We start from the raw sequence: 114288 nt of genomic DNA, 5'->3' as shown, positions 1-114288 counted from the left end.
CCCGCGCCTCGGCCTCCGCGTCCGCCAGGTTCCGCCTGGCGTCGGCCAGCAGCGCCTCGCTCCGCTCCGTCAGCGCCCGCACCCGGGCGTCCACGGCCGCCTGGCGCTTCGTCAACTCCTGCTCCAGGGCGCGGGCCTCCCTGGTCTGCCGCACCCGCTGCTCGGCCACGAGGGCCCGGCACTGCCTGGTCACCTCGGCCAACGCCGCCGACGCCTCGTCGCGCAGCGTCATCGCGTGCTGTCGGGCCTCCGCCATCAGCCGGGTGGCGTGCGCGGAGGCCCGGGATATGACGCCGTCGGCCGCCGCGTCCGACTCGGCGCGCCGCCGGCTGGCGTCCGCCTGCGCGGCGGCCAGCAGCTCACGGGCGGCGGCGTCGGCCGCGTCGACCAGCTCCTGGGCCTGGGCCTCCGTGGACTCCCGCAGCTCGACCGCCTCGGCCTGCACCTCGGCGAGCAGCGCCATGGCGCGTCGGCCGAGCCCCTCGTACGAGGTGGGCGGCAACGCCGCGACGGACGCGGTGAGTCTGGCCGCCTCCCTGGTCAACTCCTCGACACGAACGCTGAGCTCGGCGAGCTGCTGCCACGCCTGGTCGCGTTCGCGACCCAACCTGGCCAGCACCTGGTCGACCTGCGCGGGGTGGTACCCGCGACCGCGAGCCTTCGGGAAGCCGGTCATGCGTAAATGCTCCCACCCCCGGGACGAAGTGCCGCTTCGATTGGCTCATTTCGCACGAGAGCGCCCGCCGGTCCGGCGGGCGACACCCTCGTCGACGAGGCTGCGCCGGCGCGCAATGTACACGCCGGCAGGGGCCTTACAACAATCCGTCCCACATCTGCTCGAGCAGCACGGACCACCAGTTCTCCGGGTCCAGCACCGCCTGCGGGTCGAGCGACGCCAACTCCGCCTGGAAATCGGTCGTCCAGCGGCCGGCCTGCTCCGGGTCGAGCCCGTAGCGCAGCCGCCACATCCGGCCCAACAGCGCCATGCAGCGGGCGAACTGAGGCAGCGACGTGTTCACGAACCGCACCGGCGACGGCTGCCCGTCCGGGCTGCCCTCCAACGGCACCGCCACCACGTGCGCCGTGCCGTACTGCACGCACAGCTGCTGCCCGAAGTCGCTGCCGAGCACCAGGTAGGAACCGGCGTCCATCGCCGGCCGCACCCCGCGCTCGGCGGCCAGCTCGGCCAGCGTCGGGATCGGCCGCCCCGGCTGGGCCTGCGCCCAGAAGATGGGCCTGATCTCGACGGGCAGACCCGACCAGACCAGCGACTGGGTCACGATCTCGGGCACGCCCTGCCGGGACACCAGCTGCGGCTGGTAACGGAACACGCCCTGCGGCCCGTACGCCTGCGTCAGCTCCTGCCCGATCACGTCGAGCCCGACGGCCGGCGCCGGCTGCTGCTGCGGCAACGCCGCCCGCACCGGCTGCGAGCGGGGCGGGCCGTCCGCGAACTGCTGCAACTCGTCCTGGTGCTCCACCAGATGCCGCACGCCCGCCTGCCGGGACGCGAAGTCCCGGCCGTAGGCGGCGGTGTGCGTGATCCGCACCTGCGGCCAGGTCTCGCGGATCATCCGGGCGCAGTAGCCGCCGGGCAGCTCGCACGACTGCAACTCGGTGTGCAGCTCGATCACCTGCTGCGGGGGCACGCCCATGGCGTGCAGCTCGTGCAGGATCTGCCACTCCGGGTGCGGCATGCCGGGCGCGGAACGGCGGATCAGCTGCTGCTCCGAGCCGTCGGCGGCGCGGTAGCGCAGCACGGCCATGTAGCCGGAGCCGACGGTCGGCTGCCCGGCCGGCGGGGGCGGGTAGCCGTAGCCGGCGGGCCGGCCGGCACCGCTGACCGGCGGCGGGGGAGGGGGCGGTGGGCTCGGCGGTCCGGCGGCCCCACCCTTGGGGGCCGGCGGCGGAGGCGGCGGGGGCACGGGCCCCGGCGCGCCGCCCGACTTGTTCACGGTCCGGCGCAGCGAGTCGATCATCTCGGGCGAGACGGCCTGCGTCGGCACGTAGTTGACGCCCCCGCCGGCGCCGGCGGCCGGCGCCGGGCGCGGTCCCGGCGCGGCGGGCGGCGGCGGACCGGGCGGCGGCGCGCCGCCGGGCCGGGCGGCCTTCGCCGTGTCCGCCGAGGACACGTCCCCCCGGCCGGAATCCGGCGCCGGGGACGGGGCGGGGGCTCGCGCCGGAGCGGGAGCCTGCTGGATGGCGGTGGGCGGCAGCGCGCTGCCCCTCGGCAGGATCGCCGTCCTGGCCTCGGACGCCGGCCCCGAACTCTCCCCGGCCTCGGCCACCAGGGGCGGCGCGAACACCGTGGCGGGGGGCGCCACGGAGACGTCCTCCTCCTCGGCGATGCTCGACGTGTCGGTGCCGTCCCACAGGGACGGCCGGCTCCCCGAGGTGTCCACGTCCGACCACGCCGGCGGCGGCCCGACCGGGGCGGGGGCCTGGCCGGCCCGGCCTTCACCGCTCATGGGGGGAGGCGGCATCGCGGCATCGGCCTGCCCCGCGCCGGCGACCGGCGGCACGCCCATGGGCGGCGGCGGCGCGACCGGGGCGGCGGGCGGGAAGTCCGCGTCGGGCGTGGAGGCGGCCCCGACGACGGCCGGCGGCGCGCCGAAGGGCGGCGGTGGACCGACCGGCGGCGGCCCGGACGCGGCCCGCCCGGCGTCGGCCGGCGGTGGCCCGGCTGGGGTGGCCGGCGGGAAGTCCGCATCGGGAGCGGCCTCGCCGACGGCTGGCGGCGCGTCGAAGGGCGTCGGGCCGGCCTGGCGGCCGGTGCCCGCCGGAGTCGCGTCGAAGGGCGGCGGCCCGAGCGGGGGGAGGTCTGCCGCGTCCGCGGCCGAGGCCGGCTCGGCGCCCGCCGCGGCGTCGCCCCACGCGGCGCCCGCAGCCACCGCACCCACCGGCGGCGCGCCGGCCGGGGCCGGCTCCGCCGGCTCCGGTTCCGGCTCGGCCTGGTGGCCGGCGCCAGCCGGGAACGGTTCCGGCTCGGCCTGGCGGCCGGCGCCAGCCGGGGCCGGCTGACCCGGCGGAGCCCACGGGCGGCCCGCCGGCGGCGGGGTCGGCGCGGCCGGCACGGCAGAGCCGCCACCCGCACCGCCACCGCCACCGCCGCCGTCCGCCTGGGCCATCGCGTCCTGGAGCCACTGCGGCGGCGTCAGCAGGAAGGACGTCGCGTGCAGATCCACCCGCTCCGGCTCCGCGGCCGCCGGCTCCTGGTCGTCCGCCGCCGCGCCGTACTCCTCCTCGTACCGCCGGATCACCTCGCTCACCGGCAGCGCCGGCCACAGCGTCGTGTCCCCGCTGTCCCGCGCTATCACCAGCCGGCCGCCGCCGAGGCTGTTCCCGTTCGCGTCCTCCGCCCAGGCCACGAAGCCCAGGTCGAACTCCCGCACCCGCACCTCGCGGCGCGGCTCACCGCCGGGACCGCCGTTCACCCAACGGTCGGCCCGCTCCTGCGCCTGCGCGAACGTCACCATCAGGCTCACTCCTCCACCGGAACGGCACGCGCGAATCCGCCGTCCACCATCAGCTTCGCCACGGTCTCCAGCTCCGGCGGATCGCCGGCGAGCCGCAGCAGGAAGTCGTCGAAGTCCGCCCCACACGGCAGCAGCAGCTCGGTGACCCGCTGCGCGATGCCCATGCCGTCACGGTCCCGCACGTCGTCGTAGGGGCAGAGCCAGACGGACCCCAGGTCCTCGCCGCGCACCTTCACCGCGATGATCCCGCCGTGCACGAAGGCCACGCCCAGGTAGTCCTTGGTGAGGTGGTCCCGCAGGCACTTGTTGATGTAGACCACGTCGTTGACCGCGGCCTCCTCGCGCAGCGTGAAGAACGGCTGGTCGATCAGCAGCCCCAGCTCCGCGTCGAGCGCCACGCCCATCGGCGCGCAGCCGCCGGCCGCCTTCAGGAAGGACCGGTACGCCTCCGGCAGCCGGTAGCCGAGCCGCTCCTCGGCGGCCCGCACCCGGTCCTCGGGGACGGCCACCGAGTGCGGCACCTGGAAGTGCGTGGGCCGGGTCTCGGCCAGCGGGCGGGTGCCGCGCTTGCTCTGGTCGACGACGGTGGTCGCGAGACCGCCGTGGTGCCGCAGCAGGGCCTTCACCTCGACCGGCACGAGTTCGAGGCGCCGGGAGTGCGCGACGTGGTGCCAGGTCCAGCCGTGCGGGGTCGCCACCGGCGGCAGGTCGGCCCACAGCTCGTGACCGGCGGCGTGCAGCGCCGCGTTGGCGGACACGTAGTCGGTGAGGCGCAGTTCGTCGACGCCGAAGCCGTCGGGCGGCTCGGCGATCTCCGCCGCGGCTCTCGCGTACGGGGAGAAGTCGGGGTAACCCTGTGCGTCCACCCGTATCCCCTGCGGGAATCGGGCCGCCCGCACCGGGTCGGGAAACTGCACCACCTGTCCGGCATACGCCCGGTTCGGTGGGGTGGCCTGCTGCCCGAGCCGCCCAGTCATCATGGCGTAACGTCCCCTGCCGCATTCATCACGCTGTACGCGCACAGCCTATGGGGTCGCGTCGACGGTGGCACGATCGTGCTCGTGATAGTGGAATCTCATGCCCCGGCGCCGGGTGAGCCCGGCCGACACCGGCGCGACGCGGCACCGCCGCCGCCCGCGCTGCTGCACCGCCGCGACGGCATCCTGCCCACCACCGCCGCCGCCCTGTCGCTGCCGGAGACCGGCGCGTTGACCGGCACCGCGACGCGCGCCGCCGAGGCGCCGGAGCTGCACCCGGTCGTCGAGGAGATCTACGCGGGGCTCGGCACGGGCCAGCGCGAACGCCACCTGGGGCGCTGCCCCGAGGCGGCGCTGCTCTCCCGCCACCTCCACCAGATCGGCGCCACCGACCTCGCCGAGGCGAGGGAGGCGCTGCGGGACGCGGGCATCACCACCCGCCACATCCGCGAGGACGGCGACCCGGAGCACGGCAGCTACGCACCGCACTGCCGATCCTGCGCGGTGCTGATCGCGCGGCTCGGGGTGCGCAGCTTCAGCGCGGCGCCGCTCGTCGACGACGCGCCGGCGGCCGGCGCGCCGTGGGGGGTGGGCAACGCGGAGGAGGCGCTGATGGCGGCGGGTTGGCAGCCGGGCCGGCTGCACGCGGCGCAGGCCGAACGCTGGGCGGACGCGCTCAGCGCGCACCGCTCCCCGCACGGGCACCCGCACCACCTCTTCCCGGCCGCGTTCGAGGCCTGGGCCGAACTCGGCGCGGTGACGCTGCGGCCGATCGGCCCCGGCGTGGAACTGGCCGCCTGCCAGGTGGTGATCGACCCGCTCCTCGGCCGGCACTGGGCCCGCACCCTCGGCGAACTCGGCCGGGCCCTGGGCACCGAACTGTGCCCCCTGGGCGCGGAGGGCGGCGGCACGGCACTCCTCGCGGTCGACCGCGAGGGACGGCTCTACTGCGTCGATCACACGGGCGACTGGTACCTGGGCCACGACGTCCTCACCGGCCTCAACACGCTCCTCGCTGGCGCTCGGCCACACCGCCTCACCGCCCCGGACGCCTAACGCGCGGCGCTGGCCGCGCGGGCTTGTGCCGCCGGCCCGGCGCTGCGCGCCGAAGCCGCATTGCGCGCTTCGCGCGGTGGGAAGCCGTCGTGGTGTGGGTTCCGCCCAGCGGCGGTCGCCGCCGGCCCGGCCGGCGGTGCCGGACCGCGCTACGCGCGGGCGACCCTGTGGCCGGGCGGTTTGCTCCGGCGGGCCGGCGCTTCGCCGGTGGGCCGCGCTTCGCGCGGTGGGAAGGCGCCGCAGCGGCCGTCGCTCCGCGCCGGGACGCACGCGAGCGGCCCGGCCGGACGGCTTGCTCCGGGCGGCCCGGAAAACCACGCGGCTCCGCCGGTAGGCCGCGCTTTGCGCGGTGGGAAGGCGCCGTGGCGGTGCAGCGGCCGTCGCTCCGCGCCGCGACCCGGCCGGCGATGAGACCACGGCCTCTGCCGGCTGAGCCGCGTCAGCGGCCGGCGCCCGCCCTCACCGCCTCACCGCGTAGCGCGCGGCGCTGCCCGCGCGGGCTTGTGCCGCCGGCCCGGCCGGCGGTGCCGGACCGCGCTACGCGCGGGCGGCCCTGTGGCCGGGCGGTTTGCTCCGGAGGTCCGGGGAGCGCCCCGGCTTCGCCGGTGGGCCGCGCTTTGCGCGGTGGGAAGCCGTGGCGTTGGCTCCGCGTAGCGGCTGGCGCTCCGCGCCGAAGCCCGGCCGGCGGCCCGCCGCTGTTCCGGCAGCCACCGGCCTGGCCGGCGATGAGGCCACGGCTTCGCCGGCTGAGCCGCGTCAGCGGGGCGTTCGGCGCCGGAGGGCCGCAGCCGCGCAGCGGCGGGCTCCGCGTCAGCGGCCGGCGTCCGCCCTCAGCGCCTCGTCGTACCGGACGCGTAGCGCGCGACGCGCCACCCTGCGGGCGGCCCGGCGCGGCGCGCGCCGCGCGCGGCGCGCCGGCAGGCCGGGTCAGCGTTCGCCGCGCTCGGCGGCTCGCAGGGTGTCGCGGTAGGTGCGGGCGGCCGTGCGGAGGGCCGTTTCGGGGTCGGTGCCGGCCGCTTCCGCTTCGGCGGCGAGCGCGAGCAGGCGGTAGCCGTAGTCGTCGGCGCCGGTGCCCGCCGGTTCCGGCGGGGCCGGCAGGCCGGCGCGGCGGGCCCGCGCCGCGAGTTTGGCGGCCAGCGCGAGGCCCGGCTGGGAGAGCGGCACGCCGTCCGTGACCGAGTCGCGCCGCTTCTCGGCGGCCTTCGCGGCGAACCACAGCGCCTTGACGTCCTCGGCCGTCTCGGCGCGCGCGTCGCCGAAGACGTGCGGGTGGCGGCGGACCAGCTTGGCCACGATGCCGGCCGCCACGTCGTCGATGTCGAACGGCCGCTCGGGGTCCTCCGCGGCGATCCGCGCGTGGAAGACCACCTGGAGGAGCACGTCGCCCAACTCCTCGCGGATCTCGGCGACATCGCCCGCCTCGATGGCCTCGACCAGCTCGTAGACCTCCTCGATGCCGTACCTGGCGATCTCGGCGCTGGTCTGCGTCGACGCCCACGGGCACTCGGCGCGGATGCGGTCCATCACCTGGACCAGGTCGAGCAGCCGCGCGCCCGGCAGGTCGTAGGAGCCGGGCAGCAGTTCCAGGGACGGCAGGGCGGTGGCCCGGCCGGAGCCGGCCAGGGCCGCCAGTTCCTCGGTGAGCCGCGGCTCGCCCTCGGCGGAGGCGAGCACCACCACGGTACGGTCGCCGGCGCAGGCCGCCACGAGGTCGGCGGCGCTCGGGTCCCGCGTCTCGACCGGGACGCCGGCGTCCTTGACGTAGGGGAGCTGCGGGTGCCCGGCGTCGCGGCACAGGACCAGGTCGGCGTCGCGCAGCTCCTGCCACGCCGGCCAGGAGAGCAGGCCGGGGGCCACCCGGTGGGTGGTGGTCAACAGCACGATGCGGCCCGGGCCGCGCAGGTCGTCGGTCGTCACGCCGTCGAGCGTAACGGCCGCCGCCCGCCGGCTACGCGGGGTCGACGACGGGCAGCTCGGCCTGCTCGCCGGCCCGCAGCCACGGCTCGTCCGCCGCGACCAGCATGACCTGACGCGCGTCCCACTCGCCGTACCGCGGGTTGACGTCCACGCCGACCCGCTCCGCGGTGCGGGTCAGTTCGTCGATCAGCAGCTGCTGGCCGTTGGGGTCCATGTCGGCGCCGATCCGCTGGGCGAGGCCCTGGAACAGCAACTGGCTGCGGATCGTCTCGTCGATCTGCTCGTCGCCGGCCAGCGGGACGCCGCCCTGCGGCATCAGCGCGGCCTGCCGCAGCTGCTCCTCGCCGCCGAGGTTGGCGACGACGTTGGCCCGCTCCTCCTGCACGTCGCGGCGGGTGACCTCGACGCCCGCGTCGGCGGCGGCCTGCTCCAGGAGCTGCATGTAGACGAGGGAGTTGACCGTCTGCTGGGTCAACGCGGCGGTGGTGGCGATCAGCTCGTCGGCGTTGGGCTGGTCGCGCTGCGCGTCGCGCACGGCGTCGACCCGCGCCTGGACGGTGGCCAGCGAGATGCTCTGGTCGCCGACGACGGCCGCGTCGCCCGGGTGGGCGTCGGTGGAGCAGCCGGTCAGCAGCGGGGTGGCGGCGAGCAGCGCGACGGCGGCGGATACGGACAGCGCGGACGTACGGCGACGCTTCACTTGAGCACTCCCGTGTGCTGATGATCCGGTCGGTCGAGGGTGGCCGCTCGATCTTATGCAGAGCAAGCGGCGAACACTAGGTCATCGTCACCCCCACCCGCCCCGGCCGGGGGGCCCGACTTGACCTTTCCCCTACGGGAGGCACCACCCTTCCTCGGGTCTCCCTCGGGTCTCCCCTAGGGGACGCCGCGACTTTCTCCGACCCCGGGGTCGTCCTCAGGGGCGACGCGGGGCCGGGCGACGGTTGCCTAGGCTCTGGGGGGAAATCGAGTGGGATTCCGGAAGAAGCGAACAAGGAGACGAGAGTGGCAACGGCTGTAGTGGATCCGGCGACCGGGGGCAGCGGAGGGCACTCGGCCGTGGCCGCGCGCGCGGAGAGCGTGGTCAAGTCGTACGGGGACGGGGAGACGCGGGTCGTCGCCCTGGACAACGTCACGGTCGACGTGGAGCGCGGCGGCTTCACCGCGATCATGGGGCCTTCGGGGTCCGGCAAGTCGACGTTGATGCACTGTCTGGCGGGTCTGGACACGGTGACCAGTGGGCGGATCTGGATCGGGTCGACGGAGATCACCGGTCTGAAGGACAAGAAGCTGACGAAGCTGCGGCGGGACCACGTCGGCTTCATCTTCCAGGCCTTCAACCTGCTGCCGACGCTCAACGCCATCGAGAACATCACGCTGCCCATGGACATAGCCGGGCGCAAGCCCGACAAGGACTGGCTGGACCGGGTCGTGTCCACCGTCGGCCTGCGCGACCGTCTCAAGCACCGCCCCAACCAGCTCTCCGGCGGCCAACAGCAACGCGTCGCCGTCGCCCGCGCCCTCGCCGCCCGACCCGAGATCATCTTCGGCGACGAACCCACCGGCAACCTCGACTCCCGCGCCGGCGCCGAAGTCCTCGGCTTCCTACGCCGCTCCGTCGACGACCTCGGCCAGACCATCGTCATGGTCACCCACGACCCCGTGGCCGCCGCCTACGCCGACCGCATCGTCTTCCTCGCCGACGGCCGCGTCGTCGACGAGATGCGGCAGCCGACGGCCGACCGGGTGCTGGACCGCATGCGTGGCTTCGACGCGCAGGGGCGGACGTCGTGACCGTCCTCAAGACCTCGCTGCGGAGCTTCTTCTCGCACAAGGGCCGGATGGTCCTGTCCGGGATGGCCGTGGTGCTGTCGGTCGCGTTCGTCTGCGGCACGCTGGTGTTCACCGCCACCATGAACACCACCTTCGACAAGCTGTTCGCGCAGTCCGCCTCGAACGTCATGATCGCGCCGGCCGAGCGGGACGACGAGGTCAGCGCCGTCGAGGGCGGCAGCGGCCCGGCCAACGGCGTCCCGGACACCGTGCCGGCCTCCGTCGTCGACGAGATCTCCTCGGTCGACGGGGTGGAGCGGGTCACCGGCAACGTGGCCGCCACCAACGCCGTGGCCGTCGACGCCGACAACGAGAACCTCGGCCCCACCACCGGCGCCCCGACCGTCGTCACCAACTGGTCGGACGTCGAGCTGCGTACCTCGGAGATCGCCGAGGGCCAGGCGCCCACCGGCCCGGGCGAGGTGATGGTCGACGCGGACACGGCGGACGCCAAGGGCATCGCGATCGGTGACGAGATCCGCCTGATCACCGCCATCGGGGACTACCAGACCACGATCACCGGCATCGTCGACTTCACCATCACCAACCCCGGCGCCGCCATCTTCTACCTCGACCTGGCGAGCGCCCAGGAGTACCTGCTCGGCGGCGAGGACGGGTTCACCACCATCTACGTCGACTCCACCGGAGCCGTCAGCGACGCCGACCTCAAGGCGGCCGTCGCGTCCGTCGTCGGCGCGGACACCTACAAGCTCCAGACCTCCGACGAGTACATCGAGGAGAACCGGGACGCGCTGGGCGAGGTCCTGTCCATCCTCGAGTACGTGCTGCTCGGCTTCGCCGGCCTGGCCCTGCTGGTCGGGATCTTCCTGATCGTCAACACCTTCTCCATGCTGGTCGCCCAGCGCACCCGCGAGATCGGCCTGATGCGGGCCATCGGCTCCAGCCGCCGCCAGGTCAACCGCTCGGTGCTCATCGAGGCGCTGCTGCTCGGCCTCATCGGCTCGATCCTCGGCTTCGGCGCCGGCATCGGCATCGCCGTGGGCCTGATGGCCCTGATGAGCGCCCTCGGCATGAACCTCAGCACGGAGGACCTGACGATCGAGGCCACCGTGCCGGTCGTCGGCATCGTGCTCGGCGTCGTCGTCACCCTGCTCGCCGCCTACATCCCGGCCCGGCGGGCCGGCAAGATCAGCCCGATGGCCGCGCTGCGCGACGCCGGCATGCCGGGCGACGTGCGGGCCGGCCGGATCAGGGCCGGGATCGGCGCGGTGTTCACCGTCCTCGGCCTCGCCGCCCTGGCCGGCACCGCCACCGTCGACTCGGCGGCGGACGGCGCCGGCTTCCTCGCCCTCGGCGTGGTGCTGAGCCTGGTCGGCCTGATCCTCGTCGGGCCGGCCCTGGTGGGCCTGGTGGTGCGCGGCCTGAGCGCGGTGCTGCTGCGCGGCTTCGGCCCGGTCGGCCGGCTCGCCGAGCGCAACGCCCTGCGCAACCCGCGCCGCACCGGCGCCACCGCCTCCGCCCTGATGATCGGCCTGGCGCTGGTCGCGGGCCTGTCGGTGGTCGGCTCCTCGATGGTGGCCTCGGCGACCGAGGAGATAGACGAGTCGCTCGGCGCCGACTACATCATCAACAGCAGCACCTTCGGGCAGATCCAGCCGGACGTCACGGCGGCGGTGCGGGACGTGGCCGAGCTGGATCACGTCACCGAGGTCGCCAACGTGCGGACCGAGGTGGCCATGCCGAACGGTGAGGACGTCGACGTGCTGCTGAGCGCGGCCGACCCCACCTACGAGCAGGACATCGCCATGGACGTCGTCGAGGGCGACCTCGGCGAGGCGCTCCAGCCCGGCGGCGTCTCGGTGGGCGACGAGGACGCCGAGGAGTACGGCATCGCGCTCGGCGACGAGCTGCCGGTGACGTTCGACGGCGGCACGGCCACCGTCACGGTGCGGGCGATTCTCTCCCAGGGCGAGGCGATGGCCACCGGCACCTGGAACCTCGGCCTCGAGACCATCCGCGCCGGCGTGCCGGACGAGGCGGCCATGCCGCTGCCGTCGCTGCTCTTCGCCGCGGCGGCGGAGGGCCAGCAGGACGCGGCCCGCGCCGCGCTCGACGCGGCCATGGAGCGCTACCCGCAGATGGAGGTCCGCGACCAGGCCGAGTACAAGGAGCTGATCCAGGACCAGGTCGGGCAGCTGCTCAACATGGTCTACGGGTTGCTGGCGCTGGCGATCATCGTGGCGGTGCTCGGCGTGATCAACACGCTGGCCCTGTCGGTGGTGGAGCGCACCCGCGAGATCGGCCTGATGCGGGCCATCGGTCTCTCGCGCCGGCAGCTGCGGCGGATGATCCGCCTGGAGTCGGTCGTCATCGCCCTCTTCGGCGCGCTCCTCGGCCTGGCCCTCGGCCTGGCCTGGGGCGCGGCGGGCCAGCAGCTGATGGCGCTGGAGGGCATGCGGGTCCTGGAGATCCCCTGGTCCACGCTCCTGACGGTCTTCATCGGCTCGGCGATCGTCGGCCTCCTGGCGGCGCTGATGCCGGCGTTCCGCGCCGGCCGGATGAACATCCTCAACGCGATCGCCACGGAGTAGGACCCACCCTTCCGAACGGCCCGCAGGCCCGGGTCACCGGCGCGCTCCGCGTGCCTGGTGCCCGGGCCTTCGGCTGCCGGCGGACAGGTCAGCGGTCGTCGAGGTCATCGGTGGGCGCGCGGCGTCGTGCCATGGAGCGCGGCGGAGGCTCGTGCCCGGCCGCTGTCGCCGTCCCGGTAGGGCGTGGGGCGGCCTCGATGAGGGAGAAGACGCTCGGCGCTGGCAGCTCGGAGAACGACGGTGCCGCGAAGCCGGCCTCCTCGCACAGCGTGGTGAACTCCTCACGGGTGCGTTCTCGGCCGCCCAGGTTCACCAGCATGTTGAGATCGCTGAGGTACCAGCCCGCCACCGTCGGATCCACCACCGGTGGCATCACCCGCTCGACGATCAGCACCCGGCCGTGGGCGGGGAGCGCCTGCCGGCAGTTCCTGAGGATGGTCACGCACCGCTCGTCGTCCCAGTCGTGGATCACGCTCTTGAGCAGGTAGAGGTCGCCGCCCTCGGGCACGGAGGCGAAGAAGTCCCCGGTCACCGCCGAGAAGCGGTCGGTCAGGCCGGCTCGCTCCATCGTCCCGGCGGCCTGCGCGAGGCCCCGCGGGGTGTCGTGGACGACACCCCGCACCGAGGGGAAGGCGCGCAGCACGGCGGCGAGCAGGGTGCCGTCCCCGCCACCGACGTCCACCACGGTGCGGTACCGCCCGAAGTCGTAGGAGTCGGGCAGCGTGGCCGCCGTGGCGCGGGTGGACTCGCTCATCGAGGCGTTGAACTCGGCGGAGAGTTCCGGGAGCTCCCCCAGCCGTTCGAAGAACCCCTTGCCGAAGACCTGGGGGAACGTGGGCTCCCCGGTGCGTACCGACTCCGCCAGGTCCTCCCAGGCGCGCACCATCTGGGGGTCGGTGAAGACCCGCGCCGGCGAGGCGTGGGAGCGCGGGTGCCGGGTGTCGAGCAGGCGGCCGGCGGGAGTGGCGCTGAAGACGCCGGGCCGGGACTCGACGAGCAGTTCGAGGGCCGCCAGGGCGCGCAGGAGCCGCAGCGTCGCCCGTGGCTGGGTGCCGCAGGCGGCGGCCACCTCGTCGGCGGCGCGTTCGCCGTCTCCCAGGGCGTCCATGACCCCCAGCCGGGCGGCCGCGCCGACGGTCTGGGCCGCCATGGTGCCGAACACCAGCCGCATCAGGTGCAGGGGATCCGCCGCGTCCGCGGGCGGTGCTGTGCCGTCTCCTTCGACTGCCGTCATGTCCGCCTCCTTCCCGGCCGCAGAGCAACTCGGGTGAGCCTTGCTTGAGTCGGCGGTGTGGTCAAGGGAGGTCGGGCCGCGCGGGCTCGGGGGCGAGCGGGTTCGGCAGGGTGGTCCACCGCACCGGCGGGTCCGGGGCCAGCCGCATCAGGGTCAGCGCCTTCGCCGGCAGTGGCGCCTCCCGTAGCGCCCGCTTCGCCGGGCCGGCCGGCAGGTCGGCCGTGGCGGCGGCGAGCACCGTGGCCAGCGTTGGCCCGTCCCCGGCGAGCGGCGCCAGCGACCCGGTGACCAGGCCGCCGAGCGTCTGCCGGCGCAGCGCCGCCGGGTCGTCGTTCAGCAGCCGGCCGGCCAGCGGCGGTGCCGGGAGGCCGTGGTGGGCGAGCCGGGCCGGGGAGACGCGGATGTCGGCGAGGTCCCGGTAGACCAGCCGCCTGGCCCACCCGTCGGCGTCCACGACGGCGAGCAGGTTCTGGCCGTGCGCCTCCAGGGAGAGGCCGAGGTCGAGCAGGTCAAGGCAGACGCCCACCGCGAGCCGCGCGAACGCGGTGACCCGGTCCAACCGCCGTTCGTACGAGGCGAACAGCTCCGGCAGCGCGGCCACCGGCACCACCCGTTCCCCCGCGCCGGGGTCGGCGTGGACGTGCGGCGACTCCCGTAGCATCGCCGCCAGTTCGGGCGTGCCGTCGCCGGCCGCCGCCAGCGTGCGGGTGACGTGCAGCCGGCCGCCGAGCCGTTCGGCGATCCCCGCCACGAACTCCGAGGTGGCGATGGCGTTCTCGATCGAGTACGGCGAGATGTCCCGCACGGCCGACGTCAGCCGGGCGCTCACCGTCGTCTTGACGTGGCGGTCGTCGCCGAGGTCCAACGTCCGCAGCGCCAGCAGCGGATGCCCGTCGGGGCCGGGCAGCAGCGTCCGGTCGGCCAGCACGTGCGCCGCCTGCCACGGGTGCACCGGCACCAACACGGCGCCGCCGTCCCGCAGTTCGGCCGGCCACCCGCCGTGCACCCGGGCGGCGTCGGCGACGGGCGCCAGCCGCAGCGACACCACCGGCCGGTGCTCCGGCGCGTACGCCAGCTGCTCGGCGGCCGAGAAGCCGGGCCGCGAGCGGCAGTTCGGGTGGTAGGGGTGGCCGTCCCGCGACAGCTGCTCCCACTCCCAGGGCGCGGCGGGCGGCCGGGACGGCGGCGGCGCGGTGCGGGAGAGCGCCAGGGAGGCGACGCTGTGGTCGAGTTCGGCGGCGAATCCGGTGCCGTTCGTCACAGCGAGCGCCGTCAGCAGCTCCGCCGGATGGTCGTACCGGGTGCCGTCCAGCTCCAGGGCGGGGACCGAGGTGCCCGTCGCCCACGGGTCGCACGCCGGCCCGCGCAGCCGCCGCCCGTCGGCCAGCCGCAGCGTGACGCCGTCCCCGCCGGTGGCCTGGTCGGCGACCCAGGGCAGCGGCTCGTGGGTCAGGCCGCGCCACAGTCGGGCCAGCACCGCCGCCCTGGCCCCCGGCAGTTCGGCGAGGTACGCGTCCACCGCCCCGGGGCGGGCGGCGGCCAGTTCACCGGCGAGGTTTCGCTCCGCGATGGTTCGACACACCAACCCGTCCTACCGCATCCGATCATCCGACACACATACTGACGTGCGATGGATACCTACGCCGTGGCGGCCGACGAGCTCGCCGTGACGCCGTTGCTCAACTGCCTGGTCAGAGAGGCCACCGACCCGGCGGGCGAGCCGCGCGCGGGGCGCGCCACGCGCCGACTGCGGTACACCGGCCGGCTGTTGCGCGTCCGCGCCGGCCACCGCCCGTCCGAGCCCGAGCTGTGGGCCGGCGGCGCGTGGCGACCGCTGCGCCACGCCGCCCTCGTCGACCTCGTCGCCGAGGAGATGCGCGCCGCCACCGGGCGCCCCAACGACCCGCTGACCGCCCAGATGGCCGCCAGCCGCACGGTCGTCGAGGCGCTGCTGGCCGCCCGCGACCGCGCCACCCCGCCCGACGACCCGTGGCTGCGCTCCGAACAGGCCCTGGTCATGGGCCACCCCTTCCACCCGTCGCCCAAGGCACGCGGCGGCGGACCACCCGCCGACTGGCTGCGCTACGCGCCCGAGGCGTACGCCCGTTTCCCGCTCGCGCTGCTCGGCGTGCGTGAGGACGCGGCGATCGACGAGGGCGACGCCAGCGCGCTGGACGCCCTGGGCGAGGCCCCGCCCGGCTACCGGCTGCTCCCGGTCCACCCCTGGCAGCTCGAACTCACCAGCCGCATACCGGAGGTGCGGGCCGCCTTCGCCGACGGCCGCCTCGTGCGCGTCGGCGTCACGCCCTGGGAGGCGGTGGCCACGGCCTCGGTGCGGACGGTCCACGTGCCGGCCAGGGACCTGTTCCTGAAGTTCAGCCTCGACGTGCGGATCACCAACGACGTGCGGCGGCTGTGGCGGGGCGAGTTGCGGCAGGCCAGGCACAACGACCCGTTGGTCGCGGCCGCCTTCAGGGAGACGGACGGTCCGGTCGCCTGGCTGACCGAGCGCGGCCACCGCACGGTGCGCGGCCTGGACGAGACGTTCCCGGTCCTCGTGCGCGACGGCCTCGGCGCGCACCTGCTTCCCGGCACGACCGCCGTGCTGGCCGCCGCCCTCGCCGAGGGCTTCGACGGCAGCCCGCTGGACCGCGTCACGGAGCCGTCGACCTGGTGGTCGGCCTACCTGTCCTGCGTCGTGCCGCCCCTGTTGGAGGCGTACGCCCGGCACGGGGTGGTGGTGGAGTGCCACCTCCAGAACACACTGATCGCGGTGGACGCGGCCGGCACCCCCGTGCAGGCGGTGTTCCGGGACGCCGAGGGGTCCCGGGTGATCCCGCAGATGTCCCGCGCCGACGCGTGGCGCCGACTGGTGTACTGCCTGCTCGTCAACAACCTCGCCGAGGTGGCGGGCGCGCTGGCCGACCGCTTCCCGGAAGCGGCCGGTGCCCTCTGGCCGGCCGCACGGCGGGAGTTCGAGCGGTTCGCGGCCGTGCGGGACGACATCCCCGAGGTGACGGAGCTGCTGAGCGCGCCGACGGTGCCGGGGAAGGCCAACCTGCTCTCCAGCTGGCTGGACGCCGGCGCCACCGAGCCGCGCTACGTCCCGTTCCCGAACCCGCTCGCCACTCTTCCCGAACCGGCGGACACCGGCCGGTGAACGTCAGAGCCGGCCGGCCTGGACGTGGGCGATGAAGCGGCTCCAGCCGCGCGCGGGAAAGACGATGGCGGGCCCGGCGGGCTGCTTGCTGTCGCGGACGGGAAGGACGCCGGGGTATCCGTCGGCGATCTCCACGCAGTTGTTCACGCCTCCGTCGCTGTAGCTGGACTTGCGCCAAACGGCGGTGCTCAGGTCGACTCCAGCGGATCGCATGGCAGGGTCTCCATCAACTGCTCGATGAACGTCACGGATTCCCGTGACGAAAGGGCGAGATCTCTCACCGCATCGTAGGACAGTCGCAAATCCTCGACATCCTCCGCGACATCGAACAGTTCCCCGTTCTTGGCCCCTTCCAGCCAGGCTGTGGTCTCTCCATCTGCCGTGCGCAGCAGCAACAGTGACTCGCCGATGAGCTCAAGAAGGCCCGCCGAGTAGGGCAACACCTGGATCACCACATGTGGTTCGGCGGCCAGCTCCAGCAGCCGGGCCAACTGTTCGCGCCACTCCGTCGGATCGGGTAGGGCTCGCCGTAGCGCCGCCTCGTCCAGGACCATGCGTACGAGGGGCGCTGGATCGCGCCGCAGCAACTCCTGTCGACCGAGTCGGGCGTCCAGCTGCTCCTCCAACTCCGGAATGTCTTCCGGACCGTGGGGCGCGGAGAAGAGCAGCGCCCGAGCGTACGCCTCGGTCTGGAAGAGCCCCGGGATCAGCGAGACGTACTGCTCGATGACGGCTGCTTGCGCCTCAAGTTCCAGGACTCGCTGGTACTTGTCGCGGAACTTGCCCTTCGCCAGCGCCAGTTCCCAGAGGATCGACAGGTGCGGCGTCGTCCCGTACAGCGTGTCCAGCGCCTCGATGAGTTCCGGGCCGCCGAGGCTCTTGCCGCTCTCCACGCGGCCGAGTTGCGTGTGGTCGTAGCCGACCTTCTCGGCCAACTGCCGAAGTGACCGGCCGCTTTCCTCCCGCAGCCGTGCCACCTCGATCCTCAGCATGCGGCGCGGCGAGACGCTCGGTCTTCCGGAGATCGGCTTCCGTTGCGGCATGGGAACACCCTTTCGTTGCACTTGGGTTGCCGGCGATACGGCAACAGCTGGCCCTGGCCGCCACGGCTGACGAGCCGTCACGCTGGGCCGGTGCACCAACCTGCCACCGGCCGCACATGTCCGGCAAGATATTCCAAATGCGAAATTCCGTGCGAAGTGGAACCACTCGGCGACGCCGAACAACGCTGTGCCCTGGACGCCGGGTAGTGCGAGGGGCGTCGGGTCCTTGTTCGCGCGTCTGGGCGACAGCCGCGTGCGCGGCGGGATGGCCGGCGTGGTCACCCGAGCGTCAGGAACGTGGCCAGCGCGACGACGAGCGCGCAGCCGGCGAGCACCGGCGCCCAGATCTCGGCGCGCGAGGTCGTCCGGCCTGGTGCGCCCTGGTGGTGGGCCGCCTCGTCCCAGAAGGAGCGGGGGCGCAGTCCCGGCGGGTCCGCGCGGAGCACTCGGAGGGTGGTGCCCCGGTGGACCGAGAGGCGTTCGCCGGAGACGAAGTGCAGGCGCACGGCGCCGCCGTCGAGGTGGGTCCTCGCCACGACGATCAGCGGCCGGCCGCCGACCGTGACGACGTCGCCGCGCAGGACGGCGGCCGGGTAGGTCTCGACGGTGTCCACCCGGACCGGCGCGCGGCTCACCGTCGACCGCCGCTCTTCAGCTCGACGTTGGTCTCGCTCTCCGCGTTGACCCGCCGCACCCGGGCCCGCAGTTCCGCCAACACCGGGCTGGACTCGGCCTCCTGCGAGGCGGCCTCCGGCTCCGGTTCCGGTTCCGGCTCGCGCTCGGTGGATGGGGGAGGGGCGGCGTGCGTCATCTGCGTCGATCTCCGTTCGGTCACGTTCCGTCGATATGGACTCGATCCAGCGTGACGGAGTTCGAGATGGGCAACCAGAGGAATCCGGTGCCGTACGGAGGGTCGGCGGGGAGGCTGCGGACCGTTCCCACCGGCCACGGGCGGCGACGCGCGCCGTTCCGTCCCGGATCGCCTACCCTCCCGACCGGAGGTGATGCGCCCATGACGGTGCTCGGGGTCGACATCGGCACGTCGAGCGGCAAGGGGGTGCTGGTCGACACGGACGGCACCGTGCTGGCCACGGCGACGCGCCCGCACGAGGTCGACCGGCCACGGCCGGGGCACGTGGAGATGGACGCCACCGTGTGGTGGGACGAGTTCGCCTCCATCGCCCGCGAACTGACGTCGCAGGGGCCGCCGGTGACGGCCGTCGGCGTCAGCGGCATGGGCCCGTGCGTCGCGTTGACCGATGCCGACGACACCCCGCTGCGCCCGGCCATCCTCTACGGCGTCGACACCAGGGCCACCGCGCAGATCGCCCGGCTCACCGCCGAACTCGGCCGCGACGCCGTCCTGGAGCGCTGTGGTTCGCTGCTGTCGACCCAGGCGGTGGGCCCGAAGATCGCGTGGGTCGCCGAGCACGAGCCGGAGTTGGCCGCGCGGGCCAGGCGGCTCTACATGCCGAGCTCCTACCTGGTGCGCCGGCTCACCGGCGCCTACGTGCTCGACCACCACTCGGCCAGCCAGTCCGTGCCGCTCTACGACTCGCTCGCCCATGACTGGTACGGCCCCTGGGCGGAGCGCGTCGCGCCCGGCGTCGAACTGCCGCCGCTGCGCTGGCCCGGCGAGGTCGCGGGACACGTCACGGCCGGGGCGGCGGCGGCCACCGGCCTGCCGGCCGGGATCCCGGTCACCGCCGGCACCGTCGACGCCTGGTCCGAGGCGTTGAGCGTGGGCGCCACGGACACCGGCGACCTGATGCTGATGTACGGCAGCACCATGTTCCTCATCAACACGGTCGCCGAACGGCTGCTGGTGCCCGAGCTGTGGAGCACCGTGGGCGCGCTGCCGGGGACCCGCAGCCTGGCCGGCGGCATGGCCACCTCGGGCGTGATCACCGACTGGCTGCGGCAGTTGTTCGGCTCCCCCGAGCACGCGGCGCTGCTCGCGGAGGCCGAGGCGTCGGGCGTCGGGGCGCGCGGGCTGCTGATGCTCCCGTACTTCGCCGGCGAGCGGACACCCGTCGCCGATCCGGACGCGCGGGGCGTGATCGCCGGCCTCACCGTCTCGCACACCCGGGGCGACCTGTACCGGGCCGCGCTGGAGGCCACCGCCTTCGGGGTGCGCCACAACGTCGAGGCGATGCGCGCGGCCGGCGCCGACATCCGCCGCGTGGTGGCGGTCGGCGGCGGCACCCAGGGCGGCCTGTGGACCCGGATCGTGTCCGACGTGACGGGCCTGGAACAGGAGATCAGGGCCGTCACGCTGGGCGCCAGCTACGGCGCCGCGTTCCTGGCCGCCGGCACGGTGGGCGCGCCGTCGATCGACGCCTGGAACCCGGTGGTCGAACGCGTCACCCCCGACGCCGGCCGCCGCCGGGCGTACGACGAGCGGTACGCGCTGTACCGGCGGCTCTACCCGGCGACCCGCGACATCGCGCACGCGCTGTCGCTCGCCGCGCACGCCGGGGTCGAGCCGTGAGCGGTGGGCCGGCCCCGGGGGCGTGGCCCGGCGCCGGAGCCCCCTCCACTCCGGCGCCGGGCCGGCTCATGGGGTGCGCAGCTCGCCGGGTGTGGCGCTGGTGCGCACGGAGCGGGCGGCGACGCCGAGGTTGATCGTGATCAGGGCCAGCGCGCCCGTGCCCAGCAGGGCGAGCGGTACGACCGGCAGGTCGATCGGCCGCACCGTGTCCGGAGACACGACCTCGGCGGTGCACCTGGGCGGCGCGCCCTCGCAGGCCTCCACGAGCGTGCCGTCGACCACGACCTCGTCGCCGGCGTAGCCGCGCGCGAGCATGGCTCCGATGAGCACCGCCAGGGCGACGGCCGGGACGGCCGGCGTGAGCGTCCGCCAGGCGAGCGCGCGGATCAGCACCCCGCGTGGGACGCCGGTGGCCAGCAGCGCGCTGTGGGCGCGACGCCGGGCGAACACCCGCTCCAGCAGGGCGACGAGCAAGCCGCCGGCGGCCACCGCGAGCGCGACGAGCGTGGCGAGGGCGAACGACTCGGCGCTGTTGACGTAGAAGTCCTCGTCGAACGACAGGTAACCTTCGGGCCGGCCGCCGAGCTCCCGGTAGGCGGCGTCGGCCGCCTCGTGCGCCTCGGCCGTCGTGACGAACCAGGCACGCACCACGAGGGCGCCCGAGCCGAGGAGCACCGCCGCCAGCAGCGCGCCCAGGGTGCGGCTGCCGTGCCAGGGGTCGGCGATCAGGTCCCGGGCGGCGATCAGCGACGCCGGCCGCCGGGAGAAGCGAAGCAACAGCCTGCCGGTGGTCGCGGAGATCCAGCCGACGCCGAGCACCACGCCGAGGATCGCCAGCGCCGAGGCGGGCAGCATCAGGAAGGGCACCATAGACGCGCCCCCGCCCCCGACGACCCTCGGCAGCAGGGCCAAATGGCCGCCGACGCCGAGCACGATCAGCGCCGCGGGCCACGGGCGGGGCGCCCGGCGGGTGGCCGAGCGCCGCACGCCGAACGGCGTGGCCGTGACCCGCCGCAGCAGCACGGCCGCGGCCAGCATCGACAGCAGCGGCACGCCCAGCAGCACGGCGACGTAGGCCGCCGGCGAGGGCAGCACGTCGGTGGGCAGCGGCAGTCGGCCGCGCGCGTCCGGCCGGTGCAGGAGTGGGCGGGCAGCGAGTTGGACGGCGACCCCGGCCAGCACGCCGAGCAGCGCGGCACCGCCGGTCTCCACCACGGCGAGCGCGACGGTCTGTCGGGGGGTGCCGCCGGCCAGCCGGATCGCGGCGAGGCGGCGGTCCCTGGCGGGGGCGCCGATCCTGGCGCACTGGCCGGCCAGCGCCAGCACCGGCAGCGTCAGGAGCAGGACGACGAGGGCGACGCCGGGCCGGAGACCGGGCTCGCGCAGCAGGGCGTTGGTGTACTGGTGGGAGAGGCCGTCGACGCCGGCGCCACCGAGGTCGGGCGGCTCGATGGCGGCCACGGTGGCGGCGGCCAGCAGCGCGAGGGTGGCCAGCGCGGCGCTGGCCGCGGTGAGGGTGACGCGCAGCCGGTCGCCGCCGGTGCCGGCCAGGGCCAGCCGGGCCAGGGTCGACACCCGCAGCTCGACGCCGGGCAGGCCGCCCCGGGCGTGGGGGACGCGTACCGCGTCGAGGGCGGTCACCCGATCGCTCCGGCCGCTATGCCGAGGCCGCCCGGGTCGAGGACGCCGTCGCGCAGCACGATCTCGTCGTCGGCGTATCCGGCGACGGTGGCGTCGTGCGTGACGAGCACCACGCTCATGCGGCGCTCCCTGGCCAGCTCGACGACCAGGCCCAGCAGTTGCTCGCCGACCAGGCGGTCGAGGGCGCCGGTCGGCTCGTCCGCGAAGAGCACGCTCGGCTCGGTGACCAACGCCCGGGCCGCGGCCACCCGCTGCTGCTGGCCGCCGGACATCTGCCCGGGCACGGTCTCGGCCAACTCCCGCACGCCGAACCGGTCGAGCCAGTCGAGGGCGACGGAGCGGCTCTCCCGCCGGCCGTGGCCGGCGAGCAGCAGCGGCAGGGCGATGTTCTCGGCGGCCGTCAACTCCGCGACGAGCAGCCCGAACTGGAAGAGCACCCCGAACTCGTCGCGGCGCAGCCGGGAGCGCTCCGTCTCGGAGGCCGTGTCGAGGCGGCGGCCGCGGTAGTGGACCTCGCCGGCGTCCGGGCGCAGGATGCCGGCCAGGCAGTGCAGGAGCGTGGACTTGCCGCAGCCGCTCGGTCCGGTGACGGCGAGGATCCGGCCCTCGCCGAGCTCCAGGTCCACGCCGCGCAGCGCGGGGGTGGGACCGTAGGACTTCGTGACGCCGCGTGCCTGTAAGAGGGTCATCAGCGCACCTCCCGGTGCAGTTCGGCGACCCGATCGAGCGTGGTGCGCAACCAGCGGAGATCGGCGTCGAGGTGGACGATGGCGAGGTCGGCGGCGATCACGTCGCCGAGGGACGCCGCCGGGTCGGTCTTGACCGCGGTCAGCTCCCGCAACCGCGCGGTGTGGGCGGCCCGTTGGGCCAGCAGGTAGGCGTGCGCGCGCTCGTGCCCCTCCGCCACCAGGGCGACGACGACCTTGGCGAGCAGCGGGTTCGCCGCGTCGGGGGCCGGGGGCTCGACGGTGCCCAGCCACGCCGCGAGCGACTCCCGGCCCGCGTCGGTGAGCTCGAACAGCGTGCGGTCCGGGCCCCCTTCGCGGTCGTGGCCGGCCTCGGCCACCAGACCGTCCCGCTGCAGCCGGCCGAGCGTGCCGTAGACCTGCCCGAACGCCAGCGGCCTGGCGCGCGGCAGGCGGGCGTCGTACGCCTTCTTGAGTTCGTAGCCGTGCTGGGGCCCGGCGGTGAGGAGCCCGAGCAGCACGTTGGCGGCCAGTGACATGCCGACCACTATTCCCCGAGAGAATAGTCGCGTCAAGGGGTACCCGTGCCAGGGTGGTTTGTTCGTCGGGGAACTACCGGTCGGACAGCCCGGTCGTCCGCAGGGTGATGTTGAGCCGGCCGGCGCGCAGACCGGTCGCCGGGTCGGCCGTGCCGGGTATGACTTTCGGGACGCCGTGGTAGGCCAGGCGTGAGGGCCCGCCGAAGACGAACAGGTCGCCGGAGGCCAACTCCACGTCCGTGTAAGGGCGGTTGCGGTTCTGCGGGTTGCCGAACCGGAAGACGCAGGTGTCGCCGATGGAGAGCGACACGACCGGCGCGAGGGAGCGCTCGTCCTTGTCCTGATGCATGCCCATCCGCGCCGCGCCGTCGTAGAAGTTGACCAGCGCCGTGTCCGGCTCGTACGCGGCGGCCCCCTCGACCAGCCCGTCCTGGTAGGCGTCGGCCACCGCCTCCCGGCCCAACTCGCCCAGCCAGTCCGGGAAGTCGACCACCCGTGCGCCGTTCACGTCGTCGGCGGTGCGGGTGTAGCGGTAGGGCTGCCAGTGCCAGCCCACGCAGACCGTGCGCACCGACATCACCCCGCCGAGCGGCAGCCTGGTGTGCCGCATCGGGACCGGGCCCGTCGCCCAGGCCCGGCAGGCCGCCACCAGGTCGCGCTGCCGGTCCTGGTCGAGCCAGCCGGGGACGTGCACGGCGCCCGGCGCGAGCTCCGTGCGGAACAGCGCGGTCACGGCCGGCTCGCCGGGCCCGTCGACTCGCGGACCACAAGCTCCGGCGGGCGCAGCGACGGCGGTTCGGTGACCGCCCGCTCCGGGTCGAGCAGCCGGAACATCTCGGCCGCCGCGGCCTGGCCGACCCGGAACAGGTCCTGGCCGATGGTGGTCAGCCGCGGGTGGACCCACTCGCCGAGCGGCAGGTCGTCGTAGCCGATCACCGACAGGTCGCGCGGCACCTCGACGCCGAGCCTGCGGGCCGCGTTCATCGCCGCGACCGCCATCGTGTCGTTGGCGAACAGCACGGCGGTGGGCCGCTGTTCGGCCGGCGCCGCGAGCAGTTCCTCGGTGGCCGCCACCGCGCCCTGCGCCGAGAAGTCGGAGCTGACGAGCCGGCCGGGCCGCAGCCCGAGTTCGGCGAGCGTCGCCTCGAAGACCCGACGGCGGAACACCGTGTGCACCCGGTCCTCGGGGCCCGACACATAGGCGATCGCGCGGTGCCCGAGCTCCACGAGGTGCCGCACCGCCGCCCTGACCCCGGCCTCCTGCCCGCCCGCCTGCACCGACACCACCGGATCGGCCTGCCAGGGCACGCCCACCAGCACGGCGGGCAGCCGCAGTTGGCGCAGCAGCTCGAACCGCGGGTCGCCGATCCGCGACTCGGTCAGGATGACGCCGTCCACCCGCCGCTCCTCGGCGAGCCGCCGGTAGGCCCGCTCCTCGGCGCCGGGCTCCTCGCCCACGATGTGCAGCAGCAGGCCGTAGTCCGCCGGCGCCAACTCCCGCTCGATGCCGGAGATCAACACGGAGAAGTGCGGGTCGGTCGCCAGCAGGTCGGAGGAGCGCCCGGCGACCATCCCGATCGCCCGGGTGCGGGCGCCGCGCAGCGCCACCGCCGTCACCGAGGGCGACCAGCGCAGCTTGCCGGCGGCCTCGAGCACCCGCTGCCTGGTGGGGGCCGAGATCCCGGAGCGGCCGTTGACCACCTTGGAGACCGCCGACACCGAGACGCCGGCCAGCGCGGCCACGTCGGCGATCGTCGGCTTGGCGGCCGGCCCGCGCTGCCGCTCGCTCCGCTTGGTGTTCCGCTCTGTCACCTGTGCGTCACCCGTTATCCCCGTCCACCCGGTCTGCCGGCTGTGGCGTGAAGTGCACCACCGTAGCAGCGGCCGGCGGGGCCGCCGCTGGCGAGTGAAAGGGCTCTCAGCCCCAGCGGAGCACGGTGACTCGGCTCAGCGGAACGCGTCGACGTTGCGGGCGACCCAGTCGGCGAACGGACGTGGGGCGCGGCCGAGGACCCGCTCGACGTCCGGGCTGACCCGCAGCTCGGCCGGGCTCGGTGCACCGAGGATGTCCAGGGTGTCGTCGGCGAGCTCGGCCGGCATGCTTTCGGTCATGGCAGCCCTGGCCTCGTCGCGGGTGAGCTCGTGAAACCTCACGGGCGAGTCCAACGCGGCGCCGATGGCCGCCGCCTGTTGGCGTGGAGTGATCACCTCCGGGCCGGTCAACTCGTAGGCGCCGCCGGTGTGCCGGTCATCGAGCAGGCAGGCCGCCGCGACCGCGCCGATGTCCGCCGGGTCGATGATCGGCACCCCGATGTCGCCGAAGGGCGCGGCGACGACCCGTCGCGCGCGGACCGACTCAGCCCACCACAGGGCGTTGGAGGCGAAGCCGCCCGGCCGCAGGACGGCCCACTCCAGGCCGGACTCCCGCAGCGTGTCCTCCAGCGCGCGCATCGCGATCCGCGTCGTGCCGAAGGGCCTGGTCACCACGCCCAGTGTGGAGAGCAGGACGACCCGGCGGACCCCGCTGTCCGCGGCTTCGCCGATGATGTCGGCGGGGCTGGCCCCCGTGGTGTGCAGGTCGCCGGAGAGCAGCAGGAACAGCGCTTTCGCTCCGTCAAGGGCGGGCCTGAGGCTGGCCGGCTCGGTCAGGTCGGCCACCCGGTGGTGGACGCCGTCCGGCACCGCGGTCGGGTGCCGCGACACCGCCGTCACCTGCTCGCCCGCCTCGGCCAGCGCCCGCGTCAACGGCCGGCCGACGTTCCCGGTAGCCCCGGTCACCACGATCATGATCAGCTCCCTGTCAGGTGTCCTTCTGTGGCCTTCACGCTAGGAGTGCGGGCTAACTTTTGGTAAGGGCATACCTTTGGGTAAGCTCCTGCCATGGTGGGAGGCATGCAGCACAGGCCGGCCGAGGCGGGCAAGCGGTATGACGTGTTTCACACGGACTGCCTCGCCCGCGATGTGGTCGACCATGTGACCAGCAGGTGGGGCGTCTGGGTGCTGATCGCCTTGCGGAGCAACGACCTGCGGTTCTACGAGCTGCGCGAGAGCATCCAGGGCATCAGCGAGAAGATGCTCGCCCAGACCCTGCGCGCCCTGGTCGAGGACGGCCTGGTCTGGCGGGAGGTGGAGCCGACGACGCCGCCCCAGGTCACCTACGGGCTCACCGAGTTCGGCCGGGACGTCGGCGAGCCGTTGACCGAGCTCTTCGACCGGATCACCCGGCGGCTCTCCGCGCCCGGCGCGCGATAGCCCGACCCTCCCGGCGGCGGCCACGCCCGCGTCAACGCCTCGACAGCGGGTTGGTAAAACGATATACCTACCGGGATCTCGCGCTGGAAGCCGGAAGAAACGGGAACGATCGATGAGGCGTAACGCGGCCAAGCTCACGGACGGCGGCGGCGAGCCCGCCGTCTGGATCGGGGTCAACTACTGGTCACGGACCGGCGGCCCCCTGATGTGGCGGAACTACCGCACCGCCGTCATCGACGAGGAGCTGCGCACCATGCGGGAGCACGGCATCACCCTCACCCGCTCCTTCCTCTACTGGCCCGACTTCATGCCGGCCGAGAACACCCTGGACGACGAACTCCTCGCCCACTTCGACGACTTCCTCGACCGCCACCAGGCGCTCGGCATGACCACCATCCCGACCTTCATCGTCGGCCACATGTCGGGACAGAACTGGGACCCCGCCTGGCGCGCCGGCCGCGACATCTTCTCCGACGCCTCCTTCCTGGCCCAACAGGAGTGGTACGTCGGCACGCTCGCCGCCCGCTGGAAGGACCACCCGGCCGTCGCCGGCTGGCTGCTCACCAACGAGATACCGATCTACGCCCACTGGCAGTCCCGCGGCATCGGCACCGTCGACCACGCCGCCGTCACCGCCTGGGCCCGCACCCTCATCGACGCGCTGCGCGCCGCCGGCGCCACCCAGCCCGTCTCGGTCGGCGACGGCGCCTGGGGCGTCGAGGTCACCGGCGCCGACAACGGCTTCCGGGTCCGCGACCTCGCCCCGCTGATCGACTTCCACGGCCCGCACGTCTACCGGATGGAGACCGACGCCGTCCGCCAGCACCTGGGCGCCGCGTTCGTCTGCGAGCTGCTGGACATCGACGGCAAGCCGGTGATCATGGAGGAGTTCGGCCTCACCTCCGACTACGTCTCCGAGGAGAACGCCGCCCACTACTACCGGCAGGTGCTGCACAACACCCTGCTGGCCGGCGCCACCGGCTGGATCCCGTGGAACAACACGGACTACGACGACCTGTACCAGCAGGAGCCGTACAGCCACCACCCGTTCGAGATGCACTTCGGCCTCACCGACCACCTCGGCCGCCCCAAGGAGCAGTTGCGGGAGGTCAAGCGCTTCACGGAGATCCTGGACCGCGTCGACTTCCCCCGGCTGCACCGCCCCGACACGTCCGTCGCCCTGGTCGTCTCCTCCTTCCTGGAGCGGATGTACCCCTTCACTCAACCCGAGGACGCCACCAGCGTCTTCGCCCACACCCGGCAGGCGTACGTCGCCGCCCGCGAGGCCGACCTGCCGGTCGGCGTGGCCCGGGAGGCCGACGGGCTGCCCCAGGACTGCGCCCTCTACCTGCTGCCGTCCGCCAAGCAACTCACCGCCCCCGGCTGGCGCTTCCTCACCGAGCGTGCCGCGGCCGGCTCGGTCGTCTACGCCTCCTACTTCGTCGGCGAGCACGCCACCCAGCGCGGCCCCTGGTGGCCGAAGCTCGACGAGACCTTCGGGGTGCGGAAGGCCCTGCGCTACGGCCTGACCGACCCGATCGAGGACGACGAGCTGCGGATGGTCTTCCGGCGCGACTTCGGCGCCATCAAGGCCGGCGAGGAACTGGTCTTCACGGTCGCCGGCACCGAGAACTCCCGCACCTACCTGCCCGTCGAGCCGGACGGCGCCGAGGTGATCGCCGTCGACGCGCACGGCCGCCCCGCCCTGCTCTCGCACGCGGTCGGCGGCGGACGGATGGTCCTGTGCACCTACCCGATCGAGCACATGGCGGCCGTCACCCCCCGCGTCAACCCCGAGCCCACCTGGCGTCTCTACGCGGCCCTTGCCGCCGAGGCCGGCGTCACCCCCGACGTCACGGTGGACGACCCCCGGGTGCTGGTCGGCACGATGACGCACGAGGACGGCTGCTCCTTCGTCTGGTTCGTCAGCCAGCACGACCAGCCGCTCTCCCTCACGCCCACCCTGGCCACCGGCTCCCTCTTCGACCTGGACGGTGCGAAGCTGCCCACCGTCGAACTGCCGCCCTTCGGCGTCGTCGTCGCCGAACTCGCCCGCTGAGGAGACACCAGCCGATGAAGATCACCTCCGCCGAGACCATCGTCACCAGCCCCGGACGCAACTTCGTCACCCTCCGCATCACCACCGAGGACGGCATCACCGGGCTCGGCGACGCCACCCTCAACGGGCGCGAACTGTCCGTCGACTCCTACCTCCGCGACCACGTCGTCCCGCTGCTGATCGGCCGCGACGCCGGCCGCATCGAGGACACCTGGCAGTACCTCTACCGCGGCGCCTACTGGCGGCGCGGCCCCGTCACCATGGCCGCCATCGCCGCCGTCGACATGGCGCTGTGGGACATCAAGGCCAAGGCCGCCGGCATGCCGCTCTACCAGCTCCTCGGCGGCGCCTCACGCAGCGGCGCCCTGGCCTACGGCCACGCCTCAGGACGCGACATACCCGAGCTGTTCGACTCCATCCGCGCCCACCTGGACGCCGGCTACCGCGCCATCCGGATACAGACCGGCATCCCGGGCCTCGACTCCGTCTACGGCGTCGCCGCCTCCGCCGCCGGCGGCGGCGAGCGCTACGACTACGAGCCGGCCCGCCCCACCGCCGTCCCCGTCGAGGAGACCTGGGACACCCGCGCCTACCTGCGCCACATCCCCACCGTCTTCGAGGCGGTACGCGCCGAGTTCGGCCCCGAACTGCCGCTGCTGCACGACGGCCACCACCGGATGACCCCCATCCAGGCCGCCAAGCTGGGCAAGGCCCTGGAGCCCTACGACCTGTTCTGGCTGGAGGACGCCACCCCCGGCGAGGACCAGACCGCCCTGCGCCTGATCCGCCAGCACACCACCACGCCGCTGGCCATCGGCGAGGTGTTCAACCACGTCCACGACTACACCACGCTGCTCTCCGAGCGCCTGATCGACTACGTCCGCTCCGCCGTCACCCACACCGGCGGCGTCACGGCGATGAAGAAGCTGCTCGACCTGGCCGCCGTCTACGGCGTCAAGTCCGGCATGCACGGCCCCACCGACATCTCCCCGGTCGGCCAGGCCGCCGCGCTCCACCTCGACCTGGCCATCCACAACTTCGGCATCCAGGAGTACATGCGGCACTCCGCCGCGACGCTGGAGGTCTTCGAGACCAGCTACCGCTTCGAGAACGGCCTCCTCCACCCGTCCGACACGCCGGGCCTCGGCGTCACCCTCAACGACCCGGCCGCCGCCGCTCACCCGTACCAGCCGGCGTACCTCCCGGTGAACCGCCTCACCGACGGCACGGTCCACGACTGGTGAGGCCCGTCCCCTGAGCCCGGCCGCCGGCTCGCCCGCCGGCCGGGCTCAGAGATGCACGACGCGCAACACGGTGATGGTGAGGATCGGGTCGGAGACGAGGTACATGACCTGACCGCCGGAGCCGAAGTCGCGCCACCAGATGCCGTCGCGACCCTTGCACGCCCCGTCGTAGGGGTCGTCGCGTATCTCCAGCTCCATGTCGTCGTACGCGGCCCTGGCCGCGCGGGGCAGCGTGTTCCGCTGGCGCTTCGCCACGTCGACGTAGCGAATGTCGTAGATCACTCCCTATGGCTGCCCGTCGTCCTCCGCCAACATGCTGAGGTCACCGGCCTCGATCCGGCGGGCCAGCTCCAGGTCCTGGGCCAACTGCTCGGGGTTGGCGTTCCGGCAGGCGGGGGTCCACCACTCGTGGACCACCAGCAGCAGGTGCCGGTGGTCGAACGTGCGCTCGGCGCGGTCGGCCGCGCCGTCGAAGTCCAGCGCGAACCGCGACCGGTCGTCCGGCGTCAGCGCGGCGTAGACGGCCGGCCCCGTGCGGTCGACCCAGCGCGTCGGATCCTGCTGCGACCGGTGGTGCGGGCGGCGCGTGATCGTGGCGTCCCGCTGCGAGCGGAACCGGTCGGCGTCCACCACGTCCTGGTCGCCACCCGCCGCCTCCCACCACGTGCGGACGACCTCGGCCAGCGGCTCCACCTCGTAGGTGATCCGCGCCCCGCGCAGCGCGAAGGCGAACTCGTCCTCGAACTCCTTGCGCTGCGAGAGCGCCAGCGCGCCGGCGACCCGCCCGCCGTCGAGACCGCCCATCCGGCTGATTCCGTCACTCACCCGCGCAAGGATGTCACGGATGCCGGTCCGCTTCGTACGCGTCGAGCCCAGGCCCCTCGGCGGCCGTCCTGGACGCCGCTGTTTATGCCGGAACGCGCATAGCCGGTGCCTGAACGTGACCGGCGGGGCATCAAGCTTCTACCGTGCTGCTGAGCGGACCCAGGAGTGTCCGACAAGAGGGGAGCGGGGACATGGCGAACGCCCTGAGACTGCGTCGTCTGACCGGCGTGGGCGACGGGGAGTGCGGCGAGGGCGACTGCCCCAACGTGTATCTCACCGACCGGCGGTCATTTGTCGTGCAGGGCAATCAGTTTCACGGCTTCCGGGTCCCGGAGGGCGAGGGACTGGTCGAAATCCCGGAGGAGGTGCTTCGTGAGGCCTTCCGTGCACTTGGATGGTGACGAGTGGCGCCGCTGCTTCACCTCCATGAAGCACGACGCCTGGCGGCTGGAGACGTTGCCGGTGTACACCATGCCGCAGGAGGCGGAGAAGTTCGCGCGGTTCCGCGCGGGGGAGCGGTCGCCGGACGACCACACCTCGGCCTGGATGGACGACATCCGGCACTGGCGGGGCCAGGGCAGGACGGTGGGGCGTGTGCACGTGCTGAGGCGTCCGCTCTCGGACTACCTCCGCTTCGAGTTCGAGTACTACTACCGTCATCACGTGCGGGCCGGGGAAGAGATCCGGATCCTGGACCTGACGGACCGCGAGAACCCGGGCCTTCCGGACCAGGACTTCTGGATTTTCGACGATTCCAAGGTGGTGCTGATGCACTACCGTTCGGACGGCACCCAGATCAACCGTGAGCTCCATCAGGGCGACCCCGCGCCCTATGTCGCCTGGCGGAAGCTGGCGGTCTCCGAGTCGATTCCGTTCACGGAGTATGTGAGACGGTTTGGCGCTTGATCCCGAGCGGCGAGGTGATCCCAAACGGGAACTGGCCGAGGCGCTCAAGGAGTTGCGCCTGCGAGTCGGCCTCACCGGAGACCGGCTCGCACGGCGGTGCAATATCTCGCAGTCGAAGATCAGCAGAATCGAAACAGGCAAAGTGCTGCCCAGCGTGGTCGACGTCGAGCGGATAGTACGCGCTCTCGGTGCACCGGCCGACATAGTGTCCGAGTTGATGGCATTGGCCAGGATGGCGAACACGGAATGGCAGGGGCTACGGTCCCTCTACCGTAAGGGGCTGCACAGGAAGCAGAACGAACTGGCCGACCTGGAAGCTGGGACCAGCGAGTTTCGCTATTTTCTTCCATCGGTGGTCACCGGTCTGTTGTCCACGCGTCCCTACATGCGGGCGACGCTCCGACGTGCTGGTTCAGACGTGGATCGCATCGTTGACATGAAGATCGCACGCCAGGAAATCCTGGAAGACCGGACCAAGGCCTTCACCTTCCTCCTCACGGAGCAGGCCGTGCGATGGCCCCTCGTGCCGGCCGCCGAGATGGCCAGACAGATTGATCGCCTGAAGATGCTGTCCCAATGGCCCAACATAAGGATCGGGGTGCTGCCGCTGCGGGGCGGTATTCCGGTCATGGCGCTGAGTACCTTCACGGTCTACGACCGCACGCTGGCAACTGTCGAAACCACTGCCGGGATCGTCATCCTGAGAGATTCCAGAGATGTGGCCGCATATCTCGGCTTGTTCGGCGAGCTTGAGGAACGGGCGCTGTTCGGGGCGGCGGCAGTTCAGCAGCTGTCTGAATGGGCGCAGGATTTCGAGTGATGTGAAGCGGAGGAGGAGCGAGCGGATGACCCGTGTTCGAGAATGCGAAGCAAAGGTGTTGGGCATCGATCCGTACGACATCGCACAGCGTATTTCGGATGCCGGTGGCGCGTTCGTGTCTGATCGGTTGATGCGCCGCTATGTGTATGACCTTCGGCCCCCGGAACCCGGCAAGTGGGTCCGGCTTCGGGACAGCGGCACGGAGGTCACCATCTGCGTAAAGGAGATCGTTTCCAGTGCGGTGGACGGTGTCCTGGAGACGGAATTGGCCGTGATGGATTTCGATGCGGCCCACGGGCTGTTGCAGAACCTGGGATTCACCGCCAAGGCGTATCAGGAGAACCGGCGTGCCTCGTGGCGGCTCGGCGCAACGCGCCTGGAGATCGATTCCTGGCCGCTGATTCCGCCCTACCTGGAGATCGAGGGGGACGGCGCGGAGGACGTCTACCAGGCCGTGAAGCTGCTGGGTTTCGGCCCCGGGGTACTGACCAGCGAAAACACCACGGACGTGTACCGCAGGTACGGAATCGACCTGGAAGCCGTCACGGAACTGCGCTTCCCCGCACAGACGGAGAAATGAGGTTGACCGTCGTGCCGGACCCGCTTGATCTCACTGGGATCCCGATCGAGGTACGTCCCGATCGAACGGTACGCGTCAAGATCATTGACGCCTGCGGACTTGCCTGCACCTTCTGCCACAACGAGGGGACTCCGGTGACGGCCGACAACCGTGATCGGTCGCCGCAGGGCTACACGGGTGGCACTGGCCCCCGGACCGGGCGGGTGTCCATCTATGTGGCGACCAACCGGGCTGGATTCCTCTCCACACGCATCGAGCCCGGACCCGACTTCGCGCTGGCGCTCGCGGCCATGCGGGGCAGTCTGGCCATCGAGGAGGTGCACTTCACTGGTGGCGAGCCGACACTGCATCCAGAACTCCCGGAACTGGTGGCGCTTGCACGCTCCATGGGCCTGACGGTTGGCCTGACGAGCAACGGAGAGAACGGCGCCGCGGTCATCCCCGCCGCCGCCGAGGCGGGGCTCGACCGCATCAACCTCTCGGTGTTCGGCACGACCCCGTCCGAGCTCGCAGCCGTTCAGGGGAGCCGCCTGGCCGGGGTGGGCCTGGCCGCCAGAAAGCTGGCCGCCCTCGATCGCACCATCGAGGCTGCCATCGCCCACGGAGTGAAGGTGTCGGCGAACATGGTGGTGCCTGACGGAAGTCACGTTCCCCGGGGACTCCGAGTCCTTGACACATACGGCCAACACGTCGTGGTGCGCCTGCTGCTCAACCTGGAGACGGCCGACGCGTCCAGCGAGGCGATGCGTGAGGTGCTGACGATGGTGGGGGCGACTCCGGATCGCCACTTCGTGACGGCGGGAACATCCGACCAACGCACCCGTTATCGCCTGCCCGACGGCCGCACCATGTATGTGAAGACCATTCGGCCGGTGCGCCTACCTGGCACGTGTGCGGGCTGTCACTTCAACAACCCGCGAGATTGTCAGGAGGGCTACTACGGGGTCCGCCTCTACAAGTCGGCCGAGGGACCGTTCATGGTGGGAGTGTGCATCCGACGAATGGACCTGACCGTCACGCTCGGTGAGTTCGTGATGAGTCGGCTGAGCCGCGAGGTTCAGGAACTTCGGGGCGACGAGATGGCCCGCTTGACCACCCTGGCGCGGGAGAGCGGGTCGGCGGGCATCCCGGTCTCCGACGCGAAGAGCTCAGCCGGCTCGTTGTCGTGAGCGGTGGGCCGATGGGGCGGCCTTGTTACCTGGTCACTCCACCACGTAGGGGCATTCAGGGATGCGGGTCCGGTTCGTACGCGTCGAGCCCCGGCCCCTCGACGGCCAGCGCGACGAGCCCGGTGGCGGTGCCGGACGCGTGCCGCTCGCCGGCCTCCCACCGGACGCCCCACCCCGCGGAAACGTCGACCCGCGCCCCGTCCGCGCCGGCGACCCAGCCCTCGCCCGACACGACGAGGAACAGTTGCGTCGCCGAGGCCGGGTGCGCCCCGATGGTGCCGCCGGGTTGGACGGTCAACCAGGTCAACTCGACCGGCCCCTCAGCCGAGGCCGCGACCCGGGTCGCCACCACCCCGACGCTGCCGTACCGATCGACCGACCGCTCACCGCGGTCGAACCGGAACACACGCATGCCTCTCCTCCCACGAAGCCGTGCCGCCCGGGTGATTCTCGCGGGATCGACGGCAGTCGGCCACCGCCTCCGCTTGCCGAACGGTCAGACCTTGATGACCTCGATGGCGGGTCCGCAGAGCAGGCTGATGTCCTCGGGGTCGGACGTGAGCACGGAGACAGGGCCGGCTGCTGTGCGCGCCACGGCGGCGAGGACGGCGTCGATGGCGTACTTGTGCCCGTGGAGGCGGTGGTCGCGCAACAGGGCGGCGGCTTGATCCGTGACGTTCCTGGTGACGTCCAGGACGTCGACCCGGGAGAGCACCCACCGGATGCGGGCCGGATGGACGCGTTCGTAGTCCGCCTCAAGGGTGGTCATCGCCGTCGTGGCCACGCGCGCCCCCTCCTCGCGAGCCGCCTGGACGAGGGCGATGACCGCGCGATCCTTGATGTAGAGCTTCGACAGGCCCTCGCTGTCGAGCATGAGCGTGCCGGGCATCAGGCCGCGGCCTGGCCCGAGTCACCCCGGTCGTGACGCAGCAGGGCGCGAGCCGCCTCCACCTCCTCCCTCGTCAGTGGATCGTTGTCCGTCTCGAAGTCGGCGACGATCTCGCCCAGCTTGTCCATGGCCACGCGCTGTTCCAGGGCTTCGGCCACGTACGCGGAGAAGCTGCCCGGGCCGACGTGGGCGCGCACGGCCTCGGCGAGGTTCTCGGGGAGGCTGATCGAGTATTTCTTGCTACCACTCATACTGCTGATGCTACCAGCAGTGGCAAGGTGGGTGTCGTCAGCGGTTCCCACAGGTCACGGTCACTGGTACCACCTCGCCGACGCCCCGGGGATCAAGGTGGGCGGCTATCCGGGCTGGACGCAGGAGCCGTACTGGCCCGACTGCCGTCGAGGACCGGATCGCCGGGGAGCCCGACCGCGCCGCGCTGGACGCGGCCGGGCTGATGCGGCGGGTTCAGCCGACGCTTACCTCGTCGAAGACGGCGGTCGTCGGTGTCGCCGGGGCGCGGGAGCACACGACGAGGCCCGCGTAGTAGGGGGCGTCGCCGAAGTTCGGGATGGACACCTCCGCGAGTGGCGTCCAGGTGGTGCCGTCGTCGGAGACGGCGGCGGTGAAGGTGGTGCCGGCGCGGATCAGGCGCAGCCACAGGGGGAGGGCCGGCGCGGTGGCGGTCCCGGTGAACGCGCTGGCGCCCGCCACCGTGGTGCGCGACATGAGCCGTGGGGTCGTCCCGCCGCTGAGGATCGCGCCCGCCGCCAGGTCGAACGGGGAGAGCGACTTCGCCATCAGCAGGCCGACGCGGTCGGCGGTCACGGCGCCGGAGCGGGAGAGGAGGCGGGCGGTGAGGGTGGCGTCGCCGCTGAGCGGCCGCCGGGCGAAGTGGCCGGTCATGCCCTGGTTGTTGACGGACAGGTCCGTTCCCGCGCCGCGCACGGTGAAGCGCCCGGTGCCGGCCTCGTGGGTGGTGTTGCCCGCGGCGCGGAGCGCCACCACGCCGAACGTGCCGTAGTGGCGCTCGTCCACGATCAGGTCGCCGAGGTCCCCGGCGGCCCAGGGCGCGGGCGGCGGTGCGCCGACCGCGAGGGTGAGGCCGCCGGTGGTCGAGCCGCCGGCGTTGGCGGCCGTCACCGAGACGGTGAACTCGCCGGTCTGCTCGGGGACTCCGGAGATCAGCCCGGTGCGCCGGTCGAGACGCAGCCCCGTGGGCAGGCCCGCGGCGGAGAACCGTCCCGGGTGGTGGCTGGCCCGGAGGAGGTGGTGGAAGGGCACGCCCAGGGTGGCGTAGGCGACGCCGGGGCCGGTGAGCTCCGGGGCGCGCGGGGTGGGCATGGTCGCGCTGGCCGTCGTCGAACGCGGGCCGCTGCCGGCGAGGTTGGTCTTGGCGACGGCGTAGCGGTGGGTGCGTCCCGGCGTGCCGGTGGGGTCGGTGTGCCGGATGAGGGTGCCGAAGCCGACCGGGCCGACGTCGGTGGCGATCTCCCGGCCGTCGCGCAGCACGGTGTAGCGGGCGGCCGGGTCGGGGTCACGCCAGCTGAGCTCGACGGCGTCGGGCCCGGCCGTGGCCGTCAGGTCGGTGGCGGTCGTGGCGGGGCGGGGCACGGACCAGCCCGCACCGCCGGGCGCGGTGAGGCGGACGTTGTCGAAGGCCGCCGTGCCGGTCTCGGCGTGGGCGGCGTCGACACCGAGGCAGGAGGAGAGGACGAGACCGGCGCGGAGGGTGCCGCCGAGGGCGGGCAGGCGGGTGGTGCCGACCTCGGTCCAGACCGTGCCGTCGGGCGAGATGGAGCCGGTGAAGCGGGTGCCGCGCCGCTCGAGGCGCACCCAGTACGGCATCCGCAACCGGTAGCCGTCCCCGGCCCCCTCCACGTGGGGCGCGGCGAGCGGGGTCGCGGAGTCGGGCAGGGTGCCCAGCTCCGAGATCGGGAAGGCGGCGGCGGAGGTGATCGCCGCGAGCTGGGTGGGCGGCACCGGGGTGCTGCCGGTGCCCGAGGTGGGGCCGCCCGGCTCGGCGCGGGTGGTCCACACGCCGCTGAAGGTGTGCAGCGGCAGCCCCTGGATCAGCATCGCGGCCTGCGCGGCCCCCGCGTCGAGGGAGGCGCGCATCGCCACACCGACCTTGGCGTACTGGGAGCTGAGGGGCCACCCGACGCGGGCGACCAGGACGCCGTCGCCGGCGAGCGGGAGGTGGACGAAGTGCGCCGCGTCCGCGGTGCCGCCGATGTCGGCGCCGCCCGCCTCGACGGTGAAGCGTTCGCCGTCGAAGGCGGCGGTGCCGGGGCGGCGGACCTCGCCCACGTCGGTGGCGGCCCAGCGGCCCGGCAGCCCCGCCGTGGCGGCGATGACGGCGGAGTCGGGGCCGGTGCCGGAGGCGTTGCCGGCGGTGGCCGAGTAGTAGTAGGTGCGGCCCGCGTGGGCGGTGGTGTCGGTGTACGTCGGCTCGGTGAGGCCGTCGGCGAGGGTCTCGTACGGCCCGGCGGGGGCGGTGGCGCGGTGCAGCGCGTAGCGGTCGGCGCCGACGGTCGGGAGCCAGGAGACGGTGACCTCCCGGCCCTCGGCCGGGGCGGTGTGGAGCCCGGCGGGGGCCGCGGGCGGGCCGGTCACCGGCACGGGCCCGGCACCGGCGTAGGTGAAGGTGCCGAAGGACGGCAGGTCGTCGTTGGAGCCCTCCACCCGGCTCGCCACCACCCGCGCCAGGTGGGGGGTGGCCAGGCCACGGACGCCGGCGTAGTGGGCGTGGAGCATCTCGTAGATGGGCGGGAGACTGCCCCGGGCCCGGTCGGAGACGGTCTGCTTGAGGTACTTGCCGGTCCGGTCGAGGTCGGGGGTGAACGGCACGTCGTCGCCCAGGTTGTAGCGGGCGGCGTACTCGGCGTTGGCCAGGATGCGGTGGTCGGCGAAGCCGTAGAGGTCCACGCCCTGGTTCCAGGCGACCTGGGCGGCGTCGGCGAGGAGGCCGACGGCGAGCTGCTCGTGTCCCTGGTCGCGTCCCGACTCCTGGCCCTGGCCGGCGTCGGTGACGATGCGGCCCCGCACGCTGCCGTTGCCCGCTCCGGCGGCGGCGAAGCGCAGCGCGTCCTCGAAGAGGGTGCGGTCCTCGCAGAAGACGCCGATGGCGAGGACGGTCTGGACGGCGGTGAGGTCCCAGTTGCCGTTGGCGTAGAGCATGTAGCCGGAGACGGCCGGATACCACACGCGCAGGAAGGACTCCTCGCAGCGGGCGAGGTCCGCCGCCGCCCAGCCGTCGTAGCCGCTGTGCCGCAGCAGCTCGGCGGCGTTGACGAACTTGAAGCCCTGGAGCCCGGCGCCGAGCGGGCCGTCGGCCCCGGTGACGGCGGTGAGCGAGGCCGACCAGGCGTCGAGGATGTCGCGTGCCTTGTCGGCGTGGGCGCGCTCGCCGGTGACGCACCACATGAGGGCGTTCTGGTAGGCGGCGGCCGAGTCGGCGACCGCCTGGGACATGAAGTTGGTCGGCCCGCGGCCCCAGGAGGTGATCTGCCCGGTGTTGGCGACGGGGTAGCTGGCCTGGGAGCGGGGGTGCGCGGCCAGCGCCTGGAAGCCCGCGTACTGCGGGGCGGACCGGGAGGCGACGGCCTCGCGCATCCGGGTGAGGTCGGCGGCGGTGTGCAGCAGCCCTGGGTGGGCGAAGCCGGAGGGCGCCGTGCCGGCGCGCGCCGGGGCGGGCAGGGCGAGGCCGGCCGGGCCCGCCGCCAGCAGCAGGGCGGAGGCGGTCAGGAAGGTCCGCCGGGTGGGAGGTGTGGTCACTGGCCGGCCGCCTCGGCGGTGGTGAGGAAGCGGAGGTCCCGGACGTGTTCGTTGACGAACATGGGCACGCCGTCCGAGGCCAGGTACCAGTTCGGCTTGCCGGTGCTGTCGGCGATCACCCTGCCGTTGACGAGGAGGTTCTCGAAGGTGACGTCCCTGATGACGCGGTCCGCGTCGAGGCCGGCGATCAGCGAGAGGTCGGCGTTCGTGCCGGTGTAACTGAGATTCCTGAAGTAGACGTTCTCGATGCCGCGCCCTGGCGTGGTGTTCCACTTCGGGTTGTTGGTGATCCGCATGTGGACGAGTTGGCCCTGCCGGAAGTCCTCCACCCGGATGTCGTCGAAGCGTACGTTCCGGACGAGGTTGCCGTCGCCGACCATGAAGGCGATGGCGCCCTGGTAGAGCACCTGGGGTTCCCGGTGGTCGAGGATGTCGATGTTCTCGTAGCGCAGGTTCTCCAGCACCTCGGGGGCGTCGGGGTCGGGGTTGCCGTGCACGCCGATGTTGATCGGGTGGGCGACGTCGGCCCAGAGCGTGCTGTTCCTGACGGTGATGTTGCGGGTGTCGCCGTAGAAGTCCCAGCGGTGGGTGTAGAGGGCGATGGAGTCGCCGGAGGTGCGCAGGAAGCAGTCGTCGATGGTGACGTTCTCGGAGCAGTAGAGCTGGATGCCGTCGCCCCAGCCCTGGTGGCTGAAGGCGCGGAGGCTTCTGATGGTGAGGTTCCGGGACTCGGCGACCCTGACGTTCTCGTACCGGGGGTTGAGGATCGTGACGCCGTCGATGGTGACGTTTTCACAGTCGCGGACGAAGACCGCCCCGCCGGGCGTGTTGTAGATCACCCCGCGACCGGTCAGCCGGGCGTTCTCCACCCCCTCGAAGACCACGGCCGAGGTGAGGACGGCGCCGGCGGCCAGGTGGACGGTGGTGCCGCTGGGCACCCGCAGCGTGCGGTCCGGGTGGGTGTGCAGGCCGGGACCGAAGTGCATGACCCGGTGGTCGCCCTCGGCGGGCGGGTCCTGCTCGATCGGGTTGGCGAGCAGGTGCAGGCAGTCGAAGATCCGGTCGTCGACCTGCACGACGAGGTTGCGGGGCCGGTCCAGGGTGAAGCGGGCGGTGCCGCCCAGCACCTCGGGCGTGATGCCGTACGAGTCGGGGCGGACCCGGATGTTCTCGCCGCCGCCCCGGTTGTAGGTCACCTCGACCTCGACGGCGCCGGAGAAGTCGAAGGCGGCCAGCGAGGAGCTCTGCGCCTGGTTGCCGCCGGTGACGGGGTTGATGAGGGCGAGCCTGACCAGGTGGACGGCGAGCGTCTGCCAGGTGCCGCCGACGGGGCGCACCCTGACGGTGAAGGCGCTGTTGGTGGGGACGCTGGGGAGGGGCGGGTGGACGACGACTCTATCGCCGGCGGGCTCGGTCTCCGCCGCGTTCGGCGCGGCGGCCCGCGCGGTGCCGGCGAAGCCGGCGACGTAGCCGGCGACGGCGGTCGCGCCCACGGCCTGGAGGGCGGTGCGGCGGGAGGGCGAGGTGTTCATGGGCATCCCTTAGAAAACGAAATCTAGTAACCGGTTTCTCAACCCTTGGTCGGGGGTGACGACGTCGGGGTTGGCGGGTGCTACGCGACGGCGCCGGCGGACGCCGGGACCGGGGCACACGGGTTCGCACCCGCGGGCGGCCAGAGCCTCGGCGCACGGCACGACCCTGTCAAGGCTGCCGGCGGTATTTCGAAACTTCCGGAACGGGCCGGAACCACGTCAACGCCCTCCGGCGGGGCGGCCGGAGGGCGCGAGGCACGGCAGGCGACGGCGGCCGCGTGGTGTTCGCCGGGGCGGAGTGGGCGAGCCGCTCCGGGCCCGGCGTCAGCCGGCCCGTTCCCGCTCCGCGGAGGGAGGCCGGCGCTCCCGCCGCCGTCTACTGCCCGGGCGGCGGCTTCAGTTCGCTCGGCTGGACGATGACGAAGCCCTCGCCCTGGAGCGCGAGCTGCATGGCCTCGCCCGAGCCGCCGCGCAGCATCGAGCCGAAGCTCTGGCTCTGGTTGATCGAGGTGTGCAGGTTGGCCGACCAGCCGACGACCGCGTCCGTGTCGACGTACACCGGGGCCTGGGCGGAGACCGGGATGATGATGGGCTCGCCGTCGGAGATCAGTCCGATGCGGCCCTGGCCGGTGAAGAGGCAGTTGAACAGGCCGCCACCCGTCATGCCGGCGCCGCCCACCATCTTGATCTCGTAGGAGAGGGTCGGGTCGAAACAGAGCACGTTGCGGCCGTTGATGGACAGCGCCTCGCCCGGCTGGTCGAGATCCATCACGAAGCAGTTCTGCGAGTTGTGCGCGAACCACACCTCGCCCTGGCCGCGCACGGCCATCAGCGGCAGGCCCTCGCCGGTGACGGCGCGGCGCAGGAAGTTGCCCACACCCTGGGACTTCACCTCGAACTGCAGATTGCCGCGAAAGGCGACCATCGAGCCCTGACGGGCGTGGCACTCGCCGTTGACCACGTACTTGATGGCCTTGGCGTGCTGAAGGGACATGCCAGGCGCGGTGGGCGGCTGGGCCTGGTATTCGGGTTTGAAAAGGTCACTACGCACGCCGCACAGCATAGACATTCGGTCAATGCGAGCAGAAGGCGGGAGAAGGGACGGAAATTTTGGTCGCTTTCCGTAGTCGGGCGAGGTGAAATCTCGATCTGTCGAATTTCTCGGGAATTTGGCTACGCTGACCGGCGCCAACTGACGACGAGGGGGAAGGGGCCGGGACAACCATGGCTCTGGAGAAGACATTTCGCGCCGTGGCCGTCGGCGACGGGGGAGACGGGCGGTGGGCGGCGGCGGCCGGGGCCGCGTGGCCCGAGGCCGAGAAGTGGCTGACCGACGAGGGGCGGACGGCGGCCGGCGCCGACGCGGCGCGGCGGCTTTTCGACACGCGTCTGCCGGAGCTCGTCCCGGTGTTGGAGCGGCTGGCCGCCCAACTCGACCGGGGGCGGCTCGGCGAGACGTTCCTCACCCAGGCCGCGTTCCGGCCGTTCTTCGCCGGCTGCACCCAGGCCGCTTTCGACGGGGTCCTGCTGCGGAACTACGACTTCCCGCCGGAGGAGGTCGAGGGCACCTTCGTCAGTTCGAACTTCCTGCGGCCGGTGATCGGTTCGCAGGACGGGATGTGGGGGCTGCTCGACGGGATGAACGACGCGGGCCTCGCGGTCTCGCTGACCTTCGGCGGCCGGCTGGTGCACGGTCCTGGCTTCGCCGTGCTGATCGTGGTCCGCTACCTGCTGGAGACCTGCGACACGGTGGACGAGGCCCTCGCGGCCCTGCGCCGGACGCCGGTGGCGCTGGCGCAGAACCTGACGCTGGTCGACCGCGAGCGGGCGGTGACCGTGCACCTCGGGCCCGACGTCGAGCCGACCGAGGCGGAGGGCGGGGCGCTCGCCTGCGCCGCCAACCACCAGCACCTGCCGGTCCCGGAGGAGCAGGAGCGGGTGACCAACACCGGGGAGCGCCTGGCGGCTGTGCGGGCCGTGGCCGAGAGCGGAGATCCGGGGGCGGTGCGGAGGGCGTTGCTGCGTCCGCCGCTCTACCGGTACGGCCACGAGGACGCGGGCGGCACGGTCTACACGGCGGAGTACCGGCCGGCGGAGGGGCGGGTGACGTACCGCTGGCCCGGCGAGGAGCCGTGGGAGCTGTCGTTCGACGCCTTCGCGGAGGGGAGCAGGACGGTCACCCTGGGGCGGCGGTCGTAGGACCCGGAAGGCAGGCCCTGGACGGCGCTTCCCTCCTCCGTCGCTCGCCGGGTTGTGAGCACGACGGGGCGCGACGGAGGAGGGAGGTTCCGGCGGGCGTGGCGGGGCGTCGTCCGGACGTGGGGCCCGGTCGACGGTGGGGGCGTCCCGTCAGCCGCCGGAGTCGTGGGGGGATGAGCTCGGGATCAGCAGCCGTTCAGTATGGAGGTGAGCGCGCTTCGCTCGGCCGAGTCCACGGACAGGTCGTAGTAGTACTTCACCTGTACCCAGGCGCGGGCGTAGACACAGCGGTAGCTGCTGAGCGGCGGCATCCACTGGGCCGGATCCTGGTCGCCCTTGGACTGGTTGACGTTGTCCGTGACGGCGATGAGCTGCGGCCGGGTGAGGTCGTTGGCGAACGCCTGGCGGCGGGAGGTGGTCCAGGAGTCGGCGCCGGAGTCCCAGGCCTCGGCGAGCGGGACCAGGTGGTCGATGTCCACGTCGGAGGCGGCGGTCCAGGTGGCGCCGTCGTAGACGGAGTACCAACGACCGCTGGTGGCGGCGCAGCTGGAGTCGGTCACCACGTTGGTGCCGTCCCGCTGGAGGACGACCTCGCGGGTGTTGCAGGAGCCGCTCTGGGTGATCCAGTGGGGGAACAGGTCCCGGTTGTAGCCGGTGCGGTCCTCGGTCGCCACGGTGAGGGAGGCGAGGTAGGAGCGGGCGGTGGCGGCGCTGACCGGAGTGGGGAGGGCGGCCTGCGCGGAGGGGCCGCTGAACAGGGCGGCGATGGATATCAGGCCGGTGAGGGCGGCTATCAGGCCAAGGCGTCGACGCGCGTAGACCGAGCCGGCGCGGATCGAGCTGCGTATGTGGGGCAACGCGAACTCCCTGATCGTGGGGGCGGGTTCGGCTCCGTGGAGCCGTGTGGTAATGCGAGGGACATGCTGTCGGTTGAACGTTTCTGCGTGGCGTGCTTCAGGTAACGACTCGGCAAAGACGTGTACGCGTCACGCGCCGTCAGGTCCCGTGGCGCGGCGGGGAGCCGGCCATACTGGGGCGTATGAGCAGAACCAGGGAACACGGGTACGCGGTCACGGTGCGCTGGGCCGGCAACACGGGCGAGGGCACGGCGGGGTACCGGTCGTACTCGCGGGACACCGAGATCACGGCGGCCGGCAAGCCGACGATGATCGTGGCCAGCGCCGACCGGACCTTCGTCGGCGACCCCGAGCGGTGGAACCCCGAGGAGATGCTCGTCGCCGCGCTCTCCCAGTGCCACATGCTCAGCTACCTGGCGCTCTGCGCGCTCAAGGGCGTGGTGGTGACCGGCTACGAGGACGTGGCCCGCGGCACGATGGAGGAGGGCGCGGGCATCGCGGGACACTTCACGGACGTCGTGCTCGCCCCGGTGGTCACGGTGGCCGAGGAGTCCATGCTGCCGGCCGCCACCGAGCTCCACGAGGACGCGCACCGGGCCTGCTTCATCGCCAACTCGGTCAACTTCCCGGTCCGCCACACCCCGGAGATCCGCGTCGGCCGGTGATGACGGTCAGCCGGTGAACAACTGGGTGGCCTTGCGGACGAGTTCGACGAGGCCGTAGGTCAGCGGAATGCCGACCCAGAGCCAGGTGACGAGGAGCAGGGCGCGGCGGTTCACCGGGTGGCCTCCTTCGGCTCCGGGGCGGCTTCGGGCGCCGGCTGCGGCTCGTGGTGCCTGGCGGCCACCGGGCGGACCAGTTCGTTGGCGACGAAGCCGATCACCAGCAGGACGATCATGACGACGAAGGACAGGGTGTAGAGGTCGGGCCCCGCCACGCCGGTCTTCGTCGTCGCCGCGCTGCTGCTGCTCTCCTTCTACGGCGGCGGCTTCGCGACCATCCCGGCCTACCTGCGCGACCTCTTCGGCACCTACCAGGTCGGCGCCATCCACGGCCGGCTGCTCACCGCCTGGTCGGTGGCCGGCGTCCTCGGCCCGCTGATCGTCAGCCTTCGGCCGGTGGTGGCTCGTGGGTCCTCGGCGCGCTCCGGCCTTTGGCCGGGGCGGTGGCCTGGGCGGCCTCGGGGCGCTCCGGTGGCTTGGGCCGGTTGTCTCCGGCGCGGGGTGGTGGGGCTCCGGCCTTCGGCCGGTGGTGGCTCGTGGGTCCTCGGCGCGCTCCGGCCCAGGCGGCCGGACCCCGGGGGGCGAGGTGGCCGTGCCGGCCGGCGGCGGCTCGACGCCTGCGGTGTGCTCGCGCCGGCGGGCGGGGGCGGTACGCCGGTCGGGTGGCCGGCCCCGCCCCGGCCGGTAGGCCGTGCATCGTTGCCCGCGGCCGGCTGCGCGGCAGCGCTGTGGTGGGGGATGGGTGGGCCGTGCCGGGCAGGACGGTGGCGATCCGGCCTTCGTCGGTCGCGGCTCTGCCGTGGCCCGGCGAGGCCCCGGCACGTCGCGGATGCGGCAGTCGCCGGTACGTCGGCCGGGTGGCCGTGCGCTGCCCCGGCCCCCGGCCGGTGGCGGCCTGGCGGCCAGGGGTGCCTCGGTGCCCGCGGCTTTCGGTTGCCGTGCACATGGTGCCGCTCCGGTCCTCGGGCTCCGGCCGGGCCGGTAGGCCGTGCACCGTTGCCGGCCGCCTGGCCGCCGTGCGCTGCCCCGGCCCCGGCCCGGGAGTAGGCGCCTGCGGCGCGTGCCGGTCGCGGATCCGGCCCCGCTCCGGCACCCGGCCGGTCGCCGCTCCGGCCTGCGGCCGGGTGTGGCTTTCCGGCGCGCGTGCGGCGCGTAGGCGGGCGTGCGGAGCCACCGCCGGCGCGGCCGCGCCGGGGCTCGGCGGGCGGCCGGCCAGTGGCCGGCGTGGCTTGGCCGCGCGCCAGCGTCACCTTCGTGGGCGCGTAGTCTTGAGGTTTGTCCGGCGGCGCCGTGGGGCCCGTCGGGTGGACCCGGCCGGAGGATCCGTGTCGGGGCCTTCGTGGTGCCCGCGTGCGCGTGGCGCGCGAGGGTGCTCAGCTCACTGGATGCCAAGCCGTGGCTTGGTCGCGGATACGGAAGCGTGCCTGATGTCTCTTGCCGGTCTGCTCGACGCCGTACGTCATGACCCCGCCCTCGACGAGGCGGTCGCCGCCGCCGCCGACGGGCGGCGGCGGCACGTGGACCTGGTCGGCCCGCCCGCGGCGCGGCCGCTCGCCGTCGCGGCGCTGGCCGGCGCGGGGCGCACCGTGCTGGCGGTGACGGCGACCGGCCGCGAGGCCGAGGACCTGGCCGCCGCGCTGCGCTCGCTGCTGCCCGCGCCCGACGCCGTCGTGGAGTTCCCGGCCTGGGAGACGCTGCCGCACGAGCGGCTCTCGCCGCGCGCCGACACCGTCGGCCGGCGGCTCGCCGTGCTGCGCCGGCTCGCGCACCCGAGCGCCGACGACCCGGGCGCCGGGCCGGTCTCCGTGGTCGTGGCCCCGATCCGGGCCGTGCTGCAGCCGCAGGTCAAGGGGCTCGGCGACCTGGAGCCGGTAAGGCTGCGGGCCGGCGACACCGCCGACCTCGGCCAGGTCACCGAGGCGCTGGCGGCCGCCGCCTACTCCCGGGTCGAGCTGGTCGAGAAGCGCGGCGAGTTCGCGGTGCGCGGCGGCATCCTCGACGTGTTCCCGCCCACCGAGGAGCACCCGCTGCGGGTGGAGTTCTGGGGCGACGACGTCGAGGAGATCCGCTACTTCAAGGTCGCCGACCAGCGGTCCCTGGCCACGCCGGGGACCGGCATGAGCGATGGCAGTGCCGAGCACGGCCTGTGGGCGCCCCCGTGCCGGGAGCTGCTGCTCACGGCGGAGGTGCGGGAGCGCGCCGCCGAGCTGGCCCGCGAGCACCCCGAGCTCGACGAGCTGCTCGGGAAGATCGCCGAGGGCATCGCGGTCGACGGCATGGAGTCGCTGGCGCCCGTCCTCGTCGACGACATGGAGCTGCTGATCGACGTGCTGCCGGCCGGCGCGATGACCGTGGTCTGCGACCCGGAGCGGGTGCGGACCAGGGCCGCCGACCTGGTCGCCACCAGCCAGGAGTTCCTCCAGGCGTCCTGGGCGGCCGCCGCCATGTCCGACACCGGTGAGGCGCCCATCGACGTCGGCGCCGCCTCGCTGCGCGGCCTCGCCGAGGTGCGGGAGCGCGCCGCCGAGCTCGACATGCCCTGGTGGTCGGTCTCGCCGTTCTCGCAGGCGTCGGGCGACGAGTCCCTCGACGAGGGCGACGACGTGCTGCGGCTCGGCCTGCGGGCCGCCGAGAGCTACCGGGGCGACACGGCGCGCGCCCTGGCCGACACCAAGGGCTGGCTGGCCGACGGCTGGCGGGTGGTCTACCTCACCGAGGGCCAGGGCCCGGCCAGCCGCACCGTCGAGGTGCTGAGCGGCGAGGGCATCGCGGCCCGGCTGGTGCCGGCGCTGACGGAGGAGCCGGCGCCGTCCGTGGTCCAGGTCTCCTGCGGGGCGGTCGAGCACGGCTTCCTGGCACCCGGGCTGCGGCTCGCGGTGCTCACCGAGACCGACCTCACCGGGCAGAAGACGGCGGGCCGCGACGGCACCCGGATGCCGGCCCGCCGCCGCAAGACGCTCGACCCGCTGACGCTGACCGCCGGCGACTACATCGTGCACGAGCAGCACGGCGTGGGCCGCTACGTCGAGATGGTGCAGCGCACCGTGCAGGGGGCGACCCGCGAGTACCTGCTGGTCGAGTACGCGCCGGCCAAGCGCGGCCAGCCCGGCGACCGGCTGTTCGTGCCGACCGACCAGCTCGACCTCGTCACCAAGTACGTGGGCGGCGAGGCGCCGTCCCTGCACCGGCTCGGCGGCGCCGACTGGACCAAGACCAAGGCGCGGGCCCGCAAGGCGGTCAAGGAGATCGCCGCCGACCTGATCAAGCTCTACTCGGCGCGGATGGCCGCCCCCGGGCACGCCTTCGGCCCCGACACGCCGTGGCAGCGCGAGCTGGAGGACGCGTTCCCCTACGCCGAGACGCCCGACCAGCTGACCACCATCGGCGAGGTCAAGGACGACATGGAGAAGTCCGTCCCGATGGACCGGCTGATCTGTGGCGACGTCGGCTACGGCAAGACCGAGATCGCGGTGCGCGCCGCGTTCAAGGCCGTGCAGGACGGCAAGCAGGTGGCGGTGCTGGTGCCGACCACGCTGCTGGTGCAGCAGCACTTCGGCACGTTCTCGGAGCGCTATGCGCAGTTTCCGGTCAACGTGCGCCCGCTCTCCCGCTTCCAGACCGACGCGGAGGCCAGGGCGGTGCTGGAGGGGTTGCGCGACGGCTCGGTCGACGTCGTCATCGGCACCCACCGACTGTTCTCGTCCGAGGTGAAGTTCAAGGACCTCGGCCTGGTGATCGTCGACGAGGAGCAGCGGTTCGGCGTCGAGCACAAGGAGCAGCTGAAGAAGCTGCGGGCCAACGTGGACGTGCTGACGATGTCCGCGACGCCGATCCCGCGCACGCTGGAGATGGCCGTGACGGGCATCCGCGAGATGTCCACCATCACCACGCCGCCCGAGGAGCGGCACCCGGTGCTGACGTTCGTCGGCCCCTACGAGGAGAAGCAGATCGGCGCCGCCATCCGGCGCGAACTGCTGCGCGAGGGCCAGGTGTTCTACATCCACAACCGGGTGGAGTCCATCGACCGGGTGGCGTCGAGGCTGCGCGCCATCGTGCCCGAGGCGCGGATCGCCACCGCGCACGGGCAGATGGGCGAGTCGGCGCTGGAACAGGTGGTGGTGGACTTCTGGGAGAAGAAGTTCGACGTGCTGGTGTCGACGACGATCGTCGAGTCCGGCATCGACATCTCCAACGCCAACACCCTGATCGTGGAGCGCGGCGACACCTTCGGCCTCTCCCAACTCCACCAGCTGCGCGGCCGGGTCGGCCGGGGCAGGGAGCGCGGCTACGCGTACTTCCTCTACCCGCCGGAGAAGCCGCTGACCGAGACCGCGCACGAGCGGCTCGCCACCATCGCCCAGCACACCGAGATGGGCGCCGGCATGTACGTGGCGATGAAGGACCTGGAGATCCGCGGCGCGGGCAACCTGCTGGGCGGCGAGCAGTCCGGGCACATCGCGGGCGTCGGCTTCGACCTGTACGTGCGGATGGTCGGCGAGGCGGTGGCCGACTACCGGGCGACGCTGGAGGCCGGTGGCGCGGCCGAGCCGGCGGAGGAGCTGCTGGAGGTGAAGATCGAGCTGCCGGTGGACGCGCACGTGCCGCACGACTACGCGCCGGGCGAGCGGCTGCGGCTCCAGGCGTACCGGTCGATCGCGGCGGCCAACACGGAGGACGACATCCGGGCCGTCAGGGAGGAACTGACCGACCGGTACGGGCCGTTGCCTGAGGCGACCGAGAACCTGCTGCTGGTGGCCGGTCTCCGGATGCTGGCCCGCTCCTGCGGCGTGACGGACATCACGCTCCAGGGCAGCCGGATCCGGTTCTCCCCGGTCGAGTTGCGGGAGTCGCAGGAGCTGCGGCTGAACCGGGTCTACCCGGGTTCCGTCGTCAAGCGGGCCACCCGCCAGGTGCTGGTGCCGCGGCCGACCACGGCGCGGATCGGCGGAAAGCCGCTGGCCGGGCGGGAACTGCTGGCGTGGACCGGGGAGTTCCTCACCACCATCCCCGGTTCCTGAGTGGCGGGTGGGGAGAGTGGGTGAGGAAGGCCGAATCGGCCCCCTCGCAAGGGAGTTGAGGTAATACGATCACCTACCGACCCGTGACGCACTGTCCATCACCGTTCGGAGTTCCATGACCTCCCCAGCCCCGCTGATGCCCGACGGCACCCCCTGGCCGCCGCGCGCCGGCGCTCCGGCCAGCCATGTCCCGATGTACGGGCCCGAGTTCGACAACGACCCGGTCGGCTTCTACCGGAGCCTGAGAGAGAAGTACGGGCCGGTGGTGCCGGTCGAGGTGGACGAGCGCGGTGGCTTCCAGGGCTGGCTCGTGCTGGGCCACCGCGAACAGGTCGAGGTCCTCAACAACCGGTCGGGCGTGTACACGCACGACTCCCGCTGGTGGCGCGACCAGGTCGAGGGCCGGGTGCCCGACCACCCGCTCGTGCAGCAGACCGAGCGCCGCCGCAACATGTTCTCCGCCGACGGCGCCGAACACCGGCGGCTGCGGGCGCCGGTCGAGCAGGCGCTCGCCGGGCTGCACCCCGAGCACACGCGGGGCTATGTCGACCACCTCGCCGACCAGTTGATCGACGCGTTCCCGGCCTTCGGCCCGGTCGACGTCGTCAACTGGTACGCGCAGCCGCTGCCGATGCTGGTGATGATGGGCCTGCTCGGCCTGCCGGAGGAGCGGGCGACCGCCGTCTCCCAGACCGTGCTCGAGATCGTCCAGGCGGGCCCCGGCGCGACCGCTGCCGCGCGGCGCCTGGACGAGCTGATGCGGGAACAGGTCGAGGAGAAGCTGAAGGCGCCGGGCGCCGACCTGACCTCCTGGCTGATCGCGCAGTACGGCACCGGCGTCTTCGACCCCGACGAGGTCGCCGACCAGGTGCGGGTGCTGCTCCAGGGCGGTCTCGGCCCCACCTCGGCGTGGATCGCGAGCACGCTGCTGCGGCTCGTCACGGACGACCGGCTGCGCGGCGACGTGGAGTCCGGCGTCGTCACCGTGGCCGAGGCGGCCAACCGCGTGCTGTGGGACGACCCGCCGGTCCACAACGTCTTCATGAACTGGGCGACCGCGCCCACCACGTTGGGGCAGTACGAGATCAGCGCCGGCGACCTGGTGATCGTCTCCATGGCCGCGTCCGGACTCGACCCGGCGGTGCGGCCGGTGGAGGAGGAGGCGCTGCGCGCCAGCCGGGCCCACCTGGCGTGGGGCGCGGGACCGCACGCCTGCCCGTCGCAGGAACTCGGCACGCTGATCGTGGACTGCGCGGTCCGGCGGCTGCTGCACCGGCTCCCGGCGCTGCGGCTCGCGATCGACGAGCGCGACCTGGCGTGGGGCCCGAGCTACGTGGTCCGGATGCCGATCGAGCTGCCGCTGATGTCGCCGACCCGCGTACCGGCCGACACCACGGCCGAACCGCCGGCCTTCCTGCCGGTCCCCGGCGCCGCCGTCGACCCGACCGCGCCCCCACCGCCCCCCGGCGACCCCCACCGCCCCCAACCGGGCCGCTGGCGCGCCCTCTCGACGTGGTTCCTCCGAAAGTAGCCAGTTCGGCCTGCCGGCCGCCGGTCCGAAGGACCGAAGGCCGGCGGCCGGCTGAGGCCGCGTAGCCGCCTGCGGTTCTGCGCGCTTGCGCGTGGCCCTACCGGGCCGGGACGCCTTCGAGCGGCGGGCGGGCCCGAAGGACCTGCGGCTGGCCGCCGGCCGTCTGACGACGCGGGCGTCGCCGTGCGACATGAGCCGGGCCGTGGTGCCGTCGCCACGCCCGGCCGGCGGGCCGGGGCGCTTCGCGCCCCGCGCCCGCTTCCCGCCGCCGGTCTGCTGGTCCCCTGGACCAGCAGACCGCAGGCGGCGCTCGGCGCCCGACGTGGCTACCGCCCTGAGGCGTCGGTCCTTCGGACCGATGGGGGCCATGCGCCGGGGCTGGTCCGTGGGCTCGGGCGCTTCGCGCCCTACGCCCCCGGCCTTTCGGTCCTTCGAACCGGCAGGCCCGGTCGTTGGGCAGCTCCGTCCCCTGCGGCCGGCCGCGCGTGCGGGCCGTTGGCCGCCTGGTGGCCGGCCCGACGGTTGTGCGCTGCCGCGGCGCGGCCTCGGGACCGCCGGCGGCCGTGCGCCCGGTGCCCGATCGACCGGTGGGGTGCCCCGCGTCCGCTGCCAACCGCTCCGGGCGTCGGTCCTTCGGACCGGTGGGCCGGCAGGCCCGGGTCGCTTTGCGCCCGGCGGCCGTGGCCCGTCGAACCGGGCGGTGCCGTCGGCCTACTGTTCCTTCGGACCGGTAGGCCGGCAGGCCGGCCCGGCAGGCGGGTCCGGTTCCCAGGCGAGGAGGCGGACCTTCGCCACGGTGCGGACGTGGCGGCGCATGGCGGTGGCCGCCGCCTTCGGGTGGCCGGACTCGATCGCCTCCAGGATCGCCCGGTGCTGGGCCAGCGAGCGGGCCGGGCGGCCCGGTTGGCGCAGGGACTCGGTGCGGCTCTCCGCGATCTGCTCCGCTATCGACCGCATGAACTCGGCCAGCAGCCCGCTGTGCGCCGCCGCCGTGACCGCCGCGTGGAAGCGGCGGTCGCCCTCCACGCCGTCCCCGCCCGCGCCGATCTCCTCTGACATGTGGTCGAGCGCCGCCCGCAGCGCCGCCAGGTCCTCGGCCGTGCGCCGCTCGGCGGCCAGCTCCGCCAGCTTGGTCTCCAGCGCCTCCCGCGCCTCCAGCACGTCCGGCAGCCGGCGCCGGCGCTCGACGAGGCGCTCCACCGGCTCGGCGTCCAGGCTGTCGCGCCGCAGGTAGGTGCCGCCGCCGTGTCTGACCTCGACCAGGCCCTGCACCTCGAGCACCACGATCGCCTGTCTGACCGACGCCCGGCTCACCCCGAGCCGCTGTGCGAGGTCACGCTCCGCCGGCAGCCGGTCCCCGGCCGCCAGGCCGGCCTCGCCGACGTAACTCCGGAGCCGGTCGACGACCTGCTCGTACAGACGCGGCCTGGGCATCGGCCGTAGTGCCTCGGACATCGCTGGCCCCTCCCACCGGCTGAATCGCAGGGTAGCACCGGGGCCGGCGGCGTCGAGAGGCCAAGTGGCTGGACCAATTTCGTCGAGAGCCTTGACGGTGCTTTCCAGCCGCTCCACTGTGGTTCAGCCACTCGGCCAATGGCGGCCGCAGCTGAAGGGGAGGAGCCCCCGTTGTCCCCCGAACTCATCTCCATCCTCGTCCTGGTCGTGGTCTTCGTGATCGCCACGACCCGCTCGATCAACATGGGCGTGCTCTCCTTCGCCGCCGCCTTCGGCGTCGGGGAACTGGTCGCCGACCTCGACACCGACGGCATCTTCGCCGGCTTCCCCGGCGACCTGTTCGTGGTGCTGGTCGGCGTGACCTACCTGTTCGCCATCGCCCGCGCCAACGGCACCACCGACTGGGTGGTGCACGCCGCGATCCGCCTCGTCCGCGGCCGAATATCGCTGATCCCCTGGGTGATGTTCGCGATCACCGCGATCCTCACCGGCATCGGCGCGCTCTCCCCGGCGGCCGTCGCCATCGTCGCGCCCATCGCGCTCAGCTTCGCCGCCCGCTACGCCATCAGCCCGCTGCTGATGGGCGCCATGGTGGTGCACGGCGCCCAGGGCGGCGGTTTCTCGCCGATCAGCATCTACGGCACCATCGTCAACGGCATCGTCGACCGCGAGGGGCTGCCCGGCAGCGAACTCGGCCTCTTCTTCGCCAGCCTCGTCGTCAACGTCCTCATCGCCGGCGTCGTCTTCGTCCTGTTCGGCGGCCTGAGGCTCACCGGCGCCGCCGCGGCCGACGACGAACGCGACCGGGAGGCCGCCCGCCTCGACCCGGCCAAGTCGGCCACCCTGGTCGCGCTGGTGGCCCTGGTCGTCGCCGTGCTGGTCTTCGAACTCGACGCGGGACTGTCCGCGATCACCCTCGCCGTGCTGCTCAACGTGGCCTGGCCGGCCGTCGGCCGACAGGCCGTGACCCAGATCGCCTGGCCCACCGTGCTGCTGATCTGCGGCGTGCTCACCTACGTCGGGGTGCTGGAGGCCATGGGCACCATCGAGTACGCCGGCAACGCGGTCGGCGACACCGGCGTCCCGCTGCTCGCCGCCGTCCTGATCTGCTACATCGGCGCCATCGTCTCGGCGTTCGCGTCCTCCGTCGGCATCATGGGCGCGCTGATCCCGCTCGCCGTGCCGTTCCTGCTCCAGGGCGAGATCGGCGCGGCCGGCATGATCGCCGCGCTCGCCGTCTCGGCCACCGTGGTGGACGTCAGCCCCTTCTCCACCAACGGCGCGCTGGTGCTGGCCGCCGCGCCCGACGTCGACCGCGACCGCTTCTTCCGGCAGCTGATGATCTACGGCGGGGTGATCGTGGCCGCCGTGCCGCCCGTCGTCTGGCTCGCCTTCGTGGCCATCCCCGAACTCGTCTGACCACCCCACAAGGACCCGATCCCAAGGACAAGGGAGACACCCCACATGCCGCCGCTGTTCCCCGCCCTGGCCGCGCGACCCGACCGCCCGGCGCTGCGCTTCGGCACGGGACCCGACCTCTCCTACGCCCACGTCGCCGGCGCGGCCGGCGCGCTGGCCGCCGAGCTGGCGGGGCGCCGGAGGATCGCCGTCTGGGCCACGCCCACCGCCGAGACCGCGGTGGGCGTGGTCGCGGCGCTGCTCGCCGGCGTCGAGGCCGTGCCGCTCAACCCGAAGAGCGGCGAACGCGAGCTGGCCCACATCGTCGCGGACTGCGCCCCCGAGCTGGTGCTCACCGCGCCCGGCGTCCAACTCCCGGCGCCGCTCGCCGCGTTGCCGCGGCGCGCCGTCGACCTGGCGGCGCCGCCCGTGGCGCCGCCGGCCGAGCCGACCGACGACGAGGCGCCCGCGTTGATCGTCTACACCTCCGGCACCACCGGGCCGCCCAAGGGCGCGGTGCTGCCGCGCCGCGCGGTCGCCGCCACCCTGGACGGCCTCGCCGAGGCGTGGCGCTGGACCGGGGACGACGTGCTGGTGCACGCCCTGCCGCTGTTCCACGTGCACGGTCTGATCCTCGGCGTCCTCGGCCCGCTGCGGCGCGGCGGGGCCCTGCGCCACCTCGGCCGGTTCGACACCGAGGGCGTGGCCCGCGAGCTTGCCGCCGGCGGCACCGTGCTGTTCGGCGTGCCCACCATGTACCACCGCATCGCGGAGACCCTGGCGGCCGGCGACGAGCCGCTGGCCAAGGCGCTGGCTGGGGCGCGGCTGCTGGTCTCGGGCTCCGCGGCGCTGCCGTTGCCCGACCACCGGCGGATCGCGGCGGCCGCCGGCCGGCCGGTGATCGAGCGGTACGGCATGACCGAGACGCTGATCACCACCGCCGTCCCGGTCGACGGGCCGCCGCGCACCGGCACGGTCGGGCTCCCGCTGCGCGGCATGGAGCTGCGGCTCGTGGACGAGGCGGGCGCGGAGCTCGGCGCGTGGGACGGCGAGACCGTCGGCGAGATCCAGCTGCGCGGGCCCAGCCTGTTCACCGGCTACCTGAACCGGCCCGACGCCACGGCCGCCGCGTTCGCGCCCGGCGGCTGGTTCCGCACCGGCGACCTGGCGGCCCGCGAACCGGACGGCGCGGTGCGGATCGTGGGACGGCGGGCCACCGACCTGATCAAGAGCGGCGGCTACAAGATCGGCGCGGGCGAGGTCGAGAACGCCCTCCTCGACCACCCCGGGGTGCGGGAGGCGGCCGTCACCGGCGAGAGCGACCCGGACCTCGGGGAGCGGATCGTCGCCTGGGTGGTGCCGGCCGACCCCGCCGCGCCGCCGTCCGCCGACGCGCTCGCCGACCACGTGGCGCGCGAACTGGCCCCGCACAAGCGACCACGTACCGTGCGGTTCATGGACAGCCTGCCGCGCAACGAGATGGGCAAGATCATGAAGCGCGCCCTCGGGTCCCATGGCTGAGCGGCTGACGGCCAGGGCCGCGCTGGCGGCCGTCGCGGAGAGCTTCCAGGAGCTGCCGGAGCCCGAAGGGCCCCCGGCACCGCCCGACGGACCGCTCGGCTGGCCCGGCTACGACGAGGCCAGGGCACGGGCGACGGCCGCGACCGGCGAGACCGAGTCGGTGGTCTGCGGGATCGCGCGGATCGGCGGCCGCGAGGCGGTCGCCGTCTCCTTCGAGTTCGGCTTCCTCGGCGGCTCGCTCGGCCAGCGCACCGGCGACCGGCTCGCCGCCGCGCACGCGGCGGCCAGGGAACGGCGGCTGCCGGTCGTCTCGTTGATCGCCACCGGCGGCAGCCGGATGCAGGAGGGCATGCGGGCACTGGCCCAACTCCAGCGGGTGGCCCACGAGTCGGCGCTCACCAGGGCGGCCGGCCTGGCGCAGCTCGCGGTGGCCAGGGACCCGACCACGGGCGGCGGCTGGGCCACGCTGGGCGCCGGCGCCGACGTGATCCTCGGGCTGCCGGGCGCACAGATCGGCTTCGCCGGGTCCCGGGTGCGGCCGGCGGACGCCGACCCGGCGGCGTACACCGCCGAGGCACAGCTGGCCGCGGGCCACCTGGACGCGATCGTCGCACCCGACGCACTGGCCGGCACGCTCGGCCACTACCTGGCCCTCCTCACCTCCCCCTCGGCGGAGCCGGCCGAGCCCCCCGCGGCGCTCGGCGCCGCCGAGCCGCCGGCGACCGGCTGGGCGGCCGTCCAGGGCGCGCGCGCCGCGACGCGCCCCCGCGCGCCGCGGTACCTGGACGCGTACTTCGAGACCCGCGCGGCGATCAGCGGCGACCGCTGCGGCGGCGTGGACCCCGGCCTGCTGGCCGGCTTCGGCCGGCACGCCGGCCGGACCATCGCCTACGCCGCCCAGTGCGGCACCAGGACCACGCCGGCCGGCTACCGCACCGCGGCCCGCCTGATCCGCCTCGCCGGCCGGCTCGGCATCCCGGTCCTCACCCTCATCGACACGCCGGGCGCCGCCAACGACGCGGCGGCCGAACACGCCGGCGCCGGCCCCGCCATCGCCGACCTCTTCGCGGCCGTCGCGACCGCCCCGGTGCCGGTGACCTCCCTGCTGATCGGCGAGGGCGGCTCCGGCGGAGCGCTGGCGCTGGCCGCGCCGGGCAACACCTGGGCCACGCCCGACAGCTACTTCGCCGTCATCAACCCCGAGGCGGCGGCCGCCATCCTCAAACGCGAGCCAGCCGCCGCCGAACCCACCGCGAACGAACTCCGCCTCCGCCCGCAGGACCTCCTCGACCTCGGCGTGGTCCAGGGCATCACCGCACCACGCGACTGACCCAGCCCTGTCAACCCTGACGATCGTCAGGGGCCGGTTCTGCCGTTCGGCCCGGGTCCGCGCCCGTTCCCGCTTCTACGTTCGGGCGTCATGAATCGAGAACCGCGACAGAGAACCCGGGCCGGTCGGCCGCTCGGCGCGCTGGCCCTCCTGGGCGTGGGAGCGGGCGTCGTCGCCTGGCTGGCCCCCGGTGGTCTCGGCGAGCCTCACCCGGTCGAGGTCACCGGGGGTGTCTCGGCCTCCGCCTACCGCTCGGTGACCGAGGCCGTGGCGGACGCGCCGTCATGGCTGGGCCCGGTGTTCGAGGTGGCCACCGAGGGCACTCTGGTGATCCTCGGGATGACGCTGGTCTGGATGTGGTGGACGGCGCTCCGCCGCGGGGACCCGCGGGGGGTCGCGGGGACGGTGTTGACGGGGCTCGGCACCGTCGCGGCCTACGCGGTGAGCGAGGCGGTGAAGCTGGTGGTGGACGAGGAGCGGCCGTGCCGCGCGGTGCGCGCGGCGGTCGAGCCCGTCGCGGAGTGTCCCGGGGCGGGGGACTGGTCGTTCCCCAGCAACCACGCCACCCTGGCGGCCGCGTTGGCGGTCGGTCTCGCCGTGCTGTGGCCGCGCCTCGCCGTCGTCACGCTGCCGCTGGCCGGGGCCGCCGCGCTGCTGCGGGTGCTGGTGGGAGTCCACTACCCGCACGACGTGCTGGCTGGCGCGGTGCTCGGCGGCGCCGTGGTGGCCGCTGCGCTGCTCGCGTGCCTGCCACGCGCGGAGCGGGCGGCGTCACGGTTGGGGAGGCGGGGGAACGATCCCGGCCTCGTGGGCCACGACCGCGGCGGCCGCCCGGTTGTCCACGCCCAGTCGCGCCAGGATGGAACTCACATGGGCCTTGACCGTCCCCTCCACCAGGTGCAGCCGGCGGGCGATCTGCCCGTTGGACAGGCCGCCACCGAGAAAGGCCAGCACCTCCCGCTCCCTGGCCGTGAGGGCGGCGACCCGGTCGCGGGCGGCGGAGCGCCGACCGGCCACGGTGCCCGCGCCCGTCGCGGCGAGGTGCGCCACGACCCGGGCCGCGACCTTCGGTGACAGGTAGGCGCCGCCCTCGGCCACCGCCCTGACCCCGGCGACCAGTTCCTCGGGCTCGCCCGACTTGATCAGGAAGCCCGCCGCGCCGCCGCCGAGCGCTCGGAGGATGTAGTCGTCCTCGCCGAAGGTCGTCAGCACGATGACGCTCGTGCTCGGCACCGTGCGGCGGATCTCCGCCGCCGCCTCGATGCCGTTGATTCCCGGCATGCGGATGTCGAGCACGGCCACCGCGGGACGGTGACGCCGCGCCAGCTCCACGGCGTCCTGCCCGTCGCCGGCCTCGGCGACGACCTCGATCTCCGGATCCGTGGCGAGGACGGCGCGCACCCCCGCGCGGATCATCGGCTCGTCGTCGGCGATCAGCACCCGGATCATCGAACGCTCACGGCGTCAGGGCGTCGAAGGACACCAGGGTGTCCTCCCGGAAGCAGAGGCGGTACGCGTCGCCCGACCGGTCGTCGAACCGGTCCGCCGTCATCGCGTAGTACTCGCACGTCATGCCGTCTCCTGTCGGCTCGGGAGTCAGCGGTCGGTGGTTCGTCTGCCGGTCCGGCAGGAGACGCTCCACCTCGGACCGATTCTGTCCCACGCGCAGGCGGGCGTAGTCGCGCGGGTCCAGGACCGACTGTGCCGCCGACAGCGTCTCCCAGCCGATGAGCGCTCCGCTCAGCAGGGCTCCCGTCACCAGCGGCACCATGATCGTGCCGACCAGGGCCCGACCGACGCGGCGCCGGGCCCGCCGGTGTTCCCGTGGCAGCTCGCCGCCGGCCGCAGCGGGCGCGGGCGGCGGTGGCGCGGACGAAGCGTCGTGTGGGATCCGCGCGACGACGGCGTAGCCTCCGCCGCGCGGGCCGTGCTCGAAGGAACCACCGGCCAGCCGCACCCGCTCCTCCAGACCGATGAGCCCGCGCCCGCCGCTCCGGGGCCCGGGCGGTGGGCCGGCTGTGGGCGACGGCGGGCCGTTCTCCACCACGACCCTCGTCTCCGCGGCCGTGTGCGTCACGCGGACGGTCGCCGTCGCGCCGGGCGCGTGCTTCGCGACGTTGGTCAGCGCCTCCCGCACGACCCGGTGCGCCGCCGCTCTGACCACCGGCGGCAGGTCCTCCGCCGTGCCCTCGACGCGCGACTCCACCGCAAGTCCGGCCGCGACCGCACCGGCGGTCAGCCCGGCGAGGCCGGCGCTGCCTGGGTCCGGCAGCGTGTCGTCCCCCTCCTCGCGTAGGACTCCGATCACCTCGCCGAGCCGCTCCACCGCGGCCGCCGCCCTGGCCCTGATGTCGCCCGCGGCCTCCCGGTGCCGCTCGTCGAGACCCGGCGCGAGCTTGAGGGCGCCGGCCGACAGGGCGATCAGGCTGAGGTCGTGGCCGATGACGTCGTGCATGTCCTGGGCTATCCGCGCCCGCTCCCGCAGCCGGGCCTGGTCGACGATGAGCCGCTGCTCGCGCTGCAGTTGCTCGGCACGCTCCCATCCGGCCCGGACCAACTGCTGGTACTGGCACCAGAACCGGCCCGCGAACCAGGGCAGCATCGTGCCGGCGACCACCACGGTCACGAACCGGCTGGCCAGCGGGAGCCAGGCGGGCACGAGGGGCAACGCCACAACGCCGGCGGCGAGGATCGCGACCAGGGGAAGCAGCGTCGGGGCCGCCCTGCCGGGGCGCCGGCCGGCCAGGAACGCGGCGACGGCGGTTGGAACGACCCACCACAGGGACACCATGCTGAGCGCGGCGCACCCCGCGACCGCCACCGCCCCCGCCCACCGCCGAACCGCGGCCCCGACGCCGCCCTCATCCTCGATCACCGTGCTGTTCACGGAGCCGACGGTAAGGGCGTCGGACGGCGGCCCGACACTGCCGAAAGTCAGATGTGCGGTTGCCTCCCGGCAGGGGTGGCGTGTGGGTCGCCTCAGCCCACGGCGGCTACGCCGCCGGGGCCACGCGGCTCCGCCGCGCAAGGCCGTGGGTGGTGCCGGTGCGGCCCATGCTCGCTGCATGTCGCGGCCGTCCGGCGCGCAGTGCGGGGGCCGTGTGGTTGGGCGCCGCTGATGCGGTGCCGTGCCGGGCCGGGTGGGTGAGTGCCGCGGTGCGGCGCAGTGGGGGCCGGTTCGTTGAACGCCGCAGGTGTGACGCAACGCCGGGGCCGCGTTGCTGGGCGCCGCAGGCAACAACGCAGCGCCGCGGCCGGGTGGCTGAGCGCCGCAGGCGTGACGCCCCGCCGGGGCCGCGTTGCTGAGCGCCGCAGGCCACAACGCGCCGCAGGCCACAACGCGCCGCAGGCGCGACGTGGCCAAGCCTCGCCGGCGAGGCGCCGGCACCGGAACCCCTCACCGGTGCCGGTCGCCCCACCAGGCCCTGTGGGCCGGTGCGACAATCAGACCATGGCTTGTGAATCGAGTCAACAGGCGAATTGGCGAACGGCGCATCGCGACGAAAAACTCGATGTGGACCCCGAGGCTCGGTAAGGTCGGGGAAACGGCCAGGGGACCGAGGGGAGAGCGACAGGTGGGGGAGAACAACGAGGTCACCGCCGCGGGGATCGCGAGACTCGCCGGAGTCGGACGCGCCGCCGTGAGCAACTGGCGCCGCCGGTACGAGAACTTCCCGCGCCCGGTCGGCGGCACCGAGAGCAGCCCCACCTTCTCGCTCCCCGAGATCGAGCGCTGGCTCCGCGACCTGGGCAAGCTCGCCGAGGTCCCGGTCAGGGAGCGACTGTGGCAGCTCGTCGAGTCGGACCGGGAAGGACCCGCCGACGCACTCGGCCGGGCCGGCGAACAACTGCTGGCACGCGGCGCCAGCGCCCCGCCCGAGGCCGGCCCCTTCGCCGCGGCCACCGCCACCCTCGCCGCCGAACTCGGCCCCGCCGGCGCCTACGAGTTCCTCCTCGGCCGCCACCTCGACGCCGCCGCCCGTCAGCTCACCCTCACCCCGCCCGAGACCGCCGCCCTGATGGCGGCCATCGCGGGACCGGCCGACTCCGTGCTCGACCCCGCCTGCGGACCCTGCACCCTGCTGGCCGCCGCCCGCGCCCACGCCGACGGCAGCTGGCCCGTCGAGCTCTACGGCCAGGAGACCGACCACGCCCTCGCCCGCCTCGGCGGCCTCCGCCTCGCCCTGCGCGGCACCGCGACCGTGCACATCAGAGCCGGCGACAGCCTCCTCGCCGACGCCTTCCCCCGCCTCTCCGTCGACGCCGTGCTCTGCCACCCACCGTTCAACGAGCGCCACTGGGGCCACGACGAACTCACCTACGACCCCCGCTGGGAGTACGGCCTCCCCGCCCGCGCCGAGTCCGAACTCGCCTGGGTACAGCACGCCCTGGCCAAACTCAGGCCCGGCGGCACCGCCGTCCTGCTGATGCCGCCGGCCGCCGCCTCCCGCCGCACCGGCCGCCGCGTCCGCGCCACCCTCCTCCGCCGCGGCGCCCTCCGCGCCGTCATCGCGCTGCCCGCCGGCGCCGCGCCCCCCCACGCCCTCCCACTCCACCTGTGGGTACTGCGCAGGCCCGACACCGAAGCCGGCGCCGTCTCGAACCCCCGACTGCTGGTCGTCGACACCGCCACCGCCCACCGCGCCACCGGCCGCGCCGGCCTCGACTGGCCCGCCCTGCGCCACACCGTGCTCGACGCCTGGCACGACTTCGACCGCGCCGGCGACCTACCGGAGCGCCCCGGCGTGCACCGCGCCCTGCCCGTCATCGACCTCCTCGACGACGAGGTCGACCTCGCCCCCGCCCGCCACCTGCCGCCACCCGCCCAGACCAGCGGCACGGCCGCCCTCGCCGCCCTGCACCGCGAGCTCACCGCCACCCTGCGCCGCGGCCAGGACCTCGCCCCCAGCGCGCCGCCCGCCACCGCCGCCGCACCCGGACCCCACTGGTCCACCGTCACCATCGGCGAACTCGCCCGCGCCGGCGCCCTCGAACTCCACCTCACCACCGCGGCCGGCGACCCACCGCCACCCGCCAGGCCGGGCGACGTCCTCGTCCCCCTCGTCGACGGCGAACGCCAGACCCGAGTCGTCGGCGACGACGAGGGCGGCACCGTCCCCGACCGACACACCGGACTGCTGCGCCCCGACCCCGAGGCACTCAACCCCTGGTTCCTCGCCGGCTTCCTGCGCGGCACCGCCAACACCCGACAGGCCAGCAGCTACGCCTCCAGCGCCACCCGGGTCGACATCCGCCGACTGCGGGTGCCCAGGCTCCCCCTCGCCACCCAACGCCGCTACGGCCGCCGCTTCGCCGAACTCGCCGCGTTCGAGACCGCGCTGCGCCGCGCCGGCGAACTCGGCCGACGGCTCACCCAGGGCACCATCGACGGCCTCACCGAGGGCACTCTGCCGCCCGGAGACTGACCGCCAGATGTGACCGGCGGGTTATATGATCCTGCCCGCAGCTGCCGAGGGGGGAGTGACGATGTACGGCCCGCCACCCGCGTCACCCGTGCCACCGCGGTCCACCGGACCCGGCGCCGCGGCCATCGCCGTACGGGTCGCGTTCGCCCTGATCCCGACCCTCTCCCTGGGGCTGCTCGCCTGGGTGCCCTCGCTGCGCTTCGCGATCATCCGCCGCCGCAACCAGGACTGGGCCGTCCTCGGCCTCTTCTGCGCCCTCACCGCCGCCGAGATCATCCTCGTCGCCTACATCCCGGACGACGCCGACGACGGCCTCAGCGCCCTCGTCGGCTTCTACCTCGTCGCCTACTTCATCGGCGCCACCCTCCACGCCGTCCTCGCCGACCGCTTCCCACGCCCCACCACACCCGGCTACCCGGCGGCGCCACCCCCCACCCCCTACCACCCCACCGGCTACGGCTACCCCCCGGCACCCGCACCCGTCGTCGCGCCCCCCGTGCCCCCCGCGCCCGTCGAGCCCAGGACGTCGCCCCGCATGCGCCAGGTCGCCTCCGAACTCGACGAACTCGGCGAATACCTGCGCCGCGCCCAGCACGACCCCCGCCAGGACCGCCCATGACCGGCGGCCGACTCCTCGCCGGACGCTACGAACTCACCGAACCCCTCGGCAAGGGCGGCATGGGCGAGGTCTGGTCAGGACGCGACGTCGCCCTCGGCGGCCGCCGCGTCGCCGTCAAACTCCTGCACGCCGACCGCCTCGCCTCCCTCTCCGGCACCACCGACCCCGACGAACTGCGCCGCCGCTTCCTCCGCGAGTGCCGCGCCACCGCCCGCGTCGACCACCCGGGACTCGTCGCCATCCACGACGCCGGCCGCGACGGCGACGAACTCTTCCTGATCATGCAGCTCATCGAGGGCTCCGACCTCGCCGACCACCTCGCCGAACACGACCCCTACCCCTGGCCCTGGGCCGTCGCCGTACTCGCCCAGCTCTGCTCCGCCCTCGCCGCCGTGCACGCCGTCGCCATCGTCCACCGCGACCTCAAACCCAGCAACATCATGATCCGCCCCGACGGCCGCGCCACCATCCTCGACCTCGGCGTCGCGGCCGTCCGCGGCGACGGCGAGGACACCCGCCTCACCCGCACCGGCGCCATGGTCGGCACACCCGTCTACATGGCCCCGGAACAGGCCGTCGGCGACCCACCCGTCGGCCCCGCCGCCGACCTCTACGCGCTCGGCGCCATCGGCTACGAACTCCTCACCGGCCAGGCCCCGTTCACCGCCCCCAACGCCGCCGGGCTGCTCTACAAGAAACTGCACGAGGAGCCCATCCCGGTCCAGCGACTGCGCCCCGACGCGCCACCGCAGCTCGCCGCACTCGTCCACCAACTCCTCGCCAAGGACCCGGCGGCCAGGCCCACCGACACCGGCCAGGTCTTCACCGTCCTCGCCCCGCTGCTGCCCCAGCCGGGCCCCTCGGCCCCACCGGCCATCCCGATGGACCCGACCCGCCCCTTCTGGCACCCGATGGCCCCCTGGCCCCCCAGCCGCCCCACGGAACCCGACCTCGGCGCGGCCCTCGACGAGGTCAAACGCCTGCTGGCCCTCGGCCGCTACCACCAGGTGGCCGACCTCCTCAGCCGCACCCTGCCCCTCGCGGCCGCCCGCTACGGCGAGAGCTCGACGATCGTCCGCAGCCTGCGCAAGCAGTACGCGTCCACCCTGCTCGACACCGGCCAGTACGCCCGGGCACTCCCCGAACTCCAGCGCCTGACACACGAGTTCACCCTGGAACGCGGCCCCTACGACCAACTGGTGCTACAGCTGCGGGCCGACGAGCAGCTCTGCCTGCGGCAACTGGGCCGGTGAGATCGAAAACAGGCTCCCCCACCAGGACTTGAACCTGGACATACGGCACCAAAAACCGCAGTGCTGCCAATTACACCATGGGGGACCATATCGGACATTCCTGCCCTCGGGGTCAGGAAGCCGAGTCCGTGCCCAACACTATGCCAGTCCAGGCGCCTTCAATGCGACGGTAGAGCTCTGCGCTCTGCCGCACGGTCACCACCAGGCAGCCTCGGTAGGTCGCGCCGGTGTTCTTGCGGACGGTCTTCGGATTGTGCCGCTTCAGGGTCGTCTTGGAGAGGCGGTCGCGCGCGATCCCGACCAGACCGGCCCAGTACTGCTCCGCTCCGGCCACATCGGCTGTTTCGTGGATCATCACGCGAAAGCCTCGCTGCTCGTCCGGGACCTCCATGAGGCGGAGCCAGGCGAGGAACACTCTGATCATGCCGGGATCGCTGTTGATGAAAGCCACGTACTCCTGCGGCCGGTGCGCCTTGCTCTTGGCGCCTTCGGACCAGTACAGCCCGACCCCGATCAGAAATAGCTCTCTGTCGGTGAGGCGCCCGACGTCCGTCCGTGCCCTCTCGATGAGTGACTGGCGCTCCAGTGCCCGTCGCTGCCGGTAGGGCCCCCACCTGGCCTCGCTCATGCGCCGCATGCGCTCCGCTGAGGCGACCGGCTTCGGGAGGTCCCGCACCCACAGGGAGACCGAGCTCTTCGAGACTCCGAGTTCGGCGACGATCTCGTCGTAGGTCCTGCCCGCGCGGCGCAGCTCGCGGGCTCTGGCGCGCAGGTGGTCCTTGGCGTTGGGGTGCCGTTTTCTGGTGGTGTCCATGGGGGGGGAGTCTCGTCGCGGCGCCGCCGTGTCGAGGGGCGAACGGTGATCGATTCACCAGTTCGAGCGATCATGGACTGTGCCTCGTGACCGGCCCGCGGGAAATGGCCCGGGGTGGTGGCGGGCGTGGCGCTTAGGCTGGTCGCCATGAATGTGCAGGGGGCGGAGGGCGCCGTGGCCGGGGGGTTTCGGCTGGGGTGGTGGACGCGGCGCCGCAGTGTCGTGGTCGACGTGGGGATCGCGCTGGTCGCGGTGGGGGAGGCGCTGGCGCGGGGGTTCAGTTTCGCCGCCATGACGGGGTTGCCGGCGGCGCTCGTCGTGCTGCCGTTGGCGTTGGCCAGCGCCTCGGTGGTGCTGCGTCGCCGTTACCCGGTGGCCGTCGTGTTGGTGGCCATCTCGATCCTGCCGGCCTGTCCCGGTACCACGATCGCGCTGGTGGGTCTGTACACCCTGGCGACCACGGACGCGCCGCGTCGGGTGATCGCGATGTTGGCCACCATGCTGGGCAGTGGCACCAGTGTCGTCTTCTACCTGCTGATGGACCAGGACCAGGGGCTGCGCGCGCAGGAGATGCCGGTGTGGTTCCCGCCGTTGGTGGCCGGGATCTTCGGGGTGGTGTCGGCGGTGCCGCCGGTGTTGCTCGGGCTGTACGTGCGGGCGCGGCGGCGGCTGGTGGAGTCGTTGCGGGACCGGGCGTTCGGGTTGGAGCGGGAGCTGGCGCTGCTGGCCGAGCGGGCCGAGGAGCGTGCGGTGTGGGCGCGGGAGCAGGAGCGGCGGCGGATCGCGCGGGAGATGCACGACGTGGTGGCGCACCGGGTGAGTCTGATGGTGGTGCACGCGGCGGCGCTGCAGGCGGTGGCGGTGAAGGATCCGGAGAAGGCGGCGCGGAACGCGTCGCTGATCGGGGACATGGGGCGGCAGGCGCTGACGGAGCTGCGGACGATGCTGGGGGTGCTGCGGAACGGGTCGGGTGCGACGCCGACGGCGGAGGCGTCGTCGCGGTTGGCGGAGCTGGCGGCGGCGGCCGGTGGTGAGCGGGGGGAGCCGGCGGAGGACGGCGGTCCGGTGCTGGGGGAGGTGAGGGCGCTGGTGGATCAGTCGCGGGCGGCCGGGATGACGGTGGATCTGGCGGTCGAGGGGGAGCCGCGGGGGTATGCGGCGCAGGTGGAGTCGACGGCGTACCGGGTGATCCAGGAGGCGTTGACCAATGTGCACAAGCACGCTGCCGGTGCGGTGGCGCGGGTGCGGGTGGCGCATCGGGAGGGGGAGGTGGCGGTGCTGGTGCAGAACGATCCGCCGCGGGGTGGGGCGGCCGGCGGGGGTGGGGCGCGGTTGCCGAGTGGGGGTAACGGCCTGGTGGGCATGCGGGAGCGGGTGGTGGCGTTGGGTGGTGGGTTCGTGTCGGGGCCCACGGACGGTGGTGGTTTCCGGGTGTCGGCGGTGATTCCGGACCGTTCGGTGGCGGCGGCCGGTGGTTGAGGAGGTCGGTCCCGCGCTGTTCGACCGGGCGTTCGCGGCCGATCCGTATCCGGCGTACGCCTGGTTGCGTGAGCACGCGCCGGTGCACCGGGCGGTGTTGCCGAGCGGGGTCGAGGCGTGGTTGGTGACGCGGTACGCGGACGCCAGGCGGGCGTTGGCGGATCCCCGGTTGAGCAAGAACCCGGGGCGGCACAGCGCGGCCGAGCACGCGACGGGGCGGGTGGGTATCCCGGGCGAGCGGAGCGCGAACGTGATGACGCACCTGTTGAACATCGATCCGCCGGATCACACGCGGTTGCGGCGGTTGGTGTCGGCGGCGTTCACGCCGCGTCGGGTGGCGGAGTTCGAGCCGCGGGTGCGGGAGCTGACCGGGCGGTTGGTGGACGGTTTCGCGGGGCGTGGCTCGGCGGACCTGATCGGGGAGTTCGCGTTTCCGCTGCCGATCTACGCGATCTGTGACCTGCTGGGGGTGCCGGCGGCGGATCAGGAGGACTTCCGGCGGTGGGCGGGGATGATGCTGCACACGTCGGGGAAGCGGGGTGGCGTCGGGCGTGCGGTGAAGCGGATGCGCGGCTATCTGGGGGAGTTGATCCACCGGAAGCGGGGGGATCTTGGGGATGACCTGATCTCGGGGCTGATCAGGGCGTCGGACCACGGTGAGCAGCTGTCGGAGGAGGAGGCGGCGGCGATGGCGTTCATCCTGCTGTTCGCCGGTTTCGAGACGACGGTGAACCTCATCGGGAACGGGATGCTGGCGTTGTTGCGGCATCCGGAGCAGTTGGCGAGGGCGCGGGCGTGGGTGGCGGCGGGTGACGAGGCGGCGTTGACCAGGGCGGTCGAGGAGCTGCTGCGCTATGACGGTCCGGTGGAGCTGGCGACGTGGCGGTTCGCGAACGAGCCGCTGACGTTGGGTGGGCAGCGGGTGGCGCGTGGTGAGCCGGTGCTGGTGGTGTTGGCGGCGGCGGATCGTGATCCGGCGCGGTTCGCTGATCCTGACCGGTTGGATCTGGGGCGGCGGCGGAATCCGCATCTGGGGTACGGGCACGGCATCCACTACTGCCTGGGGGCGCCGTTGGCCCGGCTTGAGGCGCGGGCGGCGCTGGGGGAGCTGTTGCGGCGGCTGCCGGACGTCAGGATCGCGGTGGACGAGGCGGAGTTGCGGTGGCGTGGCGGCTTGATCATGCGGGGGCTGCGTGCGCTGCCGGTGGAGTTCTCCCCCGAGCCGAAGTCGGTCGGTGACGGAGTGTCAGCGGTGTGATCCGCGCGTGATCTCTGTGGGATCGGCTTGTGATCGTGAGGCAGTGGGAGCTAGGTTCCCCTCAACCGCATCAGTGTTCGTTTTGGGAGGCCCTTCAGATGCGCTCCGGGACTGGTCGTCATCGTCGTCCGCGACAGGCTCCGGCCTTCGTCGTAGCCGCCGGGGTCACTGGCGCAGGGCTGGCCCTGCCGCTGATGAGCGCGGGGGCGGCGAACGCCGTGAGTGACGAGACGTGGGACACCGCCGCGGAGTGCGAGAGCGGTGGGGTGTGGAGTGCCAACGAGGGCAACGGCCGGTACGGCGGGCTCCAGATCGGTCTGGAGGACTGGGAGCGGTACGGCGGTCTCGAGTTCGCGATGCGTCCCGATCTGGCCAGCCGGTTCCAGCAGATAACGGTGGCCGGGCGGATGCTCGCGGACCGTGGGCAGGAGGCGTTCCCCGGCTGCGCGGTGCTGACGGGGCTGTGGCCCGAGTTCAGGGACGACCCGGGCGATGACGTCGACTGGGCGGAGGAGGCCGAGGAGGCGCAGGCCGAGGAGGAGTTCGGCGGTCCCGAGGACTCGGCCGGGACGCCGGTGGAGGAGCCCTCGACGCTGCCTGACGCGTCCGGGAGCCCGACGACGCCCACCACGCCGGCGGAGCGGGGCGAGGCCACGGATCCGGCCACCGGCGGCGCGACGGACGAGGCGACCGACGAGGCGGCCGGGGAGCGGGCGTCGGGTGGTTCCGGCGAGCGGGCCGGGGAGGTCGAGGACTCCGACACGAGCCGCATCAGGGAGCTGTTGAAGCGGCTGCGGGATCTGGATGTGCCGAGCCCGGGCGACACCGAGCGTGCCCCGGTGGAGGCCGTGGGGCCCGAGGAGACGCCGGAGGTGGAGACGAGCCCGGAGGCGACCGAGGCGCCGCGGACCGGCGGGGGTGGTGGCTCGTCCGGGGCCGGTTCGTCGTCGAACGGTGCCGGCGGCTCGGGTCGTTCGCTGTTGGACATCGCGGGCGAGAACGGGCTCTCCGGCAGCTGGGTCGACCTCTACCGCTCCAGCCAATCGGGCAATGGCGACAATGCGGGCAATGTTCTCGGCGACCAGCAGGGCGACTTGAGCGTCACCGGCCGGTGAGGCGAGCCGCCCCGGAGTGCCGTCACACGATCCTCTGATGTGACCATCGTCTCGTTCGCCCCATGCGTGTCAGCCTGCCCCGAGCTGCCCGATTCCCTTGTGACCTGCGGAGTTTGGCCCCCTTCCATGTCAAGTGGCCGCTGATGGGCGATCTTCATCGTTCTTGAACCGTTAGACGGGGTGTGTTTAGTTTCCTGCGCCCGGTTTTCGCGCCGGGCGCCGAGGCCGTAACGCCGAGTCCTGCCGCCGGCCTAGGGGACCACCATCGCGCACCACCGCAGGCAGGAGCGGGGGACCCACCACGACCCCGGCCCGGGAGGGCCTGGCCGTGGCCGCCGTGCCGGACCTTCGTGACCTTCGGAGGCCCGACCGGCTAGGGGTGAAGTCGCGGGGAGCCGACGCTCCTCGTGGCCGGGCAACTCACTGCGCCCGAACCCGACAGCTCACCTCGTAGGCGTCGGTGAGAAGGAACGCCATGCTGTTCAGGGGCAAGGGCCGTCACCGTCGTCCGTCGCGGCCGACCCGCATAGCCGCCGCGGCCGGCGTCACCGGCGCGGCCGTCGCCATCCCGGTGCTGGGTGCCACCGGCGCCAACGCCGCCTCCGTCGACACCTGGGACGCCGTCGCCCAGTGCGAGTCCGGCGGCGACTGGTCCATCAACACCGGCAACGGCTACTACGGTGGCCTCCAGTTCTCGCAGTCCAGCTGGGCGGCCGCGGGCGGCACCCAGTACGCCGAGCGCGCCGACCTGGCCACCAAGGACCAGCAGATCGCCGCCGCCGAGGTGCTGCTCTCCATGCAGGGCCCGGGCGCCTGGCCCGTCTGCGGCCCCCAGGCCGGCCTCTCCGCGGGCGGCGAGTCGCCCGCCATCGACCCCAGCGGCTCCGGTGCCGCCGCCGAGGAGCCGGCCCCCGAGCCCGAGCCCGAGCCGGCCGCCCCGGCCGAGCCCGAGGTGTCGGTCGAGGACGTCGCCCCGCAGGCCGCCGAGGCCGAGGGCGACGGCTCCGAGTACACCGTCGAGGCCGGCGACACCCTGTCCGCCATCGCCGAGGCGCACGACACCACCTGGCGCGAGATCTACGACGCCAACGAGTCCGTCATCGGCGACGACCCGAACCTGATCATCCCCGGCCAGGTCCTGGCCCTCTGACGAGCGGTCCAGCGGGTCCTCCATCAGGGCCCCGGCGCGACGGCACCACCGTCGCGCCGGGGCCCCGAGCCTTTTCTTCACCTTGTAAACAAAAAGGTGGAACCCCCTCCGACCTGCGGATTCCCCTCCGGCCCGCGGGCCACGCGCGGGCTGGAGGGCGGCCCGGTCCCGGGAGCCGGTTAGGCTCAGGGGGCTGAAGACAGCTGAAGAAGTCAGAGACGATCCTTTGACCAGAAGGAGACCCCCGTGCCGTCCATCGATGTCGTCGTAGCGCGCGAGATCCTCGACTCGCGAGGCAACCCAACGGTCGAGGTCGAGGTGGGCCTCGACGACGGCAGCACCGGCCGCGCGGCCGTGCCCTCGGGCGCCTCCACCGGCGCCTTCGAGGCGCTCGAGCTGCGGGACGGGGACCAGGCCCGCTACCTCGGCAAGGGCGTGGAGAAGGCCGTCCTCGCCGTCATCGAGCAGATCGGCCCCGAGCTCGTCGGTTACGACGCCACCGAGCAGCGGCTGATCGACCAGGCGATGTTCGACCTGGACGCCACCGCCGACAAGTCCTCGCTCGGCGCCAACGCCATCCTCGGCGTCTCGCTCGCCGTGGCGCACGCCGCCTCCGAGTCGCGCGACCTGCCGCTGTTCCGTTACCTCGGCGGCCCCAACGCGCACCTGCTGCCGGTGCCGATGATGAACATCCTCAACGGCGGCGCGCACGCCGACTCCAACGTGGACATCCAGGAGTTCATGATCGCGCCGATCGGCGCCGAGTCGTTCTCCGAGGCGGTCCGCTGGGGCGCCGAGACGTACCACACCCTCAAGAAGGTCCTCAAGGAGCGCGGTCTCGGCACCGGCCTGGGCGACGAGGGCGGCTTCGCGCCGAACCTGGAGTCCAACCGCGAGGCGCTCGACCTCATCGTCGAGGCCATCCAGAAGGCCGGCTACACCCCCGGGCAGGACATCGCGCTGGCGCTGGACGTGGCCGCCACCGAGCTCTACTCGGACGGCGTCTACACCCTGGAGGGCAAGGCGCACACCGCCGAGGAGCTGACCGCCTACTACACCGAGCTGGTCCAGGCGTACCCGCTGGTGTCCATCGAGGACCCGCTGAGCGAGGAGGACTGGGAGGGCTGGCAGACCCTCACCGCCGCCCTCGGCGACAAGGTGCAGATCGTCGGCGACGACCTGTTCGTCACCAACCCCGAGCGGCTGCAGCGCGGCATCGACACCGCCGCCGCCAACGCGCTGCTGGTGAAGGTCAACCAGATCGGTTCGCTCACCGAGACCCTGGACGCCGTCGAGCTGGCCCAGCGCAACGGCTTCAAGTGCATGATGTCCCACCGCAGCGGCGAGACCGAGGACGTCACCATCGCCGACCTGGCCGTCGCCACCAACTGCGGCCAGATCAAGACGGGCGCCCCGGCGCGCTCCGAGCGGGTCGCCAAGTACAACCAGCTGATGCGGATCGAGGAGATCCTGGACGACGCCGCCGTCTACGCCGGCCGCAGCGCCTTCCCGCGCTTCCGCGGCTGACCCGCCGTTCGTCGTACCCACGTCCCCGCCATCCGTCCCTTACGGTGGCGGGGACACGCTTTCCGCGGCCCGACCGGGTCGCACCCGCTGGCCGAAGAGGGAGGCGACGTGGCCGCGGACCGGGACCGGTTCTCCACCGCCACCAGGCTCAGGGCGTTCGGTGAGCAGGCGGCCGAGCGCGTCTACCGGGCGCAGAGCCGCCGGTTGGAGCCCAAGCCGCGCCGCGGCCGGCTCACCGGGCGGGCCGCGGTGCTCGCCCTGGTGGTCTGCACGCTGATCGTGGCGCTGGCCTACCCGCTGCGCCAGTACGTCCAGCAGCGCTCCGACATCGCCGACCAGCGGCGGCTCGCCGAGGAGGCCGAGCGCCGGGTCGAGGAGCTGCGCGACGAGAAGGCCCGCTGGCAGGACGACGCCTACGTGCGGCGGCAGGCGCGCGAGCGGCTGCGGTACCTGATGCCGGGCGAGACCGGCTACGTGCTGCCGGCCGACCCGGACGCGGAGGCCGCCGAGCGGTCCTCGGCCGACGCCGAGCGGTCCCGGCCCGGGGGCGCCACCCCGGCGGCCCGCCCCTGGTACGAGAATCTGTGGGACGGCGTCGACCGCGCCGACGCGGCGCCGCAGGCCCGCTGACCCCCAACCCCCCCGAGGCACAGCGACGAGTATGGAAACCCCGACCCCGACCGACGCCGAGACCGTGCGGGCACAGCTCGGCCGCCCGCCGCGCGGGCTGCGCGCCGTGGCGCACCGCTGCCCGTGCGGCAACCCCGACGTGGTGGAGACCGCGCCCCGGCTGCCGGACGGCACACCGTTCCCCACCACCTACTACCTGACCTGCCCGCGCGCCGCCTCCGCCATTGGCACCCTGGAGGCGGACGGCGTGATGCGGGAGATGACCGCGCGGCTGGCCGAGGACCCCGAGCTGGCCGCCGCCTACCGGGCCGCGCACGAGGACTACGTCGCGCGCCGGGACGCCATCGAGGTGCTGCCCGGCTTCCCGAGCGCCGGCGGCATGCCGGACCGGGTCAAGTGCCTGCACGTGCTGGTCGCCCACTCCCTGGCGGCCGGGCCCGGCGTCAACCCGCTGGGCGACGAGGCCCTGGCGATGCTGCCCGAGTGGTGGCGCAAGGGGCCCTGCGTGGCGCGGCCGGCCGAGCCGGTGGCGGAGACGGTCTTCGAGCGGGAGGAAGCGCCGTGACGCGGGCTGCGGCGATCGACTGCGGCACCAACTCCATCCGGCTGCTGGTCGCCGACGCCGACCCGGCGACCGGCCGGCTCAGGGACCTGGAGCGGCGGATGGAGATCGTCCGCCTCGGGCAGGGCGTGGACCGCACCGGCCGGCTGGCGCCCGAGGCGCTGGAGCGCACCTTCGCGGCCTGCCGCGAGTACGCGGCGGCGATAGCGGCGCACGGCGTCACCCCGGACCGGGTGCGCTTCGTCGCCACCTCGGCCACCAGGGACGCCGCCAACCGCGACGAGTTCACGCGCGGCGTGCGGGAGATCCTGGGCGTGGCGCCCGAGGTGATCACCGGGGACGTGGAGGCCGCGCTCTCCTTCGCCGGCGCCACCCGCGAGCTGGCGGCGCTGCCCGGGCACACCGGCCCCTACCTGGTGCTCGACATCGGCGGCGGCTCCACCGAGTTCGTGCTCGGCGACGACGCGGTGCGCGCCGCCCGCAGCGTGGACATCGGCTGCGTGCGGCTCACCGAGCGGCACCTGCTGCGGGACGGCGTGATCGCCGACCCGCCGGGCCCCGAACTGGTCGACGCCATAACGGCCGACATCGACGCCGCGCTCGACCTGGCCGCCGAGCGGGTGCCGTTGACCGAGACCCACACGCTGGTCGGCCTCGCGGGCTCGGTCACCACGGTGGCCGCGATCGCGCTCGACCTGCCCGGCTACGACTCCGCCGCCATCCACCACGCGCGGATCCCGGTGGAGCGGGTGCGGGAGATCACCGAGCGGCTGCTCGCCGCCACCCACGAGGAGCGCGCCGCCATCCCCGTGATGCACCCGGGCCGGGTCGACGTGATCGGCGCCGGGGCGCTGGTGCTGCTCCGGGTCATGGAGCGGACCGGCGCCACCGAGGTCCTGGTCAGCGAGCACGACATCCTGGACGGCATCGCGCAGCTGGCGGCGGGCGGGTAGGGCCTCAGCCGAGGCCGGGGTACGGCCGCTCCCGGCGGGCGGCGCCGAGGGCGGCGGCCCACCAGGACAGTTCGTCGAGCATCGTCGCGGCCGCCCGGCCGGGCTCACCGGGCTCCTTGAGGTTGCCGTCGCCGTCGAACAGCAGGTAGTAGCGCGGGAAGGAGACCGCGTTGCGGACGGTGTGGGCGTGGAGTTCGCCGAAGACCTGCTTGAGCTGTTCGATCGCCAGCACGCCGCCCGTCCCGCCGCTGTAGCCGACGAAGCCGATCGGCTTGGCCTGCCACTCGGTGTAGTGCCAGTCGATGGCCGCCTTCAGGGAGGCCGGGAAGCTGCGGTTGTACTCCGGGGTCAGCACCACGAAGGCGTCGGCCGCGCCGAGCCGGCCGGTCAGGTCCGCCATCTCGGCCGGCCGCGGCAGGTCGGGCTCGACCGCCGGCGGCACGGGCGGCAGCGCCAGCGGCAGCGGGGCGTCGGCCAGGTCGATCAGGTCGACCTCGAACCCGCCGTGGGCGGCGACCTGTTCGGTGAACCAGCGGGCGACGACCGGTCCGAACCGGCCCTGCCGGACACTGCCCACGATCACCGCGAGCCTGAGGGGAGTGCTGGACATGCGCGTCTCCTGTTGTCGGTGCGTCCTGCGTGCGGTCTTCCGCGCCCCTCACGCTGCCGCCCCGGCGGAGGGCCAGGAAGACCGGACCGAGACTGGTAGTGGCGGGGCCACCCTTGGCCAGGCCCCGCCCTGTTACGTTCGACGGGTGAGCGAGCACGACAACGAACTGGGCATGTTCCTGCGCAACCGCCGGGAGGCCGTGACCCCGGCCGAGGTCGGGCTGCCCGCCGGCGGGCGCCGCCGTACACCGGGGCTGCGCCGGGCGGAGCTGGCCACGCTGGCCGGGGTCAGCGTCGAGTACCTCACCCGGCTGGAACAGGGGCGCGACCGCCGCCCTTCGGCGCCCGTGCTGTCCGCCCTCGCCGACGTGCTGCGGCTGAGCCTGAGCGAGCGCGTCCACCTGTACCGGCTCACCAAGGCCGTCGAGGGGTTCAGCTGCACCGGCGGCGCGCCACCGCCGCCGGTCCGGGCGGTGCGTCCCACGGTCGCGGCCCTGCTCGCCCACCTGGAACCGGCCCCGGCCGTGCTGGTCAACCGGCTGAGCGAGGTGATCGCGCACACCGAGGGCTACGCGCGGCTGATGGGCCCGCTCGGCCTGTTGGACGGCGCGCCGCCCAACCTGGCCCGCTTCGTCTTCACCGACGACCGCGCGCGGACCGTCTTCCCGGACTGGGAGCACGTCGCCGACCAGCAGGTGGCCGCGTTGAAGCAGGGGCCGTTCCGGGGTGACGCGCACATGGCCGCGCTGGCCGACGAGCTGACCGTGGCGGCCGGCGCGGCGTTCGCCGGCCGGGTGGCCACCGTGCCAGGGCTGCCCAGGCCCAGCGGCGTCACGCGGTTCGTCCACCCGGAGGCGGGCGAGCTGCGCCTGGCGTACGAGACGCTGGACCTTGCCGCCGACGACCAGCGGGTCCTGGTCCACCTGCCGGCCGACGACGCCACCGCCGCGGCCGTGGACCGGCTCTCCGGGGCGGGGTCCCGCGCCCTCCGGGCCGTCCCGGCCTGAGCGGCCGGCCCGCCGCCACGCGGGCCCCGGAAGAAGCCTCGTGAAGTTTTTCACATGGGGATCGGCGCCGAAACCACCCCGCTGGGGCCGGTCGGGGCCGGATTGCCCGACAACAGTCGGTTCGCGCCCCGGTGATGGGCGCTTCCCGGTCGGCGGCGACCGGCCTTCGGCGGCGCCGGGTGATCGACGAAAGGGCCGCTGAGGAGCGGGTTCGCCACTGTGGCGACCCCCGCCCCCGGCCAAGCCAGGCAAAGGGCCGCGCAGTGTAGCAGAACACCCCGCCAACCTTGTGAAGCCCCTCACGAGGGGGGTGCGGAGGTCGGGTGGATACTCGATGGCATGAGCACCACGGAGCGTCCCCGAATCCTCGTCGTTGGTGGCGGGTACGTCGGTATGTACGCGGCCCGCCGCATCCTCAAGAAGATGCGCTACGGCGAGGCAACCGTCACCGTCGTCGACCCGCGCTCGTACATGACCTACCAGCCCTTCCTCCCCGAGGCGGCGGCCGGAAGCATCTCCCCGCGTCACGTCGTGGTGCCGCTGCGCCGGGTGCTCCCCAAGGCCGAGGTCCTCACCGGTCGGGTCACTTCCATCGACCAGGACCGCAAGGTCGCCAGCGTGGCGCCCCTCGTGGGCCAGCCGTACGAGGTCCCCTTCGACTACCTGGTGGTCGCGCTCGGCGCGGTCTCCCGCACCTTCCCGATCCCCGGCCTCGCCGAGCAGGGCATCGGCATGAAGGGCGTCGAGGAGGCCATCGGCCTGCGCAACCACGTGCTCGAGCAGCTCGACAAGGCCGACTCGACCACCGACGAGGAGGTCCGCCGCAAGGCGCTGACCTTCGTCTTCGTCGGCGGCGGCTTCGCCGGCGCCGAGACCATCGGCGAGGTCGAGGACATGGCGCGGGACGCCACCAAGTACTACCCGACCATCAAGCGCGAGGACATGCGCTTCGTGCTGGTCGACGTCGCCGACCGGATCCTCCCCGAGGTCGGGCCCAAGCTCGGCGAGTGGGGCCTGGAGCACCTGAAGGCGCGCGGCATCGAGGTCCACCTCAAGACCTCGGTGAAGTCCTGCGTGGACGGGCACGTCGAGCTGAGCAACGACGTGACGGCCGACTCCAACACCATCGTGTGGACCGCGGGCGTCAAGCCCAACCCGGCGCTGGCCCGCTACGGCCTGCCGCTCGGCCCGCGCGGCCACGTGGACACCCAGCCCACCCTCCAGGTGGTCGGCACCGACTACATCTGGTCGGCCGGCGACAACGCCCAGGTGCCCGACCTGGCGGCCCGCGCCGCCGGCGTGGAGAACGCCTGGTGCCCGCCGAACGCGCAGCACGCGCTGCGGCAGGCCAAGGTGCTCGGCGACAACGTCATCTCCGGGATGCGCGGCTTCCCGCAGAAGGAGTACAAGCACGCCAGCATGGGCGCGGTGGCCGGCCTCGGCCTCCGCAAGGGCGTGGCCATGATCAAGCTGGGCAAGCTGACCTTCCGCTTCCGCGGCCGGCTCGGCTGGTACCTGCACCGCGGCTACCACGGCATGGCGGTGCCGACCTGGAACCGCAAGATCCGGGTCTTCGCCGACTGGACCCTCGGCCTCTTCCTCAAGCGCGAGGTCGTCTCGCTCGGCGCGGTGGAGCACCCGCGCGAGGAGTTCTACGAGGCGGCGGCGCCGGTCACGGCCGCGGCGACCAAGCAGGTCGACCGGAAGGTCGAGGAGCAGCCCAAGGCCAAGGCCGCCGGCTGAGGCACCCGACGACAGCGTCCCGAAGGGGCGGACGGCTTCGGCCGGCCGCCCCTTCGGCCGTTCCGCCCGCCATGCGCTCGAAAGGCGGAATGGACGGTGCGGTAAGGGCGTTTCGGGAGGGTCTCGGTGCCAAGGTGGGCGGGGACGTGCCCCGTCCCGACTCCTGGAGGTGTGTCCCGAATGAGCGCTGCACCACGGATCGCCGCACTCGTCGAGCGGTTGCTCGGCGCGCCACCCCCCGTACTGATCCGCGCCTGGGACGGCAGCGAGGCCGGCCCCCAGGGCGCGCCCGTCGTGATGGTCCGGCATCCGCGCGCCCTGCGCAGAATGCTCTTCCGGCCGGGCGAACTCGGCCTGGCCCGCGCCTGGGTGGCCGGCGAGCTCGACGTGGAGGGCGAGCTCTACCCGGCGCTCGACGTGATCTCGGGGATGGTCTGGAACCGCCCGGAGGGCGTGGCGCCGGCCGGCCGGTCCCTGCTCGCCGCCGGACGCGAGCTGCTGGCGCTCGCCGGGCCGGTCCCGGTGCCCCCGCCGCCGCCCCGCGAGGAGGTGCGGCGCCGCACCGGGCCGCTGCACTCGCTGCGCCGCGACCGGCAGGCCATCAGCCACCACTACGACGTGGGCAACGACTTCTACGAGCTCGTCCTCGGCCCCTCGATGGTGTACTCCTGCGCCGTGTTCGGCACCGCCGGCGACACCCTGGAGACGGCCCAGGCGAACAAGCTCGACCTGATCTGCCGCAAGCTCGACCTGCGCGAGGGCCAGCGGCTGCTGGACGTCGGCTGCGGCTGGGGCTCGCTGGCGCTGCACGCGGCCCGCGAGTACGGCGCCCGGGTGGTCGGCATCACGCTCTCCACGGAGCAGGCCGAGTACGCGCGGACCCGGGCCGTCAAGGAGGGCCTGGAGGACCGGGTGGAGTTCCGGGTCCAGGACTACCGGGAGACCGACGACGGGCCCTTCGACGCGATCTCCTCGGTCGGCATGGCCGAGCACGTCGGCACCGCCCGCTACCGCGAGTACGCCGGGCAGCTGTTCGGGCTGCTGCGGGAGGGCGGCCGGCTGCTCAACCACCAGATCGCCCGCCGCCCCATGAAGGACGAGTCCAGCTACCGGATCGACCCGTTCATCGACGCCTACGTCTTCCCGGACGGTGAACTCGCCCCGGTCGGGCGGACGGTGACCCTGCTGGAGCGGGCCGGCTTCGAGGTCCGCGACCTGGAGTCGCTGCGTGAGCACTACGCCCTGACGCTGCGGCAGTGGGTGCGGAACCTGGAGGAGCGCTGGGAGGAGGCCGTCCGGCTCACCAGCCCGGGCCGGGCCCGGGTCTGGCGGCTCTACATGGCCGCCTCCGCCCTCTCCTTCGAACGCGGGCACATCGGCGTCAACCAGGTCCTGGCCGTCCGCCCGCCGGCCACCGGGGCCTCCGGGCTGCCGCTGCGCACCCGGGACTGGCGCCCGGCCGGCGGCACCGAGAAGGACCTGGCCGCGTAGGCCCTGTCCGCCCGGACAGGACCTAGCCGCGACCGTCGGTGCCCCGGCCCCGCGCCACCCCCCGTGGCGGGCGCGGGACCGGGGCACCGGGCGGCCGGCTCAGTCGGCCTTGATGGCCTCCAGCATGTTGAGCCGCGCGGCGCGCCTGGCCGGCCACAGCGCGGCCAGCACGCCGACCAGGGTGGCCAGCAGCAGGAAGACCGCCAGCCGGTCCCAGGGCAGCAGGAACTCGTAGGTGGCGAGCGAGCCGCGCATCATCTCGCCGACGGCCCAGCCGAAGAACACCCCGAGGCCGACTCCGAGCACGCCGCCGAAGAGCGCGATCACGATGGACTCGATGCGCACCATCCGCTTGGTGGAGCGGCGGTCGAGACCGATCGCGCGCAGCATCCCGATCTCCTGGCGCCGCTCGAAGACCGACATCGCCAGCGTGTTGATCACGCCGAGCACCGCGACGACGACCGCCATCGCGAGCAGGCCGTAGAGCATGTTGAGCATCAGCGTGAAGATGTACGCGATGTCCTCGGCGACGTCCTCCTCGTCCTGCACCAGGATCGCCGGGTTGTCGCCGAGCGCCGCCTCCAGGGCCTGCTTGACCTCGTCGGTGGCGCCGTCGACGGTGGACACCATCACCTGGAAGTCCTCGATCCGGTCCAGGTGCGGGTCGAGCGTGGCGTTGTCGAGGATGACGCCGCGCATCATCTCGCTGTCCTCGTAGAGACCGGTGATCGTCAGCCGCCCCTGCTGCCCGTCCTCGTAGGTGACGTCGAACGAGTCGCCCATGCCCAGGCCGAGGCTCTCGGCGGTGGCGGTGTCCACCACCGCGTTCTCCCCGGCGAGGCCCGCGAAGGAGCCCTCGGTGAACTCGGGGCTGACGAGGTTCCCGATGGCCGCGCCGTTGACGCCGGTCAGCATCTCGGTGTCGTCGCCGCCCGCCACCCTGGCCGGCGAGGCGCGCAGCCCGCTGACGCCGGTGACCCCGGGCTGCTCGGCCAGCGTCTCGGCCACCTCGGGGCTGAGGGGCGCGAAGTTGGCCATGGAGACCACGTAGTCGGAGCTGAGGGTCTGGGCCGCCATCTTCTCGATGGCGTTGGACACGGTGCCGGCTATCACGGTCAGTCCGGTGATCAGGGTCAGGCCGATCATCAGCGCGGACGCGGTGGCGGCGGTACGGCGCGGGTTGCGCACCGCGTTGAGCCTGGCGAGCTTGCCCGACACCCCGAACACCCGCAGCAGCGGGCTCGCCAGGGCGATCACCGGGCGGGAGAGCAGCGGCGTGAGCACGAAGACGCCGATGACCAGCAGGGCGGCGCCGCCGCCCATGGTGGCGCCGCTGTCGTCCCGGTCGATGCCGGCGATCACCAGGGCGGCGCCGGCCCCGGCCAGCAGGGCGCCGATGGTGTTGCGCACCAGCAGCCCCCGGACGGTGGGCGCGGCGTGCACGCTGTTCATCGCGGCGACCGGCGGGATCTTGGCGGCCCGGCGCGCCGGCAGGTAGGCGGCGAGCATGGTCACCACGACGGCCACCACGAGCGAGGCGAGCACGGCGGAGCCGGAGACCACCAGCGGGCCCTCGGGGACCGTCAGGCCGAAGGAGTCCATCAGGGAGCGGAAACCGGCGGCGATGCCGACGCCGGCCGCGAAGCCGGACAGCCCGGCGACCACGCCGACCGCCAGCGCCTCGATCAGCACCGACCTGGTGACCTGGCGGCGGCTGGCGCCGACCGCCCGCAGCAGGGCCAGCTCCCTGGTGCGCTGGGCGACCAGCATCGTGAAGGTGTTGGCGATGATGAAGATGCCGACGAACAGCGAGATGCCGGCGAAGGCGAGCAGCCCGGTGCGCATGCCGCTGGTGGTCGCCTCGATGTCGGCGGCCTGCTCGTCGGCGAGCTCCTGGCCGGTCATGGCCTCGGCGTCGGCCGGCAGCAGCGGCTCCACCGCGTCGAACAGACCGGCCTGCGAGGTGCCGTCCGCCGCCTCCAGGGTGATCCTGGTGAACTCGCCCGGCAGGGCGAACAGTTCCTGGGCGGTCGCGGTGTCGTAGAGCACCAGCGAGCCGCCGGCGGCGACCGTGCCGTCCTCGGTGGTGAAGACGCCGGTGACGCTCTCCTCGCGGACCGGGCCGTTCACCGAGACGCGGGCGGTGTCGCCGACCTGGTACCCGGTGCGCTCGGCGGTGTGCGAGTCGATGGCTATCTCGCCGGGACCGGCGGGCGCGCGCCCCTCGGTCATCGGGTAGCGGGCGTCGGTGCCGGCGCCGTCGGGCCCCGCGTAGTAGTTGGCGCCGGTGGTGGACCAGCCGTCCCCGACCAGGTCGCCCTCCTTGTCGGCGAGCGCGGCGAAGCCGGTGACCTCGCCGGTGGCGGCGGCGACGCCGGGCAGCGCCGCGACCTGGTCGAGCAACGCCTGGTCGAGGTTGGCCGCGCCGCGCGGGTCGTCCTCGGCGGCCTCGCTGTCGGCGTCCGGCTGGATGGCGAGGTCCACGTGGGTGAGGGACCGCTCGGCGCTGCGCTGGAACGCCTCGGAGATGGTGGAGGTGAAGACGAGCGTGCCGGAGACGAAGGCGACGCCGAGCAGCACGGCGAGCGTGGTCATCAGCAGCCGGGCCTTGTGCGCGAGCACGTTGCGCAAGGCGGTTCGGAGCATGGGGAGTCCAGGTGAGTGGTTCGCCCACCGGCACCCTGGCCGGGGACGTACGGACGGTGGAAGTCAGGGAGTCGGCGCCGAGCCGCGCCCGGCCAGGACCTGCCGCTCCCGGCTCGGCCGCGGGCCGTCAGGGCAGGCCGCCAGGCCTAACTGGTGCGGCCCTTGGCGTCGAACCGCTTCATGTGCTCCAGGACCCGCTCGGCGGTCGGCTCCGGCATGTCGTCGACGACGCGGCCGTCGGCCAGGAAGATCACGCGGTCCGCGTAGGCGGCGGCGACCGGGTCGTGGGTGACCATCACCACGGTCTGGCCGAGCTCGCGCACCGAGTTCCGCAGGAAGCCGAGGATCTCGGCGCCGGCGCGCGAGTCCAGGTTGCCGGTCGGCTCGTCGCCGAAGATGATCTCCGGTCGGGCGGCCAGCGCCCTGGCGACCGCGACCCGCTGCTGCTGGCCGCCGGAGAGCTGGTTCGGCCGGTGCTTGAGCCGGTCGGCGAGGCCGACCGTGGCCACCACCCGGTCCAGCCACGCCTTGTCGGGCTTGCGGCCGGCGATGGACATGGGGAGCGTGATGTTCTCCAGGGCGCTGAGCGTCGGCAGCAGGTTGAACGCCTGGAAGATGAAGCCGATCCGGTCGCGCCGCAGTTGGGTGAGCTTCTTGTCCTTGAGGCCCGAGAGCTCGGTGTCGCCGATGCGGGCCGAGCCGGACGATATCGAGTCGAGGCCGGCCATGCAGTGCATCAGCGTGGACTTGCCGGACCCCGAGGGGCCCATGATCGCGGTGAACTCGGCCTGCCGGAAGTCCACGGAGACGTGATCGAGGGCGACGACCCTGGTCTCGCCCTCCCCGTAGACCTTGGTGAGGTCCCTGGCCTGGGCCGCCACGGCCGAGGTGGACGCGGTGTGCGGGGCGGCGGCGATGCTGGACACGTGCTTCTCCTGTCGGGACGGGGGCAGGCACCCTCCATCGTGGTGCACCGCCGGGCCCCCGGGGATCAGCCTCGGTGCGGGTTCTGGCGAGTTCTTCGGAGGGACGGCCGGGAACCGCGCGTCATACCTGAGGAGGAGGTCATCCTGTGTGCCCGGAAGGATGCGGAGGGTTGATTTGCGTCAATCCTCGGTGGGGCCCGGGTGTTGGGTGGGGGGACGAAGCGGCATGTGGCCGGGCGGTCGGTGTCTGATGAGCCATCAGGAGCTCATAAAATCAGACAACATCGGCCTGGGGCACCGGTGTTCGGGCGAATCTGCCAGTTAAGCTCAGTAGACGCCTCAGGCGCGCACGGCGCCCGGAACGGCTTGGGATCTGTGCCCGGATGGTGGAATGCAGACACGGTGAGCTTAAAACTCGCTGGCCTTCGGGCCGTGCCGGTTCAAGTCCGGCTCCGGGCACACCAGGCGCCAAGCCGCTGACCTGCGAGAAGGTCGGACTCCGCCGCCTTGGCCGCGGCGGGTTCACGGTCGGTCGACCCCGCCGGCGGTGCCTGGACCCAGCGTGTGGCCGCCGTTGATCCTGACGCGTTCGCCCGTGACGAAGGACGCCTCGGGCGAGGCGAGGAAGCACACCGCCGCGGCGACGTCCTCCGGCCGGCCCATGCGGCCCAACGGCACGGCGGCCGCGTAGGCGGCCAGGGAGGCGGGACTCGCCCCGGCGTGCCGTTCGACCGGTATCCAGCCGGGGGCCACGGTGTTCACGGTGATCCCGTACGGGCCCAGGGCGCGGGCCCAGCACTCGGTCAGGGCGTGTTGGGCCGCCTTGGCCGCCACATAGGCCGACATGTCGGGCAGGGCGCGCTCCAGGACGTCCGAGCCGATCTGGATGATCCGGCCGCCACCGCGTTCCCGCATGGCGGGCAGCGTCGCCCGCATCAACAGGGTGGGGCTCTTGACGAAGAACGTCAGCTGGGCGAGGTGGTCATCCCAGGTCACCTCCGTCGGGTCCAACTGGGGCTGCGCACCCGTGGCGTTGAGGACGAGCGTGGTGACGGGGCCCAGCCGGTCCGAGACGGCCGCGACCAGCGCCGTCACGGCGGCCTCGTCCGTCACGTCCGCGGCGAACGCCTCGGCCGTCCCACCCGCCGTGCGGATGTCCGCCACCACCTCGCGGGCCGCGGCGCCGTCCGTCCGGTAGTTGACGGCCACCGCGTGGCCCTCGGCGGCGAGACGGCGGGCGATGACGGCCCCGAGGCCGCGGGAGGCCCCGGTGACCAGGGCGGTTCCGGTACTGGCTGCGTTCGACATGCCGTCACGATAGGTCGGTGGGGACCGGTGGGGTTACGGTCCGGTACGGGAACCTTCAAACCCCTTTCGCTCGTTTCTCCGACTGCACTACCGTGCAGTCTTTGCTAACGCATTACTCTGGTGGTCAAGGTCGTGCCGTGCGGCCATGGAGGAGTGAGATGAGGAGCAGCAACCCGGTCTTCACGCGTCGGGGGTTCAGTCGGGACGGTGGTTACGCCGGCTTCAACGCCGGGCCGCAGCCGCAGACCGGGAATCCGTACGCGGGTAGCCCGACCAACCCCTACGCGCAGCCGGGTAACCCGTATGCGCAGCCGCAGGTGGGCCCCGCTGGCGGATACGTGCCGCCCGCCCCCACGCGCGCCGGTGTGATGACGATCGACAGTGTCGTCTCCCGCACCGCCATCACCCTGGGCACCGTCGTCGTCGCCGCGGCGGCCGCCTGGATCACGGACATGCCGGTCGGCGTCGGTGTGCTCTTCGCCCTCGTGGCGCTGGGCCTCGGCCTCTGGCAGTCCTTCAAGCGTGAGCCGTCCCCCGCGCTGATCATGGCGTACGCCGTGGCGGAGGGCCTCTTCCTCGGTGCCATCAGCAACGCGATCAACGCGGTGGCGCCCGGCGCGGCCATGCAGGCCGTGATCGGCACCATGGCGGTCTTCGCCGGCGTGCTGTTCATGTACAAGCAGCGGATCATCCGCGTCACCCAGCGCTTCACCAAGTTCGTGCTGGCCGCGGCCCTGGGCTTCGTGCTCCTCTCCATGGTCAACCTGATCGTGGCCATGATCGGCGGTGGCAACGGCCTGGGCCTGCGTGACGGCGGCCTCGGCATCCTGTTCGGCATCGCCGGCGTGGTGCTCGGCGCCTGCTTCCTCGCCCTGGACTTCAAGCAGGTCGAGGACGGCATCGCCTACGGTGCCCCGGAGAAGGAGGCCTGGCTGGCCGCCTTCGGCCTGACCCTGACGCTGGTCTGGATCTACCTGGAGTTCCTGCGCCTGGTGGCCATCCTGCAGGGGGACTGACCCACGGCTGTTCGAGGGGCCCGGCGAGACGTCGTCTCGCCGGGCCCCTCGGCGTCTCAGCGGTCAGCGGTACCGCCTCAGCAGGTCGAGCGCCTCGGCCAGCGCCCGCCTGGCGGCCGGGTCGTCCTCCCGGGCGTCCGTGACGGCCCGGGCCAGGTCGTAGCCGCAGACCGCCACCTGGTCGCCCACGGCGTAGATGCCGACCTCGGGGAGCCGGCGCGGGGCGCCGTAGGGCACCTCGAGGCGCTGCGCCCGGCTGGTGAGCTCGCTCGCGAGGGCCAGCCCCTCGGCCGCGGCGCCGCGCCGCAGCCGGCTCTCGGGGAGGGTGCGGAGCCGGTCGGCGGCGGCGTCGACCGCCTCGTAGAGCTCGTGGAGATCCTGTGGTGTCACTCGGGCGTGGTTCCTCAGTCGGTGCGGTGGGTGGAGGCGACCACCCGGTCCGCCAGCAGGTAGACGCTCTCCGCGCCGCAGGAGAAGGTCAGCGCGTAGGCGCCGGAGAATCCCGAGCCGCCCATCAGCACCGGCTCCTCGCCGGCCCGCACCGCCTCGGCCAGCCGCTCGGCGGCCTCCTGGTGGCTCGGGGTGAGGCAGAGCGTGGTGCCGTCCGCGAAGAGCAGTACGTCGAGCGTGCCCATCGGGCCGTGCCGGACGTCGGCCAGCGGGATGCCGGCCTCGGCGAGCCGGGTCAGCCGGTCGGCGGTGTGCCGCTGCTCGTCCCGGGGGGAGCGGTCGCCGCCGCGCTCCAGCGGCTCGCCGGTGAGCGTGAAACCGGGGTGCGAGGGGTGCCGGCGCCGCGCGGCGGCCAGCTCGGCCGACTCGCCGCCCTCCGTCCCGTCCACCGCGTCGAGGGGCTGCTCCTCGCTCTCCGCCGGCTCGTCGTCGGCCTGCCGGGGGATGAGCGACGCGCCCTCGCGGGCGGCGCGCGGCGCGCCGGGGAGGTGGCCGGAGTCGCTGAGCAGATAGCGCTCCAGGAGGGCGTCGAGCAGCTCCTCGTCGGCCTCCGCGACCTCGTAGCCGAGGCCGCGGCCGGCGAGCAGCCCGCCGGGGCCCTCGTGGTCCCTGGCGTCCTGTTCGGCCCAGTAGGCGCGGGCCTCGGCCAGCTCGCGCTCCCGCTCGTCGGCGAGCGCGGCGGCGACGGCCGTGCGGATCTCCTCGGGCGGCGGCACGGGCCTGGCGGCCGGCAGCCCGCGGGCCGCGAGCAGCTCCGCCCGCAGCGCGGCGAGCTCACGGCGCGTGGCGCGCGCGGTGCGCAGCGTCAGCGCGCCCAGGGCGACGGAGGCGACGCAGGTGCCTGCGACCACCAGCAGGATCACGGATATGGCGCTCACGGACTCGCTCCCAGAAGACTCTTGGTCCTGACTTCTTATCTCAGGTTTCCGGGTCGCGGCCACGTGGCGCAGTGCAAAACGTCATGAATTGGACGGGTCTTTGGTCCGAAACGCGCCCCTCGCCACCCCGCTGACCTGCCCCTTCGCGCGGGCGGCCGGCGTGGATCACATCCCGGGTCCGCTTCGGTCTCGCACCTATAAAGAGCCGGGGCGCGCGGGCCGGCCGGCGCGCCACCGGCGTTCAGCTCAGGCGCTCGATCACCATGGCCATCCCCTGGCCGCCGCCCACGCACATGGTCTCCAGGCCGAGCCTCTTGTCGTGCCAGCGCAGCGAGTTGATGAGGGTGCCGGTGATGCGGGCGCCGGTCATGCCGAAGGGGTGGCCGACGGCGATCGCCCCGCCGTTGACGTTGAGTCGGTCGAGATCGATGCCGAGCTCCCGGTAGGAGGGGATGACCTGGGCGGCGAACGCCTCGTTGATCTCGACCAGATCGATGTCGTCGATCGTCAGGCCGGCCAGCGCCAGCGCGCGCCGGCTGGCCTCCACCGGGCCGAGCCCCATGATCTCCGGCGAGAGCGCCGAGACGCCGGTGGAGACGATCCTGGCCAGCGGCGTGACGCCGAGCTCGCGCGCCTTGCGGTCCGACATGATCACCAGCGCCGCGGCGCCGTCGTTGAGCGGACAGCAGTTGCCCGCGGTGACCAGGCCGTCCGGCCGGAACGCCGGCTTGAGCCCCGCCACGCCCTCCATCGTGACGCCGGGCCGCGGGCCGTCGTCGGCCGCGACCAGCGTGCCGTCGGGGGTGGTCACGGGGGTGATCTCGCGCTGCCAGAAGCCGTCCGCGAGTGCCTTCTCGGCCAGGTTCTGCGAGCGCACCCCGAACTCGTCCATCTCCTGCCTGGTCACGCCCTTGAGCCGGGCCAGGTTCTCGGCCGTCTGGCCCATGGCGATGTAGACGTCGGGCAGCTGTCCGTCCTCGCGCGGGTCGTGCCAGCCCTCGCCGCCCCGCTCCGCCCGGCGCGCGCTGCGGGCCTCGGCCTCGGCGAACAGCGGGTTGCGGGTGTCGGGCAGGCCGTCGGACGAGCCCTTGACGGTGCGGGAGACCATCTCCACGCCGGCCGAGACGAAGACCTCGCCCTCGCCCGCCCTGATGGCGTGGAAGGCCATCCTGGTGGTCTGCAGCGAGGAGGCGCAGTACCGGGTGACCGTGCAGGCGGGCAGCCGGTCGAGGCCGAGCTGGACGGCCACCACCCGGCCGAGGTTGTGGCCCTGCTCGCCGCCCGGCATGCCGCAGCCGAGCAGCAGGTCGTCGATGTCGGCGGCGTCGAGCTCGGGCACCTGGTCGAGCGTGGTCCGGACGATGGTGGCGGTCAGGTCGTCGGGGCGCAGCTCCTTGAGCGAGCCCTTGAAGGCCCGGCCGATGGGCGAGCGGGCGGCGGCGACGATGACGGCTTCCGGCATGGTTCCTCCCGGCGGCGGGCGAGCGGGCGCGTACGGGGCCCTGTGCTCGAAGTTACCGACAGGTAGACCTTGCTGTCATCCCCACGACGCGCCGGCGGGCCGGCAGGTCGGTCCCGGCAGCTCCTTCACGGGCCGGTGGCGGTGGCGACGTCCTCGGGGACCGCCCCTTCGGACCGGTCCGCCGGCAGGTCGATCTGACGCCGCCGCCTCCGCTTGACCAGCGCCCACGGGATGCGCCGCCCGCCGCTGACCGCGGCGCTCACCTCGGTGCCCTCCTCGGCGGCCGCGCTGGCCGCCGCGTCCGCCACCGGCAGCAGCCGCTCCCGGCGGGCCGCCTCGGCCAGTTCCTCGGCCGGCCAGACGCCGAGCGCGTCGCAGAGCGTCGGCAGGATCGCCATCGCCGCCGCCGCGTACCCCTGCGCCGACGGGTGGTAGCGGTCGGGCCCGAAGAGCTCCCGCGGATGCGCCGCGAACTCGGGCCCGAGCAGCGCGCCGAGCGAGACCGTGCGCCCCCCGAGCTCCACCACCGCGATGGTCTGCGCCGCGGCCAACTGGTGGCACAGGCGCCTGGCCACCCAGCGCAGCGGCTGCGCCACCGGCTCGACCGAGCCCAGGTCCGGGCAGGTGCCGACGATCACCTGGCAGCCGGCGGTGCGCAGCCTGGCCACCGCCTCCGACAGGTACTTCACCGACCGCGCCGGCGTCACCCGCCCGGTGATGTCGTTGGCGCCGATCATGATCACGCAGACGTCGGGCACCGGCGCCCGCCCCGGCTCGGTCAACAGCAGCGACACCTGGCGCTCCAGGTCGGAGGACCTGGCCCCGGTCAGCGCCACGTTGTGCAGCTCGACCGCCCGCTCGGAGACGGCCGCGAGCCCCGAGGCGAGCAGCGCCCCCGGCGTCTGCCCGGCGCGGTGCACCCCGTAGCCGGCGGCCGTCGAGTCGCCCAGCATGGCGAGGCGCCAGGGGGCCCCCGCCGAGTCGGCGAACGCCAGCCCGTACAGGCCGTCGGAGACCGGCGGTTCGTCCTCCCAGCCGGCGCCGAGCCGGCGCCGCGCGTACTGCACCTCCGTCAGCAGCAGCCCCGCCGCGGCGCCGCCCAGCACACTGATGCCACCGCCGCCGTAGGCGGCCGCGGTCGCGATCCTGCGTGCCACTCTCGCCCGTGACATGGCCGCCTCCCGGATCCGTGCCTTACGTCTTCCCACACTTGTGGTGCCCAGCGCGGCGGGCCGCGCAACGCAATAGGGTGATGTCCGGTGAGCGGACATCAGCCGCCGCCGAACCGGCCCGATATGCGGAGACCCAGGTGCAGTATCACGAGTCGATGATCGACCTTGTCGGCAACACCCCGTTGGTGAAGCTCAGCCGAGTGACCGCCGGAATCAGGGCCACCGTCCTGGCCAAGGTCGAGTACTTCAACCCCGGCGGCTCGGTCAAGGACCGCATCGCGCTGCGGATGATCGAGGCCGCCGAGGACTCCGGCGCCCTGCGGCCCGGCGGCGTGATCGTCGAGCCCACCTCGGGGAACACCGGCGTCGGGCTCGCCATCGTCGCCCAACGCAAGGGCTACCGCTGCGTCTTCGTCTGCCCCGACAAGGTCTCCACCGACAAGATCAACGTGCTGCGCGCCTACGGCGCCGAGGTCGTCGTCTGCCCGACCGCCGTCGACCCCGAGCACCCCGACTCGTACTACAACGTCTCCGACCGGCTGGTGCGCGAGACGCCCGGCGCCTGGAAGCCCGACCAGTACAGCAACCCGGACAACCCGCGCTCCCACTACGAGACGACCGGGCCCGAGCTGTGGAAGCAGACCGAGGGCCGGATCACCCACTTCGTCGCCGGCGTCGGCACCGGCGGCACCATCACCGGCACCGGCCGCTACCTCAAGGACGTCAGCGGCGGCCGGGTCAGGATCATCGGCGCCGACCCCGAGGGCTCGGTCTACTCGGGCGGTTCCGGCCGCCCCTACCTGGTCGAGGGCGTCGGCGAGGACTTCTGGCCGTCCGCCTACGACCCCGAGGTGGCCGACGAGATCATCGCCGTCTCCGACAAGGACTCCTTCCAGATGACCAGGCGGCTCGCCCGTGAGGAGGGCCTGCTGGTCGGCGGCTCCTGCGGGATGGCCGTCGTCGCGGCGCTGGAGGCGGCCAGGAAGCTCGGCCCCGACGACGTCGTCGTGGTGCTGCTGCCGGACGGCGGGCGCGGCTACCTCAGCAAGATCTTCAACGACGAGTGGATGGCCGACTACGGCTTCCTGGAGGGCGGCGAGCCCGCGCTGCGCGTCGGGGACGTGCTGCGCGGCAAGGAGGGCGACATGCCGTCGCTGGTCCACATGCACCCGGACGAGACGGTCGGTCAGGCCATCGAGGTGCTGCGCGAGTACGGCGTCTCGCAGATGCCGGTGGTCAAGCCGGGCGCCGGCCACCCGGACGTGATGGCCGCCGAGATCGTCGGCTCGGTCGTCGAACGGGAGCTCCTCGACGCGCTGTTCGCGCGGCGGGCGGCGCTCGGCGACCCGCTGGAGAAGCACCTGAGCCCGCCGCTGCCACACGTCGGCTCCGGCGAACCGGTGGCCGACCTGATGAGCGTGTTGCGGGAGGCCGACGCCGCGGTGGTGCTGGTCGAGGGCAAGCCGACGGGCGTGGTCAGCCGGCAGGACCTGCTCACCTTCCTGGCCGCCGAGCGCTGAGTTCGGTCGGACGAGCGGTCGGCTTTCGCCGGGTCAACCAACAGAACCCGAAGTGTCACGGCCGGGCAACGCGTCGTTAACACCCGTCCGGCAGAGTTCTGGGTGTCGGCACCAAGGACCTCCGGAGCGGCTCCCGGACCTCCCTGGTCGCCCGGACACGAGGCCCCGACCCGGCCCGTGTCCCCGCGGGGACCGCCGTCGTCCCGCCCCTGGTGGCTACACCGGGGTGCGGCGGTCCCCGCCAACCACATCTCTCAGACCCAGTCCTCGTCGCGCTCGCGCTTCTCGCCGCCCCCGCGGCGCAGCGCGCCGTGCGCCACGTAGCAGGCGTTGACGCCGACGATGCCGCCCCAGCACAGCATCAGCCCGGAGACGCCGGCCTGGGCGGCCGCGATCGCCGACAGCGGGATCGCCAGCACCAGCGAGAGCGCGGCCAGCCCGAACGCCACGCCGGGCCCCGAGGGCTCCACCCGCGGCGGCGCCGGCCGCCCGCCGCGCGCGATCACCATCTGCTGCTCGGCGAGCTGCCGCCGCACCCGCTTGTCCACGGTGGCGTCGATGCGCTGTTCCACCTTGCCGAGGAACGAGTCGACGAGCTCCGTCTCGTATCCCTCGCCGAGTTCCTTGCGGGTCTGCACCGCCGCCTCGAGCTCACCCCTGAGGTCGACGTCGTCATGCAGTTCGCGGTCGCGGGCACTGGTCATGACAGACACGGTACGGGGGCGCGCCGCCGCCCTGCAGGGGGGTTAGCCCCCCATTCCCGCCCGGACTTTCCCGCACTCGGGCTCAGGGTCGGCCACGGTTCCGGATCAGGGTGACTGCATAGGATGACGCGCGTGAGGCGGGAGAGCGAGCCGGGCGGTGCGGGTGGGGCGGGCGCCGAGCTGTCGCGGCTCTTCGAGGGGCACCGGCTGACCCCGACCCAGCGGCGGATCGCGCACTGCCTGCTCAGGCGGGCCGACGAGGCGCCGTTCCTGTCCAGCGTGGAGCTGGCCGAACTGGCCGGCGTCAGCCAGCCGTCGGTCACCCGCTTCGCGGTCGCCCTCGGCTTCGACGGCTACCCGGCGCTGCGGCGGCGGCTGCGGGAGAGCGTGCGGGAGGCCGGCGAGCCGGCCGTGCGGCGGGGGAACGTGTACCAGCGGGCGGTGCTCGCCGAGATCGAGCGACTGCGGCGGCTCGCCGCCGAACTGGCCGACCCCACGCGGATCGAGCAGGCCGGCCGGCTGCTGGCCGCGTCCCGGCCGCTGCCGGTGCTCGGCCTGCGGGCGGCGGCGGCCGAGGCCGCCGGCTTCGCCTACTTCGCCGCCAAGGTCCACCCGGACGTGCGGCTGCTCGACGAGGGCGGCTCGATGCTCGCCGACCGCCTCGACGCGGCGGTCGCGGCGGGCGCCGGCGCGCTGCTGTGCTTCGCGCTGCCGCGCTACCCGCGGGAGGTCGCCGAGGCGCTGGCCGCGGCGCGGGCGGCCGGCCTGCGGGTGGTCACGGTCACCGACAGCGCGCTCGCGCCGGTGGCGCACCCCGACGACCTGCTGCTCGCCGCGCCCGTCAGCACGGCCCTCTCCTTCGACACGGCCTGCGCGCCGAACCTCCTGGGCCGCGCCGTCCTCGAAGCGATGTGCGACGCCCTCCCGGACGCCCAGTCCCGCCTCGACACCTTCGACACGCGGGCCGCGGAACGCGGCCTCTTCCTGGACTGACGAACGGGCGTGTCCGCGGAGCGGGCGTGGCCGCCCTACCCGGCCCGGCGGGCGGCTCCGCCGCGGTGGCCTGCGGCCGGCAGGCCGCGTCGGCGGCTGTGCCGCCGGGCCGTGGTGGTGCGGCCTTGGCCTGCGGCCGGCAGGCCGCTCGCGCCGCGTCGGCGGCTGGCGCCGCCGGGGCGTGTTGGGGGGACGTTGGCGTTATGGCTCGGCCGTCACGGGTCGGTAGGTCCTTGGCCTGCGGCCGGCTGTGCCGCCGGGGCTCGTGGTCACCGGCGATGGTTGGCGTGGCTGCGCCGTGGTGGCCTGCGGCCGGTGGGGCGTGTCGGCGGCTGTGCCGCCGGGCCGTGGTGGTGTGGCCTTGGCCTGCGGCCGGTAGGTCGCGTCGGCGGCTGCGCCGCCGGGGCGCGCTCCGCCGCCAATGCCTGCGGCCGGCAGGCCGCGTCGGCGGCTGTGCCGCCAATGCCTGCGGTCGGGAGGCCGCTCGTGGCGGCGGTGGTGGGTGGTTATTCGGCCGCCTGTGGCGGTCATGGTGGTCAGTCGTCCAGGAGGGTGAGGTCCGGGGGGACCAGGCTGGTCGTTTCGACGAGGCCCTTCAGGAGGTTGTGGAGGAGGTGGGCGTCGTAGGGGCCGCCCTCCTCGCGGATCACGGTCGGGGGGAAGCCGGCGGCGTGGAGGCGGTGGCGGAGTTCGCCGGCCCGGCGTTCGACCTTGCGTGCCGTCCAGCCGTCCTCCGGGCGCAGGTGTCTGAGTTGGGCGTTCGCCTCGCGGTAGGTCACCGGGCGGGGGTCGGGCTCGTAGCGCAGGTAGCTCTGGCCGAGCACGACGGCGACCAGTCGTTCCTCGGGGGTGAGCTCCCACCGCTTGGGCGGCACGGTCGGCGCGCCGGGGGTGGCGCGTGGCTCGGGCCGCTCGTGGTCGGTCACGAACAGCTCGACCAGGTGCTCGCGGCCGCCCGAGCCCTTCACGAAGAGCGGCGTGTAGCCGCCGGCCAGCGGCACCGGCTCCGAGGTGTGGTGCAGCATCAGCCCGCGCGGCAGGCGCACCAGTTGTTGGCCGATGTTCCGCAGCCACCACAGGTTGTCCCGGAAGGTCAGCTCGCCGTGCCGGCGGCTGACCGACTGGTCCTGGCCGCCGACGGTCAGGTGGACCTCCGGGTCGTCCTTCGGGGTGTTGCGCCCAAAGCGGACGACGCGCTCCGGTTCCGGCGGTACCCACAGCGTGCCCTGCGTCGAGCTCGCGTGCAGCGTGCGCGGCGGCCGGGACGGCCGGTGCGGCACGCCGCGGGCGAGCGTCGGCCGCACGGCGGGCGGCGTGGCGGCGCGGGAGGCACGTGGGCTGCGGAACGGCGTCATCGCGCTCTTCTCCTCTGCTCGGTACTGCCCGGCAGCATCACTCGTGGGCGGCGGGACCCCTCCCGCCGCTCAGGGACGCGGCCGCCGCGGCGGCCGTGGTGGCGCGCTCGCACAGCTGGTCGACGGGTTCGTCGCCGGCCACCGCCAGGTGCAGGAGCTCCAGCTTGGGGTGGCCGCCGTTGCCGGTGAAGGAGCGGTGTTCGACCCGGACCAGGCAGGTGCCGGCGCCCTCGCCCTCCGGGGTGACGAAGGCCAGCCGGTCGCCGAGCCTGGTGGGCGCGCCGTCCTCGCCCGTGAGCGGGCGGTTCTGGTCGAACCGCAGCCTGAGCCGTAGGTCCTGAGTGGTGCTGCGCCACTCGCAGTCCCAGCGGCCCCAGCCGGTCCTGGGGTCGAGCGCGTCCACGCCGGGCACGGCCGTGGACAGCGTCCGGTCGTCGACCAGCGTGCAGGCGTCGAGGCGGGCCAGCGAGTCCCCTGGCAGGGGGCGGCGCGGCAGTTCGCCGTCGGCGTCGAGCGCGGCGTTGAGCGCGCCCGCGGCCGTCTCCACGGCCACGTCGGCGAGTTCGCACAGCGGCGCCACGCCGTCCTCGTGCTCGTACTCCGCGACGATCTCCACCATCGGGCCCTCGGCGGCGCCCGGCCCGGCCAGCTGCCGCACGCAGAAGTCGCGGCCCGCCTCCACCTCCATGACCCCGACCCCGCCGATCTCGCGCGCGGTGGCGACGCCCTGCTCCGGCGGCTCCTCCTCGAACATCACCGACAGGTCGACCGAGGCGTCGCCCGGCGGCTGGATGAGCAGGTCGCAGCGCTCCAGGGCGCCGTAGGCCCGGTCCAGGTCGGTCTCGCCGTAGGTCTCGAACGGCTCGATGTCGATGAGCGAGCACGGGTCGGCGGTGCGTTGGTCACCGAAGAGCGCCCGCCAGCCGCGCTGGTCGAGGGCCGGGTCAGGCGCCGGCGGGTCGCTCCGCGACCAGTCCAAGACCGACGGGGCGAGCGGGATCAGGGCGGCGATGCCCAGGGTCGCCGCGACCGTGCGCCAGCGGGGTGGCCGGAGGCCGGGCCGACGCAGGAGCCGCTCCAGCATCCGCTGGGCCTGCGCCGCGCTCGGCCGGGCGGCGGGGTCGCGGCGCAGCATGGCCGCGACGGGCCCGGCGAGCGGGCCGAGCTCCCGGCTTCCGAGCCGCACGAAGCCGCGCCGGGCACGCCAGTCGGTCGGGGCCTCGTCCGTGTCGCCGTACGGCGTCCGCCCGGTGGCCAGCTTGTGCAGCGTGGCGCCGAGCGAGAAGACGTCCGAGGCCGGTAACGCCCGCGCCCCGCCGACGACCTCGGGCGCCGCGTACTCCGGCGTGTGACAGGAGGGACGGCGGGTGATGGCCTGGCCGTCCCGTTGGATGGCGGTGCCGAAGTCGGCGATCTTGGCGATCCCGGCGTCGCCGATCATCACGTTCTCGGGCTTGATGTCGCCGTGCGTGACGCGCTTGCCGTGCACGGCCGCCAGGCCGCGGGCGATCTGGACGCCGAGCTCGGCGGCCTCCGCCCAGGGGAGCCGGCCGTCCTCGGCCTCGGCCAGCCGCTCGGCCAGGCTGCCGCCCGACACCCACTCCATGACCAGCCAGTGGACGGGGGCCCGCGAGGGCCCGGCCGCGTCCGCCTCGGTGTCCGGTTCCACCGCGTAGAGCGTGACCACGTGCGGGTGTTCGAGCCGGGCCAGGATCTCGGCCTCGCGCCGCAGCTGTCGCAGGGGGTCGGGGGACGCCGGATCGGTCGGCTCCTGGGCCCGCTTGAGGGCCACGGTGCGCCCGAGCGACTCGTCGACGCCCCGCCAGACCTCGCCCATGCCGCCCCTGAGCGGCCCCTCGACGAGCCGGTACCGCCCGCCGACGACCTTGCCCACGTGCCCGCCGTCGTGTTCCACGTCGTGTTCCACCGAGGCCCGCCCCCGTTCCGCATGCGACCCGTCGCGTGGCGTGACGATACTGCACGGCGGGGTCGCCGCGCGGCCGGTCCCGGAGATCGGTCCGTGATGGGCTCAGTCGTTCTCGACGGGATAGGGCTCGTCGTCGGGGCTGCTGGTCCAGCGGATGTAGAGGGTGCCGTCGGGGCCGGTCCGCACCCAGGAACTGTCCTGCGCGGCGCAGGAGTCGTCGCTCTCCTGGTCGATGAGGAGGTCGGGCGAGAGCAGCAGTTCGTCGCCGCGCACCGCCGCCAGCTGGTTCTCCGTCACGCAGGTCTGGCCGTCGAGCCGCCACGTCCACCGCCACACGGTGTCGCCGACCGCGCCCTGCTCGATGATGACCTCGTCGAGGCCCTCCGCGCCCTCTTCCGTGGTGTACGCGTCGCGCCAGGACCGCACCAGGTCGGCGGGTACGGCGCCCGTCCCGCCGGTGGTGGCGCGCGCCAGGGAGGTCTCCTGGCCGCCGCCGCTCCACCGCAGGTCGCCGTCCGGGAGCAGGGTCAGCGACCTGACGACGCCGTCCGCCCGGCAGTTCTCCGCCGCCTCGCTCTCGGGCACGCTGCGCTCGGCGACCTCCGTGTAGTCGAGCCGGTCCTCGTGCGGCGACTCGAGGCGGATGTCGTAGACGCACATCGAGTCCATGTAGGTGACGACCGCCCGGCCCAGGCGCTCGCCGGCGCTCGCCTGCCCGATCTCCAGCCACAGGGCCTTCCACCCCGGCTCTCCCTCGGTGCCGTACTCGCCCTGCCAGGCGCCGAGATAGCCCTCCGCCACGGCGGCGGGGCCGGCCGGCGTCGTGGCGGTGGACTCCGGCGTCCGGGCGGCGCCGTCGTCGTCCGGGCCGTCGTCGCCGGCGAGCGCCACCACGGTGGCCAGGCCGAGCACCGCCGCCAGGGCGGTGCCGGCCAGCGCGAGGAGCGGCCACCGGCGTCCGCGCCGCGCGGCCGGGGTCGGGGCCGTGGCCGGGGGAGCGGACGGCGGTGGCGGCAGGGGGAGGACGGCCGTGGGGGACGCGTCGGGGGCGGCGGGTTCGGTGGACTTCGGGGGCGCGAGCGCCAGCGGCCGGGTCGGCTGGCTGTGTTCGAGCGCCAGCAGGGCCTGGGCCGTCCGCCCGATCCGCTGCACGACCTCGGGCGGCAGCCAGGGCCGCCCGTCGGGCGCCGGTTGGCGCAGCAGCTCGGCCAACGGCGTCCGCGCGGCCGGGTCCCTGGCCAGGCAGCCGCCGATCAGCTCGCGCAACTCGTCGGGGACGCGGTCGAGTTCGGGGGGCTCGTGGACGATGCGGTAGGTGAGGAGGTGCGGTGAGGTGTCGAGCGCGCCGAACGGGGTGCGGCCGGTGACGGCGTAGGTCAGCAGCGAGCCGAGGCCGAACACGTCGCTGGCCGGGGTGAGTCGGCCGCCCTCCACCTGCTCAGGCGACATGAAGCCCGGTGAGCCCACGACGGTTCCGGTGCGGGTGATCCGGTCACCGGGCGCCGGGTCGAGCGCCCGCGCGACGCCGAAGTCGATGACCCGGGGGCCGTCGAAGGTCAGCAGCACGTTGGACGGCTTGAGGTCCCGGTGCAGCACGCCGGCGGCGTGCACCGCGCTCAGCGCCCTGGCCATGCCGCCGGCGAGGAGCAGCGCCGCGGGCACGGGGAGGGTGCCGTGCTCGCCGACCACCTGGAACAGGGAGGGCCCGGGGATGTACGCGGTCGCGACCCACGGGCTCTCGGCGCCGGTGTCGGCGTCGAGCACCGGCGCGGTCCACTCGCCGCCCACCCGCCGGGCGGCGGCGATCTCCCGGTCGAAGCGGCGGCGGAACTCGGGGTCGCTGGCCAGGCTGGTCAGGATCGTCTTCACGGCGACCGTCCGGCCACGCCCCGACCGCCCCAGGTACACGGTCCCCATGCCGCCCTCGCCGAGTCTGCCGAGCAGCCGGTAGGGGCCGATCCGGTCGGGGTCCTTGGGCGTCAGCTGCTCCATCTCGGCGCCGCTCCTGGTGGTCGCGTGGGTGACGGTCGTTCGGGCGCCCGATTCCACCCCACGCCGCCCGGGACCCCTCCCGAGCGTCAGCCGGCGGCGTGCCTCACAGGCCGCCGCCGAACTCGGCCAGCAGCTCCTGGAGCGTCTGCGCGTGGCGGAGCGTGGTGAACGAGACGGAGCCGTCGTCGGCGACGGAGTAGCCGTGCACGGCGGGCCTGGGCAGGGCGTTGTAGGCGAACGGGGTGGAGAAGTAGTAGGCGCCGGTGTCCAGGAGGGCGACGACGTCGCCCGGAACGAGGCGGGGCAGGAGGCGGTCGCGGGCGGTGAGGTCGCCGGCGAAGCAGCAGGGGCCCGCCACGTCCTGGCGGACCCGGGGGCCGACCTTGGGGACGCCGGTCGCGTCGTGGACGGCGATCCGCAGCGGCCAGGACTCGGGGACGAACGCGGTGCGGACCGCGACCTGGGCGCCCGCGTGGGTGATGGCGATCGGGCGGCCGCCGGCGGACTTCGTGTACTCGACGCGGGCCAGGATCAGGCCCGACTTGGCGAGCAGTGCCCGGCCGAACTCGGTGACCAGGCCGTAGCGGCCGTCGAACAGGCCGGGGACCGTGCGGCGCAGCAGCGTGGCGTAGTCGTGGAAGGTGGGGTCGACCGCGTCGGAGGCGAAGTTGACGGGGAGGCCGCCGCCGATGTCGATGGTGTCGACCTGGGCCCGGCCGGCGGCGGCGTTGATCTCCTCGGCGAGCCGGTAGGTCTCGCGCACCCCGGCGGCCATCCGGTCGAGGGGGACGCCCTGGGAGCCGACGTGGCAGTGCAGCCGGGTGAGCCACGGCCGGTCGCGGAAGGCGCGCAGCACCCACTCCCGCGCCCCCTCGTCGCGCAGCGCCACGCCGAACTTGCTGGTGGCGGTGGCGGTGCTCATGGCGTCGATGGAGCCGCCGCCGAGCTGCGGGTTGACGCGCAGGCCGAGCGGGCCGTGCCGGGGCGCCTCGGCGCGCAGCGCGTCGATGCGGTCGAGTTCCTGGGGGTTGTCGGCGTTGAGGGCGACGCCGAGGGCCAGGGCCTGGCGGAGCTCGGTGGGGGTCTTGGCCGGCGAGTCGAGGACGACGCGGTCGGCGGCGACGCCGGCGGCCCGGGCGAGGGCCAGCTCGCCGGGGCTCGCCACCTCGCAGCCGACGCCCAGGCCGTCGAGCAGCCGCAGCACCGGGACGAGGGAGCAGGCCTTGACGGCCAGGGTGTGCAGCACGCGCTGACCGGGCGCGGTGACCGCGTCGAAGGCAGCATGGAGTGCGCCGGCGGTTCGCTGGACGCCGTCGAGGTCGAGCAGGGCGGCGAGTGGCTGCTCGTCGGTGAGCGGGCGGCGGTCGAGCGCCGCCCGGACGGCCAGCTCGCGTCGGGCGGCGACACCGGACGGATTGTCGGAAGGAACGACCATTCTCACAGCGAAGCATGGTTTCCCCGCGGATCGTGGCGTGGTCGTTGACTGAAATTATTCAAAGTCGGGAAGCTGTGAATGGCGATCGTCACCGTCGTCGTCGCAGACCGTCGTGCCGGGGAGGCAGGCCATGGCAGGACCCAGGACCGTGAGAGCGCCGCACGGCGGTGAGCTGACCGCCAGGGGCTGGCCGCAGGAGGCGGCCCTGCGGATGCTCCGCAACAACCTCGACCCCGAGGTGGCCGAGCACCCCGAGCAGCTCGTGGTCTACGGCGGCTCGGGCAAGGCCGCCCGCGACTGGCGCTCCTTCGACGCGATGGTCGCCACGCTGCGCGACCTCGGCCCCGACGAGACGATGCTGGTCCAGTCGGGCCGCCCGGTCGGCGTGCTGACCACTCACGAGTGGGCGCCGCGCGTGCTGATCGCCAACTCCAACCTGGTGGGCGACTGGGCCACCTGGGAGGAGTTCCGCCGCCTTGAGGCGCTGGGCCTGACCATGTACGGCCAGATGACGGCCGGCTCCTGGATCTACATCGGCACCCAGGGCATCCTCCAGGGCACCTACGAGACCTTCGCCGCCGTCGCCGGCAAGCGGTTCGGCGGCTCGCTCGCCGGCACGGTCACGCTGACCGCCGGCCTCGGCGGGATGGGCGGCGCCCAGCCGCTGGCCGTGACGATGAACGGCGGCGTGGCGCTGTGCGTCGACTGCGACCCGCGCGCCATCGCCCGCCGCATCGAACACGGCTACCTCGACGTCGCCGCCGACTCGCTCGACGAGGCGCTGACCCTCGCCGAGCGGGCCGCGAGGGAGCGGCGGCCGCTGTCCGTCGGGGTGCTCGGCAACGCGGCCGAGGTGGTGCCGAGGCTGCTGGCCATGGGTGCCCCGATCGACGTGGTCACCGACCAGACCAGCGCCCACGACCCGCTGGCCTATCTGCCGCTCGGCGTGGACTTCGCCGACATGGCCGCCCTCGCCGCCGAGCGGCCCGAGGAGTTCACCCGCCGGGCGCGCGAGTCGATGGCCCGGCACGTCGAGGCCATGGTCGGCTTCCAGGACGCCGGCGCCGAGGTGTTCGACTACGGCAACTCCATCCGCGGCGAGGCCCGCCTCGCCGGCTACCGGCGCGCCTTCGACTTCCCCGGCTTCGTGCCCGCCTACATCAGGCCGCTGTTCTGCGAGGGCAAGGGCCCGTTCCGCTGGGCGGCGCTCAGCGGCGACCCGCGCGACATCGCCGCCACCGACCGGGCCGTCCTCGAACTCTTCCCCGACAACGAGCCGCTGCGCCGCTGGATCACGCTGGCCGGCGAACGCGTCCGGTTCCAGGGGCTGCCGGCCCGGATCTGCTGGCTCGGCTACGGGGAGCGCGAGTTGGCCGGCGAGCGGTTCAACGACATGGTTGCCACTGGCGAGCTCGCGGCGCCGGTCGTCATCGGCCGCGACCACCTGGACTGCGGCTCCGTCGCCTCGCCCTACCGGGAGACCGAGGGCATGCGGGACGGCTCGGACGCCATCGCCGACTGGCCGCTGCTCAACGCCATGGTCAACGTCGCCTCCGGCGCCTCCTGGGTCTCCATCCACCACGGCGGCGGCGTCGGCATCGGCCGCTCGCTGCACGCCGGCCAGGTCACGGTCGCGGACGGCACGGCCCTGGCCGGCGAGAAGATCCGCCGGGTGCTGACCAACGACCCCGGCACGGGCGTCATCCGGCACGTGGACGCCGGCTACCCGGAGGCCGAACGCGTCGCCGCCGAACGCGGCGTCCGCATCCCCATGCGGGGCCCTGGCCCGGGCGGGCTCGGCGACGACGACGTTCCGGGCGGCGCCCGGTGAGCGGCGGGCGGCGGGCCCCGGGCGGAGCGGATCGCCGGTCGGCGTCGCGCGAGCGCGCCGTGCCGGTGACCGGCCGGCCGTCGGCGGGGCCCTGGCCGGGCGGGCTTGGCGGCGATGTTCCGGGGCGAAGCGATGTCGGGCGAAGCCCGGTGAGGGCCGGGCGTGAAGCCGGCCGGGACGCAGCCGGGTTCTTCGGGCGTGACGCCGGCCGCGAGGCCGGTTCGCGGCGGGAGCCTGGGCCCGCGTCGCTCGCCGAGCGCGTCTCGCCGGCGATCGGCAGGCCAACGGCGAGGCCCTGGCTGGCGGGCTCGGCGACGTCCCCGGGCGAAGCCCGGTGAGCGGCGGGTGGAACGCCGGGCACGCACCCGGCGGGGCGGAAACCGGGTCCGCGACCTCGCGGGCGAGCGACTTCCGGACGATGTGGGACGAGCTGCGGCCCATCGGCCGAACCGCCGGAGGCTACCGGCGGTTCGCGTGGACGCCGGTCGACGGCGAGCTGCGGGCCTGGTTCCGGGCGCAGGCCGCGGCCCGTGGGCTGGCCCACGAGGTGGACCGCAACGGCAACGAGTGGGCCTGGCTCGGCGACCGGGACCGCGGCGACGCCGTCGTCACCGGCTCCCACCTCGACTCGGTGCCCGGCGGCGGCGCCTTCGACGGGCCGCTCGGCGTGGTCTCCGGCTTCGCCGCCCTCGACGGGCTGCGGGCCAGGGGAGTGACGCCGCGCCGGCCGCTCGCCGTCGTCGCGTTCGCCGACGAGGAGGGCGCCCGGTTCGGCGTGGCCTGCGTCGGCTCCCGGCTGGCCTGCGGGCTCCTCGACCCCGAGCGCGCCAGGTCGCTGCGCGACGCCGACGGCGTCACCCTGGCCGCCGCGATGGAGCGGGCAGGACACGACCCGGCCGCCATCGGCCCGGACCCCGAGCGGCTGGCCCGCGTCGGCGCCTTCATCGAGTGCCACATCGAGCAGGGCAGGGCCCTGGCCGACCTCGACCGGCCGGTCGGCGTGGGCTCGGTGATCTGGCCGCACGGCCGCTGGCGGTTCGACTTCGCGGGCGAGGGCAACCACGCCGGCACCACCCGCCTGGCCGACCGGCGCGACCCGATGCTCACCTACGCCCACACCGTGCTGGCCGCCCGGAAGCGGGCCCGGCTGGCCGGCGCGCTCGCCACCTTCGGCCGGGTCGCCGTCGAGCCCAACGGGGTGAACGCCGTGCCCTCGCTGGTCAGCGGCTGGCTCGACTCCCGCGCCGCCGACGCCGGCACGCTCGACGAACTCGTCGCCGGCATCGAGCGCACCGCCGCCGAACGCGGCGCCAGGGACGGGGTGACCGTCACCGTCACCCGCGAGTCCCACACGGCGGCCGTCGCCTTCGACCCGGCGCTGCGCGAACGCGCCGCCGCGCGCCTCGGCGGCGCACCCGTGCTGCCCACCGGCGCGGGACACGACGCGGGAATCCTGTCGGCGGCCGTGCCCACCGCCATGCTGTACGTACGCAATCCCACCGGGGTGTCCCACGCACCCGCCGAGCACGCCGACGAGGACGACTGCCGTGCCGGTGTCGCCGCGCTGACCGACGTACTGGAGGACCTGGTGTGTCCCTGACCGCACAGCTCTACTGGGCGGAACACGCCTGGCTCAACGGCACCGTCGAGCCAGGCGTGGTCATCGCCACCGCCGACACCGGCCACATCACCTCCGTGCGCCCCGGCGTCGACGAGCCGCCGATCGGCGCCGTCGACCTGCGCGGCCTCACCATCCCGGGCCTCGCCAACGCGCACAGCCACGCCTTCCACCGGGCGCTGCGCGGCGCGACGCAGATCGGCGGCGGCACCTTCTGGACCTGGCGCAACGGCATGTACGACCTGGCCGCCCGGCTCACCCCCGAGAACTACCTCGCCCTCGCCACCGCCGTCTACGCCGAGATGGCGCTGGCCGGGATCACCTGCGTCGGCGAGTTCCACTACGTGCACCACGCGCCCGACGGCACGCCCTACCGCGACCCCAACGCCATGGGCGAGGCGCTGATCGCGGCCGCCGCCGAGGCCGGCGTCCGGATCACCCTGCTCGACGCCTGCTACCTGGCGGCCGGCTTCGGCGAGCCGGCCACCCCGCGACAGCGGCGGTTCTCCGACGGGACCGCCGAGCACTGGGCGGAGCGCGTCGACGCCCTGCGCCCCACGGCCCACGCCCGGATCGGCGCGGCGATCCACTCCGTGCGGGCCGTGCCGGCCGAGGCGCTGGCCACCGTGGCCGGCTGGGCCACCGAGCGGCGCGCCCCGCTCCACGTCCACCTCTCCGAGCAGCCGGCGGAGAACGAGGACTGCCTGCGCGCCCACGGCCGCACCCCCACCCGGCTGCTCGCCGACCACGGCGTGCTCGGCCCCGGCACGACCGCCGTGCACGCCACCCACCTCACCGACGAGGACATCGACCTCCTGGGCCGCTCCGACACGCGGGTCTGCGTCTGCCCGACGACCGAGCGCGACCTCGCCGACGGCATCGGCCCGACCACCCGGCTGCGGACGGCCGGCAGCCCGCTCTGCCTGGGCAGCGACAGCCACGCCGTGATCGACCTGCTGGAGGAGGCGCGCGCCCTGGAGCTCGACGAGCGGCTGCGCTCGCGCGCCCGCGGCCACTTCACGGCCGGCCAGCTCCTGCGGTCGGCCGCCGAGCACGGCCACGCCGCCCTCGGCTGGCCGGAGGCCGGCCGCATCGAGCCGGGCTGGCTCGCCGACCTGACCACGGTCGCCCTCGACACGGTCCGCACAGCGGGGCCGCCGCCCCGACTGGCCCTGGAGGCCGCGATCTTCGCCGCCACCAACGCCGACGTCCGGCACACCGTGGTCGCCGGCCGCCACATCGTCCGCGACGGCGAACACCAACTCGTCCACGACATCCCCCACCGCCTCACCGCGGCCATCGCCGTCCTCCGGGACGAGCACTGACGTGGCCTGGCGGCCGGCATGGGCCGGACACGGCCGCGCCTCGCCGCCGTGCGGCGGCTACGTGCCGTTCGGCGGCGGTGGCCGGCGGCAGCGACGGGCCGGCTTCGCCGCCTCGCCGCCGCGCGGCCGAGCCCCGGCCCGTGGGGCCCGCCGCGCCTGCGGCGGCTGCGTGCCCTCGCGGCTTCGCCGCCTCGCCGCTGCCTGGCGCGGCCCTGGGTCCGTTGGCGGCCCGCCGGGTGGCTGGTGCATCGCGCAGATCGGCGGTGGCCTGCGGTACCCGCGCCGGCTTCGCCGCCTCGCCGCTCCGCGGCCGAGCCACGGCCGGCCCGCGGTGGCTGGCGGCGCCGACGGGGCGGGTGGCCGATGGCACGCCACGGCCTTGCCGCCGCGCGGCGGCCGGCGCCGCAGGCGCGGCTCTTGTCCGCTCACCCCTACCGGCTGGCCGGCTTCGCCGCCTCGCCGCTCCGCGGCCGAGCCGCGGCCGGCCCACGCCGCAGGCGCAAGTCCGCGATCGCCGGGCGGCGTCGACGGGTCGGATGGCCGGCGGCACGCCACGGCCCTGCCGCCGCGTGGCGGCTGCGGGCCTTCGGCCGAGCCGCGGCCGGCCCGCGCCGCAGGCGCGGCCTTTGCCCGCTCACCGCTCCGGAGGAGGAACCGCACCGTGTCGGAACCGCTCAGCCCGCCCCGGCAGGGGACCCGGCAGGGGCCCCGGTCCGTCGTCGTCACCGGCATCGGCGCGCTGGTCACCAACGATCCCGCGTTCGGCCCCGGGCCGCTGGGGGTGGTGCGGGACGCGGCGCTCGTCGTCGAGGAGGGGCGCGTCGTCTGGGTCGGTCCCGCGAGCGCGGCGCCGGACGCCGACCGGCGGCACGATGTGGGCGGTCGGGCCGTGATCCCCGGGTTCGTCGACTCGCACTCGCACCTGCTGTACGCGGGCGACCGCACCGAGGAGTTCAACGCCCGGATGTCAGGGCGGCCCTACACCGCCGGCGGCATCCGCACCACCGTGGCCGCCACCCGCGAGGCGAGCGACGCCGAGCTGGCCGCGCGGCTCGCCGCCCACCTGCGGGAGATGACGCGGCAGGGGACCACCACCGTGGAGACCAAGTCCGGGTACGGGCTGACCGTGGAGTTGGAGGCCCGCGCGCTGCGCGTCGCGCGCGCCCAGCTCCAGGAGGTCACCTACCTCGGCGCGCACGTGGTGCCGCCCGAGTACGCCGACGCGCCCGAGGAGTACGTCGCGCTGGTCACCGGCCCGATGCTGGACGCCTGTGCCCCGCACGCCCGGTGGATCGACGTGTTCTGCGAGCGCGGTGCCTTCGACGCCGACCAGGCCCGGGCCATCCTCACCGCCGGGCGCCGGCGCGGCCTCGAACTCCGGGTGCACGCCAACCAGCTGACGGCCGGACCGGGCGTCAGGCTGGCCGTCGAGCTGGGCGCGCGGTCGGCCGACCACTGCACGCACCTCACGGACGCCGACGTCGACGCGCTGGCCGAAAGCGAGGGGCGAACGGTGGCAACCCTGCTCCCCGGCTGTGAGTTCTCCACCCGCTCGCCCTACCCGGACGCCCGCCGGCTGCTGGCCGCCGGCGTCGTCGTGGCGCTCGCCACCGACTGCAACCCGGGGTCCAGCTACACCAGTTCGATGCCGTTCTGCGTGGCCCTCGCGGTCCGCGAGATGGGCATGACCCCCGACGAGGCCCTGTGGTCGGCCACCGCGGGCGGCGCGGCCGCGCTCGCGCGCACCGACGTCGGCCGGCTCACGCCGGGGGCGCGCGCCGACCTGGTGGTGCTCGACGCGCCGTCCCCCGTACACCTCGCCTATCGCCCGGGGGTGCCGCTGGTCGCGGAGGTCTGGCGGGCGGGCGAACCGGAGGTCGGCCGCCCGGGTTAACCCGCCCGCGCCGCCCAGTCCCTGGCGCGCGCCAGCTCGTCGGCGTGCAGCGCCTCGCCGGCCGCGAGCACCCGGTGCCGCAGCTCGGGCGCCGTCGTCCTGGCCCGGAAGAGGAACGCCACGGACACCTCGTGCTCCGGCCGGTGCAGCACCTCGATCGGGTCGCCGGGGCTGATCAGGCCCGGGGTGATGACCCGGAAGTAGGCGCCGGGCGCGGCCTCGGCCGTGAAGCGCTTCACCCAGCCGCGCTCGCCGAGCCAGTCGGCGAAGGTGGCGCACGGGATCCGCGCCGAGGTCGCCTCCAGCACCAACTCCTCGCCCACCCGCCACCGTTCGCCGATCCGCACGTCGCTGACGTCGATCCCGAGCGTGGTCAGGTTCTCGCCGAACACGCCGGCGCCGAGGTCGCGACCGAGTTGCCGGGACCAGCGGTCGAGGTCCTCCCGCGCGTACGCGTAGACCGCCTGGTCGTCGCCGCCGTGGTGGCGCCGGTCGCACACCGCGTCCCCGGCGAGGCCACCGCCGCCGACGCCCTTGGGCCCCGGGGCCGTCACCAGCACGGGGCCGCCGGTCGGTCGCTTGTCGATGCCGGTCAGGCCGCCCGGCGCGTCGGTCCTCGCGGCCCGGCTCGCCCGGCCCGCGTTGACGGAGTGGAGTCTTCGGCTGCTCGACATGGCGTCACCCTATGTCCAGCACCGCCTTGCCCGGCACCTCGCCGGCGGCCAGCGCCGCGGTGGCCTCCCGCGCCCTGGACCAGTCGCCGCGCCAGCCGACCTGGGTGTCGAGTTCGCCGCGGGCCACCAGGCCGGCCAGCCAGGAGAGGTCGGCGGCCAGGCCCTCGCGGTCCTCGAGCAGGAAGAAGCTCTGGATGGAGCGGTTGGTCGCCCCGACGAAGTCGGCGGGCACATAGGTCTCGGGCTGCTCCGAGGTGTGCCCCATGGTCAGCAGCGTGCCGTGACGTTCGAGCGCGCGGAACGCCGCGATCCGGTGGTCGCCGCCCACCATGTCGAGCACGCCGTGCACCGGGGCGTCGAGGCCCGCGATGCCCTCCGCGCCGATCACCACCTCGTCCGCGCCGAGCGCGCGCAGCGTCTCGGCGCGGGCCGGGTTGGTGGTGGTGGCGATGACGTGTGCGCCGCCGCGCGAGGCGAGCTGGAGGGCGAACCGTCCGACGCCGCCGCCGGCACCGGTGATCAGCACCCGGCGGCCGAGCAACGGCCCGATCCGGTGCAGCCCGCGCAGCGCGGAGCCGGCGGCGACCGGCAGGGTGCTGAGGGCGCCGAGGTCGGCGCCCTCGGGGGCGATGCCGACGTCCGAGGCGTCGACGGCGCGCAGCTCGGCCCACGCGCCGTCCGCGGCCAGCGTCACCACCGGGGTGCCCGCGGCGGGGCCCGAGCCGTCGGCGGCCGCACGCTCCACGATCCCGGTGGCGTCCCAGCCGGGGATCCACCCGGCGGCGCCGCCGGGCAGGCCGTGCACCACCTCGCCGTAGTTGAGAGAGAAGGCGGCCACCCGGATCAGCGCCTGGTGCGGGGCGGGCACCGGGTCCGGCACCTCGGTCAGGGACAGCTGGCCGGGGGTCGAGTGGTCGATGGTCCAGGCGCGCACGGCGGCTCCTCACGTCGGTCGGGAAGACGGCGAAGCGATCATATGCCGGTGACTGACATTTGTCGCCGGCCGCCATTTTCCCCCGGGTAGACTCCGCCGCGTGACGGACACGGGACTGACGCTTCGGGAGCGCAAGAAGCTCAGGACGCGCCGCGCGCTGGTCGAGGAGGCGCTGCGGCTGTTCACGGAGCGGGGTTTCGGTGAGGCCACGCTCGACGAGGTGGTGGCCGCCGTCGAGGTCTCCCAGCGGACCTTCTTCCGCTACTTCTCCTCCAAGGAGGACGTCGCGCTGGCGCCGGAGAAGGAGCTGTGGGCGGCGTACGTGGCCGAGATGGAGCGCCTGCCGCCGCCGGCCGAGGGGTCGCCGTGGCCGCGTTTCGAGGAGGTCCTCTTCACCGCCGTGGCCGGCATGGCCGACGGCTGGGAGCGGCGCTTCCTGGTCAGCAGGGCGCTGTGCGACCGCACCCCGGCCCTGGTGGCGCACAGCCTGCGGCACTGCGCGGAGGTCACGGACCGGGTGGTGGCCCTGGCGGGGCGGCGGAGCCGGGGCGACGAGCTGCGGATCCGCCTCACCCTCGAACTGATGCTCGCCGCCTGGCGCTGGGCCGTGCACCAGTGGTCCGCCGAGGCCGCGGCGTCCGCCGCGGCCCACGGTGGAGCCGACCGGGAGGCGCTCTACGCGCGCATGCGGGAAGCCTTCGCCGCCCTCCCCGGCGTCGTCGCCCTCGTGACCGAGCGCGGCTGACACCGGGCGGGGGCGGCGGCGGGCCGCCGGCCGCGTGCCGGCGGGGGCGGCTACTCCTCGACCATCAGCCCTCGGCGCAGCTTGCCCAGGGTGCGGGCCAGCAGCCGGGAGACGTGCATCTGCGAGATCCCGAGCTCCTCGCCGATCTCGGACTGGGTCATGTTGCCGACGAACCGCAGCGAGAGGATCCGGCGGTCGCGCGGGGGAAGATCGGCGATCAGCGGCTTCAGGGACTCGATGTACTCGACGCCTTCGAGGTCGTGGTCCTCGTAGCCGATGCGGTCGGCGAGGGCGCCCTCGGACTCGTCCTCCTCGGGCTGGGCGTCGAGGGAGCTGGCGGTGTAGGCGTTCGACGCCGCCATGCCCTCGATGACCTCTTCCTCGCTGAGCTTCAGCCGCTCGGCCAGCTCGGCGACGGTCGGCGCGCGGTCCAGCTGCTGCGCCAGCTCGTCGCCCGCCTTGGCCAGGTCGAGCCTGAGCTCCTGGAGCCGGCGCGGCACCCGCACCGACCAGGAGGTGTCGCGGAAGAACCGCTTGATCTCGCCGATGATCGTCGGCATCGCGAAGGTCGGGAACTCGACGCCGCGATCGGCCTCGAAGCGGTCGATGGCCTTGATCAGGCCGATCGTGCCGACCTGGATGATGTCCTCCATCGGCTCGCTGCGGGAGCGGAACCGGGAGGCGGCGAACTTGACGAGCGCCAGGTTGAGCTCGACCAGGGTGTTGCGTACGTAGGCGTACTCGTGTGTGCCCTCTTCAAGGATCCGCAGCCGCGCGAAGAGGCTCTTGGAGAGTGCGCGCGCGTCCTGCGGCGCGACCTCGTCATAGCGCGGGATCTCGGGGAGTGACGCGAGCACGTCCTCGGCCGACTCCAGCTCCTGGATCTGCTCGATGTCCGGCTCTGGCCGGGTCACGGATGCCGGGAGAGCGGGATTCCCGATGTGCGGTTGTTGTGTTCGAGGGGCGGGTGACATGTGTGTCCTCCGTAGTCGTCTCGGCATATGGCTGCCGGAGCCATGACGTGCACTGCGAGTGCGGCGCCTCCAAAGCCGGCGTGGGGTATGTGTGCCCTCTACGCCTATCGGTCCTACGGCGGCGATGGCAAGTCTGCTACGCCCGAATCCGGAGGTATGCCCGTCCTGTTCGGGTGTTGAGCCGGCCGCCCAAGGGCTATGGTTTCGAACCTAACCAACAACGCGCTCCGAACTGAAGGGGGCTGCATGGACCGCGCGATGCCGGACAGTCCGCACCGGCGCCAGCTGACGGTCGATGTGCGCCGCATGGGGTCAGGCGTCGTGGTGGCGCCCTCGGGTGAGCTCGATCACCATTCCGCCGACCGGCTGCAGGAGTCGCTGAACGCCTGCGTCGCCGACGGTCGTTATCGGATCGTTATCGACTGCTCCGGCCTCGAGTTCTGCGACTCCACCGGCCTCAATGTGCTTCTCACCACACGCATGGAGGTCGAGGCTGCGGGCGGGCAGGTGCATTTGTCCGGAATGCGGCCGATTGTCGCCCGAGTTCTGGAGATAACGGGCGCCGGCGCCGTGTTCTCCGTGCACGAAACCCTGGCCGAGGCGCTGGCGGCGCTGCCGGCCGACTGATCGCCACCGGCGGGCCCGCTGTACGGAAGGGCGCGTGGCGCGTCAAACTGAGGCGCGTCAGACGCGCGCGAGCGGATCGCCCGGACGAGGTGGGTGTGCCCGTCGCGTCTCAGGGCAGAAGACACGACGCGTCGGATCGTGGGGAAGACGGACCGGCGTGCCAGCGGGCGCGTCCGAGGACGAGGGCGCGGGAACGAGATCGACGGCGCGGCGATGCGGCGAGGGGAGCGTGCATGGGGTCCACCCGACCGTACCCGGCAGGCGATCCCGGCCAGGACTCGGCCGGATCGCCACCCGAGGAACAGTTGCGCCAGGTGCGCAGGCTGCGCCTGGTCGGCACCGCGGGCGTCGTCTCCCGCGCCCGGGAGTTCGCCCGCGTGGCGCTCCACGACTGGGGCTGGCTGCCCGCCGCCACCGCCGAGCAGCGGGCCTCCGCGGAGGACGCGCTGCTGGTCGTCTCCGAGCTGGTGACCAACGCCTGCCTGCACGCCGGCGGCCCCGAGGAACTGCGCCTGGGCCACGGCCCGAAGCTGCTGCGCGTCGAGGTGCTCGACCGTGGCCTCGGCGTCCCCGCCCTGGCCTCCACCCGCCGCGCGGGCCGCCCCGGCGGACATGGCATGTTCATCGTCGAGCGGCTCTGCCTCGACTGGGGCGTGGTCCGCGAGACCGGGGCGACGGGGAAGACGGTCTGGGCCGAGCTCGCCGCGCCCCCGGCCTGCGACGACGGCCGCGAGTAGGTACCGGGAACCTCGGTTCCTCCCAGCCGGTCACCCCCGGGCGTCTACCATCACCACCATGACCCGAGTACTGCTCGCAGAGGACGACGCGTCCATCTCGGAGCCGCTGGCCAGAGCGCTGCGCCGCGAGGGATACGAGGTAGAGGTTCGGGAGGACGGCCCGTCAGCGCTGCGCGCCGGGCTCGGTGGGGACGTCGATCTCGTGGTGCTCGACCTGGGGCTGCCCGGCATGGACGGCCTGGAGGTCTGCCGCCGGCTGCGCACCGAGGGCCTCGGTCTGCCGGTGCTGGTGCTGACCGCCCGCGCCGACGAGGTGGACACCGTGGTCGGCCTGGACGCCGGCGCCGACGACTACGTGACCAAGCCCTTCCGGCTCGCCGAACTGCTGGCCCGCGTCCGCGCCCTGCTGCGGCGCGGCACGGCCGAGGCGGCGCCGGCCCCCACCGTGCACGGCATCCGGATCGACGTCGAGTCCCACCGCGCCTGGATGGGCGAGGACGAACTGCACCTGACCGCCAAGGAGTTCGACCTCCTGCGGGTGCTGGTGCGGGACGCCGGCCGGGTCGTCACCCGCGAGCAGCTGATGCGCGAGGTCTGGGACACCACCTGGTGGTCGTCCACCAAGACCCTCGACATGCACATCTCCTGGCTGCGCAAGAAGCTCGGCGACGACGCCGCCAACCCGCGCTACATCGCCACCGTCCGCGGCGTGGGCTTCCGCTTCGAGAAGAGCTGAGCCGGGGCCCCCTTACGTGCGCCGTCGCCTCATCACCTCCACGCTCGCCGTGGTGCTCGTCGTCATCGCGGTCTTCGGCGTGTCCCTCTTCACCATCGAGGCCAGGTCGATCGAGTCGAGCGCCGCCGACCGCCTCGACTCCGAGACCGCCCGGCTGCTCGCCGACGTCGAGAGCCGCATCGCCAACGGCGACGAGCTCACCGCCGAGGCGCTGCGCGCCTCCGTGCCCGCCGACCGGCACGTCGCGATCCGGGTGCCCGACACCGAGCCCATCACCATCGGGCAGCCCATCGAGGGTGGCGTGATGCGCGCCCAGGAGACCGGCACGCACGGCGAGACCGTCGTCGTCGAGCAGCCCAGGTCGGTGGTGACCGACGAGGTCAACCGGATGCTCACCCTGATCCTGGTGGTCTCCCTGCTGGCCGTCGCCGCCGCCGGGCTGCTCGCCGTGCAGCAGGCGTCCCGGGTGGCCGCCCCGCTGCTCGACCTCGCCGAGACCGCCGAGCGCCTCGGCTCGGGCGACCCGCGCCCCAGGCACCGCCGCTACGGCGTCCCCGAGCTCGACCGGGTCGCCGACGTGCTGGACGCCAGCGCCGAGCGCATCGCCCGGATGCTCACCGCCGAGCGCCGGCTGGCCGCCGACGCCTCGCACCAGCTGCGCACCCCGCTGACCGCGCTCTCCATGCGGCTGGAGGAGATCATCGCCACCGAGGACCGGGACACCGTCCAGGAGGAGGCGAGCATCGCCCTCACCCAGGTGGAGCGGCTGACGGACGTGGTGCAGCGGCTGCTCACCAACTCCCGCGACCCCCGCCTCGGCTCCGCCGTCGGCTTCGACCTGGACGAGGTCGTGGTGCAGCAGATAGAGGAGTGGCGCCCGGCCTACCGCAACGCGGGCCGCGCCATCGTCCACTCGGGCAAGCCGGGGCTACGCGCGGTCGGCACCCCGGGCGCCGTCTCCCAGGTGCTGGCCTGCCTGGTGGAGAACGCGCTGATGCACGGCGCGGGCACGGTGGCGCTGCGCACCAGGACCACCGGCAACCAGGTGGTCGTCGAGGTCACCGACCAGGGGCCGGGCGTGCCGACGGAGCTGGGCGCCCGGGTCTTCGAGCGCACCGTCAGCGGCCGCAACTCCACCGGCCTCGGCCTGGCCGTGGCCCGGGACCTCGCCGAGGCGGACGGCGGCCGTCTCGAACTGCTCCAGGGCAGGCCGCCGGTGTTCGCGCTCTTCCTGAGCCGCGAAGCGGATTAGGCGTTGGGAGGGGTCTGAGCCGCGAAGCGGAGTCGCGGGGCGCCGAGGAGGGCTCAGCGCGGGGGTGACGAGGGAGCGGCCGGCTCGGCGGCCGCCGGGGCCTCCGCGACCCGGAACACCCAGGTGCGGTAGGACCAGAACCGGAAGAGCGAGCCCAGGCCGAGCCCGATCACGTTCTTGGCCACGTTGTCGGCGAGCGACGAGGTGAAGTCGAGGCCGTAGTGGGAGAGCGCGAGCACCCCGTTCTCGATCACCATCCCCACCCCGGAGAACAGCAGGAAGAGGCTGGCCTCCCGGCTCCGCCCGCTCTTGTCCCGGTCGCGGTAGGTCCAGTAGCGGTTGCCCACGTAGTTGGTGAGGATCGCGGCCGTGGTGGCGAGCACGCCGGAACGCACCGGGGCCAGGCCCGCGCCCTGGGTGCACAGGTTGAACACCACCACGTTGACCACGACGCCGAGCGCGCCCACGGTGCCGAACTTCGCGACCTCGTGGGCGATACCGCGCATTCGGTCGCGGAGCGTGAGCCCATCGCTCATGGTGGCATCGTAGCCAGGCAGTCCCGGCCGCTCTCGGCGGGGGGACGGCGGATACGCTGGGTGCGTGACTTTTCCCGTGGTCGGCATGGTCGGAGGCGGTCAGCTCGCCCGTATGACCCATGAGGCGGGCATCCCGCTCGGCATCCGGTTCAAGCTGCTCAGTGACGCTCCGCAGGATTCGGCCGCTCAGGTGGTGCGGGACGTGGTGGTGGGCGACTACCGCGATCTGGACACGCTGCGTGGTTTCGCGCGCGGTTGCGACGTGATCACGTTCGATCACGAACATGTGCCGACGGAGCACCTCCGGGCGCTTGAGGCCGAGGGCATCGCCGTGCGGCCTGGCCCCGACGCCCTGGTGCACGCCCAGGACAAGGGCGTGATGCGCGCCAGGCTGACCGAGCTCGGCGTGCCCTGCCCCCGCCACCGGCTGGTCGCCGACCCGGCGGACGTGGCGCGCTTCGCCGCCGAGGTCGGCGGCTTCCCCGTGGTGCTGAAGACCGTGCGCGGCGGCTACGACGGCAAGGGCGTCTGGGTGGTCGACTCGGCCGCCGAGGCCGCCGCCACCACCGCCCCCTTCCTGGCCGGCGTGCCGGTGCTCGCCGAGGAGAAGGTCGCCTTCACCCGCGAGCTGGCCGCCAACGTGGTCCGCTCCCCGCACGGCCAGGCCGTCGCCTACCCGGTCGTCGAGTCCGTCCAGGTGGACGGCGTCTGCGACACGGTGATCGCGCCCGCGCCCGACCTCGCGGACGAGCTCGGCCTCGCCGCACAGCAGCTGGCGCTGCGCATCGCCAAGGAGCTGGGCGTCGTCGGCCACCTGGCGGTCGAGCTGTTCGAGACCGAAGACGGCCGGGTGCTGGTCAACGAGCTGGCGATGCGCCCGCACAACTCGGGCCACTGGACCCAGGACGGCGCCGTCACCTCGCAGTTCGCCAACCACGTCCGCGCGGTGCTCGACCTGCCGCTCGGCGACCCGCGGCCGCGCGCCCCCTGGACGGTGATGGCCAACGTGCTGGGCGGCGACTTCCCCGACATGTACCCGGCCTACCTGCACTGCATGGCCCGCGACCCCCGGCTGAAGATCCACATGTACGGCAAGGACGTCAAGCCGGGCCGCAAGGTGGGCCACGTCAACACCTACGGCGACGACCTGGCCGACGTCCGCGAGCGGGCCAGGCACGCCGCCGACTACCTCCGAGGAGTCATCACCGAATGAGCACCGCCTCCCCCCTCGGCGGCCCCCTGGTCGGCATCGTGATGGGCTCCGACTCCGACTGGCCCGTGATGAAGGGCGCCGCCGACGCGCTCGCCGAGTTCGGCGTCCCGCACGAGGTCGACGTCGTCTCCGCGCACCGCATGCCCCACGAGATGGTGGCCTACGGCGAGGGCGCGGCCGGTCGCGGCCTGAAGGCGATCATCGCCGGCGCGGGCGGCGCCGCCCACCTGCCGGGCATGCTCGCCTCCCTCACCCCGCTGCCGGTGATCGGCGTGCCGGTGCCGCTCAAGCACCTCGACGGCATGGACTCGCTGCTCTCCATCGTCCAGATGCCGGCCGGCGTGCCGGTGGCCACCGTCTCGGTCGGCGGCGCCCGCAACGCCGGGCTGCTCGCGGTCCGCACCCTGGCCGCGCACGACCCCGAGCTGCTGGAGCGGATGCGGGAGTTCCAGCGCGGCCTGAAGGAGCAGGCCACCGAGAAGGGCCGGCGGCTGCGGGCCGCCCTGGCCGGCGGCGCCGCGTGACCGGGGACCGCCTCGCCGAGGCCCGCGCGCTGCTCGCCGAGCACCCCGTCGTCGACGGCCACAACGACCTGCCGTGGGCGCTGCGCGAGCAGGTCGGCTACGACCTCGACCGCCGCGACATCGCCGTCGACCAGAGCGCCGCCCTCCACACCGACCTGCCGCGGCTGCGCGCCGGCGGCGTCGGCGGCCAGTTCTGGTCCGTGTACGTGCCGGGCCGGCTCGCCGGGGACGCGGCCGTCAGCGCCTGCCTGGAGCAGATCGACGCGGTGCGGACGCTGCTCGACCGCTACCCGGACCGGCTGGTGGCCGCGGCCACCGCCGACGAGCTGGAGGCGGCGCGGCGGGAGGGCCGGATCGCCTCGCTGATGGGCGCCGAGGGCGGCCACTCCATCGCCAACTCGCTGGGCACGCTCCGCGCCTTCCACCGGCTCGGCGTCCGGTACATGACGCTCACCCACAACGAGAACAACGACTGGGCCGACTCGGCGACGGACGAGCCACGGCACGACGGCCTCTCCGCCTTCGGCGAGGAGGTGGTGCGGGAGATGAACCGGATCGGCATGCTGGTCGACCTCTCGCACGTCGCCGCCACCACCATGCGGGACGCGCTGCGGGTCACCGAGGCGCCGGTGATCTTCTCGCACTCCTCGGCGCGCGCCGTCTGCGACCACCCGCGCAACGTCCCCGACGACGTGCTGGCCGCGCTGCCGGCCAACGGCGGGGTGGCGATGGTCACCTTCGTGCCGAAGTTCGTACTGCCGGAGGCCGTGGAGTGGACCCGGCGCGCCGACGAGAACATGGTCGCCAACGGCCTCCACCCGCTGGACACGACCGAGGCCGGGATGCGGGTGCAGCGCGCCTTCGAGGCGGCGAACCCCCGCCCGCGCGCGACGGTCGCCACGGTGGCCGACCACCTCGACCACATGCGGGAGGTCGCCGGCGTCGACCACCTCGGCATCGGCGGCGACTTCGACGGCACGGCGTTCCTCCCGGACGGCCTGGACAGCGTCGCCGGCTATCCGCTGCTGATCGCCGAACTCCTCGACCGCCGGTGGTCGCGCGGCGACCTCGCCAAGCTCACCTGGCACAACGCGGTCCGCGTCCTCCGCGACGGGGAGTCCGTGGCCCACGACCTCTCCGCTCGCCGCGGCCCCTCCCTCGCCACGATCGAGAGCGCCACGAGCGCGTAGCGCTCGTCAGAACCGACCCGGGTCAGCGCCCGGCCGAGCGGCTGCGCGGCGACGATGCCGGCGGCCCGGCAGGGCCGGCTTAGCCGGTGCCGGTCGTCGACCGCCGCACCGGCCGCACGCGCTTCCGGCCTGGCGCCACCGTGAGCGGCACGGCCGCGCCGGCCGTCGCGTGGCCGTGAGCGTGCACGCCGGCCGAGGCTCGGCGGCTGCGCCGCAGGCCGGCAGGGCGCGTATCGGGCCTTCGGCCGCATGGGCGCCGCTTCGCCGCGCGGGCCGGCACCGCACTGGCCGGGCCCCGCCGGGCCGTCCACCGTGCGTGGCGCGATTCGGCCCGCCACCCACCCGCCCTTTTCGCGCTTCGCGCAGTGGGTG

At 73.8% G+C, this 114288-nt stretch carries 97 protein-coding genes, 2 tRNA genes, 3 pseudogenes and 1 riboswitch (1 of these 103 only partly in view); of the genes and pseudogenes, 52 read left to right on the top strand and 50 right to left on the bottom strand.

From position 1 onward, the window contains the following. The 3 genes from RNC47_RS15065 to RNC47_RS15055 form a co-directional block, all read right to left on the bottom strand. Nucleotides 1–676, bottom strand: the 5' portion of a protein-coding gene (locus RNC47_RS15065) for a coiled-coil domain-containing protein (RefSeq protein ID WP_311599081.1). Its footprint begins 278 nt before the window's first position; only the first 676 of its 954 coding nucleotides appear in the window; it begins with the start codon at nt 674–676; the stop codon falls past the left edge of the window. Between the two features lie 136 nt (nt 677–812). Continuing rightward, the gene (locus RNC47_RS15060) at nt 813–3476 is read right to left on the bottom strand and encodes an SUKH-4 family immunity protein (protein WP_311599080.1); all 2664 of its coding nucleotides are present in this window, start codon (nt 3474–3476) and stop codon (nt 813–815) included. A 5-nt stretch (nt 3477–3481) separates the two neighbouring features. Continuing rightward, nucleotides 3482–4456 (bottom strand): SMI1/KNR4 family protein, encoded by a 975-nt coding sequence (locus RNC47_RS15055; RefSeq protein WP_311599079.1) that lies wholly within the window; start codon nt 4454–4456, stop codon nt 3482–3484. 81 nt (nt 4457–4537) lie between these two features. On the opposite strand from RNC47_RS15055, the gene RNC47_RS15050 reads away from it, so the two are divergent. Then, on the top strand, nt 4538–5509 hold the full coding sequence (locus RNC47_RS15050) for an SUKH-3 domain-containing protein (protein ID WP_311599078.1): 972 nt from the start codon (nt 4538–4540) through the stop codon (nt 5507–5509). 927 nt (nt 5510–6436) lie between these two features. On the opposite strand, the gene RNC47_RS15045 is transcribed toward RNC47_RS15050, so the two are convergent. After that, the gene (locus RNC47_RS15045; protein ID WP_311599077.1) at nt 6437–7426 is read right to left on the bottom strand and encodes a nucleoside triphosphate pyrophosphohydrolase; all 990 of its coding nucleotides are present in this window, start codon (nt 7424–7426) and stop codon (nt 6437–6439) included. 31 nt (nt 7427–7457) lie between these two features. Continuing rightward, entirely contained in the window at nt 7458–8126 is a 669-nt protein-coding gene (locus RNC47_RS15040; RefSeq protein WP_311599076.1) for a SurA N-terminal domain-containing protein, read from the bottom strand. A gap of 305 nt (nt 8127–8431) precedes the next feature. Between RNC47_RS15040 and RNC47_RS15035 the strand changes: the two genes are divergently transcribed. Further along, a complete protein-coding gene (locus tag RNC47_RS15035; protein ID WP_311599074.1) occupies nt 8432–9220 on the top strand; it encodes an ABC transporter ATP-binding protein in 789 nt (262 codons plus the stop codon). Next, nucleotides 9217–11811, top strand: coding sequence for an ABC transporter permease (locus tag RNC47_RS15030; RefSeq protein ID WP_311599072.1), 2595 nt, complete (start codon nt 9217–9219; stop codon nt 11809–11811). Before RNC47_RS15035 ends, RNC47_RS15030 begins: the two co-directional genes overlap by 4 nt. Before the next feature lie 88 nt (nt 11812–11899). On the opposite strand, the gene RNC47_RS15025 is transcribed toward RNC47_RS15030, so the two are convergent. After that, nucleotides 11900–13045 carry a methyltransferase gene (locus tag RNC47_RS15025; protein ID WP_311599070.1) on the bottom strand — a complete coding sequence of 382 codons (1146 nt, stop codon included), beginning with the start codon at nt 13043–13045 and terminating at the stop codon, nt 11900–11902. Nucleotides 13046–13106: 61 nt separating this feature from the next. Further along, the gene (locus RNC47_RS15020) at nt 13107–14627 is read right to left on the bottom strand and encodes an IucA/IucC family protein (RefSeq protein ID WP_311599069.1); all 1521 of its coding nucleotides are present in this window, start codon (nt 14625–14627) and stop codon (nt 13107–13109) included. Between the two features lie 48 nt (nt 14628–14675). On the opposite strand from RNC47_RS15020, the gene RNC47_RS15015 reads away from it, so the two are divergent. After that, nucleotides 14676–16205, top strand: a complete 1530-nt coding sequence (locus RNC47_RS15015) for an IucA/IucC family protein (protein WP_311599068.1) — start codon at nt 14676–14678, stop codon at nt 16203–16205. Between the two features lie 3 nt (nt 16206–16208). On the opposite strand, the gene RNC47_RS15010 is transcribed toward RNC47_RS15015, so the two are convergent. From RNC47_RS15010 to RNC47_RS14995, 4 genes are all read right to left on the bottom strand, one after another. Next, complete coding sequence (locus RNC47_RS15010; protein WP_311599067.1) at nt 16209–16418, bottom strand: DUF397 domain-containing protein; 210 nt, start codon at nt 16416–16418, stop codon at nt 16209–16211. Further along, nucleotides 16394–17248 carry a helix-turn-helix domain-containing protein gene (locus RNC47_RS15005; protein WP_311599066.1) on the bottom strand — a complete coding sequence of 285 codons (855 nt, stop codon included), beginning with the start codon at nt 17246–17248 and terminating at the stop codon, nt 16394–16396. Before RNC47_RS15005 ends, RNC47_RS15010 begins: the two co-directional genes overlap by 25 nt. 278 nt (nt 17249–17526) lie before the next feature. Further along, nucleotides 17527–17883: a hypothetical protein gene (locus RNC47_RS15000; RefSeq protein WP_311599064.1), complete on the bottom strand. Its 357-nt coding sequence runs from the start codon at nt 17881–17883 to the stop codon at nt 17527–17529. Beyond that, entirely contained in the window at nt 17880–18083 is a 204-nt protein-coding gene (locus RNC47_RS14995; RefSeq protein WP_311599062.1) for a hypothetical protein, read from the bottom strand. The genes RNC47_RS15000 and RNC47_RS14995 overlap by 4 nt, the downstream gene beginning before the upstream one ends. Before the next feature lie 177 nt (nt 18084–18260). Between RNC47_RS14995 and RNC47_RS14990 the strand changes: the two genes are divergently transcribed. Continuing rightward, nucleotides 18261–19739: an FGGY-family carbohydrate kinase gene (locus RNC47_RS14990; protein ID WP_311599060.1), complete on the top strand. Its 1479-nt coding sequence runs from the start codon at nt 18261–18263 to the stop codon at nt 19737–19739. 66 nt (nt 19740–19805) lie between these two features. On the opposite strand, the gene RNC47_RS14985 is transcribed toward RNC47_RS14990, so the two are convergent. The 6 genes from RNC47_RS14985 to RNC47_RS14960 form a co-directional block, all read right to left on the bottom strand. Continuing rightward, a complete protein-coding gene (locus RNC47_RS14985) occupies nt 19806–21380 on the bottom strand; it encodes an FtsX-like permease family protein (protein ID WP_311599058.1) in 1575 nt (524 codons plus the stop codon). Next, nucleotides 21377–22069 carry an ABC transporter ATP-binding protein gene (locus RNC47_RS14980; RefSeq protein WP_311599056.1) on the bottom strand — a complete coding sequence of 231 codons (693 nt, stop codon included), beginning with the start codon at nt 22067–22069 and terminating at the stop codon, nt 21377–21379. Before RNC47_RS14980 ends, RNC47_RS14985 begins: the two co-directional genes overlap by 4 nt. After that, on the bottom strand, nt 22069–22605 hold the full coding sequence (locus tag RNC47_RS14975; protein WP_311599055.1) for a PadR family transcriptional regulator: 537 nt from the start codon (nt 22603–22605) through the stop codon (nt 22069–22071). Before RNC47_RS14975 ends, RNC47_RS14980 begins: the two co-directional genes overlap by 1 nt. Before the next feature lie 73 nt (nt 22606–22678). After that, nucleotides 22679–23338, bottom strand: coding sequence for an alpha-ketoglutarate-dependent dioxygenase AlkB family protein (locus RNC47_RS14970; protein WP_311599054.1), 660 nt, complete (start codon nt 23336–23338; stop codon nt 22679–22681). Continuing rightward, nucleotides 23335–24417: a LacI family DNA-binding transcriptional regulator gene (locus RNC47_RS14965; protein WP_311599053.1), complete on the bottom strand. Its 1083-nt coding sequence runs from the start codon at nt 24415–24417 to the stop codon at nt 23335–23337. The genes RNC47_RS14970 and RNC47_RS14965 overlap by 4 nt, the downstream gene beginning before the upstream one ends. A gap of 135 nt (nt 24418–24552) precedes the next feature. Beyond that, entirely contained in the window at nt 24553–25392 is an 840-nt protein-coding gene (locus tag RNC47_RS14960; RefSeq protein WP_311599052.1) for an SDR family oxidoreductase, read from the bottom strand. 105 nt (nt 25393–25497) lie between these two features. On the opposite strand from RNC47_RS14960, the gene RNC47_RS14955 reads away from it, so the two are divergent. From RNC47_RS14955 to manD, 3 genes are all read left to right on the top strand, one after another. Next, nucleotides 25498–25857, top strand: coding sequence for a winged helix-turn-helix transcriptional regulator (locus tag RNC47_RS14955; protein ID WP_311599050.1), 360 nt, complete (start codon nt 25498–25500; stop codon nt 25855–25857). A 112-nt stretch (nt 25858–25969) separates the two neighbouring features. Beyond that, the gene (locus tag RNC47_RS14950; protein ID WP_311599048.1) at nt 25970–27916 is read left to right on the top strand and encodes a glycoside hydrolase 5 family protein; all 1947 of its coding nucleotides are present in this window, start codon (nt 25970–25972) and stop codon (nt 27914–27916) included. A gap of 14 nt (nt 27917–27930) precedes the next feature. Beyond that, nucleotides 27931–29160, top strand: a complete 1230-nt coding sequence (gene manD / locus RNC47_RS14945) for a D-mannonate dehydratase ManD (RefSeq protein ID WP_311599046.1) — start codon at nt 27931–27933, stop codon at nt 29158–29160. Between the two features lie 45 nt (nt 29161–29205). On the opposite strand, the gene RNC47_RS14940 is transcribed toward manD, so the two are convergent. Continuing rightward, the gene (locus tag RNC47_RS14940; protein ID WP_311599045.1) at nt 29206–29442 is read right to left on the bottom strand and encodes a hypothetical protein; all 237 of its coding nucleotides are present in this window, start codon (nt 29440–29442) and stop codon (nt 29206–29208) included. Between the two features lie 3 nt (nt 29443–29445). After that, nucleotides 29446–29985 carry a DUF6247 family protein gene (locus RNC47_RS14935; RefSeq protein ID WP_311599044.1) on the bottom strand — a complete coding sequence of 180 codons (540 nt, stop codon included), beginning with the start codon at nt 29983–29985 and terminating at the stop codon, nt 29446–29448. A gap of 191 nt (nt 29986–30176) precedes the next feature. On the opposite strand from RNC47_RS14935, the gene RNC47_RS14930 reads away from it, so the two are divergent. Genes RNC47_RS14930 through RNC47_RS14910 form a run of 5 tightly spaced genes read left to right on the top strand, consistent with a single transcriptional unit; the run spans nt 30177 to nt 33460 of the window. Beyond that, nucleotides 30177–30386: a hypothetical protein gene (locus RNC47_RS14930; RefSeq protein ID WP_311599043.1), complete on the top strand. Its 210-nt coding sequence runs from the start codon at nt 30177–30179 to the stop codon at nt 30384–30386. Further along, a complete protein-coding gene (locus RNC47_RS14925; protein ID WP_311599087.1) occupies nt 30370–30891 on the top strand; it encodes a DUF6879 family protein in 522 nt (173 codons plus the stop codon). The genes RNC47_RS14930 and RNC47_RS14925 overlap by 17 nt, the downstream gene beginning before the upstream one ends. After that, on the top strand, nt 30881–31711 hold the full coding sequence (locus tag RNC47_RS14920) for a helix-turn-helix domain-containing protein (RefSeq protein ID WP_311599042.1): 831 nt from the start codon (nt 30881–30883) through the stop codon (nt 31709–31711). The genes RNC47_RS14925 and RNC47_RS14920 overlap by 11 nt, the downstream gene beginning before the upstream one ends. A 25-nt stretch (nt 31712–31736) precedes the next feature. Further along, nucleotides 31737–32291, top strand: coding sequence for a class IV adenylate cyclase (locus RNC47_RS14915; RefSeq protein WP_311599041.1), 555 nt, complete (start codon nt 31737–31739; stop codon nt 32289–32291). Beyond that, nucleotides 32288–33460 (top strand): radical SAM protein, encoded by a 1173-nt coding sequence (locus RNC47_RS14910; RefSeq protein ID WP_311599040.1) that lies wholly within the window; start codon nt 32288–32290, stop codon nt 33458–33460. Before RNC47_RS14915 ends, RNC47_RS14910 begins: the two co-directional genes overlap by 4 nt. Before the next feature lie 55 nt (nt 33461–33515). On the opposite strand, the gene RNC47_RS14905 is transcribed toward RNC47_RS14910, so the two are convergent. The 6 genes from RNC47_RS14905 to RNC47_RS14880 form a co-directional block, all read right to left on the bottom strand. Then, complete coding sequence (locus RNC47_RS14905) at nt 33516–33872, bottom strand: cupin domain-containing protein (protein WP_311599039.1); 357 nt, start codon at nt 33870–33872, stop codon at nt 33516–33518. Between the two features lie 84 nt (nt 33873–33956). Then, a complete protein-coding gene (locus tag RNC47_RS14900) occupies nt 33957–34349 on the bottom strand; it encodes a DNA-binding protein (RefSeq protein WP_311599038.1) in 393 nt (130 codons plus the stop codon). Then, nucleotides 34349–34600: a hypothetical protein gene (locus RNC47_RS14895; RefSeq protein WP_311599037.1), complete on the bottom strand. Its 252-nt coding sequence runs from the start codon at nt 34598–34600 to the stop codon at nt 34349–34351. The genes RNC47_RS14900 and RNC47_RS14895 overlap by 1 nt, the downstream gene beginning before the upstream one ends. A gap of 214 nt (nt 34601–34814) precedes the next feature. After that, the gene (locus RNC47_RS14890; RefSeq protein ID WP_311599036.1) at nt 34815–38123 is read right to left on the bottom strand and encodes an alginate lyase family protein; all 3309 of its coding nucleotides are present in this window, start codon (nt 38121–38123) and stop codon (nt 34815–34817) included. After that, on the bottom strand, nt 38120–39655 hold the full coding sequence (locus tag RNC47_RS14885) for a glycosyl hydrolase family 28 protein (RefSeq protein WP_311599035.1): 1536 nt from the start codon (nt 39653–39655) through the stop codon (nt 38120–38122). Before RNC47_RS14885 ends, RNC47_RS14890 begins: the two co-directional genes overlap by 4 nt. Nucleotides 39656–40031: 376 nt before the next feature. Further along, entirely contained in the window at nt 40032–40706 is a 675-nt protein-coding gene (locus RNC47_RS14880; RefSeq protein WP_311599034.1) for an AIM24 family protein, read from the bottom strand. A 173-nt stretch (nt 40707–40879) separates the two neighbouring features. Between RNC47_RS14880 and RNC47_RS14875 the strand changes: the two genes are divergently transcribed. Next, nucleotides 40880–41854 carry a C45 family peptidase gene (locus tag RNC47_RS14875; RefSeq protein WP_311599033.1) on the top strand — a complete coding sequence of 325 codons (975 nt, stop codon included), beginning with the start codon at nt 40880–40882 and terminating at the stop codon, nt 41852–41854. A gap of 185 nt (nt 41855–42039) precedes the next feature. Here the strand turns inward: RNC47_RS14875 and RNC47_RS14870 are convergent, their stop codons facing one another. Continuing rightward, entirely contained in the window at nt 42040–42702 is a 663-nt protein-coding gene (locus tag RNC47_RS14870) for an HNH endonuclease family protein (RefSeq protein ID WP_311599086.1), read from the bottom strand. Nucleotides 42703–42893: 191 nt separating this feature from the next. Here RNC47_RS14870 and RNC47_RS14865 point away from each other — a divergent pair, with 191 nt between their 5' ends. Beyond that, complete coding sequence (locus RNC47_RS14865) at nt 42894–43376, top strand: OsmC family protein (protein WP_311599032.1); 483 nt, start codon at nt 42894–42896, stop codon at nt 43374–43376. Between the two features lie 6 nt (nt 43377–43382). Here the strand turns inward: RNC47_RS14865 and RNC47_RS37765 are convergent, their stop codons facing one another. Together RNC47_RS37765 and RNC47_RS14860 are read right to left on the bottom strand one after the other, a co-directional pair. Then, a complete protein-coding gene (locus RNC47_RS37765) occupies nt 43383–43490 on the bottom strand; it encodes an MFS transporter small subunit (RefSeq protein ID WP_449657348.1) in 108 nt (35 codons plus the stop codon). After that, a pseudogene (locus RNC47_RS14860) lies at nt 43487–43657 on the bottom strand (MFS transporter); the annotation flags it as partial. The pseudogene RNC47_RS14860 and the gene RNC47_RS37765, both read right to left, overlap by 4 nt. On the opposite strand from RNC47_RS14860, the pseudogene RNC47_RS14855 reads away from it, so the two are divergent. The 3 genes and pseudogenes from RNC47_RS14855 to RNC47_RS14845 all read left to right on the top strand — a co-directional run. Then, nucleotides 43650–43820 (top strand): annotated as a pseudogene (locus tag RNC47_RS14855) (MFS transporter); the annotation flags it as partial. The pseudogenes RNC47_RS14860 and RNC47_RS14855 sit on opposite strands and share 8 nt — an antisense overlap. Before the next feature lie 1040 nt (nt 43821–44860). Next, nucleotides 44861–48451 carry a transcription-repair coupling factor gene (mfd, locus tag RNC47_RS14850; protein ID WP_311599030.1) on the top strand — a complete coding sequence of 1197 codons (3591 nt, stop codon included), beginning with the start codon at nt 44861–44863 and terminating at the stop codon, nt 48449–48451. A 115-nt stretch (nt 48452–48566) separates the two neighbouring features. Beyond that, nucleotides 48567–49982 carry a cytochrome P450 family protein gene (locus RNC47_RS14845; protein WP_311599029.1) on the top strand — a complete coding sequence of 472 codons (1416 nt, stop codon included), beginning with the start codon at nt 48567–48569 and terminating at the stop codon, nt 49980–49982. Between the two features lie 711 nt (nt 49983–50693). Here the strand turns inward: RNC47_RS14845 and RNC47_RS14840 are convergent. Further along, nucleotides 50694–51437: a FadR/GntR family transcriptional regulator gene (locus RNC47_RS14840; protein ID WP_311599028.1), complete on the bottom strand. Its 744-nt coding sequence runs from the start codon at nt 51435–51437 to the stop codon at nt 50694–50696. A 171-nt stretch (nt 51438–51608) separates the two neighbouring features. On the opposite strand from RNC47_RS14840, the gene RNC47_RS14835 reads away from it, so the two are divergent. The 4 genes and pseudogenes from RNC47_RS14835 to RNC47_RS14820 all read left to right on the top strand — a co-directional run. Then, nucleotides 51609–52856 carry an SLC13 family permease gene (locus RNC47_RS14835; RefSeq protein ID WP_311599027.1) on the top strand — a complete coding sequence of 416 codons (1248 nt, stop codon included), beginning with the start codon at nt 51609–51611 and terminating at the stop codon, nt 52854–52856. 45 nt (nt 52857–52901) lie between these two features. Continuing rightward, nucleotides 52902–54356, top strand: a complete 1455-nt coding sequence (locus RNC47_RS14830; RefSeq protein WP_311599025.1) for an acyl-CoA synthetase — start codon at nt 52902–52904, stop codon at nt 54354–54356. Continuing rightward, nucleotides 54349–55686, top strand: a complete 1338-nt coding sequence (locus RNC47_RS14825) for a carboxyl transferase domain-containing protein (protein WP_311599023.1) — start codon at nt 54349–54351, stop codon at nt 55684–55686. The genes RNC47_RS14830 and RNC47_RS14825 overlap by 8 nt, the downstream gene beginning before the upstream one ends. Before the next feature lie 90 nt (nt 55687–55776). After that, a pseudogene (locus RNC47_RS14820) lies at nt 55777–56496 on the top strand (phosphatase PAP2 family protein); the annotation flags it as partial. On the opposite strand, the gene RNC47_RS14815 reads toward RNC47_RS14820, so the two are convergent. Then, complete coding sequence (locus RNC47_RS14815) at nt 56458–57135, bottom strand: response regulator transcription factor (protein ID WP_311599022.1); 678 nt, start codon at nt 57133–57135, stop codon at nt 56458–56460. The pseudogene RNC47_RS14820 and the gene RNC47_RS14815 overlap by 39 nt on opposite strands. Nucleotides 57136–57142: 7 nt before the next feature. Continuing rightward, entirely contained in the window at nt 57143–58477 is a 1335-nt protein-coding gene (locus tag RNC47_RS14810) for a sensor histidine kinase (protein WP_311599085.1), read from the bottom strand. 784 nt (nt 58478–59261) lie between these two features. On the opposite strand from RNC47_RS14810, the gene RNC47_RS14805 reads away from it, so the two are divergent. The 3 genes from RNC47_RS14805 to RNC47_RS14795 all read left to right on the top strand — a co-directional run bounded on the left by RNC47_RS14805 (nt 59262) and on the right by RNC47_RS14795 (nt 62984). Continuing rightward, the gene (locus RNC47_RS14805; RefSeq protein WP_311599020.1) at nt 59262–61112 is read left to right on the top strand and encodes an N-6 DNA methylase; all 1851 of its coding nucleotides are present in this window, start codon (nt 59262–59264) and stop codon (nt 61110–61112) included. Between the two features lie 88 nt (nt 61113–61200). Then, nucleotides 61201–61731, top strand: a complete 531-nt coding sequence (locus RNC47_RS14800) for a hypothetical protein (RefSeq protein ID WP_311599019.1) — start codon at nt 61201–61203, stop codon at nt 61729–61731. Beyond that, a complete protein-coding gene (locus RNC47_RS14795; RefSeq protein WP_311599017.1) occupies nt 61728–62984 on the top strand; it encodes a serine/threonine-protein kinase in 1257 nt (418 codons plus the stop codon). Before RNC47_RS14800 ends, RNC47_RS14795 begins: the two co-directional genes overlap by 4 nt. A 13-nt stretch (nt 62985–62997) precedes the next feature. Here RNC47_RS14795 and RNC47_RS14790 read toward each other — a convergent pair. Further along, nucleotides 62998–63069: transfer RNA gene (locus RNC47_RS14790), tRNA-Gln, on the bottom strand. 27 nt (nt 63070–63096) lie between these two features. Further along, nucleotides 63097–63798, bottom strand: coding sequence for a hypothetical protein (locus tag RNC47_RS14785; RefSeq protein ID WP_311599016.1), 702 nt, complete (start codon nt 63796–63798; stop codon nt 63097–63099). Nucleotides 63799–63945: 147 nt separating this feature from the next. Here RNC47_RS14785 and RNC47_RS14780 point away from each other — a divergent pair, with 147 nt between their 5' ends. From RNC47_RS14780 to RNC47_RS14745, 8 genes are all read left to right on the top strand, one after another. Further along, on the top strand, nt 63946–65277 hold the full coding sequence (locus RNC47_RS14780; protein WP_311599015.1) for a sensor histidine kinase: 1332 nt from the start codon (nt 63946–63948) through the stop codon (nt 65275–65277). Next, on the top strand, nt 65270–66535 hold the full coding sequence (locus tag RNC47_RS14775) for a cytochrome P450 family protein (protein ID WP_311599014.1): 1266 nt from the start codon (nt 65270–65272) through the stop codon (nt 66533–66535). Before RNC47_RS14780 ends, RNC47_RS14775 begins: the two co-directional genes overlap by 8 nt. 218 nt (nt 66536–66753) lie before the next feature. Beyond that, the gene (locus tag RNC47_RS14770) at nt 66754–67650 is read left to right on the top strand and encodes a transglycosylase family protein (protein ID WP_311599012.1); all 897 of its coding nucleotides are present in this window, start codon (nt 66754–66756) and stop codon (nt 67648–67650) included. A gap of 323 nt (nt 67651–67973) precedes the next feature. After that, nucleotides 67974–68122, top strand: a riboswitch (cyclic di-AMP (ydaO/yuaA leader). A 3-nt stretch (nt 68123–68125) separates the two neighbouring features. Beyond that, nucleotides 68126–68800, top strand: a complete 675-nt coding sequence (locus RNC47_RS14765; RefSeq protein WP_311599011.1) for a transglycosylase family protein — start codon at nt 68126–68128, stop codon at nt 68798–68800. A 246-nt stretch (nt 68801–69046) separates the two neighbouring features. Next, nucleotides 69047–70327, top strand: coding sequence for a phosphopyruvate hydratase (gene eno / locus RNC47_RS14760; protein ID WP_311599010.1), 1281 nt, complete (start codon nt 69047–69049; stop codon nt 70325–70327). Nucleotides 70328–70435: 108 nt separating this feature from the next. Continuing rightward, nucleotides 70436–70957: an FtsB family cell division protein gene (locus tag RNC47_RS14755; protein ID WP_311599008.1), complete on the top strand. Its 522-nt coding sequence runs from the start codon at nt 70436–70438 to the stop codon at nt 70955–70957. Nucleotides 70958–70988: 31 nt separating this feature from the next. Further along, a complete protein-coding gene (locus RNC47_RS14750) occupies nt 70989–71522 on the top strand; it encodes a DUF501 domain-containing protein (RefSeq protein WP_311599006.1) in 534 nt (177 codons plus the stop codon). Next, complete coding sequence (locus tag RNC47_RS14745; RefSeq protein ID WP_311599004.1) at nt 71519–72472, top strand: Ppx/GppA phosphatase family protein; 954 nt, start codon at nt 71519–71521, stop codon at nt 72470–72472. The genes RNC47_RS14750 and RNC47_RS14745 overlap by 4 nt, the downstream gene beginning before the upstream one ends. 4 nt (nt 72473–72476) lie before the next feature. Here the strand turns inward: RNC47_RS14745 and RNC47_RS14740 are convergent, their stop codons facing one another. After that, nucleotides 72477–73082: an NADPH-dependent FMN reductase gene (locus tag RNC47_RS14740; protein WP_311599002.1), complete on the bottom strand. Its 606-nt coding sequence runs from the start codon at nt 73080–73082 to the stop codon at nt 72477–72479. A 172-nt stretch (nt 73083–73254) separates the two neighbouring features. Between RNC47_RS14740 and RNC47_RS14735 the strand changes: the two genes are divergently transcribed. From RNC47_RS14735 to RNC47_RS14725, 3 genes are all read left to right on the top strand, one after another. Continuing rightward, nucleotides 73255–74088 (top strand): helix-turn-helix domain-containing protein, encoded by an 834-nt coding sequence (locus RNC47_RS14735; protein WP_311599084.1) that lies wholly within the window; start codon nt 73255–73257, stop codon nt 74086–74088. A gap of 339 nt (nt 74089–74427) precedes the next feature. Then, the gene (locus RNC47_RS14730) at nt 74428–75831 is read left to right on the top strand and encodes an NAD(P)/FAD-dependent oxidoreductase (RefSeq protein WP_311599001.1); all 1404 of its coding nucleotides are present in this window, start codon (nt 74428–74430) and stop codon (nt 75829–75831) included. 180 nt (nt 75832–76011) lie between these two features. Then, nucleotides 76012–77322, top strand: coding sequence for a cyclopropane-fatty-acyl-phospholipid synthase family protein (locus RNC47_RS14725; protein ID WP_311599000.1), 1311 nt, complete (start codon nt 76012–76014; stop codon nt 77320–77322). Nucleotides 77323–77421: 99 nt separating this feature from the next. Here RNC47_RS14725 and RNC47_RS14720 read toward each other — a convergent pair whose 3' ends face one another. Together RNC47_RS14720 and RNC47_RS14715 are read right to left on the bottom strand one after the other, a co-directional pair. After that, nucleotides 77422–79968 (bottom strand): ABC transporter permease, encoded by a 2547-nt coding sequence (locus RNC47_RS14720; RefSeq protein ID WP_311598998.1) that lies wholly within the window; start codon nt 79966–79968, stop codon nt 77422–77424. Nucleotides 79969–80114: 146 nt separating this feature from the next. Next, nucleotides 80115–80894, bottom strand: a complete 780-nt coding sequence (locus RNC47_RS14715; protein WP_311598996.1) for an ABC transporter ATP-binding protein — start codon at nt 80892–80894, stop codon at nt 80115–80117. A 377-nt stretch (nt 80895–81271) separates the two neighbouring features. On the opposite strand from RNC47_RS14715, the gene RNC47_RS14710 reads away from it, so the two are divergent. After that, a tRNA-Leu gene (locus tag RNC47_RS14710) sits at nt 81272–81353 on the top strand. Nucleotides 81354–81416: 63 nt separating this feature from the next. On the opposite strand, the gene RNC47_RS14705 is transcribed toward RNC47_RS14710, so the two are convergent. After that, complete coding sequence (locus tag RNC47_RS14705; RefSeq protein ID WP_311598994.1) at nt 81417–82202, bottom strand: SDR family NAD(P)-dependent oxidoreductase; 786 nt, start codon at nt 82200–82202, stop codon at nt 81417–81419. A gap of 158 nt (nt 82203–82360) precedes the next feature. Between RNC47_RS14705 and RNC47_RS14700 the strand changes: the two genes are divergently transcribed. Further along, a complete protein-coding gene (locus RNC47_RS14700; RefSeq protein ID WP_311598992.1) occupies nt 82361–83218 on the top strand; it encodes a Bax inhibitor-1/YccA family protein in 858 nt (285 codons plus the stop codon). Between the two features lie 63 nt (nt 83219–83281). Here the strand turns inward: RNC47_RS14700 and RNC47_RS14695 are convergent, their stop codons facing one another. The 4 genes from RNC47_RS14695 to RNC47_RS14680 form a co-directional block, all read right to left on the bottom strand. Beyond that, nucleotides 83282–83608, bottom strand: coding sequence for a hypothetical protein (locus RNC47_RS14695; RefSeq protein WP_311598990.1), 327 nt, complete (start codon nt 83606–83608; stop codon nt 83282–83284). Nucleotides 83609–83622: 14 nt separating this feature from the next. Next, nucleotides 83623–84546 carry a hypothetical protein gene (locus RNC47_RS14690; RefSeq protein WP_311598988.1) on the bottom strand — a complete coding sequence of 308 codons (924 nt, stop codon included), beginning with the start codon at nt 84544–84546 and terminating at the stop codon, nt 83623–83625. Between the two features lie 241 nt (nt 84547–84787). Then, nucleotides 84788–86008: an acetyl-CoA C-acetyltransferase gene (locus RNC47_RS14685; RefSeq protein ID WP_311598986.1), complete on the bottom strand. Its 1221-nt coding sequence runs from the start codon at nt 86006–86008 to the stop codon at nt 84788–84790. A 125-nt stretch (nt 86009–86133) separates the two neighbouring features. Then, the gene (locus RNC47_RS14680) at nt 86134–87180 is read right to left on the bottom strand and encodes an SGNH/GDSL hydrolase family protein (protein ID WP_311598984.1); all 1047 of its coding nucleotides are present in this window, start codon (nt 87178–87180) and stop codon (nt 86134–86136) included. A gap of 137 nt (nt 87181–87317) precedes the next feature. Between RNC47_RS14680 and RNC47_RS14675 the strand changes: the two genes are divergently transcribed. Next, the gene (locus RNC47_RS14675; RefSeq protein WP_311598982.1) at nt 87318–88700 is read left to right on the top strand and encodes a cystathionine beta-synthase; all 1383 of its coding nucleotides are present in this window, start codon (nt 87318–87320) and stop codon (nt 88698–88700) included. Between the two features lie 254 nt (nt 88701–88954). On the opposite strand, the gene RNC47_RS14670 is transcribed toward RNC47_RS14675, so the two are convergent. Further along, nucleotides 88955–89404: a hypothetical protein gene (locus RNC47_RS14670; RefSeq protein WP_311598980.1), complete on the bottom strand. Its 450-nt coding sequence runs from the start codon at nt 89402–89404 to the stop codon at nt 88955–88957. 132 nt (nt 89405–89536) lie between these two features. On the opposite strand from RNC47_RS14670, the gene RNC47_RS14665 reads away from it, so the two are divergent. Then, nucleotides 89537–90397 carry a MurR/RpiR family transcriptional regulator gene (locus RNC47_RS14665; protein WP_311598979.1) on the top strand — a complete coding sequence of 287 codons (861 nt, stop codon included), beginning with the start codon at nt 89537–89539 and terminating at the stop codon, nt 90395–90397. Nucleotides 90398–90933: 536 nt separating this feature from the next. Here RNC47_RS14665 and RNC47_RS14660 read toward each other — a convergent pair. From RNC47_RS14660 to RNC47_RS14645, 4 genes are all read right to left on the bottom strand, one after another. After that, entirely contained in the window at nt 90934–91752 is an 819-nt protein-coding gene (locus RNC47_RS14660; RefSeq protein ID WP_311598978.1) for an FHA domain-containing protein, read from the bottom strand. A gap of 37 nt (nt 91753–91789) precedes the next feature. After that, nucleotides 91790–93679, bottom strand: coding sequence for a serine/threonine-protein kinase (locus tag RNC47_RS14655; RefSeq protein WP_311598976.1), 1890 nt, complete (start codon nt 93677–93679; stop codon nt 91790–91792). A gap of 102 nt (nt 93680–93781) precedes the next feature. Next, nucleotides 93782–95671, bottom strand: a complete 1890-nt coding sequence (locus RNC47_RS14650) for a serine/threonine-protein kinase (RefSeq protein ID WP_311598974.1) — start codon at nt 95669–95671, stop codon at nt 93782–93784. 103 nt (nt 95672–95774) lie between these two features. Beyond that, complete coding sequence (locus tag RNC47_RS14645; RefSeq protein ID WP_311598972.1) at nt 95775–97106, bottom strand: type III PLP-dependent enzyme domain-containing protein; 1332 nt, start codon at nt 97104–97106, stop codon at nt 95775–95777. A 130-nt stretch (nt 97107–97236) separates the two neighbouring features. Between RNC47_RS14645 and hutU the strand changes: the two genes are divergently transcribed. The 4 genes from hutU (at nt 97237) to hutI (ending at nt 103774) form a co-directional block, all read left to right on the top strand. Next, on the top strand, nt 97237–98937 hold the full coding sequence (gene hutU / locus RNC47_RS14640) for a urocanate hydratase (RefSeq protein WP_311598970.1): 1701 nt from the start codon (nt 97237–97239) through the stop codon (nt 98935–98937). Nucleotides 98938–99355: 418 nt separating this feature from the next. Next, nucleotides 99356–100537, top strand: a complete 1182-nt coding sequence (locus tag RNC47_RS14635; protein ID WP_311598969.1) for an allantoate amidohydrolase — start codon at nt 99356–99358, stop codon at nt 100535–100537. After that, nucleotides 100528–101880 (top strand): formimidoylglutamate deiminase, encoded by a 1353-nt coding sequence (locus RNC47_RS14630; RefSeq protein ID WP_311598968.1) that lies wholly within the window; start codon nt 100528–100530, stop codon nt 101878–101880. The genes RNC47_RS14635 and RNC47_RS14630 overlap by 10 nt, the downstream gene beginning before the upstream one ends. A gap of 730 nt (nt 101881–102610) precedes the next feature. Continuing rightward, nucleotides 102611–103774, top strand: coding sequence for an imidazolonepropionase (gene hutI, locus RNC47_RS14625; RefSeq protein WP_394814787.1), 1164 nt, complete (start codon nt 102611–102613; stop codon nt 103772–103774). On the opposite strand, the gene RNC47_RS14620 is transcribed toward hutI, so the two are convergent. Then, nucleotides 103771–104448 (bottom strand): MOSC domain-containing protein, encoded by a 678-nt coding sequence (locus RNC47_RS14620; RefSeq protein ID WP_311598965.1) that lies wholly within the window; start codon nt 104446–104448, stop codon nt 103771–103773. The genes hutI and RNC47_RS14620 overlap by 4 nt on opposite strands. Nucleotides 104449–104452: 4 nt before the next feature. Continuing rightward, nucleotides 104453–105382 (bottom strand): zinc-binding dehydrogenase, encoded by a 930-nt coding sequence (locus RNC47_RS14615; RefSeq protein WP_311598963.1) that lies wholly within the window; start codon nt 105380–105382, stop codon nt 104453–104455. A gap of 100 nt (nt 105383–105482) precedes the next feature. Between RNC47_RS14615 and RNC47_RS14610 the strand changes: the two genes are divergently transcribed. Next, the gene (locus RNC47_RS14610; protein WP_311598962.1) at nt 105483–106127 is read left to right on the top strand and encodes a TetR family transcriptional regulator; all 645 of its coding nucleotides are present in this window, start codon (nt 105483–105485) and stop codon (nt 106125–106127) included. Between the two features lie 50 nt (nt 106128–106177). On the opposite strand, the gene RNC47_RS14605 is transcribed toward RNC47_RS14610, so the two are convergent. Next, nucleotides 106178–107101, bottom strand: a complete 924-nt coding sequence (locus tag RNC47_RS14605) for an RNA polymerase sigma factor SigF (protein WP_394814786.1) — start codon at nt 107099–107101, stop codon at nt 106178–106180. A gap of 246 nt (nt 107102–107347) precedes the next feature. Between RNC47_RS14605 and RNC47_RS14600 the strand changes: the two genes are divergently transcribed. The 4 genes from RNC47_RS14600 to RNC47_RS14585 all read left to right on the top strand — a co-directional run bounded on the left by RNC47_RS14600 (nt 107348) and on the right by RNC47_RS14585 (nt 110453). Then, nucleotides 107348–107728, top strand: a complete 381-nt coding sequence (locus RNC47_RS14600) for an STAS domain-containing protein (protein ID WP_311598960.1) — start codon at nt 107348–107350, stop codon at nt 107726–107728. A gap of 233 nt (nt 107729–107961) precedes the next feature. Next, nucleotides 107962–108465 (top strand): ATP-binding protein, encoded by a 504-nt coding sequence (locus tag RNC47_RS14595; protein WP_311598959.1) that lies wholly within the window; start codon nt 107962–107964, stop codon nt 108463–108465. Nucleotides 108466–108523: 58 nt separating this feature from the next. Beyond that, entirely contained in the window at nt 108524–109201 is a 678-nt protein-coding gene (locus RNC47_RS14590) for a response regulator transcription factor (RefSeq protein WP_311598956.1), read from the top strand. A 16-nt stretch (nt 109202–109217) separates the two neighbouring features. Next, nucleotides 109218–110453, top strand: a complete 1236-nt coding sequence (locus RNC47_RS14585) for an ATP-binding protein (RefSeq protein ID WP_311598954.1) — start codon at nt 109218–109220, stop codon at nt 110451–110453. Nucleotides 110454–110506: 53 nt separating this feature from the next. Here the strand turns inward: RNC47_RS14585 and RNC47_RS14580 are convergent, their stop codons facing one another. Continuing rightward, nucleotides 110507–110989, bottom strand: coding sequence for a GtrA family protein (locus RNC47_RS14580; protein ID WP_311598953.1), 483 nt, complete (start codon nt 110987–110989; stop codon nt 110507–110509). A 64-nt stretch (nt 110990–111053) separates the two neighbouring features. Here RNC47_RS14580 and RNC47_RS14575 point away from each other — a divergent pair, with 64 nt between their 5' ends. The 3 genes from RNC47_RS14575 to RNC47_RS14565 are packed head-to-tail and all read left to right on the top strand — an operon-like array spanning nt 111054 to nt 113916. Next, nucleotides 111054–112202 carry a 5-(carboxyamino)imidazole ribonucleotide synthase gene (locus tag RNC47_RS14575; protein ID WP_311598951.1) on the top strand — a complete coding sequence of 383 codons (1149 nt, stop codon included), beginning with the start codon at nt 111054–111056 and terminating at the stop codon, nt 112200–112202. Further along, nucleotides 112199–112726 carry a 5-(carboxyamino)imidazole ribonucleotide mutase gene (gene purE / locus RNC47_RS14570; protein ID WP_311598949.1) on the top strand — a complete coding sequence of 176 codons (528 nt, stop codon included), beginning with the start codon at nt 112199–112201 and terminating at the stop codon, nt 112724–112726. The genes RNC47_RS14575 and purE overlap by 4 nt, the downstream gene beginning before the upstream one ends. Then, a complete protein-coding gene (locus RNC47_RS14565) occupies nt 112723–113916 on the top strand; it encodes a dipeptidase (protein ID WP_311598948.1) in 1194 nt (397 codons plus the stop codon). Before purE ends, RNC47_RS14565 begins: the two co-directional genes overlap by 4 nt. Nucleotides 113917–114288: the final 372 nt, after the last annotated feature.

Origin of the sequence: Streptomyces millisiae (assembly GCF_031845425.1) — a bacterium.
GTDB classification, from domain to species: domain Bacteria; phylum Actinomycetota; class Actinomycetes; order Streptomycetales; family Streptomycetaceae; genus Streptomyces; species Streptomyces millisiae.
Note: the sequence above shows the minus strand (reverse complement) of the source record. Positions and strands in the feature narration are given on the sequence as shown.

What these genes read in the sequence shown, in the direction of transcription:
- RNC47_RS14785 (WP_311599016.1), bottom strand. Translation starts at nt 63,798, where the DNA reads ATGGACACCACCAGAAAACGGCACCCCAACGCCAAGGACCACCTGCGC.
- RNC47_RS14865 (WP_311599032.1), top strand. Translation starts at nt 42,894, where the DNA reads ATGAGCAGAACCAGGGAACACGGGTACGCGGTCACGGTGCGCTGGGCC.
- RNC47_RS14825 (WP_311599023.1), top strand. Translation starts at nt 54,349, where the DNA reads ATGGCTGAGCGGCTGACGGCCAGGGCCGCGCTGGCGGCCGTCGCGGAG.
- RNC47_RS14700 (WP_311598992.1), top strand. Translation starts at nt 82,361, where the DNA reads ATGAGGAGCAGCAACCCGGTCTTCACGCGTCGGGGGTTCAGTCGGGAC.
- mfd (WP_311599030.1), top strand. Translation starts at nt 44,861, where the DNA reads ATGTCTCTTGCCGGTCTGCTCGACGCCGTACGTCATGACCCCGCCCTC.
- manD (WP_311599046.1), top strand. Translation starts at nt 27,931, where the DNA reads ATGAAGATCACCTCCGCCGAGACCATCGTCACCAGCCCCGGACGCAAC.
- RNC47_RS15005 (WP_311599066.1), bottom strand. Translation starts at nt 17,248, where the DNA reads ATGCCGCAACGGAAGCCGATCTCCGGAAGACCGAGCGTCTCGCCGCGC.
- RNC47_RS14685 (WP_311598986.1), bottom strand. Translation starts at nt 86,008, where the DNA reads ATGCCGGAAGCCGTCATCGTCGCCGCCGCCCGCTCGCCCATCGGCCGG.
- RNC47_RS14750 (WP_311599006.1), top strand. Translation starts at nt 70,989, where the DNA reads ATGGAAACCCCGACCCCGACCGACGCCGAGACCGTGCGGGCACAGCTC.
- RNC47_RS14600 (WP_311598960.1), top strand. Translation starts at nt 107,348, where the DNA reads ATGGACCGCGCGATGCCGGACAGTCCGCACCGGCGCCAGCTGACGGTC.
- RNC47_RS14910 (WP_311599040.1), top strand. Translation starts at nt 32,288, where the DNA reads ATGAGGTTGACCGTCGTGCCGGACCCGCTTGATCTCACTGGGATCCCG.
- RNC47_RS15025 (WP_311599070.1), bottom strand. Translation starts at nt 13,045, where the DNA reads ATGACGGCAGTCGAAGGAGACGGCACAGCACCGCCCGCGGACGCGGCG.
- RNC47_RS14635 (WP_311598969.1), top strand. Translation starts at nt 99,356, where the DNA reads ATGTGGGACGAGCTGCGGCCCATCGGCCGAACCGCCGGAGGCTACCGG.
- RNC47_RS14950 (WP_311599048.1), top strand. Translation starts at nt 25,970, where the DNA reads ATGAGGCGTAACGCGGCCAAGCTCACGGACGGCGGCGGCGAGCCCGCC.
- RNC47_RS14605 (WP_394814786.1), bottom strand. Translation starts at nt 107,101, where the DNA reads ATGTCACCCGCCCCTCGAACACAACAACCGCACATCGGGAATCCCGCT.
- RNC47_RS14815 (WP_311599022.1), bottom strand. Translation starts at nt 57,135, where the DNA reads ATGATCCGGGTGCTGATCGCCGACGACGAGCCGATGATCCGCGCGGGG.
- RNC47_RS14980 (WP_311599056.1), bottom strand. Translation starts at nt 22,069, where the DNA reads ATGACCCTCTTACAGGCACGCGGCGTCACGAAGTCCTACGGTCCCACC.
- RNC47_RS14930 (WP_311599043.1), top strand. Translation starts at nt 30,177, where the DNA reads ATGGCGAACGCCCTGAGACTGCGTCGTCTGACCGGCGTGGGCGACGGG.
- RNC47_RS14780 (WP_311599015.1), top strand. Translation starts at nt 63,946, where the DNA reads ATGAATGTGCAGGGGGCGGAGGGCGCCGTGGCCGGGGGGTTTCGGCTG.
- RNC47_RS14840 (WP_311599028.1), bottom strand. Translation starts at nt 51,437, where the DNA reads ATGTCCGAGGCACTACGGCCGATGCCCAGGCCGCGTCTGTACGAGCAG.
- RNC47_RS14960 (WP_311599052.1), bottom strand. Translation starts at nt 25,392, where the DNA reads ATGATCGTGGTGACCGGGGCTACCGGGAACGTCGGCCGGCCGTTGACG.
- RNC47_RS14830 (WP_311599025.1), top strand. Translation starts at nt 52,902, where the DNA reads ATGCCGCCGCTGTTCCCCGCCCTGGCCGCGCGACCCGACCGCCCGGCG.
- purE (WP_311598949.1), top strand. Translation starts at nt 112,199, where the DNA reads ATGAGCACCGCCTCCCCCCTCGGCGGCCCCCTGGTCGGCATCGTGATG.
- RNC47_RS14900 (WP_311599038.1), bottom strand. Translation starts at nt 34,349, where the DNA reads ATGCCCGGCACGCTCATGCTCGACAGCGAGGGCCTGTCGAAGCTCTAC.
- RNC47_RS15055 (WP_311599079.1), bottom strand. Translation starts at nt 4,456, where the DNA reads ATGATGACTGGGCGGCTCGGGCAGCAGGCCACCCCACCGAACCGGGCG.
- RNC47_RS15010 (WP_311599067.1), bottom strand. Translation starts at nt 16,418, where the DNA reads ATGCGATCCGCTGGAGTCGACCTGAGCACCGCCGTTTGGCGCAAGTCC.
- RNC47_RS14895 (WP_311599037.1), bottom strand. Translation starts at nt 34,600, where the DNA reads ATGAGTGGTAGCAAGAAATACTCGATCAGCCTCCCCGAGAACCTCGCC.
- RNC47_RS14905 (WP_311599039.1), bottom strand. Translation starts at nt 33,872, where the DNA reads ATGCGTGTGTTCCGGTTCGACCGCGGTGAGCGGTCGGTCGATCGGTAC.
- RNC47_RS14845 (WP_311599029.1), top strand. Translation starts at nt 48,567, where the DNA reads ATGACCTCCCCAGCCCCGCTGATGCCCGACGGCACCCCCTGGCCGCCG.
- RNC47_RS14590 (WP_311598956.1), top strand. Translation starts at nt 108,524, where the DNA reads ATGACCCGAGTACTGCTCGCAGAGGACGACGCGTCCATCTCGGAGCCG.
- RNC47_RS14670 (WP_311598980.1), bottom strand. Translation starts at nt 89,404, where the DNA reads ATGACCAGTGCCCGCGACCGCGAACTGCATGACGACGTCGACCTCAGG.
- RNC47_RS14795 (WP_311599017.1), top strand. Translation starts at nt 61,728, where the DNA reads ATGACCGGCGGCCGACTCCTCGCCGGACGCTACGAACTCACCGAACCC.
- RNC47_RS14875 (WP_311599033.1), top strand. Translation starts at nt 40,880, where the DNA reads ATGGCTCTGGAGAAGACATTTCGCGCCGTGGCCGTCGGCGACGGGGGA.
- RNC47_RS14740 (WP_311599002.1), bottom strand. Translation starts at nt 73,082, where the DNA reads ATGTCCAGCACTCCCCTCAGGCTCGCGGTGATCGTGGGCAGTGTCCGG.
- RNC47_RS14595 (WP_311598959.1), top strand. Translation starts at nt 107,962, where the DNA reads ATGGGGTCCACCCGACCGTACCCGGCAGGCGATCCCGGCCAGGACTCG.
- RNC47_RS14580 (WP_311598953.1), bottom strand. Translation starts at nt 110,989, where the DNA reads ATGAGCGATGGGCTCACGCTCCGCGACCGAATGCGCGGTATCGCCCAC.
- RNC47_RS14730 (WP_311599001.1), top strand. Translation starts at nt 74,428, where the DNA reads ATGAGCACCACGGAGCGTCCCCGAATCCTCGTCGTTGGTGGCGGGTAC.
- RNC47_RS15015 (WP_311599068.1), top strand. Translation starts at nt 14,676, where the DNA reads ATGGATACCTACGCCGTGGCGGCCGACGAGCTCGCCGTGACGCCGTTG.
- RNC47_RS14975 (WP_311599055.1), bottom strand. Translation starts at nt 22,605, where the DNA reads ATGTCACTGGCCGCCAACGTGCTGCTCGGGCTCCTCACCGCCGGGCCC.
- RNC47_RS14705 (WP_311598994.1), bottom strand. Translation starts at nt 82,202, where the DNA reads ATGTCGAACGCAGCCAGTACCGGAACCGCCCTGGTCACCGGGGCCTCC.
- RNC47_RS14650 (WP_311598974.1), bottom strand. Translation starts at nt 95,671, where the DNA reads ATGGAGCAGCTGACGCCCAAGGACCCCGACCGGATCGGCCCCTACCGG.
- RNC47_RS14990 (WP_311599060.1), top strand. Translation starts at nt 18,261, where the DNA reads ATGACGGTGCTCGGGGTCGACATCGGCACGTCGAGCGGCAAGGGGGTG.
- RNC47_RS14955 (WP_311599050.1), top strand. Translation starts at nt 25,498, where the DNA reads ATGCAGCACAGGCCGGCCGAGGCGGGCAAGCGGTATGACGTGTTTCAC.
- RNC47_RS14735 (WP_311599084.1), top strand. Translation starts at nt 73,255, where the DNA reads ATGTTCCTGCGCAACCGCCGGGAGGCCGTGACCCCGGCCGAGGTCGGG.
- hutU (WP_311598970.1), top strand. Translation starts at nt 97,237, where the DNA reads ATGGCAGGACCCAGGACCGTGAGAGCGCCGCACGGCGGTGAGCTGACC.
- RNC47_RS14725 (WP_311599000.1), top strand. Translation starts at nt 76,012, where the DNA reads ATGAGCGCTGCACCACGGATCGCCGCACTCGTCGAGCGGTTGCTCGGC.
- RNC47_RS14645 (WP_311598972.1), bottom strand. Translation starts at nt 97,106, where the DNA reads ATGGTCGTTCCTTCCGACAATCCGTCCGGTGTCGCCGCCCGACGCGAG.
- RNC47_RS14660 (WP_311598978.1), bottom strand. Translation starts at nt 91,752, where the DNA reads ATGACGCCGTTCCGCAGCCCACGTGCCTCCCGCGCCGCCACGCCGCCC.
- RNC47_RS15060 (WP_311599080.1), bottom strand. Translation starts at nt 3,476, where the DNA reads ATGGTGACGTTCGCGCAGGCGCAGGAGCGGGCCGACCGTTGGGTGAAC.
- RNC47_RS14885 (WP_311599035.1), bottom strand. Translation starts at nt 39,655, where the DNA reads ATGAACACCTCGCCCTCCCGCCGCACCGCCCTCCAGGCCGTGGGCGCG.
- RNC47_RS14620 (WP_311598965.1), bottom strand. Translation starts at nt 104,448, where the DNA reads ATGTCGAGCAGCCGAAGACTCCACTCCGTCAACGCGGGCCGGGCGAGC.
- RNC47_RS14680 (WP_311598984.1), bottom strand. Translation starts at nt 87,180, where the DNA reads ATGTCACGGGCGAGAGTGGCACGCAGGATCGCGACCGCGGCCGCCTAC.
- RNC47_RS14915 (WP_311599041.1), top strand. Translation starts at nt 31,737, where the DNA reads ATGACCCGTGTTCGAGAATGCGAAGCAAAGGTGTTGGGCATCGATCCG.
- RNC47_RS14720 (WP_311598998.1), bottom strand. Translation starts at nt 79,968, where the DNA reads ATGCTCCGAACCGCCTTGCGCAACGTGCTCGCGCACAAGGCCCGGCTG.
- RNC47_RS14810 (WP_311599085.1), bottom strand. Translation starts at nt 58,477, where the DNA reads ATGGTGTCCCTGTGGTGGGTCGTTCCAACCGCCGTCGCCGCGTTCCTG.
- RNC47_RS14765 (WP_311599011.1), top strand. Translation starts at nt 68,126, where the DNA reads ATGCTGTTCAGGGGCAAGGGCCGTCACCGTCGTCCGTCGCGGCCGACC.